We start from the raw sequence: 92,655 nt of genomic DNA on the forward strand, positions 1-92,655 counted from the left end.
GCCGGGGGGCGCGTGATCCGCAGCGAAGAGTTGCGTGTGAACGGCCCGCAGATTACCGCCCTCAACCCAGATCACGGACTCCCCAACACCCAAGTGGTTATCACTGGGCGCAACTTCGGCCCCGACCAGAGGCGCAGTAGCGTCACCTTTGCCGGTGATGTGGCCAAGGTCGAGACGTGGAGCGACACTGAGATTCTGGTGATCGCGCCCGATGCGCTAGGCAGTGGGCACGTGATTGTCACTGTGCAGGGGATTGCGAGCAACAGCATCTACTTTACCCAAGATCGTGAATCGATTCCGGACGTTGAAATCACGCCCAACAGCAAGCCACGGAAATGCTTTGCCATGGAACCCTACGAGCCACCTGGCCCATGGATCATTCCTGCTGGCGATGATGGCCCCTTTATTGGTTGGGCTTGTGTTAGTGGTGACAAACTGTATGGTGGGGATATCTCTTTTCGTACCGGATGTCCACCGCCGGATGACACGACTGGTTTTCTGTACATTTCGGGCGATTTTGATGGTGTTAGTGCGATTACAGATCCATACGGTTCGCTGTCAGGTACCTACACCCCCAACGGCATCACACTGACGATACACTATGATGGGATACCGGGTGTCTGCCCCGATGGTACGGCGACGGTGGTCTTTGACCACTAGATCCAGAAACTACGAAACTCCTTTATCGCATCTAAACATCGCGCCCCTATACTCCTCACAGGTGCAGATGGCACCCGTGAATCCAGGAGCGTGGCGCGATGTTCGCTCGTTCGTTTACTCCGACCCTCAGCGCCATGCCGCAGCAGCCGGTGGCGTTGCGGCAGAGGCCAGGTCAACCGATGGCGCACCTGCTGGCGCACTTCAGCCCGATTAGTCTGGATCAGATGGATGCGGTGGCCTTGCAAAACCGCACCGACACGAAGTATCTGCTGCGGCGTGCCCAACTTGCCGATATTCTGCAAGCGGTCGCCGATCAGTATGATGTGTTAGAGATGGCGGGTAGCCGTGTGTTTGGCTACCAGACGCTCTATTTCGATACGCCCACGTTTGATCTCTACCTCCAACATCATGCAGGACGCGGCAACCGCTACAAACTGCGCAGCCGCTGTTACCTCAATAGCGGGCAGTCCTTTGTTGAACTGAAACAGAAGAGCAACAAGGGGCGCACCCTCAAGCAACGTATCACCACGCCGCGCATGGTCACACACTGGAGCCAGGATCTCGACGCCTTTGTGGCGCGGTATCTGACGGGGACTGTGCCCAGCCTGCGCTCGCAACTCTGGAACAGCTTCTCCCGCATCACGCTCGTGAACCGAAGTGCGCAGGAGCGGGTCACGATAGACCTCGGTCTGCGCTTCGGCAGCCCCGACACGATGTTGGCGTTGCCCAACTTGGCAGTGGTTGAAGTGAAGCAGGCGGGGGTGGAACGAAGATCGGGGATAATGCAGCAGTTCAAGGCGGCGGGCGTTCGGCCCCACGGGTTCAGCAAATATTGTGTCGGTGTAGCCATGCTCTACCCACACATCAAGCACAACCGCTTCAAGCCCCATCTGCGGATCATTGAGCAGCTTGCTGGAAATGAATAACACCATGAATACCGATCTTCTCAGCCTTGCCCTGGGCGCAAGCCTCAATCTGGTGGTCGCACTGGTGATCACGCGAGGCATCTATGCCGTGCGCACCCCGGATCGCAACTACGTCTTTTCGTTTCTGGCCTTCAACAGCCTGATCTACTTCGTCTTGGCCATGCTCACCAGCGTCGAACTGAGTATCGGAGTGGGCTTCGGCCTCTTCGCCATCTTCTCGGTACTGCGCTACCGCACCGAAGAGACGCCCATCCGCGAGATGACCTACCTCTTCGTGCTGATCGCACTGCCGGTGATCAATGCCGTGTTGACACCGAATGGGGCGTTTGGGCAACTGCTCTTGGCGAACGGGTTTGTGATTGTGCTGCTCTATGTCTTAGAGCAGGGTTGGGGCTTCACGTTCCAATCACGCAACCGCGTCACCTACGAGCGACTCGATCTGATCGTGCCCGAACGGCGCGCGGAACTCCTGGCCGACCTGCGCCAGCGCACGGGCTTGCCGGTGCAACGAGTAGAGATCGGGCGGATTGATCTGCTGCACGATACAGCCGAGTTGACCCTCTTTTCCTAATCCAGAAAGTTTCACCCATATGAAGATGCTATGGCGCACCCTCCTTAGTTGCGGCTTGGCGGGTACTCTGCTGAGTGCCTGTGCCACACCGAGTACACAATCCACCAGTAACGAGACGGTCGTGGTGGTTGCGAGCACCCCCACCACAGTCGCCGACGTTTTAGCGCAGAAGAGCACCCCGGAGGTGGTAGTCGTACCCACCATAACAGACAGCGATCTCCAACAGATCAGCCTGAACGGAACCAGCATGCAGAGTAGCAGCGCGGGGGTGCAGATCCAAGGGAATATTGCCACGATCACCACCGCAGGCAGGTACCAGATCAGCGGAAACCTAGATGATGGACAGATCATTGTTGAGACCAGTGACGATGCGCCGGTCGAGATCATTCTGAATGGGGCCACACTACGCAGCACCACCAGTGCCCCGCTGGTGATCGAGCAGGCCAGTAGCGTCATGCTCGTCCTTGCCGCTGGCAGCCAGAATAGTTTGGCTGACGCCGCCACCTACCTCTACCCCAGCGCAGACGTGGACGAACCCAACGCGGCACTCTTCAGCCGCGCCGATCTGCACATCAGCGGCACTGGCAGTTTGCAGATTGAAGCCGCCTACAACGATGGAATCAACAGCAAAGATAGCCTCACCATTAGTGGAGGTGACATTCAGGTTCACGCGGTTGATGATGGCATCCGGGGCAAGGACTACCTCGTGATCGATGGTGGCACGCTCACGATTGAAGCAGGCGGCGATGGCCTCAAATCCGACAACGAGAATGATAGCAGCCTAGGCTATGTAGCGATCAGCAACGGCCAGATCAGTATCACCAGCGGGGGTGACGGCATCCAAGCGCAGACCGACCTGCTGGTGAGTGGCGGCGAGGTGCAGATCGTGGCGGGCGGGGGCAGCCAGGCCAGCCTCGCTGCTGACGCCTCAGCCAAGGGGCTAAAGGCGGCGGGTGCGGTGATCATTGATGCTGGCAGCATCCAAATTGACAGCGCCGATGACGCCATCCATGCCGACACCGACATCAGTATGAACGGCGGGATCTTCAATCTGGCCAGCGGCGATGACGCCATCCACGCCGAAGTGAACCTGGGTATTCACGGGGGCGAGATCAGCATCAGCCGCAGCTATGAAGGCATCGAAGCCCAACACATCACCATCAGCGACGGGATGATCAACGTGAACGCTTCGGATGATGGTGTCAATGCCGCCGGAGGCGAAGCGAACGCCCCGCAAGGCAACCCACCACCCCAAGACAATCCACCACCGCAGGGCAATCGTCCTTCCGGCAACATGCCCTTCCCTATTGGGCGCATATCAGATGTCAACTATACGCTGAACATCACCGGAGGCACCCTGATTATCAATGCAGAGGGAGACGGCCTCGACATCAACGGCAGCATCACCATGGATGCGGGATTAGTGATTGTACATGGGCCAACCCAGCGGATGAATGCCGCGCTCGATTATGACTATGAATTTACCATGAATGGCGGCACACTCGTAGCTGTTGGGAGTGCCCAGATGGCGCTCGCACCCACCGAAAACTCAACCCAGTATGGAGTTCTACTCAACTTCCCATCGGTACAGGATGCGGGACAGATCATTCACATTAAGGATAACCAAGGGGCCAGCATCCTCACCTTCGTTCCCAGCAAAGCATATCAAACCCTGACCTTCTCTTCACCGCAACTCATGTCGGGCGCGAACTACACGGTGATGCTAGGGGGCAGTGTGAGCGGCATCAGCCAGAACGGCCTCTACACCGAAGGGCAGTATACCGCAGGGAGCGACTACACCACCTTCGATGTTACAGGTATCATCACGAAAGTTGGCGAGTTTCAGCGCTGGAGGTGAGAGGTACCCTCATCCACCAAGATCGAGGCGCAGCAGAGCGGCACGAGCGGGGCAGGCTCCCTGAAACTCGGCTGAGACCTGCACCGCCGGATCAACATCAGCACGGGCCACGGGCACAAATCCGTAACGCGAGAAATAACTTGCTGCCGTGGTGGTGAGCAGATAGACCCGCCGTATACCGTGGGTGCGGGCGAGGTACAGTGCTGCCACGAGCAACTGGCGACCAACCCCCTGGCTCTGCTGCGCGGCGGCTACCGCTACCGAGCGTAGCAGAGCCTCCGCGCCATACCGCTCTAGAGCCGCGCTACCAACAACCGTATCGCCATCGCGGGCCACCAACGCGGTATCGAAGTGCTCGGCCAAGCCATCGTGCGGCAGACCGTTGGCACTCAGCAGCGCGAGCACAGCGGGGAGATCGCTCGGAGTGGCCGGGGTAATCTGGATGCTTGTCATCACGTCCTCCAAGTGGAATACCCCGCCCAACATCCACATTAAGCTCGGCGGCGGGCGGTAATCGCACAGCTCGTAATTTTACCATCCAGAGCCGCAACAGCCTCAGCCGGGAAGGCAGCGAGCAGCGCCTCAGCCTGATTGTAGCTTTGGAGATCGGCGCTGCTATAGCGCAGAGTCACCTCCAGATTCACCTGGGTAAAGCCAGCCGCCTCAAGGATCTCGCGGTATTGGCTCATCGTCAACGCCCCGGCGAAGCAGTGCGCCCAACTCAACGCCGTGCGCAGATCAGCCTCGCTCACCGGCAGTGTACTCAGATCGCCATCGAAGACAATATCGGAGACCGCCAATCGCCCGCCGGGCTTGAGCACCCGAAAAGCATCGGAGAGCACCTGGCCCTTGTCAGGGGCAAGGTTAATCACACAGTTGGAGATGATTACATCCACACACTGATCGGGCAATGGAATATGCTCGATGTCACCCTTGAGGAACTGCGCGTTGGTGACACCCACCTTCTGCATATTGCGTTGGGCAGTCTCCAACATCGCATCGGTCATATCCAGACCATAAACGAAGCCCGCCGTACCCACCTGACGGGCAGCAAGCAACACCTCAAGGCCACCACCAGAACCCAAGTCGAGAACCGTTTCGCCGGATTGAAGTTGAGCGAGGGCCAGCGAGTTGCCACAACCGAAAGAGGTCGTAACCATATCGGACGGGAGCGTGGCGATAGTCTCGGCACCATAGAACGTGATCTCCAAATTGGACGGGCCACAACAACTGCTGGAAGGGCCGCAGCAGCCGTCGGCGGCCTGAATGGCGTTCCCGTAGTGCTCACGGACAGTCGCTTTAATCGCGGCGGGGTCGGTTAGGGGCTGGTTCATGGTTATGCTCCTTGTATTGATAATTATCAATATAGTTGCGATAAAAAAAGTGGAACGATCCTGGTGGTTGGATTCTACTCCTTGATGATGAGTATAGCAAATAGATTGAAGAACGTCAATATAGTTACGGTGTATCCAGGGCATGGGCAGAGTCCTTGGGGCTGCGCCCCAAACCCCAATTTTTGTTGTTTTTTGGCGGCTACGCCGCCAAAAAACAACAAAAAAAGATCTTCGGGGGCGGCGAAGCCGCCCCCGAACCCCCACCGGAGGTGACTTTGCCCATGCCCTGATTAGGGCATGGGCAGAGTTGCCGCCTAGAGCGCTTCAGCCTACAATAGGGTCAGCCATCGTGGCTTGTCCTGGAGGAACACACCATGCCTGAGCTGCGGCAGAACTTGGCCACCCGTGAGTGGGTGATCATTGCGAGTGAGCGCGCCCGCCGACCCAATGTCTATGCCGAGGCAACGGATCGCACCTTTACCCACGAACGTGATGAGCACGACGAGCGTTGCCCGTTCTGTGTGGGCAATGAGGAGCTCGATCTTGAGGTCTGCCGTTTGCCCGAAGATGGGCCGGAGTGGGATACACGGGTGGTACGCAATAAGTATCCCGCCTTGGCTGAGGTTGGGCCACTCATTCGTACCTTTAATGGGGTCGAACGCTTTATTACCGGGGTGGGCTATCACGAGGTATTGGTCGAACATCGGCTCCACAACGCCACCATGGCCCTGATGACCGACGAAGAGATCCGCTCGGTACTCGAAATGTATCTGCGCCGTGGACGCGAGATCAGTGTTGATCCGCGTGTTGAGCACCTAGTCTTCTTCAAAAACCATGGTGAACGCGCCGGAGCTTCGCTGCCTCATCCCCACAGCCAGATCATCGGCCTGCCCATCGTCCCCGGTGATATTCGCCACCGCATCGAGGAGGCACGCCGCTTCTTCGATGATACCGGGCGCTGTGTCTTCTGTACCATGCTCGACGATGAACTGAGCCGGGGTGAGCGCATGATTGCCGAAAACGAGCACTTTGCCGCCTTCGTGCTCTATGCCTCCTCATCGCCCTTCCATATCTGGATCTTACCACGTGCCCATCGCGCCAGCTTTATGCACATTGATCCCAGCACCCTGATCCATCTCGCACCATTGCTGCGCGATGTACTCTTCCGGCTCTATACCCACCTCAATGATCCCGACTACAACCTGATCCTGCGCTCATCGCCCACTAAGGAGCCGGAGAATGGCTACTTCCACTGGTACCTGGCGATTGTACCCCGCCTCAGCCGTAGTGCCGGGCTTGAATTGGGCAGCGGGGTCTGGATCAACCCCGCCATCCCCGAAGAGTGTGCCGCCTTCCTCCGTGGTGAGTGACGGCGTGCTTAACGCTTCTGCTGCATCTTGTTGGCAATTGCCAACAAAATGAGTGAACCCAACACCGCCACCACAAAGCTCGAAAGGCTAAAGGCACGGAAGGTGAACGGATCGCCCGTGAAGAGTTGCATCACCGCACCACCGATGATCGCTCCGACAATACCCACAATAACGTTGAAAAGGCAGCCATGCTGGGCACCACGCCCAGCAAGCTGGCTCGCCACCCATCCGGCAATGCCGCCAAAAATGATCCATGCGATTGGTCCCACAGGAATCCTCCGTATGTTTCGCTACGTGCGAAATAACAAGGGGTAGAGACGCAATATCTTGCGTCTATCGAGAGACACACTATCTTGCGTCTCTATTCAATTCAATCCTCCACCTGCACCCCCGCCAGCAGATCACGTTCGTGAAGCCCCGGTACAGGTGCTGGCTCCGCCCGCATAAAGGTATCGTGGCCCCCCAAAAGTAAGAGCACCCCCCCCAACATCCCGCGTAAGCCCCCCGATCCGCCACCCTGGCTGACATGGCAAGCCGATGCGGCAGCACTCGCTCGGCGTACCGGCCAGACATCAATCGAGGCATGAATCGGGAAATCCACCTCGGCCAAGGCCACAAAATCAATGTCGCCATTCGTCCCAAAACGGCGCGGATCACGCCCAAAGAGCGGCATCAACCGCACCACGAGGCGCAACAAACGCCGCGAGAAGGTGTGGAAGTAGAGCTTCTGCGGGCGGTAGGCAGGCAGATCGCCCGGAAACTGGGCCGCATCGCCCGCCGCCGCAAACGCCGCTACTGTTGCCTGCTGAATAGCAATATGATCGGGATGCCGATAGCCGCCAATCGGATCGAAGGTGAGTACCACATGCGGGCGTACCCGGCGTATCTCATGGGTAACCCGTGCGGCCACCGCTTCAGGGGGCTGGGCCACCAACGCTTCAGGGTGGCGGTTCGCCTCCGCCCCTGGCATCCCCGAATCACGGTAGCCCAGCATCGTCACGCTCTGAAGACCCAACTCCTGGGCCGCACAGCGCAACTCCGCCGCCCGCCGATCCGCCACCGAGGCGTAGCCCACAAGCAACTCCGGGGCCATCTCACCCTCCTCACCCCCGGTTGCACACACCAAATGCACCTCTGCCCCACACCAACTGTAGAGCGCTAACGTCCCGCCCATCCCGAAACTCTCATCGTCGGGGTGCGCCAACACCACTAAGATGCGCGGGCGTCCGCCACTATATCTCTCCGCCTGATAGAGCATGATCGCACCTAACTGTTGTAGAATTATACTGAATGTAGCCTACCACAAACCCTGCGCCTGCGGTAACGGTTCATATTTGGGGTAAAGAAACCTCGTGTTGACGCCAAGGCGCAAGGACGCAAAGGTTTTGTTGCAGGCTTTGCGCCTCTGCGTCTTTGCGTCAAAATCTGGAAGCTAGGAGAAGTGTGAACGATTACCACCTACGCAGAAAGGAAGCCCGATGCGTCTTGTCACCTTTAGCCCCCCCGCTGGCCCGCCCCGCGCCGGTGTCCTACTCGGTACCGCCGTGGTCGATCTGGCCGCCGCCGCCCCCCTCGTACTCGAAGAGGCTGAAGCGCAGCGCTGGGATCTGCTCAGTCTGCTCCAGGCCGATCAGGATGAGGGTAACCTCGAAACCGCCGCCGAGATTGTCGCGGCAGTGATCCAGTTGAGCGGTGGGGCGGAGATGGGCAACAGCGAACTCCACCTGGGTGGCGCAGCTATGCTCCTCCCCCTCACCCAAGTGCGCCTCCTCGCTCCACTACCCCGCCCTGCCAGCGTGCGCGACTTCTTCGCCTTTGAACAGCACGTCGCCGCCGCCGCCGCCCTGCGTGGCCAGCCCGTCCCCAGCGAGTGGTACCGAATCCCCACCTTCTACTTCAGCAACCACGCCGCTATCTACGGCCCCGATGCCCCGATCCCCATGCCCCAGAGCGAGGCGCTCGACTACGAACTCGAACTGGCCTGCGTCATCGGGCGCACCGGGCGCAACATCAGCCCCGACGAGGCGAACGACTATATCGCCGGGTATATGATCATGAATGATTGGAGTGCCCGCGACCTCCAGCTCCAGGAGATGGCCATCGGCCTCGGCCCGGCCAAGGGGAAGGATTTCGCCACCTCACTCGGCCCCTGGCTGGTTACGCCAGATGAACTGGAGATCTATGCCGATGATGATGGGCACTTGAGCCTCACCATGCAGGCACGGGTGAATGGGGTCGTGCGCTCATCCGGAAACGCGGCGAGTATGTACTACCGCTTTGCCGACCTGATCGCCCACGCCAGCCGCGATGTCACCCTCTACCCCGGCGATGTACTGGGAAGTGGTACGGTCGGGAGCGGCTGTCTGCTCGAACTCACCCAAGGCTATGGGCCGTGGCTCGCCCGTGGGGATGTGGTCGAACTAGAAATAACCGGGCTAGGCGTTCTACGCAATAGTATCGAATAACCTAACTCGATCCGCGCTGCCCACGCAAGCGCCAGATCAGACTACCCAGAGCGGGGCCAAAACGGTTGATGAAGCGCTGCCGATCCCGCCCCGCATCATAGATCTGATGCGCCAACTTCGCCACCTGGGTGGTGTCTGCACTCGCCCCCACCACCTCGGCTGCGGGCACCTCAAAACACACCGCATCCAGATTAAAGGTCGCCGCAACATCCACCAGATGCGGCACCGACTCATACGGCGGTTCAAGCAAGACATTGGCGCGCACATAGATCCCCTGATCATGGGCGCTACTGACTACGTGGCTGACCCGGTGACGCGTCTCCGCCGACTCAAAGACCCGACTGGCTCGCATCGTCAGCGTCAGCGCCTCACAGCCAGCCTGCGCCAGCGGCACCATCAGCGCCGCATCCAGTAACTCGGCATCAGCACTCGCCTCCCAACGCACCATAAGTTGGGCATCACACAGGAGGCGCAACATCTCCACCAACCACGCATGATCCATCGTCAACAGCACATCGGGGAAGAGAAAGTGGCGTAACCCAAACTCCGCCGCAACCGTGCGCAACTCGGCCACGATCTGACTCGGCACCCGCAAAACCACATCCCCCGCTTTACGCACATCACGGCCCGCAATCAGCATGGTCGTCTGGAGTTCCCCGCCCACCGCACGCAGGTTGTAGCCCTCCAACGAGAGCAAATGGCGGGAAGGGAAGGGCAGCGCATCTATCGACTCAAGCGCTGCAAGATTCTGCTGACAACCGTCAGTTCCACCCCGCTGCTGCTGAATCCAGGTCAGTGCTTCACAACAGACATGATGTGCATCCAAACTGCTACGGCTCATCGGAAGCACTAAGACATGCTCATGCTGATCTTGATGCAACGCCTCTAACGCCGCTGTGCGGAGTTCGGCCTGATCACCAGCCACCACCAATATGTGCGGGCGAAATGAGCGCAGTGGCAAAAATGCACTACTCCACGCCGTCTCTGGATCAAGCCCTAGATCATAGATGCGCACAATATGACGCCGCTGCTCCAATAACGTGGCAAGATAGGCTAAACTCAACGGAGGTATGCATACCGTATTGGCGCTCGGAAGAGCAATCAATGCCACATTCATGCACAAACCTCTCTCTCCAGGGGCATCATCAGTGATACCCGCGACGATCATACCAGTGCATGATCGCACTCTTCCAGAGTGTCCGGCGTTAACATATCGTTAGGTAGCGCAAGAGAACGGTGACAATATCATCAAGCGGCAGGTTCACGGATCATCTGTTCGCGCCGCACCAGAGGAATGGTGAAGTTAAAACAACTTCCCTGGCCGACCTCACTCTCCACCCAGATCCGCCCGTTGTGTCCCTCAACAATCTGGTGACAGATCGAAAGCCCCAAGCCAAGATGCACACCATGCGGCGAGGATTTATGCTCTAAGCGATAAAAACTGCTAAAGATCTTCTCGCGTTGCTCCGCTGGAATTCCCACCCCAGTATCTGCAACCTGTACCTGTACATACTGTTCATGTACGACCGCACGCAGAACGATCTTTCCTCCTGCCGGGGTTGCCTTCATTGCATTCTCGATCAGGTTAGTAAGCACCTGACCAATCCGCTCCGGATCCATCAGCACTTCTGGGATGTTCTCAGGAATAGCCGCCTCTATTGTCAAGCCAAACTGCTCAACCAGAATCTGGAAACGAGTATTCGTACTCCGCAACAGATCAGCGAGATTAGACCACTGCGGCTGAAGGCGCAAGCGTCCCGCTTCAAGCCGATTAAATTCGAGCAACTCGGTAATACGCCCCTTGAGTGCATCGGCCTGATTATCGGCTAAGCCCAAGAACTCCTGTTGTAACGCAGTGAGTGGGCCAGCTTTACCTTGCAACACCACCTTGAGGAAGCCATTGAGGGTATTCAATGGATTACGCAACTCATGCGAAACCATAGAAATAAACTCAAATCGCCGCCGTTCTTGCAACTTCTGATCGCTCACATCATGAATCACCAGCGCTACATAGCTCGCATCATCATCAGCCTCGGTGCGCACCAGCGAGGCAAAGATCTGGTAGGCCCGTTGCTGATCATCCTCACCAAAGTGAATCTCGCGCTGAATCAATGGTTGGGGCTGCGCCCGCAATTCTCGACTCATGTGATCCAGTTCATCACGCAACCCATCACCATTCGCATCACTCTTCTGGAGAGTCTGATACGCCACCGGGTTCGCGATCACCATCGCCCCCTGCGCATCCACCACGATCAGGCCATCACCAATATCCCGCACCACCGCCTGAAGCATGGCTTGTTGATGTTCGAGGCGTGTATGCAATTCGGCATTCTGGATGGCCACACTGGCCTGGATACTAAATGAGGTGAGATGGCGTGCATCGGTGGGAGTAAAGGCATGACGCTGAGCACTCACAACCGTGAGCGACCCAATGACCTGATTATGCGGATCAACGAGCGGCACACTCAGCGCCGAAAGGATACCAGCCCGTTGCAGGTAACTCCAATCTGCATCCAGCAGCGCATCCCCGACCACCACCGGCGAATGGCTCTGCACCACCTGTTGGGCCAACGGCTCCGCCCACAGATGCGGTGCGCCCCCACCCATCCCCAAGGTACGGTGGGTAAACCCCGCTCCACTCACCAGACTCAGCCCGGCAGCACTCACCCGTGGTGCCCCGATCATCTGCATCATACTATCCAGAATCTGACTCAGAACCTCATCGAGACTCAACGAACCCGTGATTGCCCGCAGACTCTCCTCCAACGACTGCTGACGCCGAATACGTACCCGCAGGTCGGTATTACTACTCTCGAGTTCCGCCACCCGCGCATCATACTCAACCCGCATCTGAATCAGTTGCAGATCAAGATCATCAGTACGGCGCAAGCGGCGCTCCGCGAGGACAAACAGCAGACAAACAAAGAAACAACTCGCAGCAATCAAACCCCAAAAACCCACTACCTGATCCGCTCGTAACATCCCAAAATCAACCCCAATGCGATAACTCGCTGCTAAATAGAGCGGCCCAAACAGGGTTGGAACGAGCACGACCGGCAAAAAGGTACGCCAAGAGTAGACCACCTTCAAGGCCATTACCATATAGATCGGAAAGATGATCAATTTGAAGGGCGCAACCGCAACAATCAACCAGAATGAGATCGCCACATCAGCCAATATGCCAGCGATCTGCACTCCACGGAGTTGTAGTTGATGCTGGCTCATCCGCGCATCTCGCAACGCCAGCAACCAACCAAAATGAAAGGCGGTATAGAGCAGCAACCCACCCGCCACAATGGTGTTCAGGGGTAGCTGAGACAACGACCAGAACACCATCATAATGAGTAAGATGATCATCAGGAGCCAGTCGCGCATCGTTGCTCGTACCCATGGCTCTGCACGCGCAAAGAGCATATCGGTCGTAGCCATGAACAACGCCTCCTGGCGTCTTGTCTCAGGCTTCAAACTTATAGCCCAGATTACGCACCGTTATCACATGACGCGGATGTTCGGGATCACGCTCAATCTTCGTGCGTAGACGCCGTATATAGACCGCCACCAGATTGCCCTCGCCTTCGTAATCATAGCCCCAGACTTTGCTGAGGATCTGACTCACGTTCAAGATCCGTCCGGCATTCTTCATTAAGTAGTAGAGCAAACGGAATTCGAGTGGCGTTAACTCTATAGTACGCCCATCGGTAAAGATAACCTTATGTTCCACCGGATCAAGGGTCAAATCACCCTGACTCAGGCGTGACGAGGTGCTCAACAGATCACTATTGCGCCGACGCAACACCGCCTCAACCCGCGCCAATAGTTCAGATGGCTCGTAGGGCTTGACCAAATAGTCATCACCCCCGATCTGCAAGCCCATCACTCGATCCTGAAGCTGCGAGCGCCCCGAAAGAAAGATGATCGGGACATCTGAGTTGCGCCGGATCTGGCGGCAAATATCAAAGCCATTTGACTTGGGCATCATGACATCAAGCAGAATGAGATCCGGGTTATGCTGATCAACCGCCTGAAGGACACTCTGCGCATCGTACACCTTGATTACGCGATACCCAGCCTCTTCTAGCACAAACGAGGTCAGCTTGACACTGGGGATATCGTCATCAGCTACCAAGATATACATAGCACTGCTCCTTCGTGCAACCCGGTACGTAGATTACAATTTTAACAGAAAAGAAGGTCGAGGCGCAATACCTTGCGCCTCGACCTTCAGTGGAGGTTTGGGGGAGGCTTCGCCTCCCCCGAAGAACTTTTTTGTTGTGTTTTGGCGGCTTCGCCGCCAAAACACAACAAAAATTGGGGTTTGGGACGCAGCCCCAACATGGGTTTTAGGGCGTTAGCCCTAAAGTTCACACCAATAGGCGGCTTCGCCTCCCCCAAATATTACCGCGCCCGCGCCACCCGTTCACGCATGCGCCGCCGTGCCGCCATGGCCCCCAGGCTGATCGGGATCGGTGCGGAGGGTGCAATCCGCAACGGCACTGGCTGCTGCTGCGGTGGGTAGCCCAACAAGCGCATGATCGTCGCCTGATCCTGCTGCGGAACATAGCGCGATTGCAGCCGCCCCTCGACTTGGCTAAAGACGACCCGCGCTGGCTCCGGACTCAGGCAGTGATGCGCCCCGCCCCGCCCCGAAATCATCTGCTGGTAGGCGCCTACCCCGCAGATGGCCAGCACCAATCCCTCGCCAATGTCGGGTAACATCAGCGGGGGCTGATCCGGGCGCGGATAGACATCGTCACTATCGCAGGTGCGCCGCCCAGCCAGCCGCACCGGGCGTACCGGACGATCCCAGCCGTTCAAGGGCACGATCACAAACTCCTGCCCCTCAACCAGAATGCTGTCCGGCAGGCTCACCATCAGGCTCCCGTTCACCAAGTACCAGTCCGGCTCACCCGCCTGCCCGGCCTTCACCGCACCGACCTCCAGCAAAAAGACGCTGTGGGTCGCCACGGTGTAGCGCCCGAACTCGCCCACCAGATCCGGCATCGGCACATCATACTCGGCGCAGGTGTCACGGATCACCCGCATCAGACGGGTCAGGAAGCCGACATAGTCAAACTCAAACCCCAGCCGGTAGCCCGATGTCGGTACGCCACCACCAAAGTTGAAGTAGCGCAGTGTCGGCACCTGCTGACGGAGGCGGCAGTAACCCTCTACCGAGTCGCGCAGCGTGTTGAGGAAGTGCGCCTCATCCTCCACCTGGCTCCCGATCATGGCGTGATAGAGCACCAGCCGGTGGCGACTCGCGGCGATCATCTCCGCCGCCTGGGTGATCTCAGCCCCACTCAGGCCAAAACGATCCTGGCCCGGATGGCGACCATCCCGATTACCCGCCGCCCGCTCGCGTACCCCAAATTGCATCACATGCGGGCTGCTGATCAGATCCTCAAGCTCGTTCAGGTCATCCAAGACCGGCGTAAGCGTCTCACAACCATCGCTGCGTAGCTCGCGAATCGCCGCCAAATAGTTCGGCTCCTTTGATCCGTGGCAAAAGATCAAACGTCCCTTCGGCAACGTTCCCTGCCGCCAGAGACGATGGGCGATCATCACATCGGCCGCCGCCGATGTCTCATAGTGTACCCCCGCCGCAAGAGCGGTCGCCACCGCCTCAGCGGCAAAGTTGGCCTTGGTGGCGTAGGCATAGAGGAAGGTACCAGTATACTCGCTGTTGTGGCGAGCCTGCGCGGCCCAAGCGTGCATGCGCTCCACCTGGGTCGTAATTTGCGGAGTATAGACCACTTCGAGCGGGGCACCATGGCGGTTGGCCAACCGGTTCAGGTTAGCTTGCCCACCCAGCAGGATCTGGCCCTGCTCACGGGTGAGAAAATCAGTCAACGGCCCCTCCGGGGCAATGCCATGGCGATCCTGGATGTACTCGGCGTAGATCTGTTGCTTCAACTGTACCAATGCCCTCCTACAGACAAGGATGATCTTCCCAGAAGTGAGAAATGACCGGCTGTGGCGAACGCAGACCGCACACAGCCATGCCGTCGTGCATAACGCACAACCGCGTTGCCATATGTGGCCGTGAATACGCTACGGGGATCAAAAAAGCCCCTGCATCCGTGTGCAGGAGCCATCCGAGAGGAGCGGCGCGTATCGTCTACGCGCCCAGGCGGATTCCAATCCGCCCTCCGTTAGGAGGCGTCACAGGGGTGCAGTCTGGATGGCGCAGCGTATGTGCGCATAAATTGTCAGAACTGTCCATACTGCCTCACATAAGCCCGCCCGACGCCACCACTCTGCTAACATGTCACCAGCGACAGTCGCAGTGGCGCTATCCGCTTCGCGTTCGGTGTTGCGTGTTACGTGTGTCGGGTGCCTTCCCGAAACGCGAAACCCGTGACCCAAAAACGTAACGGGGGGCGCGAATAAGCCGGTTGATTGGCTCAACCAAGTGGGCATTATACACCTAGAACTATGCACTGTCAATATGCGTTTTCCTGCTTCCCAGTCAGGAAATTCGCAATCGTGCGCAGGATGATTTTGATGTCCAGCAGCAACGACCAATTTTCGATATAGTAGAGGTCGTAGCGGGTACGATCTTCGATACTCGTATCGCCGCGTAGCCCATTCACCTGCGCCCAGCCGGTAAGCCCGGCCTTCTCTTTGTGACGACGCATATAGCGCGGGATCTGCTGGCTGAATTGCTCGATCCAGCGCGGTTGCTCCGGGCGCGGCCCCACCAAGCTCATCTGGCCAATCAAGACGTTGATCAACTGAGGCAACTCATCTAAGCTACTGCTGCGCAATACCCGCCCCACCCGCGTCACCCGTGGGTCGTTGGGGGTTGTCCAAGTCCCCAACGCTTCTGCATCAACTCGCATAGTACGGAACTTGAGCATCCAGAACGGCTGTACGTCCATCCCCATCCGCTCTTGCAAGAAGAAGACTGGCCCTTTGGAATCGAGCCGAATCGCTAGGGCAATCAACAGCATCAAAGGTGCCGCTACCAATAAGAGCATAGACGAGACAACCACATCCATCGCCCGCTTGAGTGCCCGGTTCCAGGGGATGTCCAGGGCCGCATTCTTCACGCTCACCAGTGGCAGATCGCTCAGGTCACCAATCGAAACCTCGTTATTGGTGATCAATTGGAAGGTGTCCGGGTAGACCTTGATCTCCACCGACTCGTCTTCGGCCAAGCTGATGATCTCCATCAAGTCTTGGGTTGAGCGCCCCGACAGCGCGATGATCACCTCATCAGCTTGGGTCGCCCGCACCACCCGCCCCAGTTGCGCCGTGCGCCCCAACACCGGCAAATCCTCGATGATCGTCCCAACCGGGGCACTATCCGAGATGAAGCCCTGCACCCGGTAGCCCAGATCGGGTCGCCGCCGGATCGTATTCCATACCAACAGCCCCGGCTCACGTGCCCCCACCAGCAGCACCCGGCGTGTATCAATCCCATACCTGCGTAACCAGACCACCCCCCAGCGATGCAGAACCCGCAGGGTAACGCAAGCAAAGAGGGCGATCAGCCAACTCCAGGCCAGCACATCGCGGCTCCAGGGCAGATCAACCGCACCCAATTCGGGGAGCAGGGTGTTGATCAACAGAGCAACCACGGTCGTCAGCGAGATCGAGGTCAGCACCTTGAAGGCTTCATCCACTCGCGAAGCACCGCGTCGCATCTCATACAGGCCGTTAAAGGTAAAGACCAGCATCGCGGCCAGGTTGAAGAGCAGTAGAAACCGCATCGCCACCAATGGGTCAGAGGGCAGCAGGAGGCCCGCATTACGCATGGCTTCCAAGTTACTAATATAGACGCCGATAAAGGCCCCATTGATGGCCACCAGATCGCACGCTATCAGCCCGGCTCGCAACAGTGCCCGCCATGTGCGTGGGTAGAGTTGGGCCTGGGGTCTATCCGACCCGGCGCGCGGCTGGGGGGAGGAGGTAATTGCGGCCAAGGGCAAGCAACTCCTTTAGCGTAATGCCTAGTTCGATCAGCGCATTTAGTGCGGCTGGGGTGGTGGCGGCGTAGTGTTTGCGATGGAAGATGCGCATCGCAGCATAGAAGGCCCGAATCGAAGGAATTGCCCGCCGAGTACTCGCAGCGCGTTTGTAGTGGTGGATGATCACCCGTGGGTAGTAGGCAATACGCCAACCATACGTTTTGATCCGGTACGCCCAGTCCAGATCTTCGCCATACATAAAGAAGGCTTCGTCCAACAGCCCCACCTCACGCAGCACGCTATGGCGCACGAGCATACACGCCCCCACAAGTGCGTCCACCTCAGTCTCCTGATCGGGATCGAGGTAGGTCATGTTGTAGCGCGCAAAACGCGGGCTGCGCGGGAAGATCTGTGCAAGGCCGAGCATCCGGTAGAGCGCCACCTCCGGGGTGGGGAAACTGCGCCGACATGCCAGATCGAGCGACCCGTCGGGTAAGAGCAACTTCGGGCCAACCGCACCCACCTCGCCATGCTGCTCCAGATACTCCACCAAGCCATCGAGCGCCCCGGCGGGTACCAGTGTATCGTTATTCAGCAACATCACATAGTCGGGTGAAGTAGGGGCATTCAGGATCTGGCGCAGCGCCAAGTTGTTGCCATGCGAATAGCCACCATTAATCGGACTGACGATCAACTTGGCTTGGGGGAAGCGCGTCTGCACCACCTCAGCGCTCCCATCACGCGAGGCGTTATCCACCACCCAGACCGTTACAGCACAGCGCGTCGGCGTCGCATAGATCGATTCGAGGCAATCCGCAAGCAGATCGGCCCGGTTATAATTCAAAATGACAATCGCCAGACTCGGCATAGTTCCTCCGCACAGATATCAGGGCCACCACAAGGCCCGATCTGCGGCGCGGATATTATACCAACTTCGGTGGATTTAGAACAATGGTATACTAGCTCATAGTAAACTAGAGGAGAGATACCATGACCACTGTCGAACAAGTGCGAATGGCAGCCCGCAAGCTCTCACCTATTGATCAACTCCAACTCATCCAAGAGTTGTTACGAGGTCTCCAAGAGGGCTATCAACAACCTAGTATCGAACTTCCGCCAGTGGTGCGCCACACCCCGCCCGTCACCGACTTGGCGATGATGGCGGCTGACTTCTGGCCAGAAGACGAAAGTGCTGACGCTATCAATAACTTCATCGCCGAGCAACGCGCAGCTGACCGAATGAGCGATCAATGACTACTGTTCTACTTGATACCAATATTGTCTCATTTGTACTTAAACACGACACACGTGCCAACCTATATGCGCCGCATTTACTCAATCAAGAACATGCACTTGCTATTATGACGATTGCAGAGTTGTTCCAGTGGGCAGCCTTACGTCATTGGGGTGAAGCCCGTATCACTCAATTGGAACAGCATCTGAATCGCTACACATTACTCCCGGTTGATATCGAGGTCTGTCGCTATTGGGGAAAGGTACGTGCCGCCCGTAGCGCCGCTGGACTCCCTCTTTCACCCCAGGATGCATGGATAGCTGCGACCGCTCTACGCTACAATCTACCGTTGATAACCCACAACCCTGATGACTTTCAACAAATCTCCGGGCTGCTGGTTATTACGGAAGAGCGCTGAATAGCAACTACCCCACCACCAAATAGACAATCAACACCAACAGTTGCCACACAATCGGCAATAACCCACCCAGAATCGCCTGACTATCGCGCCACTCGTAGAGCGCCTCCCAAAAACCGCGCGCCAGCCAGAAAGTCCACACCATCGCCCCGATCCAGGCCAGAACTGGCAAGACGACAATGCCCGCGATCTGTACCACCAGCGCCGCTATGAGTGGCAGTAAACGGGGTAGTTGGCTGGTCGGGTAGAGTGGCACTGCCCGGTAACCATCCTCGCCGCCACCCGTCTTTTCATCCAGAAGTGTCGAGGCCAAGGTGATCATTGGCCATTCGATCATCCCCAAGAGCCAGATCCCCAAGGCCGCAAAGAGTATCCCCCATCCGGGCACCACATTCCCCAATAGGCCCGCCAGCACAATCAGTAGCGCCGGAGGTAGGGCAATCAGTGCCATGCGGGCCGCTGCTGGGATCAGAGTCGGTATCCGCAAGGTGCGCGTGTCAGGATCAGAGCGCACCACACTCACCATCGCCTCACGCGCCCCCCGCCCATCCATGGCGTGCCACAACAACGTTGAACGCGCCTCTTGCTGCAAGATCGTCGGTCCGCCCGCCTCCTCCAAGGCGACAATCTGACCAAGTGACTGCTCCAACATCGGCTGGAAGTTGCTGATCGCCGAGGTGATCACCACCCCCGGTGTCACACTTCCATCGTAGAGCAGGCTGGTGAAACTCTGGCTCAGTGGCAATGCGCGGCTTTGCAGCAGCAAGACCTGGCTCTCTTCGGAGATCTCGGTCAGTTTGAGCGCATGAATTCGCTGCCACGGAACTAACCGCCAGCGCCGCCTCAGCCAATCGTACACCGCAATGCCCTCTCCTCGCACCTCCAACGCTGGGAAGAGGTGGCTGACCCAGAAGATCACCGCGATACTGAAGAGCAACATCAGATGTGCCGCAACCAGAATCCACCACGGTGCGGGCAGATCCGGACGATCCGGGATGCCCATAAAGGGGACGCCGCTCTCAGCATAGGATTGGAAGAGTTGGCGATAGGCGGGATCGCCGCCACCCCAATCAAAGAGCGGAATCCAGCGCAGCGCCGGAAATTCAAGCGCGAGAACGTGCGCCCAGACCCCCAAATAGCGCAAAATGGTCACGATCACCAGTACGCTCACCGCCGCTTTGACTAACCCAGTGATGCGTGCCGGATAGACTGATGCGGAAGGACTCCCCAACGGCGATGCGGCTACTACTGGGCGGGCAGAGTTGTCGGCATGACCCTCGCGTGGTTTATGGCTGAAGAATGCCTTGGGGCTGAGGATCAGGCGGAAGACCGGCGACTGCGCATCTTCCTGCAACTGGATGGGCTGTGCCGTCTCACTGGCGCGGGAGGTTCGCTCACTCTCGCTCAGCATGGTCTGAACCAACCCATCAAAGTCGTTGATGCTTGAGGTGATATAGAAGGCTGGTTGCCAGTTCATGCCATGTGCATAGAAGAGGCTATAAACCCGATGCCAGGGCGTCAGATGCTGCTTGTCCGTCTGTACCAGCAACACAAAATGCTCACTGGCGTGATCCTCGGTCACCTTCACCGCCAGCACATGTTCCCAGGGAATCGGCAACCACGAGCCAGCGAACTCGACCAACAGCCCCTGCGAACTAGTACGCACCGCCGGAAAGGCATTGCGCAGAATCAACGTCGCAAAGAGCGCCAATGCAGCAAGCAGCAGCGGTTCGATCAATATGGGGCCAAATGTAGTTAGCTGAGCGGAGGAATACGAGTCGGTTGCAATCCAAGATACCAAGCTCCCCAACACAGGCAACTCAGTGATGAGATCCGCAGGCTGGCCATACAGCCCCCAGAAGGAGCGTAGAAAGGCAAACCCGACCTGCGCCGAGGTGAGCACCACCAGGAGCGTGCAGAGCCAAGCAACCGCGCTGATCAGCATCCGTGGATAGGTATGAACCGATTCTGTTTGGTACATGGCCCCCCCGCTTACCCACTCACATCACCCGTTTGGAGTTGCTGAATCCGCAACTCAGCCGCATCAAGCAGTGCTTGGCACTCAGCCGCCAGACGAATCCCCTCTTCATACAACGTGAGACTCTGCTCAAGTGGGAGATCGCCCGATTCAAGCTGAACTACCACCTCCTGCAAGCGTGCATAGCGGGTTTCGTAGGTATGAACGGGGGATTGATCATTCATCTGCATTCATCCTCATCGGTTGGGACAATCACTTGGACATGCAGGTCGCCGGAGCGGGTGGTAATAACCAGGTGTTCACCAAGATTCACCTGATCAGGATCGGTGAGAAGGTGACCATCACTGACTCGGCGCACCAGCGCATAGCCACGCACGAGGGTCGCCAAGGGGCTAAGTGCTTGTAGTTGAGCCTGTAGGCCCCGCAGGTGGCTGCGGCGCAGTTCGGTACGGCGAACCATCTGGGCCATCAGGCGGCGTGCGAGATCATCAAGCTGCTGGCGATCCCGCGTAATGCGGCGCAATGGGGCAACCTGATTCATCCGCTGGACGAGACGATCACCTTGTTCACGGCGGGACTGGATCGAGACGCCCATATGAAGCCGCGTGCGCAGATAGGCGATCTCAGCATACAGATCGCTCAGCGCCGGTACCGCCAACTCCGCCGCTGCCGAGGGCGTCGGTGCCCGCAGGTCGGCCACAAAATCCACAATTGTCGTATCGGTCTCGTGGCCCACCCCTGTGATCAAAGGCACCGGGCTGGCAAAGACGGCCCGCGCCACCGCCTCATCATTAAAGCACCACAGATCCTCAATCGAACCACCCCCACGTGCCAGAATGATCAGATCAACCTCGGCCTGGTAGATCGCATAGAGCGCCTCGACAATACTATCGGGCGCACGTTCACCCTGCACAACACAGGGCGCAATCAGAACTTCGGTGAGGGGGAAGCGCCGACGGAGGATCGTGAGCATATCCTGAAGTGCCGCCGCCTGTGGTGAGGTAACAATCCCGATTCGGTGCGGCATCGCTGGGAGTGGGCGTTTCCGCTCCGGGTTGAACAGCCCCTCGGCGGCGAGACGCTGCTTCAACTCCTCAAAGCGTGCATTGAGCAACCCCACCCCGGCAGACATGATCGTATCCACGACCAACTGCAACTCGCCCCGCGTCTCATAGATCGAGACCTTACCATGGGCCAGCACCGCATCACCAACCCGGGGCAGACTCGCATGCCGATCTGCAAAGGTACGCCACATCACCCCGCGCAGGGTCGCACCTTCATCCTTGAGGGTAAAGTAGCAATGCCCCGATGGGTAGCGGCGAAATTCGGAGATCTCGCCCACCACCCACAGATCGCGAACAATCTCATCCGCTTCAAGCAACTCGCGCAGATAGCTATTGAGCTGTGCAACGCCAAGTGCCTGCATCACCGTTCGACCCTATACCGGCTCTACCACCATGAGTGGCTGGCCATATTCGACCGGCTGACCATTGGTGACCAGAATACGGACGATCCGCCCGGCCACATCACTCTCGATCTCATTCATCATCTTCATAGCCTCGATGATGCCCACCGAATCGCCGACCTGGATGCTATCACCCTCCTGCACAAAGGCGGCATCCTTGGGTGAAGGGGAAGCATAGAATGTCCCCACCATCGGCGCGGTGATGGTATGCCCAGTCGGTACCGCGACCTCCGCCGCTACTGGCGCATGGGCCATGGATGGAGGCATAGGCTGAGGAGCCATCGCTGCCACCGGCGGGGCCAGTGTCTGGGCCACGGGCGCATGAGGAACCGCCGCAAGCTGCACGGTCGTCCCGCGCTTCACATGCAGTTTAGTATCCCCACGCTCGATCAGAATCTCGGTAATATCCGTTTGGTTCATCAAGCGCAGCAACTCACGCACCGCACTCAGACCAAAGTCATCACCGTTCTCGGTAGGTCCCGCATTCGTCTCATTGATCATGGGCTATTACTCAGCGCATCTACAAGCCGAAACCGCTTCATTGTAGCATACAATATATGCAACAGCACAGCCACCTCCGGTGGTAACTGTTCACACTTGGGGTAAAAGAAACCTCGTGTTGACGCAAAGGCGCGAAGACGCAAAGGGTTGTTGCAGGCTTTGCGCCTCTGCGTCTTTGCGTCAAAACCTGGAGGCTAGGAGAAGTGTGAACAGCCACCTCCGGTGGGGGTTTGGGGGCGGCTGCGCCATACGCATGAAGTTTAGGGCTACCGCCCTAAAACCCACAGTTGGGGCAGTACAGCCACCTCGAAGATCTTTATTTTGGTCGTATTTAGCGGCTGTGCCGCAAAATACGACTAAACAATACCAAAGGCAACAAACTATGAAGATCATCATCACGGGTGGGGCGGGATTTATTGGTAGTCATCTGGTTGATCGCTTGGTACGCGATCAGGCCGGCGAATTGATCGTGATCGACTCGATGCTCCGTGGTCGCCCGGCTAATCTGGCCCAGCACCGCGATAATCCGCTGGTACAGGTGGTCACTGCCGATATCCGCGACGCCGAGACCATGCGCAGCCTGTGTGCCGGTGCCGAGCTCATCTACCACCTCGCCGCCCAATCAAATGTGATGGGTGCCGTCAGCGACCTGAACTACTCCTTCAGTACCAATGTGGCCGGTACGGTGAATGTCCTCGAAGCTGCCCGCCTGAATGGGGTGCGCCGGGTCGTCTTCACCTCCTCACGCGAGGTGTATGGCGACGTTGAAGAGTTGCCGGTACGCGAAGAGGCACCCTTCAACGCCAAAAATGCCTACGGAGCCAGCAAGGCCGCCGGGGAACTCTACGCCCGCGTCTTCCACAATACCTACGGCGTCGAGACCGCCGTGGTGCGGCTGGCCAATGTCTATGGTAGCCGCGACTACGACCGGGTCATTCCGCTCTGGCTCAGCGCCGCCGCTCAGGGCGAACCGATGATCGTCTATGGCGGACAGCAGGTGATTGACTTTGTGTATGTGGATCAGGTGGTTGAGGCGCTCATTCGCGCCTCAAGTGCCGCGATCATTGGCCAACCGATCAACATTGGCAGTGGCCAGGGCACGCCCCTACTCCAACTTGCCGAGCGGGTGCTGGCCTTACCAGGGGCCAAGACGCACCTCGATCTACACCCGGCACGTAGCGTGGAAGTAGCGCGCTTCACCGCCGACATCAGCCGGATGCGCAACCTGCTGGGGCTAGAAGTGCCCAGCGATCCACTCTTTGCCCTCGAAGATCTGTGGGCCAACCAGCACTAAGGCTTCAAATACCAGCGCTCAATATTCCAAAAGTAGCAGGGTGAACTGAGATTGACCGGGCCATCCAACGTGGTGACTCGGTCATTCAGCGCAACTGGCATACGATCCGTCCACAAGAAGAGATAGGGCAACTGCTCGGCCACCCGTGCCTGGGCTTGGCGCAATGCCGCCATGCGCTCATCTAAATTGTAGAGTTGGCGCGCAGCCTGGGCCTGGTTATCATAGACCGTATCGGCAAAGCCGACAAAATTGCGCGTCGCCCGACTATCCACCTGCCCCTGGTTGAGTTGGCTGGAGTGGAAGAGCGCGAAATCGTCCGGGTCGTAATAGACCGCATCGGCAAAATTGGGATCGCCCATACCATTACTCCAACTTCCTAGTAACAGATCAAAGCTGTAGGGCGTGGCATACTTGGAGAGAATCACGGTAGCAAAATCAGCTGGCTCGACCGTAATCTGAATACCAATACTCGCCGCAACCTCAGCAATGCGCCGCGCAGCCACCAACCGGCGCTCATCATCACCCCGCACAAAGAGGCTCCCACTCAGTACCACACCCGCACGTTGCCGGATCGTGGCATCAGGGGGCAAAACCCACCCCGCAGCATCAAGCAGCGCCCGCGCCGAGTCAAGATCGGCCACCTGGGGCGGTAGAGAGGTCAAATCAGCCCACGAGCCGGGCAGCGCACTCGAACTGATCGGGATACCCTGACCCTTAGTTGCCGCCTCAACCAGACGCGGCAGATCGAGTACCTTGGCGAGGGCTTGACGTACCGCCAAATCAGCAAACGGATACCCCTCGCGCAAATTAAAGCCGAGGAAGTAGAAACCATTCTCTGGGTAACTCCCCAACAGCATCCCATCTACCTCGGCCACATTGCGCTGCATACTCCATGGCAACTCCGCCAGCAACAACTGGCCATCGCTAAGCGCCTGGAGCGAGAGCGTCGGATCGGGCGAGACCACAAAGGCGATTTGATCAAGCAGGGGCGCACCGCGATGAAAGCCTTCAAAGCGCGTCAGCACAAACCCCTGGCCGACTTGGCGTTCGGCAAACTGAAACGGCCCACTCCCCACCGGCACGTCCCAAAAATTCACACGCGCCAAATCACGCTGATCGAGGACATGACGCGGCAGGATTGGCACCGTCAACGCCGCAAAGATCGGTGCATAGCGCGCATTCAGTTGCAGCGCAATCGTATCACTCGTCGGCGTCGTTACCGCCTCGATCACATGCAGATCGGCCAACAGCGCCGTACTCGTCACCGGCAGCGTGCGCAGTTGTTCAAGGGTGAAGAGCACATCGGACGAATCAATCGGCACCCCATCATGCCAAGTCAGGCCAGAACGTAGAGTAAAAGTAATCGTGCGCCCATCGGGAGTCGTCTCCCAACGTTCAGCCAGATCGGGCACCGGACGCATCTGGTCATCAAGCTGCATCAGGCCACTGTAGAGCATCCGCGTCATCTGCTCTTCATCCCGTGAGCGGGGCTGCCAGGGGCGCAGATCGGGCAGATCAGCCGCCAGACGTATCGTCAAGCGACCACCACGCGGCAAGTCTGTCGGCGTCGGTAGCAACGGAGCAGCACTCGGCTCCACAACCGCCGTTGACGGATCAACCGACACTGGAAGCGGCCCCGTACCAACCGTACACGCCGCTAAACCAAAAACGAACAAGAGAGCCAGTGCCAAGCTCATCCAAAAGAGTGAACGTGTAGGTAGAAAGCTCATGCGCCCATTATAGCCCATCAGGAAAAAGCTTATGCTACAATAGGAACACCAACATATAACCCACAGGATTGAGAAAGGGAAAGCCCATGGGGGCAGCAGAGACGGCAGATGGCACATTATGGGCCGCGCTTGAACCACTCGGTAGCAACCAACAGGTTCGCCGCCACAGCACCATCCATAGCCCCAACCAACCCGCAACCAGCCTCTACCTGCTCGTCTCTGGCCAAGTAGGGCTTCAGATGGTTGCATCGAGTGGCCGCGTCCTCACCCTCCGCGTCATCGAACCCGGCCAGATCTTCGGCTATAGTGTCATCGAAACGAGTAGTACCTATGACACCCACGCGGTGGCGTTAAGCGCGGTGCGGTTGATCGCTGTGCCCCAAATTGCCGTGCGCGAACGGCTCCAGCGCGAACCCCATCTGAGCATGGCCATGATCGATCTGATTGGCCAACATCGCCTCGCCATAAGTCGGCGGATTGACGAAGTTGCCTTCAAGTCCGTACCCGCCCGATTAGCCTCGGTTCTGTTGGAGATGTCCGAGACCCAACCCCAACAGCGCGTACCACGCCACACCCATCAACAACTAGCCGAAATGATCAACGCCTACCGCGAGACAGTAACAAAGGTGATCAACCAGTTCCGCGATGCACGCCTGCTCGATGTGGATCGCTCTGGGATCACGCTCCTCAACCCCTCACGGCTACGCGAATTATCGCAGAGTTAGGGCTGTGTCACTGGATCGGGCGCGTCCCGCGCACAAAAATATCCGGCCAGGGCTTAAAAGTCGTACCAAAGGTGTTGCGGGCGAGGAGTTGATCTTCCTGGTACACCCAGCGGTAGACCTCCACCTCCAACCCACCCCGCGCCGTATCACTCTGGCGCAAACTCCCCACCGGCTGCTCCGGGTCATCCACGTAGACCGGCTCGGTCGGCGCGGGGGTTCGTTTGAGGATCGTATAATCCATCCGTACCGTGCGCCCAGTCGGGCTACCATACAACGCCACGCTCAACCGCTGACGCTGCAGATCAACGCTACTCTGCATCAACAACCAGCCCCCAGTATCATTGGTAAAGCGCAGATCATACACCCCGGTGAAGATTGCCGCATCCAACCCCGGTGGCTCGCCTAGCTCCTCGTACCAACCAATACGAAAGGAGTGCTCGTGGCGCTCGGTAATCGGTAAGCCGCCCCAGAAGGCCGCCCGAAAGACCGTCGTGCTCACTTGGCATAACCCGCCCCCCCACTCCTTCTGGGTGCGGTTGTCAATGATCGCGTAGCCCTCCACAAACCCCTGCGCCGCCGTCACTGGCCCCAGATTCTGGTTAAACGAGAAGGTCGCTCCCGGCGGGATGAGTATACCATGCATCTGCCGCGCCCCCGCCCGAATGTTGGTGATGCGGTAGGCTTCCGATTTAGCAAATGAACTCACCCCTAACCCCAACCGCGTAGTGATACCCAGGCTATTCAAGTTACTCGGATTGACTGGTGGCGGCAATGGAATGAGTGGCAACACCAGATCGCGCTCGCCTCCTACCAATGCCACGTTGATCTGCACGAGCGCCGCCGCTGCATCCAGCCCCCGCCCCGCATCCCCCGGCGTGATGATGCGTAGCTCTCCGCCGTTCCAGTCTACCCGTGGCAGGGTGCCTTCTTCCCGCAGGGACTCGGCAATCGGGCGCAATGCCTGCCGGATCGCGGCCTGATCAATGCTCACCTGGATGCTGGGCCGCCCGGCCTCACTGGTTGTGGGCCGTAGGCTCACCCAACTGGCAAGTTGGGCCACTGGCCATTCCCAACTGCATGTGGGGCGACAACGGCTGCTGGGGCTGCGTAAACGGATTGGCCCGGCTAAGAGCGTGCGGAGATAGGCTTCACTTGCCGCTAGATCCGCATCACGTACCCGTGGCACCAAACTCCGCGTGCGCAACTCCACCACCTGTGGCGTCAAGCTCTGCGCCGCTGCCGTCATCTCGGTCAACATCTCGTCCACCAAGACCTGTACGCCCCACGCTTCCGCCGTCACCCAAATCTCAGCCCCGCGCAACGCCACATCCGCATTGCGCGGGACTTGCTCCACCTGGGTGGCCAAGTGCATCAGGTAGCGCTGCATCACCGCTTGATCCACGCTCAGGTGCAACGGCACATCAAGCCCCTGCTCCCACACCGCCGCCGTGATGCGTACATTCTCCGCTCGCACGTCACTCCGCCCGATAGCCAAAGCTTCCTCTAATGCCCGATCAATCTCTAGCTGTATGCCTAGCTCAGCCGCACTCGGCTGCCAAACCTCTTCAGCATAACGAATCGTGATCGGTTGTTGCAGAAATGCGGCATGCTGTTGTTCAATCGCTCGCCGTGCCGCTGTCCAGTGCATCCCCCCCACCATCACCCCACGCACGCTGATATTCGGGTAGATGCGCTGTGCATACCCGCGCTCACCAAAGAGCAGCACCACCATCGCCAAAGCCACCAGCAATGTGCCAAGGGTCAGTAGCACCAAAAACCACTCACCCATCCAACGCAAAGGTGAATGCCGCACTACCCGTCTTGGAATAGAGATGCTCTCTTCAGCCATAGGTGTCCGGTGAATCTGCTACCTTGCACACATGTGGTTTGCATTGTAGCGCGAAGCAGGCGCAGAGGCAATCTTGGCTACGCATGCCCGGTATGAATAAAAATTCACCCCCAAATGGTATTCAGATAGCATACAATGTAATTCCGTTGGTTAAAGGAGAGTTAACTCATGAGAACCCTGATCCTCGATGGCACATGGCCGAATGATCCCCACGTCGCACAGGTTCATACTGCCCTACGTCACCACCTGGGTCTCCGTGGTTGGAATACTGAACATATCCTGCTCCGTGAACAGAAAATTAGTAACTGTGCAGGAGATTTCTTCTGTTGGGTTAAAACACCAGGGATCTGTATTGCTAATGATGCTAATCGTATGATTGCGGCTGCCATTGTGCGTAGCGATCTGATGATTTATCTCACTCCGATTACCTTTGGCGGTTATTCTTCTGCGCTCAAGCGCATGATTGATCACCAGATTCAGAATATCTCGCCCTACTTCACGACTATCGGCGGTGAAACGCATCACAAAAAGCGCTATAAATACTACCCATCTATGTTGGTTATTGGCTGGCACGATCAGCCCGATGCCCACAGCGAGGCTATTTTCGGCCATCTGGCGCATCGCAACGCAATCAACATGCATGCCCCCTCAATAGTTTATGGAACCATCAATCCCAATCTTCCGCTCAGCACACAAATCCAGACATGGCTCACAACAATTGAGCAAGGGATCAGCAGCCCCCCGCCAAGCCTGCCTAGCCCCCAGATCGCCCCCGCCTCGACCCAACCACTCCGCCACGCCACACTCCTCGTTGGAAGCCCCCGTGGTTCGGCGAGTACCTCGGCAGCGCTCGGTGAGTATCTGATGGAACAACTGGTAGCACGTGGCGTTACCGTGCAGCAATTCTCACTCTACCGCGCCATGAGCAACGCTGAACAGATGCAGGAGTTGCTCACGACGCTCGATCAGACCGACTTGGTTGTGCTCTCGTTCCCGCTCTATATTGATAGTCTCCCCGGCCCAGTGATCGCCACCCTCGAACAGATTGCGGCTCACCGACGTGGACGTGCAGGCAACCAGCAACGCTTGGCCGCGATTGCCAACTGTGGCTTTCCTGAAGCCCACCATAACCAAAACGCCCTCGCGGTCTGTGAGGTCTTCGCCCGTGAAACTGGGTTTGCCTGGGCAGGCGGACTGGCACTTGGCGAAGGGGCCGGTATGATCAATGGGCAACCCCTCAAGCAACTCGGTATGCACATCGCCCCGATCCGGCGCGTGCTGAGCATGGCCGCATCTGGCTTGGTTGATGAGGGGACGATCCCCGCCGAAGCTGCCGACCTTATGGCGCAACCAATTATCCCGCCCTGGCTCTATACGATGGTTGGAGGTTTGAATTGGGAGCGTGTTGCCCTTGAATATGGGGCTACCCACGCGATTGGTCAGCAACCCTATACCTCAACTGAATATGAAGAGCGGACTTAGGTTATGTCGAGTCAACATCCAGCCTACGCCGCGATCTATGCGGTTGTGCGCACCATTCCACCCGGTAAGGTCAGTAGCTATGGGCGCATAGCGATCTTGGCCGGGTTCCCTGGCCATGCCCGTATGGTTGGCTATGCCCTGCATAGCCTCCATACCACGCACGATGTCCCATGGTGGCGCGTGATCAATGCGCATGGCTACATCTCGAATGCCTACCATCGCGATGAACAACGGGCCAGATTGCTGGCCGAAGGGGTCGCGGTGGATGCCCGCGATCATGTCAATCTGCATGAGTATGGGTGGGAAGCCATGAACTTCCGGGAAGCTTGAAGCTTCTCGGAAGCTTACGCATCCATCAGCACATGCTCCACCAATGCAGCCGTTAGCTCCAGATCGCTGCCCGCCCGCAGCCAGTAGGCCGCTCGTACTGCCTTCGCTGCGATCCCTAGCTCCTCAAGCGCACTAGTGGGTAAGTTGCTGATCTGGCTGGCCCGCCCCGCCCCCGATTCTACTAAACAGACCACTACTGGCCCGGTTGAGACGAGTAGATCACCGCCCGCTCCATCACCCCATATCTGGATCGGATCACTATAGCGGATATGTACCACTCGCTGGGAAAAAAGGCGTAGTCCATGTTCCGTACAGATCTGAATGAGTGGGTTGATCTGATTACCTATCAAACATACCACCATGTCCTCGCTCACCAACGCCGCTGCCTGCATCGCGACCCGGCCCCGCCCTTGGGACAAGAGCATGCCCATCTCCCAGATCACCTCCAATGCAGCATCCAACGACTCCGTCGCTATACAGGCTAACGCATATCCGCGTTCAACTTCGGTCAATATCACCCGCTCCCCATCCCCACCGAGCATGATCGGGCCATGCACAAAGAGTTGCATTCCTCTCGCACACCTCGCATGCCCACCAAGCACGACCTCGATTTCGATGGTCGGGCCACTCTCAACCTGCACCACATTCAGATTTGCCCATTCGCCTAATGGGTGTTGGGTCTCAAGCAACTCGACCAATGCCGCACTATTCGTATACATCCGCAGTGGCAGGCCAAAGAGCGGAAGCCAACAGGTGTGCTCCAAGCGACTACTCATAGATCAACCTAATCATGTACTGTAGGGGCGAAGCCTTTCGCCCATGCTCTACCTCCCATCCATATCATGTGGGTAGGGCATGGGCAACGTCATTGGGGCTATGCCCCCAACCCCAATTTTTGGTATTGTTTGGCGGCTTCGCCGCCAAACAATACCAAAAAGAGATCTTCGGGGACAGCGCAGCCGCCCCCGAACCCCACCGAAGGTGACTTTGCCCTGTCATGTGGGGCCAACTGCTTCGCCCCTACTCGCAATTATGCTATAATATTCTTTCCGAACACCCGTAGTATCCCCCCACACCCCTACACAACCCAATGGGGTCAATCCTCAGCGAGAAAGCGTGAACAACCAACCCAACATCAAGCATAGCACAGGTGCAGGCGGGCGCATCCGTGCCATCCGCCCCGCCAGTATTGCCGATGAGCTTGGCCTCCAACCCGGCGATCTGCTCGTGTCCATCGGTGGCCACCACCTGCGTGATGTCATTGATTACCGCTTCCTGATCGCTGAAGAACAGATAGATGTGCTGGTTCGTCATGTCAATAACGAAGAGATCATCTATGAAATCGAAAAAGATCCCGATGAGGATCTCGGTATTGATTTTGAAGAACCCCTCTTCGACCGCCTCCGCACCTGTACCAATAAGTGCCCCTTTTGCTTCCTCACTCAGATGCCGCGTGGATTCCGTAAATCACTCTATCTGAAGGATGATGATTACCGGCTCTCTTTCATCTATAGTAATTTTGTTACCTTTACCAACCTCCATGAATCCGATTGGGAACGTATCGCCGCCCAACACCTCTCCCCGCTGCATATCAGTGTCCACGCTACCGACCCTGCATGGCGGGCGATTATGCTCGGTAAGCGTGATGTCCCCGATGTGCGGGCACAAATCCGCCGCCTGCACCAGATCGGGGTCACTGTCCATACCCAGATCGTGGCATGCCCTGGTGTTAATGACGGCCCCATCTTACAACAGAGTATCAACGACCTGATCGCCCTCGCACCCACTGTGCAGTCTATTGCCGTAGTTCCGGTTGGCTTGACCAAATATCGCTTTGAAGGCCAACGGCCACGCTCCATCCGCGCCGCAATTGAGGTGCATGAATCACCCGAATGGCACGATTCTAACGCCGAACCACAACCCTTGTGGCAGACGCACGAATCTCACCCGCCCCTCCACGATCCCAGCCTCGGCTTCTGCTCGCGCCTCGCGGCTGCCAGTGAGATACCCCTGCGCTGCTATACGCCCGACGAAGCATCCGCCGTGCTCGATCTTATCCATAGTTATAGCGCCACCTGCCGCCGCGACTTCGGCATGACCCTGGTCTACCCCAGCGATGAGTTCTATATCCTGGCTGGCCGCGAGATACCACCCGCCGATTTCTACGATGATATGCCCCAATACTCCAACGGCGTCGGGATGGTACGCGATTTTCTGGATACCTGGGCCAAAGCCAAACGCCGCCTGCCTCCGCGCATGAGCACCCCCACCCGCCTCGCTCTGGTCTGTGGCACGCTGGTTGGCCCGCTCTTGCAGCAAGTGGCCACGCGCCTCAATACGATCACCGGGCTTGATGTACAGGTGCTTCCCGTGGTCAACGAGTTCTTTGGCGCAACCGTCACCGTCAGTGGCCTACTCGCCGCCCAAGATGTCATCCCAGCCCTTCAGGCCAGCGGCGCACAGCACGCTATCCTGCCCCGCGTCATGTTCGATTATCAGGGCGACCGTACCATTGATGACCAAACACCCCAACATATCAGTGAGGCCGCTGCAATGTCGGTGTCCCTCGCCAATGATCCGACTGAATTGGTTCGCTCTGTGCGTACACTAGCCCAACGCTAGATGGTAGATCAGAAGGGATGGCATCCTATGACAACCGAAATAAGTCGGCTTCAGCAATATGTTGAAGTGATCCAGCAGGCAAATCAGATCGCTGCTAGTACCGAACTTGATGCTTTGCTTGATAAGATGCTCGGTCTGATTATTAGTATCACCAATGCCGAAGCTGGAACGCTGTATCTCTATGATGCAGCAACCCACGAACTGGTCTTTAAGGTTGTCCATGGCAATGCCGCCAGCGAACGCCTCGTCGGTCTGCGGCTCAATGCCGATAACGGCGTGGCGGGGCAGGCGCTCAAATGCGCCGAACCGCTCTTCATCCAGGATGTCATGAATGACCCCCGCTGGGATCGTGCCACCGGCGAACTGACTGGCATGAACCTGCGCACAATGTATTGTGTCCCGCTCATCCTGCGCGGTCAGCCTGTGGGGGTTGTCCAGGTCTTTAACCTGCCCCCCGAAACCTGCGATGACCCCGATGAGGTTGCACTCATCCAGTTGCTCTGCTCGCGCCTCGTCACCGAGGTCGAAAAGACCCGTATGCTCGAAGAGTCCCAACTGCGTACTCGGCGTCAGCAGGCACTGGTCGAGATTATCTCGAATCTCACCTCCACCTTGGATAGCAAGACGCTCCTAGATCGCATCATGAGCCACGCATGCGATCTGCTCGGCGTTGAGGCTACCTCCATCTGGCTGCGTGATACGGTCAATGGCGATCTTGTGCTACATATGGCCACTGGTGAGCATCGCGAATATCTACAGGCGATCCGGGTTCCAGCCGGGCAGGGAATCATTGGCCATGTGGTAGCAACCGGCGAGACTGTGGTGGTGAACGATGTCCGTAGCGATCAGCGTTTCTACCGTAATGTAGACGACCACAGTGGCTTCCAAACCCGCGCCATTCTGTGTGTCCCCATGCGTGCCCCGCGCATTATCGTCGGCGGAGCGCGTGGCACGGTTGAAGAACAGGTGATCGGTGGTGCCCAAGCACTCAATCCGATCAACCAGCGCGCCTTCTCCGAGGATGATATTAGCCTCTTTACTTCACTCGCCAGCCAAGCTGCAACCGTCATCCGGCTCGCACGGCTCTATGAAGAGACCGATAAACTCTTCACCCGCCTCATTGATGCGATTACCGGGGCGATTGATCTTAAAGATCCCTACACCCGTGGCCATAGCCAGCGCGTCAGCGACTACTCGGTGGCGATTGCCGAAGAACTCGGTCTGTCCCAAGAAACAATCTACCGTATCCGTATCTCTAGCAAACTCCACGATGTCGGCAAGATCCGCATTCCCGACCACATCCTGAATAAGCCGGATCGTCTCGATGAGGCTGAATTTAGTGAAATGCGCCAGCACCCCACCTATGGCTTGGAGTTCCTGCAACAGAATGGCCTCCTCGAAATTGACCTGCTGCGCGACTCATGGCAAGCCCTCGCCCAACACCACGAACGCCTCGATGGCCATGGCTACCCCAACGGCCTTCATGGCGATCAGATCTCGCTCGTGGGGCGGATCGTGGCCGTCGCCGATGTCTTCGATGCCATCAGTAGCCATCGGCCCTACCGTGCCGCCATGCCGATTGAGAAGGTCTTTAGTATCTTGCGTGCTGGGGCTGGTGCTGAACTTGATCCTACCTGTGTTGAAGCGCTCGTCCGCGCACGGGCGAATGGCAAAATTCTCACCCAAGACGAACGTAAAGAGAAGGAGGCATAAGGCCACCCCCTAACTCGCACGCCGAAAATCCTTGATATTGATCTGCAACTTGCGCTCACCATTCCACTCGTTGGCCTCAAGTGTATAGACCAGATCAATGCGTGGATGGCGGCGCAACGCATCAGCCAAATGCCCGAGGCGGAAGGCGATCCCCTCATAGCGTGGCCCACCATTCTTGCGCAAGGTCAGACTCATATGCAGACCATCAACGCCCCGCGTGCGCACATCCACCACCTGCACATCGCGGCTCATCAAGACCGGCTGCGGGTTAGCCTGCCCAAATGGTTCGAGTTGGCACAGATCAGCCAGCAATTCCCAATTCAACTCGTTCAACCCCACTTCTGCATCTACCTGAATGCGCGGCTGGAGCATCGCATCTGTCAGTTGCTCGGCAGCCAATACCTGGAGCCGCGCATCAAGGGTGGGGATATGCTCATTTGCAATCGTAAACCCGGCAGCCGCTGAGTGTCCACCATAGCGCTCAAAGAGATTCTCGCACGCTTGAAGCGCGGCAATAATACTAAACCCCGGAACAGAACGCGCCGATCCTCGCGATGATACAGCACCCTGCTCAATCAGCAGCACCGGACGGCCCCACTCCTCGGCCAACTTTCCCGCCACCAACCCCACCACCCCAGCATCAAACTCGGTGCTATGCAGCACCACCACCCGCTGTTGATGCCGCCCCTCGGCTTCGGCCAGCGCCTTGGCAGCAGCCTGTACGTGCTTGGTGAGATCCTGACGTGCGCGGTTGGTCTGGTTCAGAGCATCGGCTAAGACTTTGGCTTGGGTATAACTCGTCGCCAATAGCAGATCATAGGCCCGCACCGCATCGTCTAGGCGCCCGGCGGCATTGATACGGGGTGCCAACATATAGCCAATCGCCGCCGAATCAACCGCCCCCATACGCAACCCAGAGACCTCGACCAATGCCCGCAGGCCGGGGCGTTGGGTACTATTCAATGCCTCCAACCCTGCTTTCACCAACACACGATTCTCACCATCAAGCGGCCCCATATCGGCCACGGTACCCAAAGCAACCACATCCAGCAGATCGCGTCCGCGCAGATCACCCAACACCATCCCACGCTTCACCAGCGCCTGCACAAGTTTGAAGGCAATCCCTACCCCCACCAGATGCGGGTACGGGTAACTACACCCAGGCTGTTTGGGGTTGACAATCGCATAAGCGGGAGGCAACTCGCTAGGTGGGGTATGGTGATCAGTCACGATCACATCCATACCTAACCCCATCGCATGGGCCACCTCATCCCGGTTACTAATCCCACAATCAACCGTGATCAGTAGCCGTACCCCCTGCGCCGCCAAATGGTCAATCGCGTCTTGGTTTAACCCGTAGCCCTCACGAGTCCGATGCGGAATATAGGGCTGAATCTTGGCACCCATCGCACCCAGCGCCTGCACCAGCAGCGTCACCGCCGTTACCCCATCGGTATCGAAGTCACCATAGACCGCAATCGGTTCACCAGATTGGATAGCCTGGACAACCCGCATACTCGCTTCGGACATCCCTTTGAGTAGCATAGGGTTATGTAAACCAACACGATAATCAGCCGCCAAGAACTGCTGAATCCGTTCCGGCTCGTGTAGTTGGCGCTGATAGAGTAGCGTCGCCAGCAACGGGTTATACCCAATCCGGCGGATGAAATCGGCAGATGCAGCAGGCAACACATCCCAATGCTTATGGCGCGCCGAAAGTGGCATGACAGGTCTCTTCTGATTATGGCCAAGTGTGGCGAGGTTTGTTATGGGCATTATAGAACCTCTGCATGACGTGTCAATCGTGTGCGATCATCCCGTAGGGGCGAAGCATCGCTCTCCAAGCCATTCCGTGTTTTCCAAGCTACATGGAAGGCGATGCTTCGCCCCTACATGCATGCTACAATCATCCAAAGCCCCCTGCAAACCTATAAGGAGCTCCTGCATGACCGTCCACGAACTTGCCCCCGGAATTGTGCAAGTCCAACTCCCATTGCCCTTCGCGCTACGGAGCATCAACGCCTACCTGTTGCACGATCCCGCTGGCTGGACTGTTGTTGACACCGGCCTCCACACTGCCGATGGTGAAGATGCTTGGCATGCCGCCTTTAGCCACCTCGGTATCACTCCGCAAGCCATCCGACAGATCGTCCTCACCCACTTCCACCCCGATCACTACGGGATGGCCGGGTGGCTACAACAACTGAGTGGTGCACCAGTCTACATCTCGCCGCGTGACGCCGAACAGACCCGCGAGGTGTGGGAGTTATCGCCCGACGCCGAAGAGCCAACCCTGGCCTACTTCACCCGCCATGGCGTACCTGCCACCCTCACCAACACGATTGTGGATGTGGTCGAAATGCTACGCGCCAGCACCCTCCCGCATCCAGAACTGACTCTCATCCAACCAGGGGAAATGATCGCCATGGGTGGACGGCAGTTTCAATCCATCCACACCCCTGGCCACAGCGACGGGCAGTTCGTCTACTTTGCAGAAGAAGGCGGATTGATGTTGTGTGGCGACCAAGTCTTGATGAAGATCACCCCCCACATTGGCTGGTGGCCCAACAGCGAAGCCGATCCACTAGGGCGCTACCTCACCGCGCTTGAAGGACTCGAAACACTCCCGGTGCGCCAAGGATTACCCGGCCACAACCGGCTGATCGAGGACTGGAGCGGGCGGATCAGCGAACTTCGTCACCACCACGAAGAACGGTTAGAGGTGATGTTAGCTGCCGTCGGCACCTCGGCCACTGCCTACGAAGTCGCATGCAAGGTCTTCACCATGGCGCGCTATACCCCACATGAAGTGCGTTTTGCGGTGGCCGAAACGATAGCCCACCTCGAACTACTCATCCTACGTGGATTACTGCGTCGTGAAGAGGGCGATCTAGTGCAGTACGTGCGTGTACCCTAGTAGAGGCGCAGCGTGATGCGCCCCCGACACGATCATCGCGCCGGAGGGCACGTCGCGACGCGACGCGCCCTCCGGCGCATACCACATGCGCTTAACCGGATGTGCATGTGGCAATGCAGCCCCCGAAGATCATTTTTGGGTATTGTTTGGCGGCTATGCCGCCAAACAATACCCAAAATGAGGTTTGGGGCTAGACCCCAAGAACATCCCACACACCCTACCTACGGTGTCGGTGTAGCACTCTCGCGCACTGGCAGACCACGCTCAACAACCAATTCCATGGCCCGCTCAATCGGAATATGCACGGTTCCTTCAAGCGTATAGCCATAGGTACTGAGCAACTGCGTATCGCGCTCGATGTAATAGGTCGCCATCGTTCCCGGCTGGGCGATTGGTGCGGGCCGGAAGGGCACGCGCCCCGCAAAGAGCACCAGCAACGTCATCAGCACGAACACAACCACCAACGCCGTCATGAGGCGCAGAGCGCTTGGAACCGGCACGGGGCCGGAAGCAGGAGCCGGTGGCGCATAAGAACGTGGACGATAACTCATTAGTGGTGGCCTCCCGCATGCAGCCACTCCATATTCGGATCATTGAGTGGCAGGAGCGATGCACGCTGCAAATTACCAATAAACAGAGCAATCCAGAGACCCACCAGACCCACCGGAGCCGCAAAGTTGAGCCAACTCACATCAAGGATGCTCTCGTGGAAGGCGGGCAGCACAATCCAGGTCACATCAATGCAGCGCATCAGGATGACAAACCCTGCGATACCTGCCAGCGTCTTCAAGTTGCGCTTGTTGCTGCGCGAAAGGAGCAGGAAGAAGGGCACAAAGAACTGGAACAGGATCAGGATTGGCACTAAGGTCAACCAGCCATTGTGAGTACGATCAATGTACCACGGGGTGAACTCAGCAATATCACCCGACCAGATAATCATATACTGGCTGTAGGACATATACGTCCACAGGATGGTGAAGGCCAACATCAGCTTCCCAATATCGTGGAACGGCTTGATGGTGACATGCTGCTCAAAGATCTCGGTCTGGCGCACCTGGGTGGCCATCAAGATCATAAAGGCCAGGGTCATCAAACCAGAACTGACCATAAAGTGCGCACCATACATGGACGAGAACCAGTGGGGGTTGAGCGACATCGTCCAGTCGAAGGAAGCAAAAGTGACCGTAAGAACGAAGAGCGCAATCCCGATACCACTCAGCATGCGCATACGGGCAGCCATTGCCTGATTGCCAGTGCGATCCTGCTCAATAGACCAAGAGCGGAGCATAAACGCCAGCGCCGTCCAGATCACGAAGTAGATCACCGAGCGAACGGTAAAGAACATCGGATTGAGCCATGGCTGCTTATAGTGAACCACCGGATCGTAGTGTTCACTAGCAGGATTCACTAGGTCTGGCACTGCCCACTCATAGAGTGGATGGTGCATCCCCATTGCGTGGCTCGTATCGGGGAACGTTGCGAGGGCAATCGGGATAAAGAGCAATCCCATCACCGGCATCAACATCGCGCCCGACTCGAGCATACGGCGAAATGTCACGCCCCATGCACCACCAGTGAGGTGCTGCAACATCAGGAAACCGATACTCCCGATCGAGAGGCCCACTGTGAAGTAGAAGCCGAACAGATACGAACGGAAGAACTGATCGGCACCAACCACAAAATAGCCAAGCGCAAGCAGGACTAAGCCGATCAGCGCCGCGCCGATGCCGTAGGTCTGCAGTCGGCTCAGCTGCGGAACCTTGGTAGGTGCAAGAGAAGTTGTTGCCATGCGAAGAGCCTTCTAACGCGCCGGGATGACCGACGCCGAGCGATCACCTATTTACTGACCAAGCTGGTCGCGCATATCGAGCGGCACATCGTCAACCGTCGCGTTTTGGCTAAGTTGGAGGGCACGAATATAGGCTGCAATCGCCCAGCGATCCTCAACCTTCACGCGCGAGGCATAACTAAACATGGACTGGTAGCCATCTTTGGTCGGATCACCACGATAAACACCGTTGGTGATAATATCAAAGAAGTGGGAGACCGGCACATCACGCAGTCGCTGCTGATGGAAATTGGCCGGTACAATCGCACCGCGCTCAGCCACGGCACTCTGCCCAAGACCAGCGACACCGTGACAGACCGAGCAGTAGATTGTGTACTGCTGCTGGCCCCGCGCCAGCAAATCAGCCGTCACTGGGAAGGGCATCATATCTACCAACTCCCCATCAATTTTGCCAGTATTGAGGAAGGTATCAACCTCATCCTGACCAACCACCACCGCCCCGGCAACCACTGGTCGCGAGGCTCGCCCATCGGCGAAGAACGTGCTGGGCTCATAGGTCTGGAGCTTGGCCTGATTATACATGTCGGTATGGCATGCGGTCAGCAACATCCCCAGGAGCCCGACCCAGCTATAGCGAACAAGCCGGGCGAGTAAAGAGCGGCGCGAGCGTAGCGTCTGCATCGGAACATCCTCAGTGCGTGACTTCAGAAACCTGGAGCGGGTTCAGGCTGCGCAGGAACTGCGAAGTCTGCGCACGGTCGAAGAGCGGATCCGTCGACTCAATACACAGGAAGAATGCATCCTGTGAAGCGCGCTCAAAGCGCGGAGCGTTAAAAGTCGGATGGTAGAGTGTCGGCAACCCATTGAGCGCCAGCATCCCGAACACCGCACCGAAGGCGGAGAAGAGGATACCAAACTCAAATGTCATGGGGATCATCGCCGCCCAGTTGGTGATGTTATTTGGACGACCACCAATAATCAGCGGGTAATCAACAAACTGGGACATTGCCTGGGTAATAAAACCGGTGGCAGCACCGGTCAAGCCACAAATGAGGACAATCCGTGGTACCCCCGTATCACCGGGAGCGACCTCCTCGGACACCTCCTCGATTGGGAAGGGCGAGTAGGCATCCATCTTCCGGTAGCCGGCCTCGCGTGCCTTCTTGGAGGCTTCGATCAGGGCGCTTGGGCTGGGAAACTCAGCCATCACACCATAGATATCGCTGGATGCTTGCATAGTTCTCACCGAGGCGATAGTCGGCTGATCCTGCCAACCTCGCACAACTAGTAGACGAGAGCCGAGGGCCGGGGGGGAGCATCAGCCGGAGCCTAGCTCCCCATACGACTATTCAATAACCACAGCCCTAGTCAGCCGAAGCCGTACCATGCGCGTGATCGTGGCCGTGATCGTGGCCATGACCGTGGAGCGCAGCCTCACGGCGATGGGCACGCTCCGTCTCCTGGTGCAGGTACATCCGAATTTCAAAGATGTTAATCATCGGCAGAACACGGATGAACAGGAAGGTTAGGGTAAAGAAGAGACCCATCGTACCCAGGTAGAGCGACCAGTCCCAGATTGTCGGGATGTAGCGATCCCAGGATGAGGGCAGGAACTCGCGCTCCAGCGAGATAACGATAATCACATAGCGCTCCAGCCACATACCGATACTGACAATCGTTGAGATGATCATCAGGGCGGGGATGTTCTGGCGCACGCGGCGGAACCAGAGCGGCTGGATGGCCACCGCGTTACAGAAGAGCAGACCGTAGTACGCCCAAGCGCTAGGGCCATGCAGACGGTTATAGAGGAGGTACTGCTCGTACTTACTGCTGCTGTAGAGCGAACCAAAAACCTCCATAAAGTAACCATAGACCACGATCATCCCGGTAGCTAACATCACCTTCGCCATCACATCAAGGTGACGAACCGTAATGTAGCTCTCAAAACCATAGAAGGTACGTACCGGGATCATCAGCAGTAACACCATTGCAAAACCGGCGAAGACGGCACCAGCGACGAAGTAGGGAGGGAAGACCGTCACCTGCCAACCGGGGATCTGCGAAATGGCGAAGTCATAAGAAATCGTCGAGTGAACCGAGACCACCAGCGGGGTGGAGAGACCGGCCAGCAAGAGCGAAGCCATCTCATAACGGTGCCAGTGGAGCGCCGAGCCACGCCAACCCAACGCCGCCACACCATAGATGCGCTTCACCAACGGATTCGTCGCCCGGTCACGCAGGGTCGCAAAGTCTGGGATCAGACCGACGATCCAGAAGAGCAGCGAGACCGTCGCATAGGTCGAGATAGCGAAGACGTCCCAGTCCAGCGCACTACGGAAGTTCGGCCACAGGCCGTGGGTATTGGGATAGGGCGTCAACCAGTAGAAGAGCCAAGGCCGACCAAGGTGCAGAATGGGATACTGACCGGCGCAGGCCACGGCGAAGAGCGTCATCGCTTCAGCGAAGCGGTTGATCGAGTTACGCCAGCCCTGGTTGAGCAGCAACAGAATGGCCGAGATCAGCGTACCGGCGTGACCGATACCGATCCACCAGACGAAGTTGATGATATCCATACCCCAGCCGACCGGGATATTGATACCCCAAATACCAACGCCACGGATCAAGAGCCAAGTGACCGAGACAAGGAAGACCATCAGCAGAGCGACGGAGACCGCAAAGCCAAAGATCCAGCCCTTGGGCGTCTTCATCGGCGGAGTCAGTGGAACGTCACCGATTACACTCGTGATCGAGCTATAGGTCTCACCCGGCAATAGATAGGTATCACCGGTGTCGGGCTGAGACTGGGGGCGGATGGACTGCGCCTGTGCCATCGGCTAATCTCCTAGTGCTCCGCCGAGTCGTGGACGCTCAGCGCCTCGACCGGGTTACGGATACGCGCAATATAGGTCGTGCGGGGAAGAGTATTCAACTCACCCAGGATACCGTAGTTGTGTGGCTCGCTCTTCCACGAAACCACCCGGCTATCCTTGTTGTTCAGATCACCGAAGACGATGGCCTCAGTCGGACAAGCGGCTTCACACGCCATCACGATTGCATCATCAGTAATCGTATAGGTGTCATTACCGGCTGCCACGGCTGCCTTCTTCGCCTCGATGCGCGCACCACTGATGCGCTGGACACAGTAGGTACACTTCTCCATCATACCGCGATTACGCAAGGTGACATCAGGGTTGCGTGACAGCTTGAGGATTGGTGTCACGGTGTCGGAGTACTGGAGGAAGTTGAAGCGCCGCACCTTGTAGGGACAGTTGTTGGAGCAATACTTGGTGCCGACGCAGCGATTATACACCATATTATTGAGCCCTTCATAGTCGTGGACGGTGGCAGCCACCGGACAGACCAGCTCACAAGGTGCATTCTCGCACTGCACACAGGCCATCGGCATCATATAGGTGTCGGGGTTATCCAGATCCGAACCGGCGAAGTAGCGATCAATGCGCAACCAGTGCATTTCACGCCCCACCGCCACCTGGCTCTTCCCAACGATTGGGATGTTATTTTCAGCTTGGCATGCGACGACACAGGCATTGCAGCCAATACAGGCCGTCAGGTTGATGGTCATACCCCACGAGTTATTGTGGTCAGTATAATCAACACCAGGCTGCATGCGCTCAAAGTGAGCTTCGTCGGTACCAAACTCCTCCTGGTAGACCTCCTTGGAGATATACTCAGGATCGTGCTTGAACTCCTCGAAGTGGCCAACACGATAGAGATCGCGCTCCTCCATCGTCCAGTGATCTTGGGTCGAGACCAACTGGTAGGTCGCTCCGGTATCAGTAACAGCATCAACCGTCCCGAACCAGGGAGCATCACTGGTACGCAGCGGGTAGACATTCACCCCCACACCGGTACCAACGGTACCAGCCTTACTACGACCATACCCCAAATGGACGGTGATCGAGTTCTCAACATGGCCAGGCAGCAACCAGAGCGGCAGTTCCATCGTTCCGCCCCGATATTCAATCCGCACCAGCTTGCCATTGACTTCGAGCAACTTCTCAAGGTAGTGCTGATTATCAGCCGTCCCACCCACTAACTGGGCAGCGTCAAACGGCAAATTCAGCAACGTAATCGCAGTGCGCGGGCTCATAAGGGCCGCATTATCCCAGACCAACTTGGTCAGCGGGCGGGGGATCTCCATGAGCCAAGCATTGTTGGCATAGCTCCCATCCCAGATCGAAGGATCGGGGCGGAAGACCAACTCAATCTCGCCAGCAGCAGCGACACTGCCAGCCAGACCTGCTTCGTTCAGGGTTGGCGTGCGGGGAGCCGCCGCAGTATCAGCGATCACACCGGTGGCCAAAGCGGCCTGCCACGCGGAGGCGAAGTCACCGGAGAGCTGGCCCTGCCAATAGGACTGAACAATATCGAGCGGATCAACACTGGGAAGCCCAAGCAGTGCTGCCATAAGCTCGTGGCTGGTCTTACCACCAAAGATCGGCTCGATCAAGGGTTGGATAATACCTGCGGTACCATCGAAGGCCCGTGCATCACTCCAACTCTCGAGGCTATGCGTCGCCGGAATATGCCACGTCACCGCCGCCGAGGTCTCATCTACATAGTAGTTCAGGTGGAAACTGAACGGCACCTTCGCCAGCGCCTCTGCAAAGCGCAGATCGCCGGGGGCATTATAGACCGGGTTGCCACCGATCATCACCAAGGTCTGCACCTGACCAGCGGATATCTCATTGACCAAGCTAGAGATCTCATTGGTCTGGTTCGTTGGGCGGGCTTCAACCGGATCGGTATAGATGACCGTACTGCCAACATTGCCCAACTCAGCATTGATGGCGTGAACCAGGGCATGAACCAGCGGGGGCTGCTGATCACCAGCAATCACCAGCGAGTTCCCCTTACCCTTATGAGCCTCAAGTTCCTCAGCCAGGACTTCGAGGAAGTGCTGCGCCGCCTCCGGCACCTCACCAGCGCTAACGCCGGGGATACCGAGCTTCGCCGCCAATGCCTGCGTAAAGGCTGCCACCAGACTTGCCTTGAGGGGCAAGCGATGATCGGCACTAATACCCGTATTAGAAGGAGACGCCTCAACCACAAGAAGACGGTTCATCTCCTCGGTATCGTGGCGCACGCGGCGACCATCCATAAAGGTGCGCGCATAGGCCGCAAAACCGGGGCCAGGAGCGAGGAAGTCGGCATCGAGACTGACCACCAAGTGCGCCTTGCTAAAATCGTAGCGCGTGGTGACATCCTCACCGAAGGCCAAGCGAGTACCCTCATAGGCGTTATCGCGATTGATTGGATCGTACTGATACCAACGCGCCTGGGGATACGCTTCGAGCACCTGGGCAATCTGATCGGCCAGCGTGGGCGACGTAACCGTTGTCGTCAACAAACGCAGCCCCGCACCATCAGCCGGGATAGCCGCTGTTAGCGCCTCAAAACAGGCGTCCCAGGTCGCTACTTCACCCTTATTGAGTACCTGGGTGGAGCGATCCGGGTCATAGAGCGACAGAATCTCAGCCTGGGTGTAGATGTCCGTACCACCGGAACTACCCGGATGGCGCACATTCGGCTCAATCTTGGTCGGGCGACCGTCATTGGAGCGCACCAGTACGCCGGTGGCATAGCCATTCAGCAGTACCGAGGTCGCATAGTAGAGTGGCACACCAGGCACTCGTTCGAGCGGCTGGTTAATAAAGGGGGCAATCTTCTCGCGTGGCATGTAGGTACAACCTGTCACACCAGCTAATGCGAGGGACGCGCCCATCAACTTAAGAAACGTCCGGCGGCTCATCGGGTCGTTCAGCTCAGAAGCGCCTTGAGGAAACTCCCGCTCAACCAACTCGCGGAACGCGGGCGTATCCGCCATTTGGTCAAGCGAGCGCCAAAGCTGAGGACCACGGGCATTGCGCAGTTGCGCACGAACAGCGTCGAGGTCGGGGTTCAACATGGAGTTTGTCATATCGTTGATGATGCCTGATGCCTGATGCCTGATGCTGCGAAAGCGCAAGCATCAGGCATCACATCTCAACACACTAGCGGTGGCAGGTAGAGCAGTTGGTGAGCTGTTCCTTGCTCGCCACGCCATACTGCTTGACCAGATCGGTGCCAACCTGTAACTGATCGGCAGGATGAACATAGTTCATGTTGTAGACTTCACTGCGCGGGCGAATGTACTGCTCAGGATTGCGGTGACAGTCGAAACACCAACCCATGTAAAAGGGTTGTTCCTGCCAAACAACCGCCATTTCGTTAATCTGCCCATGGCACTCCGAGCAGCCAATACCCTTGTTGACGTGAATCGAGTGGTTGAAGTAGACAAAATCAGGCACATTATGCACCCGAATCCACTCGATTGGCTCTCCAGTGTTGTAGCTCTCAACGACCGGAGCGATTTTGGTACTGTTCGTCTTGATCTGCGAGTGGCAGGTCATACACGTCTCAGTAGCCGGAATGTTGGCGAAGTACGACTTGTCCACGGACACGTGGCAGTAGCGACAATCAACCCCAAGGACACCATTGTGTAACTGGTGACTAAAGGCGATTGGCTGCTCCACCGCGACATTGATCTGGCGGAAGTAGTTGGAGCGGAAGTAAACGCCAAGGATCAGTACGAGCTCAACGAACAGTAGCAGCCCGGCGAAAATGCTCAGGCGAATGAGCAGATTCGCGTTACGTGGGAAGATCTGGCCCATCCTCGTGACTTTCTTATGGGTGCCTGTGCAAGATGGAAACTGGGCGTAATTATAGAACCGCTTGTCTTTTGTGTCAACTGAATCCAATCCGTTGTCAATAATAGTGCGTCAAAATCTCGCAATGTCCACTATTAAAATGATATCTGCCAGTTATGAAATTGATCGGACGTGTCATATGATGCAATCTGGTCGGCTAGAACCAAGTCGCCTATCAGGTATATACTGTGCAAAAAAATTGTGCGTTAGCTGTTCAAGCTACCTTGACTTTGTGAAAAAAATATATATCATCCGAGCTATGCGGGGGAGAGCAATCCGAGGAGTCACAGCGATGGCCGAGAATCAGCCACAGAGAGACGAAGCAAACAACCAGCCGACGATCCGCTACAGCCGCAACGGAGCGCGTCCGTGGCCTTCAGCACGCCCACGGGTGGTGATCATTGGGGCTGGTTTCGGCGGGATCAATGCTGCCCGCGCCCTGGCCAACAAAGATGTTGATGTGCTCATGATTGACCGCAACAACTACCACGGGTTCTGGCCACTCCTCTACCAAGTGGCGACGGCGGGCCTCGAACCGGAATCGGTAGCCTACCCGGTGCGGGCGATTATCCGCCGCTTCAGTAATGTCAGTTTTATGATGGCCGAGGTGACCCGCGTTGATTGTGCGGCCAAATTCGTCTATACCCCCACTATCGCGCTACCCTACGATTACCTGATCATCGCCGCTGGCAGTGCGAATAACTACTTCGGGAATGATTCATTGGCCGATCATACCTATGGGCTAAAGGATCTGGACGATGCCGAGCGCCTGCGCAACCATGTACTCTCCAATTTTGAATATGCGGTGAGTGAACAAGACCCGGCGATCCGGCAACGTTTGATGACGTTGGTAATCGTGGGTGGTGGGCCAACCGGCGTTGAATTAGCCGGTGCATTTATTGAATTAGTACATCACGTTTTGGTGCGTGATTACCCAATGTTAGACATCTCCGAAGCGCGGGTGGTGCTGATTGAAGCGAGTGAGCATATTCTCGCTGTCTTCCCCGAAACGCTGCGCCGGAGCGGGTTGCACCGCCTAGAGAAGATGGGTGTCGAGGTGCGTCTCAAGACGATGGTGTCCCATGTTGATGCGCAGGGAGTAACACTGAGTGATGGCAGTCGCATAGAGACGGACTCGGTGATCTGGGCGGCTGGCGTGCGTGGGGCACCGCTGGCGGATAGCCTGGAGGTGCAATTGGGGCGAAGTAGCCGCGTACCGGTACAACCGACGCTCAATCTGGCCGAGCATCCCGATGTCTTCGTGATCGGTGACATGGCCTATCTGGAGACCTACAAACCGGGGGTTCCCTATCCGATGATCGCGCCGGTGGCGGTACAGATGGCCGAGTTGGCAGCACATAACATTTTGGCCAAGACGCGCCGTCGCCCACTGCGGCCCTTCCGCTACTTCGATAAGGGCAACATGGCGACTATCGGGCGGCGCGGGGCGGTGATGGATGCCTTCGGCATCCGTCTGAGCGGGTTTCTGGCCTGGATGGGCTGGTTACTGGTACACCTGATGTTCTTAGTCGGGTTCCGTAACCGGGTGATTGTGCTGCTCAATTGGGCCTATAGCTACTTTACCTACGACCGTGGGGTGCGCCTGATTAGTGGCCTGAAACCGCGCAAACGTCCATCACCGCCTGAAAGCACGAGGTAAGCATTTATGCCCTTGCTCAATGGTCTGCTCTACCCTTGGCGGGCGTTTCATCTGATCCGACAGCACCGCGAGTTGTGGGGGTTTGTGCTGGTGCCGATTTTGCTGAATGTGGTGGTCGGTATTCTGCTCTACACTTGGCTCTATATGGTCGGGCTGAACCAGATCGAGCAGTTTGGAGTGAACGGGAGCAACCTTGCCGCGATCTTGACGACGCTGGCCAAGGTGGTCTACCTGATCGGGTTGGCCATCGGGGTTGGCTGGCTGATGGTGCGCTTTGGGGTGGTGTTGGGTGCGCCCTGGTATGGGCAGTTGGCTGGTCGGTTGGAGGTGATTGTTAGCGGGCAAGCAGAAGCCGAGACACCGCTCTCGGTGGCGCGTGTGGCCCACGATATTGGGCGAGCACTGCTGTTTGAACTCAAAAAACTGGCGCTGACGCTCGCCATTGGGCTGCCGGGGTTGCTGCTCAATTTCGTACCGCTGCTCGGCAACACGCTGTCTACGGCCATCGCCATTTGCCTAGGGGCATTGATTGCGTGTCTGGATTTCTTCGATGCGCCACTGGAACGCCAGCATATGCGCTTCCGCGCCAAGCTAGGGATGGTGCGCCAGACATTCCCCGCCAGTTCCAGCTTTGGATTTCTGGCGGCATTTTTGGTCTCAATTCCGCTACTGAACCTCGTGACAATTCCACTGTGCGTGGCTGGAGGGACACTCTTGGTGATCGAGCAGCAGAACCGCGATTAGAGAAAGTGCTGAAAGACCTGATTGCCAATCATACGGCCTCTGGGCGTAAGCCATACCCGCTCCGCATCTTGTTCGAGCAAGCCCAGGGCCACCAGATTGGCAATCTCGCCGCCATAGACCGTAGCGAGAGCCATGCCACAACGGGCCGCGAAGTGGGCGGCACCAACACCCATGTTGAGGCGCAACCCCATCATCATCGTCTCGGCGCACAGGTCGGCGGGAGTGAGCGGGATGATCTCGGCCACTGGACGCTGCGCAGCCGCCAAGGCTGCCAGATAACCATCAATGGTGAGCCTGTTGGCATAACGATGCCGATCATGCGGGGTGGTGATATGGCCATAGGCACCAGCCCCCGCCGCCAGATAGTCACTATTGAGCCAATAGGCGAGGTTGTGCTGGCAAGCATGCGAAGGAAGTGGGCCAGCGGCACTGGTACGAGCAAAGTTGGAGATCTCGTACTGGAGGTAGCCATTGGCCGCCAGATGCTCCAAGGCCATCTCGTACATCGTGGCGCTGCGATCATCATCGGGGAGACGAACCCGCCCAGCGGTGACCTGGGCATAGAGCGGGGTCTGCTCCTCCAGGATCAATGAATAGAGGGCGAGGTGATCGGGTTGCCAGACAGTGATCGCGGCGAGGGTCTGTTCCCAATCCTCTAGGGTTTGGCCGGGTAGGCCGAAGATGAAGTCGAGATTGATCGATTCAAAGCCAGCCGCACGAGCCTGGAGGTAGCTCTGCTGCGCCTCCTCCGCGTTATGGATGCGCCCCAGAATGCGCAGGGTAGGATTGTGTAAGCTTTGCACGCCCAGACTCAGCCGATTAACCCCTAACTGGCACAAGCCGCGCAGATAATCGGGAGCGAGCAGGGTTCCGGGGTTGGCCTCGCATGAGATCTCGGCATCTGCAAGTGGCACAATCTGGCTGGCGGCGACGAGGATGCGCTCGATCTGATCGAGGGTGAGCATCGTCGGTGTACCGCCACCGAAGAAGATCGTCGGACGCAGTGCAGCCGCCTCGGTCGAGACGGGCGGGGTAGGGATGACCGACGTGGCCAGCATGGCCAACTCAGCACAGAGCGCGGTCACATATGCGTCAATCCTGTCATCCACGTTGGCGTAGGAGTTGAAATCGCAGTAGCTACAGCGACGGTGACAAAAAGGAATGTGGATGTAGAGGTGTTTCATAGAATTAGCCTCAGGAAACCCGCCCGTTTACGAGTGGGAGGAATGAGGCTTGTGCGGCCTCACTCCCTGGTAGGTGTTCACCACCGCACCGCATTCAGCGGTGTGGGGCAACCACGTGGGTATGGTATACTGTCCATGTGCGAAGGCACAATTCGGGGCAATGCACCCGTGGACCCGGTTTGCCGCACGTTTCCACCTGAACCTTGCTGGTTCTGTCGAGGAATCCTTCGGCAGGTAAAACGTTCAGGGTCAGATGCCCGTGCATCTGCCATCGCTGTCGGGTTCGCCCGACAGGGCACCCGTAAACGTGCCGTACTGCTCGGAGGCAGGTTCGCCTGTCGCGCAAGAGCAAAGCCCCCGCCTTGAGGCGGGTGGTAGTTTACAACCTATCCCCATTCACGAGCCGAGTATAGACTAGTGTTGATTCGCACCCACATGCACATGAGCATTATAGCTTGAACGCACCAGTGGGCCGCTTTCGATGTGGGTAAAGCCGCGCTTGAGACCTTCATCTTTAAAGAAGGCGAACTCCTCTGGAGTGACGAAGCGATCCACCGGCCAGTAACTTGCATCGGGGGCGAGGTACTGGCCAATGGTGAGGATGTTCACATCGGCGGTGCGTAGCGCATCCATAACCTCAATGACTTCCGCATTGGTCTCTCCAGCCCCAACCATCATGCCGCTCTTGGTGACAAGCTGGGGGTCGAAGGCGCGGGCGCGAGCGAGCAGTTCAATACTCTGCTGGAACGCAGCACGGGGCCGAAAGCGGCGGAAGAGGCGATCAATACTCTCGATGTTATGGTTGAGGACATCGGGGTGCGCATCAAGCACCATCTGAAGCGCCGCCCAATTGCCATCGAAATCGGGGATGAGCACCTCAATCTGGCAATCGGGGGTCTGTTCGCGAATGCGTTGGATCGTGCGGGCGAAGATATGCGCCCCACCATCGGGTTGGTCGTCGCGGTTGACCGAGGTGAGCACGGCGTAGCGCAGGCGCAGATGCGCAACCGAGGCGGCCACCCGTTCAGGCTCGTGTTCATCGAGAGGTTGGGGCTTACCCTTACCGATGGCGCAGTAGCGGCAGCCACGGGTACAGATGTCGCCGAGGAGGAGGAAGGTGGCGGTGCGGTGGTTCCAACACTCACCGATATTGGGGCAGCGGGCCTCCTCACAGACCGTATGCAGCCCCTTTTGGCGCATCAGAGTCAAGACATCGCTATAGTTTTCGCCGGAGGGTGCGCGGGCCTTAAGCCAGGCAGGCCGACGGGGAGTCGTGGTGGTCATAGAGATATACCTTCAGCGTTCAACGGGGCAGCTACGGGTTCAAGCAGACTGACCTCAAAGAGCATCGCAAAATGGTGTAAGAGAATCGGCTCAACCTGATCAGGAGTAACGGGGTAGCCCAACAACGCTTGGAGTGACGTAACCCCACGCTCACCAATACCACAGGGGATGATCTGAGCAAAGCCGTGCAGGTCGGGATTGACATTGAGCGCGAAGCCGTGGCTGGTGACACCGGCGGCACTCAGTTTAACTCCAATCGCACAAATCTTGGCGCGGCCATCCTGCACCCAGACCCCGGTGAGGCCGGGGATGCGCTGGCCAACGAGCGCGAACTCGGCCAGAGTCCGGATGATGACCTCCTCAATATTACGCACATAGCGACCAATATCGCCGCCGTGCTGCGAGAGCTTGAGGATGGGGTAGCCGACAATCTGGCCGGGAGCGTGGTACGTCACATCGCCCCCGCGATCAGTCTGGACGAGTGCGATGCCACGCGCCGCCAAGACCTCAGGTGGCGCAAGAATATGTTCAGGGCGCGCCTTATTACCGAGGGTAATCGTGGGCGGATGTTGGAGAATAATCAGCGTATCATCACCACGGCCAGCGGAGCGTTCAGCGGCATAGTGGCGCATCATGCCCCACGACTGGGAGTAGTCAAGACAACCGGGGCGAATCAGTGTAACCGGGCGCAGAGTAGTCATAGGGAATATTGTATCATGCTCGATCACCTTTGGTGGAGGTTCAGGGGCGGCGAAGCCTCATAGATATTCGATTAAGCCTGAAGGGAGCACCATCTTCCAGCCGACATGAAATATCCTGGCCCAGTCCGTAGGGGCGAAGCATCGCCCCCCAGATGACCGGGGGAAACCCCAACCATGTTGGGGGCGATGCTTCGCCCCTACATGAACCCTCGCCATTCCCCGTACATGCCACGGGTGCCCCACCATGCCCCGGCATAATGTTCCCCCGCCCCGCCACAGGTGCCCCGCCATGCCCCGGCATCCCGTAGGGGCGAAGCATCGCCCCCCAGATGACCGGGGAAACCCCAACCATGTTGGCGGGCGCAGCCCCAAGCGTGGTTTTGAGGGGCGGTAGCCCTAAAGCTCATGTCTGTGGTAGCAGATTGGATCGGAGCTATGATACAATACGAAGTGCAACCAATGGCGGTTTGCAGACGTCTGGTTATGCAATTCCCCCAATACTTCGCCTCAGGAGATGCTGGATGTACGAACCCCTGATCGCCGATCTGGCTGCACACCCACGAGTTGTCGAGACACGTCACCACATGCACCACAGTGTTTCCAAGCACGACCACATGATGCGCGTTGTCCGTTACTCATACCGTCTCGCACGGATCTTTCGTGCGGATCGGCGCACCTGTGTGCGTGCTGCGATTCTGCATGATCTGGATTCACGGTTAGGCACCCTCAGCACGCATGGTGCGATTGCGGCAGAGGTAGCGGCCACCCTTGGTGAACCACACGAAGTTTCGGCAGCAATCATCAGCCACATGTACCCAATTGGCCCCAAGCCAACCACCCGCGAGGGCTGGGTGCTAGTGGTCGCCGACAAGATCGCCTCGTTGACCGACATGACCACATTTGTGAGCGGGCTGTTTACGGGACAGAGTCTCCGCGAGCGGCAGCGACTATGCCAGACCGACCCATTCTACGCGGGGAAGCGGCGACGCCGAATGCGGCGATTGTGGCAGAATGTGACGTAGGGGCACCTCAAGCTAAGCCCATGGGTTTGGGGCGTAGCCCCAAGCCGAGATCTTTTTAGCTTGAGGCATGGAGGGGCGCGTCGCGACGCGCCCCTTTTTTATTCCTGCGCAGGTAGCGGGGTAGGATCATGGCCACGGATGCGAGCCGGAAGGAGGCCAGCGGGGCTAGGCGGCTCGCTGAGGCGGCCATAGAGGTAGCTGAAGAGATCACGCGAGATCGCACCGAGTGGGGCGGAGAGGATGGCCCCCAGCAAGCCAAAGACCTGTGAGCAGACCACCAGCAGCACCATGAGAACCGCCGGATGCAGACCAACGCTATCGCCAACGATGCGCGGGACGAGGAAATTGTTCTCGAGTTGCTGGATGAGGATGTACAGACTAAGAACCGCAATACCGGTCGCAGGTGAATCCATAAAACCGAGAATAATGGCCGGGATAGCCCCAAGGATGGGGCCAATAATCGGAACCAGCTCGGTAAACCCGGCGACTACCGCGAGGAGGAGGATGTAGTCCACCTCCAGGCCGAAGAGATCGAGGATCACAAGGCCCGCGCCAGCAGCAGACCCCACCGCAAGCCCCAAGATCAGTTGCCCACGGACATACCCACTGACATCGTGATCAACAATATTGATCAAGCCCCAAAAATCGGGACGCAGCCAATCGGGGAGCATGCGATCTAGGGTCTCAACCCCGGCCTTTTGATCCATGAGGACATAAAAGAGCCAGAAGGGAATGAGGAAGAAGCCGAGCAGGAAGGTGACGGTATTGACTGCCGAGAGCAGACTATTGATCAGGAAGGTACCGATCCCCTGCATATAGCTCACAAAGTTGGTGCGCAGGGAGGTGAGGGCATTATTGACCAGCACGGCAATATTCTGCTCGACCTCAGTGCGCATCGAATCGGGCAAAGTAGCGAGGATCTGTTGATACTCCTCCATCACTATTTCTGACCAACTCTGGATCTGGGCAATCGTGGGCAGGGCACTAATCAACTGACTAATCTGATTGATCAGGGGCGGGACGATATAGGCAAAGAAACCCACCAGTACCACCAACGTCCCCAGATAGACTACCAGAATCGCGGCCCAACGCGGCATACCGGTATTGAGGCGATTGACCAGCGGGAGGAGCAAGTAGGCCAGCACAATCCCGATGACGAAGGGCGTAAGTGCGCCGATGGCACTCAGGAGTAGCCAGCCAACGATGATGAACGCGCCGCAGACCAGCACCCAGCGTGCGACCCGGCGGGGTGTGAGGTGGCTAAAGAGAATCTTCAGCAGTGTCATCGTTAGAAACTAGCGCTCTTCACGGCCAGCCAAGGCGCTCACCGTCAGCACTACCGCCAGCGTCTCGCCACTATTGATCCAGCTATGGGCCATATCATCACGGTAGAAGAGCGTATCCCCCATATTCAGCGTATACTCCTCATCGCCCAAGGTGTAGCGTAATTGGCCTTGAAGCACCAGCACCATCTGGCTGCCGCGCCCAGAGAAGCCCTGTTGGCCACTGCCGGGGCGGGCCTCGATCATGCGCGCTTCGAGATCGCTGTTGGGGGGCAAGAGTGCATAGACCTGCACCGGGGCATCATCAAGGCTGAGGCGCACGCGATCCGCGAGCGTGAGCACCTGACCGGCCTGCTGGCTATCTTCACCCTCGAAGAAATGGGTCATCTGCACACTGAAAAACTGGGCCAGTTTGCGCAGATTGGCGACCGAGATGTTGACTTTATCGCGCTCAAGGCGGCTCAAGAAGGAGGGCGTAAGCCCTGAGCCGTCGGATACTTCTTGGAGTGTGAGGCCACGCTCCTGGCGGAGGCGACCAATTTTTTGTCCGAGTGACATAGGACTACTACCTTTAAGCTATGGTTTTCTGAACTTCCGGGAAGCTTGGGAAGTTCTAAAACCGTAACTCACGGGAAAAACATTGTACGATTCAGGCATCAGAGAGAACAAGAATCATGGCGCTCGTTGTATTATACGCCACAAGAATCGGCAATGTCAAGGCCAATGCACAGATTGAGAAATCCCGTTTTATGGCATACATACGGGCTAAACACGGTGGGCTTTGTCGAAGATTTGCACAGGGCTAAGCATGCGTTTTGGAAATATAGTCAAATTTGGCGGTCACGGCGGTGCAATAACCATGCCGTGATAGCGACACAGATCAGGCTATAAAGAATGAGCGCGGCCCAGCGTCCGAGCAGAGCTTCGGGGCTATGGGTAAAGCTGGATTCGACATCAAGGAAACTAGGCGAACAACCCGGCGGCACACTACCGGAGCTATCGGTATTGGGCAGATTGCACAGGCTATTGAGATCGACACTTATACCCAGTGCATCCATTGACCAGCGGCTAATCGTGAGCCACGAGAGCGGAGTGGACAAACCTTCGATCTTGAAGATCAGACCGGCGAAGAGGATCTGGGGGATCAGGGCTAACGGGACAATACTAATCGCCCGATCACCACTATCGGAGGCGGCACTTATCACCAAGCCCAATGTCATGCCGGTGAGTGCGGTAAGCAGCAGGGTGATGAAGGTCTCGACCAAGGGCGGAAGGAAGAGGCCAGTATCGGCGGGGAGGTGGACTTTGAGCGCGACGAGACCGAGCAGAACGAGGGTCTGCATAAAGATGAGCGCACTCAGAACGGCCACCTTGGAGAGCAGGTAGGGGCCGATGCGCAGATTGACCAGCCGTTCGCGCTGGAAGATCGGTAGCTCCTTGGTGATCTCACGTGCCGAGTTGATGATCCCGAACCAGACGCTGACGGTGGCGAGCATGAAGAGCACCTTCTTGGACTCACCGCGTTGGAGCAGATCAACCGCCTGGGCACCTGTGAGGGCGTCGGTGCGGGCGACAAGGAGGAGCAGCAACGCAATGATCGGAGCCTGAAGGAGCAGGATGAAGAGATTGCGGCGATCTTGGAGGGTCAGATCGAAATAACGGCGTGCCAAGATACCGAACTGGCGCAGTGGCGAAACGCGGTGCTTGGATTGGGGAGCCACCGCCGGTGCCGCCACCGGCACGGGTGCAGATTGCCCCAGACGATCCGCGACATAGCGCTGGTAGATGGGTGAAGCGCGATACTTGCGCTCCCAGAGTTCGGCCAAACTGGGTGACTCTTTCGCCGCCGGATTGGCCGTACTCCATGCCTGGTACTCGGCTTGCAGATCGCGCTGCACAATCGGATTCTGCGGGTCGGCTTGGCCTTCAAGCTTGGTATAAATATCGGCAAAATCGCCGCCCGTCACCTGGAAGAAGGTCAGTGCCTCGCTGGGTGGGCCAAAATAGACCATGCGCCCGGCAGCCATAAAGACGACGTGGTCGCACTGGGTGATGTTGGCAGTCGCGTGGGTGACAAGTACCACCGTGCGTCCGCTATCGGCAAGGCGGCGCAGGGTGTACATCATCTTCTTCTCAAGGCCAGGATCGAGACCACTGGTTGGCTCATCAAGGAAGAAGAGACTCGGATCGGCCAGCAGTTCAGCGGCGATACTGACACGCTTGCGCTGGCCACCAGAGAGGTTCTCGACCATCTTGTCGCGGTGGGGCGACATCTCGACATCTTCAAGCACACGGGTGATGCGGGCATCAATCTCGCTCTCGGCGGTATCGGCGGGCAGGCGCAGGCGGGCCGCATAGCCGAGGGCGCGGTTGACCGGCAGAGTACGGTGGAGGATGTCGTCCTGGGGCACATAGCCGAGCACGGTGCGGTAGGCATCGAAGTTGCGGTAGAAGTCATCGCCATTGACCAAGACCTGACCGGTATTGGCGGGAACATAGCCACACAGCGCCTTCATCAGGGTACTCTTGCCGGTACCGCTACCGCCGACGAGCGCCACAAACTCACGCGGGGCAATACTGAGCGAGACATCATGCAGGATGGTGCGTTGCTGCCCGCCGCGTGCGACAGTACGAGATATGTTGCGGGCATCAATGCGTAGTGCGCCTTGCTGATCATACTGATCGAGGCTCTGGACGTTATAGATCAGCTTGAAGGAGCCGATCTGGATCACATCACCGGCGCAGAGGGTGTGGGGCGCGGTGAGGCGCTGGCCATTGACGAAGGTACCATTGGTGCTGCCAGCATCGCGCAGAATCGCCCCGGCAGCAGTGCGGTCTATCTGGGCGTGGAAGCGCGAGACCTGCGGATTTTCGAGCACAATATCACAGCCAGCGCGCCCGATGGTAATCTGGGGATCATTGGGATCGAGGGGATAGCGCTGGGCAACCGTATTGGCCTGAGACGTGCGCAGCACCTCACCATTACGGTAGGTAAGGGTGACAAAACTTCCCGTAGCAGGGTCGCCAATCCGCAGCACATCGCCATCACAGAGATCGTGGCTGGTGACGCGGCGACCCTCGAAGAGCAGGCCGTTTGTCGAGCCAACATCCACAATGCGATGGCCGGAAGCAAGCGGCTCGATACGGGCATGGTGGCCGCTGACAAAACGCGAAGCCAGCACAAGATCATTATCGGGGGCACGGCCCAGCGTGATGGGAAGCGCCGTCAGGGGCAGCGTGAGCACCTGGCCCTCTTCTTGCACCTGCAAGACGGCACCCAAACCAATCGTGGCCATGGTGGGTTGCGCACCCTGCTTACTGGTACCCGCCTGGGAGGTGGGTTGGGGCTTGCCACAAGCCGTACAGAAGCGTGCGTCAGAACGACTGAGCGGTGCTTGACAGTGAACACAGCGAGCAGAAGATGGAGACGACACGCGAGCGGCTCCTATGCTATAATTTGGTTGGCCCCGATCTACACCCCTTTAGATAGCACAGGTTGTGCGAGATTGCAACCGATTGAGGCTTGTTTGACCACACCGGGCTCTCAGAAGTGCGCTACCTGCGGCGGGCTGATCGGACACGGATCGCGTTTCTGTCCGCGCTGCGGGGCACCTACACCAGACGATGTTGTCGCTGAGGAGATTCTGCTCCCCGGTTCACGGCGGGTGCGTGTCTCAGCAGACAGCCTGAGTTTGCGTGAACTGCTCGCCATCGTTGAATCGGGAGTCTTCTACTGGCGCCAACGGCTCGCAGAGAGCGAGGGCGTGGCGCGCACCGAAGCGGCTGCGGCGCTCCAGGATCTCTCACGCATCCTCGACAGTTTGGCGCAGCAGTTGGTGGCCGGGCGCGAGACGGTACGGATCACCTCGCGACTACCAAGCATGCGCAATGCGCAGCGTGCCTGTGCCATCTGTGGGCGCGGCAACCGCAGCAATGCCAAGTTCTGCATTGCATGTGGTGCAGCGCTACGCCCTGGCAACCGTGCTACCCCACCTCCTCCACCCGAAATCCGCGTGACTGTCGCCGCACGCAGTGATGTCGGCATGGTGCGCAAGATCAATGAAGACACCTACTATAGTGGTGAGTTTACGACGGTTGATGGCAGCATCGGCACCTTACTGCTCGTCGCCGATGGCATGGGTGGGCACCAATCGGGCGAGGTAGCCTCGCAACTCGCTGCCGAGACGGTCAAGATGGTGCTAGGGCAGGGATTGAGCCAGGAAGTACCGAGTGATGATGCGGGATGGCACGCTTTGTTACGTCACGCGGTACTAACCGCCAATGAGCGCATTTACCAACAATCACGGAGCCAGGCAGGGCGGAGCATGGGCACCACCCTCACCATCGCGCTGATTACGGAACGGCGGGCGCACATCGCGCATGTGGGCGACAGCCGAGCGTATCTGATCAATGCGGCAGGCGTGGGGGAGGAACATGGAACCTGGGTACAACTGACCAGCGACCACAGTTTAGTGGCGCGGTTGGTGGATATCGGGCAACTCACCCCCGAACAGGCACGGATACACCCACAGCGCAACATGATCTACCGTTCGTTGGGAACTGATCCCAATCTGGAGGTTGATCTCTTCAGCCAAGCGCTGGCCCTCGGCGACACGCTGCTGCTCTGCTCGGATGGCCTGGACACCCATGTTGAGGATGCCGAGATCGCCCAGATCGTGCTAGAGGAAGTGAGCGAGATACGGGCATGTGAAGACCTGATTGCCCTTGCCAACCAGCGCGGGGGTAAAGACAATATCAGTGTCGTGATTGCACGGATACGCGCCTAGAGAAGACAAAGGAACGGGTATGCGACGCTGCGATACATGTGGCAAAGAGAATCGCGAGAGTGCAAACTTCTGCTGGAACTGTGCCACACCCCTGCCCGTTTTTCAACCCAAGGAATCGGATCGGCAATGGCTGGCCCAGAGTCTGACGAACATCCCCAACACAAGATCCCCCAATGATATTACCGCGCCGCTGAACGCGCAGAACATTCCTGCACGCAGCCGTGACGCCCAGGAGGATATGATGCATGATGAGAATCCCCCCACCCACCGCCTCTTCGCCGGGCGCTATGAGATCCCCACTGATGCACCCCCCGGCCCAGTGACGGTGTTGGACACCAATCCGTGGCGACGCTGTTGGGCGTGTGGTTCGGGCGGTAACGATGAGGGCGAGTCCTACTGTATGGACTGTGGAGCGGCCCTGGAGCAGCGCAGCTATCCGGCCTATCTAAGCCAGAGTAGCGACCTGAGCGGCCCAGCCTTGATCCCCAATCTCACCGCCACATTGCCCCAAGATCTGCTGCCGGAGTTGATCGATCAGGTACAAGAAGGTGAAGCGACGCTCACAGTGCTCAACGACAGCGGGCGCGGCGCGATCACCCCACCGATTGAGGAGATCCTGGCTTTGGGGGTCGGAGCAACCCTGGCCCACCTGTTGGTGGATCTGCATGCTGCGGGGCTGGCATTGGGCAAACTTAGCCCCGCCAACCTTGAGGCGCTCGCCGCCGGGAAGACCCGCTTGCGCGATGCACCCGGCCTGCGCCATGTTGAAGTGGAGATGCAGCCCGCCGCCTTCCAGAGCGATCTGGCCGATTTAGCCGAGTTGTTGGAGCAACTGACGGCCACCCCACGCACCACCCAGCGCCTTGATGAAGACGAAGCCGTCGTGGCGACTGATGTAGAAGCGGGGAGTCTGATCCAGGTCTTGCGTGATGTGCGCACCGGGGGGATCGCAACAGCCCACGACCTTGCCGAACGGCTCCAGAGCATCCTAGACGAGCGCACCCGCCCGGCCAGCCTGCGCCAGATTGTCGGTGCCCATACCGATGTCGGGATTGTACGTGACCATAACGAGGATAGTTACCTGACCTTGCAACTGGATCTCAACAACAATAGCCAAGCTCAGGGCTGGGGCATCTATATTGTCTCGGATGGCATGGGTGGCCACGCAGCCGGTGAAGTCGCGAGTAGTTTGGCCATCCGCAGTGCGGCTGAGTTGCTGATCGGTGCCTATATGGCCACGGCGGTGCGCCCCGATACCATCTATGACGAGGCCCATGCGCGCACGTTGGTGCGGCAGGCGATTCAGCAGGCCAACGAGGCGATCATTGCCGAGGGACGCAGCCAGGGTAACGATATGGGCGCGACGATCACTATGGCCTTGGTGTCGGGGGATCGGGCGATTATCGGCAACGTCGGCGATAGTCGCACGTATCTCTATCGGGACGGCAAACTATGTCGAATCAGCAAGGATCACTCGTTAGTCATGCGGTTGGTTGAATTGGGCCAGATCAATGACGATGAGATCTACACCCACCCGCAACGCAACGCGGTGTTGCGTTCACTAGGCGACAAATCGAATGTTGAAGTGGACATCTTCAGTGAGCGGTTGCGCCCCGGTGATGCGCTCCTACTCTGTTCGGATGGGCAGTGGGAGATGACCCGCGATGTTGAGATTGAACGCATCCTAAGTCGGGAAGCGAATCCGCAGTCCACCTGCGAGGCTCTGGTGGCCGCCGCCAACCAAGCCGGTGGCGAAGATAATATTGCCTCGGTGCTGGTGCGGTTTGCCTAAATAGACATTCACGGAATACTATGAACTGTCCCAACTGTAACGTCCAACTCCCCGATGATACCGCCTTCTGCCCCAACTGTGGGCGGCGGATCGGTACGTCGTCGCAGGTACTCCGCACCCTTCAGGATCGCTACGAACTGACCAAAAAGCTCGGTCAGGGTGGCATGGGGTCGGTCTATCTCGCTGCCGACCGGCGGCTGAGCACGGTACGCTGGGCAGTCAAGGAGATGAGTGACGCGGCGATCACGTCGCCGCTAGAGCGCCAGCAGGCCGGAGACGCCTTCCGCCAAGAGGCCGAGTTACTGGCGCGTTTGAGCCACCCCAATCTGCCACGGGTGACCGATCACTTTGAGGAGGATGGCAAGAACTACTTGGTGATGGAGTTTGTGCCGGGTGAGAGCCTGCTCGACTACTGCCAGCGCAATCCGTTACCACGCCCGTTGAACGAAGTGCTGGGGTGGGTGGGGCAGATCTGTGATGTGTTGAGCTACCTGCACAACCAGCGTCCGCCGGTGATCTTCCGCGACCTCAAACCGGCCAACATCATTCTTACCCCTGATGGCACACTCAAACTGATTGACTTCGGGATCGCCCGGCTCTTCAAGCCGGGGCAGAACCGCGACACCCAGGCGTATGGCACGATGGGCTACAGTGCCCCGGAGCAGTATGGGCGCGGGCAGACCGATGCGCGTTCGGACATTTATAGCCTGGGGGTATTGTTACACCAACTCCTAACCGGCTTTGACCCATCCGCCGCGCCCTTCCGCCTGCCCCCGGCAAGCCAAGTCAACCCGAACATTCCCGCCGGTATCTCCGCTGCCCTCGAACGCGCCACCAACAACGACCCAGAGCAGCGCTTTGGGAGTGTGGAGGAGTTGCGCCAATCCCTGCTCGGTTCGGGGCAACTTGTCCAGCGTGCGGTCACGAGCCAACCCCAGATCGCGGCCTCACTGGGCATCCCTCCCACCACCACCCCAGCGCCGCCCGTTGGCGGGATGGCCACATCCACCGACCTCGCCCGGACGGCATTCTGGATGGGCGTGGTCAGTGCGGGGATGATGTTACTAGCAGCCATCCTAGTTGGTATCGGAGCAGCCAGCGGCGATAAAGATAGTGGCTTAGCCTCAATCGGTATTCTATTCGCCCTACTCCCCATGCTCACCGGCCCATCAAGCGCGATTGTGGGCATCGTGGCGCTCACCCGCCCCCAGACGCGCAACACCAGCCAGGGGCGACGTGATGCGATAGTGGGGATCACGGCGGGGCTATCAACCTTGCTGCTCTGTTGTGTCGTCCTTGTGCTTATGCCAAGTAGCGACGACGATCCAGAAACCCATCTGCTGCAACCTGTAGCCCATATCATATCGTCATAGTGGCAGTTTACGGAGCCGATGATTCCGTGTATGGCGCATCAATCTAGCGTATTGGAGACAGACATGGCTGATGCAGTCACCCTCACCTGCACATGGGGACGATCCCCAATGCCAGTAACCGGATCACCCCAGGTGGCCTACCTGCTGGTTGAAGCAACCCCCGTGGCGGCACCGCCAGTACCCGTCCCGCTCAATTTTTGCCTCGTACTGGATCGCTCCGGCTCGATGCAGGGGGCCAAACTCCAGAGCATGAAGGCGGCCACCCGCAAGGTGATCGAGACCCTCACTGAACAGGACGTGGTCTCGATTGTAATCTTCGATGATACCGTACAGACCCTCGTGCCGGCCACACTCGCCACCGACCGGGCGGCGTTACTGGCGGCGATTGATACGATCAGCGAAGCGGGCGGGACGGCCATGTCATTGGGGATACAGGCGGGCCAGACGGAGCTTCAGAAACATCTGGGGCCAGATCGGCTCAGCCATATGCTGGTGCTCACGGATGGGCAGACCTGGGGTGATGAAGAGACGTGCCGCAATATTGCCCGTTCGCTGGGCCAAGCCAACGTGCGCATCACCGCATTAGGTTTGGGGGCGGAGTGGAATGAGCAACTACTTGACGATCTGGCCGAATTTAGCGATGGCAATTCCGACTATATCGCCGACCCCAACCAGATCGGAACCTTCTTCCAGCGGGCGGTACGTAGTGCCCAGGGCACCGCCGCCACCGATGCGCGGCTGCTGTTGCGCTTAGTGCGCGAAGCAACGCCGCGTGCGGTCTACCGAGCCACCCCGACGATCAGTAACTTGGGCTACCAACCGATTGGTGAGAATGAGGTTTCGGTACGCCTTGGTGATCTGGTCTATGGCCAGACCGCGAGTGTCATTCTTGACATGATGCTCCCCAACCGATCCAGTGGTTCATTCCGGATCGCCCAAGCCGAACTGCATCTGGCGCTGATCGGGGTCGAACCGGAACAGGTGATCAAACAGGATGTGCTGCTGAGTTTCACCGCTGATCCAGCCACACCTGCCTTTGAACCACGGGTTATGAATCTTGTCGAAAAGGTCACCGCCTTTAAGCTCCAGACCCGCGCCTTGGCCGAGGCGGAATTGGGCAACACCAGCGGCGCAACCCAAAAGCTACGCGCAGCGGCCACACGGCTGCTTGACCTAGGCGAACTCGATCTGGCCGAAAAGACCCGCCAGCAGGCCGACCAATTGGAGCAAGGCCAGCAACTCAGTGCCGAGACGCAGAAAGAGTTGAAGTATGCGACGCGGCGACTCACCCAGAAGCTTGAGGAATAAGGAGAGAGCGCGATGATCACCTGCCCAACCTGCGGTGTCCAGAACGATCCGGGCAACCGTTTCTGCGATCAGTGCGGCACACGCCTCGACATCCCACCGGTAACCCCAGCGATGGTACCATCCGACCAGCCGACCGTTACGGCGACGGTGTGCCCCAAATGTGGTGATCCGATTTTGCCGGGCGAAGCGTTTTGCGACAGTTGCGGGGCTGATTTGAGTACCGCAGCGCTGCCGGTGGCTACGCCGGTTCCGGCTGATGCCCCCACAATGCTGGCGGCACCACCTGTCAGTGTGCCTACGCCTGCACCGACGCCCGCACCCAGCACCCAAGAGCCACGCTGCCCCGCCTGCGGGCAACCCAACCTGCCCGGCGAGGCATTCTGCGATCATTGTGGAGCCAGTTTGAATGCGCCGGTTCCGGCGGCGGCACCCACAATCCCCGATTCCATGCCGATCATTGCGCCAGATGACGCGACCATCCTGGCCCCTATGCCGGTCACTCCTACAGCGATGCCAGCGGTAGAGGTGCAGCCAGATGATGCAACCATCGTTGCCTCGGTGGCGGTACCCGAACCAGCCCCGGAGCCGGTGGCGGTACCCGAACCAGCCCCGGAGCCGGTGGCGGTACCCGAACCAGCCCCGGAGCCGGTGGCGGTACCCGAACCAGCCCCGGAGCCGGTGGCGGTACCCGAACCAACCCCGGAGCCGGTGGCAGTTGCCAGCGCTGATCCGGCGGCCCAGGCGGCGCAAAAGGCAGAGATCGAGGCCGAGATTGGGCGCCAGCAACAGATCATTGCCCAGTTCGAGCAGATGCAGGCCATGTTCGGTGCCACCACACCACCCGCCGTGATTACCGGGTTGGATGAGGCGCGGGTTGCGTTGGCCAAGGCGCAGGCGGATCTGGATGCGCTGGTACCGGCTGCTCCAGCCGTTGATCCAGAAGTATTGAAGCAACTCGCAGCCGAGATTGGGCGCCAGCAGCAGATCATCGCCCAGTTCGAGCAGATGCAGGCCATGTTCGGAGCCGCCACCCCAGCCGCCGTGGTTGCCGGGTTGGACGAAGCGCGCACGGCGTTAGCCAAGGCAGAAGCGGAGTATGTGGGTTTGACGGGGAGCACCCCGCCAGCAGTAGCCCCAGTAGCCCCAGTGGCCCCAGTGGCCGCGCCGGTAGCTCCGGTAGTTGCGCCACCAGCGCCCGCACCAGCGCCGCGCCTCGTGGTGGTGGATGGGGGGCAAGTGCTGGCCCTACCCACCGACCGCGTCGAGATCATTGTGGGCCGCGAAGACCCCGTCAGCAGCATCTTCCCAGAGATCGATCTGACCTCGTTTGGAGGTGAAGCGGGCGGCGTGAGCCGTCAACATGCCAAGATTCTCCACCGGGGCAACCAGTGGATGATCTGTGACCTGAACAGCACCAACTTCACCCGTGTGGATGGTGTGCGGCTAGAGCCGCACGTCGAGACACCACTACACGCCGGAGCGCGGGTGCAGTTTGGGCGGGTGGTGACAACGTTCGAGATGTAAGTCACCTCCGGTGGAGGTTCGGGGGCGGCAATGCCGCCCCCGAAGATATTTAAGGGGTTTGGGACTTCAGCCCCAATAACGCTATTTAGCGCAGCAAACTCACCCCGCGATCAAGGATGAGCAACTTCCCGCGCACCCCGGCCTGCAGATCCCAGAGCCAGAGCGCGGCGCTACTGCGCGGTGCATCCACCAACGGGCCACGCAACGCGGGCGGGGGCTGGTTGATGGAGAAGTAGGCCAAACTGCCCTCGACAAAGACCGCCTGCCCATACCCAGAGAGACTCTGACCAGTTGCCAGCAACTCGGTCTGCTTGGGGCCTTGCCAGCGATAGATCTGGTAATCATGCACCAGCGAGCTAGAGCAGAGTGTGGTGAGATAGAGCAGATTCCCCTCGGCATCCCAGGCTAACGGGCGGCTCCAGAAGGAGCCTTCATACTGTGGCTCGGCAGGCGGTTCAGGCTGAAGGGTGGCGGTAGGCGTAGGTTCCACCTCAGATGTAACCGTTGGGGTTGCCGTTGCGGTTGGGGTATCCGTCGGAGTTGGCGTATCCGTCGGGCTTGGGGAGGGCGTATTGGTAACCTCGCTGGTCACACTTGGATCAGGAGTGACAGTGGGTTTGGCAGTACGAGTCGCCGTCGGCGTCAACGTCGCGCTAGGCATCAACGTCGCCGTCGCGACCGGCGTCGCCGTTGCAGGGAGGAGAGGCGGCAGCAAGGTCTGGGCACCAATCGTCTCGATCAAATCGCCATCGGCAGCAAGAATGAGCAGATCCGCGCCAGAAGTGTCGCTACGCAGCGCCTCAACTGCGATGCGGCGGCCATCCTGAGCGACGAGAGGGCGACCAAAACTCTGGTAGCGGGAGGTGGTCGCATCGCCGACCATCAGCGGAGCGCCGACATCAAGCACCTCACCGCCCGGAGCGCGGAGGAAGAGCGTATGGCGGCCATCTTCAGCCTGAGCAACATAGATCAGCGCCCCACCTTCTAGCCATTGGGGTGCAAAGCGGCTCCAGGCGTCACCCGCCTCCTGGGTACGTTTGGGCGTACCACCAGATGCAGCGACCGTAAAGATCGACCACTGAGTTGGCACAGCCCCGGTCTCATCAACCGCAAAGGCGAGCGTCTTACCATCAAGGCTGAAGGCCGGATCGGCACAACTCACCCCCACCTGAGCCAACAACTTCGGCTGCCCACCACTGGCCGCCATCGTCCAGAGGGCGCTTGGCACCGCTAGAGTGGCATCAGCCGGATCAAGGCCGGGAGCAGCGCGGCAGAAGGCGATCCGTTCGCGGTCGGGGCTAAGCGCAAACGAAGTTTCAGTTTCAGGCGAATCGGTGAGATTAACCGGTGCAGCGGTAGCAGAATCGAGGCGCCAGAGATCGCCATCATAGAGATAGAAGAGCGGCGCAGCAAGCTGAGGAACCCCACCACCTGTCGGAATCTGGAGCGTATCGCTGGCGGCGACCAGGGTCGAATTACGCGCCACCGCAACGGTGAGGCGGGTAGGATTGCGTTGCAGAGTCAGGCGATAGGGCAACGGTTCCGCGAGACCAATCAGCAGGGTTGCACCGGCCACCGGATCATTACTGGGGACAAGGCTAAGGGATTGGATCGTGCGCGTGGTAGTAAAACTGAGCGTCTGGGTAATAATCGAGGAGGCAAACTGCTCATCACGCAACCAGCCGGGCATCTCAACACGCAACAGATAGGGATCAGCGGTATCAACAAGCCCATTAAGGATTTGAGCATCAGCCGCGCTAAGACAACTCAGCCCGGCCTGAACGGGAGCCGAGTCGAGGCCAGGTTCAAAACTGAGCAGCAATTGTTCAAACGCGGGTGAGCCAGTAACATCAGCCGCCGAAATCTGGGCCGAGAAGCGCGCAGCGGCACCGGGGCTAAGCTGGTTACAGAAATTAAAACCAGCGAGTGCCGGATTGGGAGTTGGAGTTGGCGGTAGGGGCGTCGCAGTAGCCGTCGGCGAAGGGCCAACCGTAGGCGTACTGGTAGGCGTATTAGTAGGTGTACTCGTTGATGTTGCGGTAGAAGTAGCAGTGGGAGTACCAGCGCGGATCGTCTCGACATTCGCAATCTGCTCGCTATCACTCACTGGTGCGAGATCGCAGCCTGCGAGGAGCAACGCGACAACGAGAGGCAGAGCGACAAGCGCGGTTGTAACTCGATAACGCGGGAGCTTCACAAATGGCTTCCCTTCCCCCTGGCACGAACGATGCGTGGGGGGGCTAACGCAGATTGCGATTACACCTCGCCGGGGAGTTGCACCTTAATCCAGCCCCGACGCATAGCATAGACCACCGCCTGCGTGCGATCATTGACAGCCAGTTTACGCAAAATCGAGGAGACATGATTTTTGACAGTCTGGTTACTAATATCAAGATTGAGTGCGATCTCTTTATTGGTACGACCAGCGGCGACCAACTCCAGCACCTCCAACTCACGGGGCGAGAGGGGCGAAAAGATGCTCTGGGTATCTTCATCAACCACCATTTGGCGGAAGGCAGCCAGAACCTGAGCGGCCACATCGGGGAGCGAGAGCACCATCTCATTGATAGGGTAATCACCGCGACGAACCTCGTGGAGCACAGCGAGCAGGCGGGGCCACTCGATATTACGAGGCAGATAGGCTGCTACTCCGGCACGGATCGCCTTCACCACCTGCTGCCCATCCATTTCGGGGCTAAAGAGCAGAATACTCACATGGGGATGGGTACGTTTAATGGCGCGTGAAACCTCCAGGCCATTCACACCTGGCAAATCAACCTCCATCAGTACCAGATCGGGATCGGTATAATCAACCAGCTGGATCGCCTGTTGACCATTACTTGCCTCGCCCGCAATCCGAAACTCAGGCTGGGAGGAGAGATAGTGACGTAGCCCCTCACGAAAGAGGGCGTGTGCGTGAACAAGGACAATAGATGTGGCACTCACGCGCAACCCCCTGATGTGTATGCGCCACAGAGCGTAGGGAGGTACGACAACAATAATGCAAGCAATAATCATGCATCCGTTGTCAAATTATAGCCTATTGGGTGGTATTCCACAACCTCTGGGGGCTCAAGCTTCAGGGCATGGGCAAAGTCCTTGGGGCGATGCCCCAAACCCTCATTTTTGTTGTTTTTTGGCGGCGAAGCCGCCAAAAAACAACAAAAATTATCTTCGGGGGCGGCTGTGCCGCCCCGAAACCGCACCGGAGGTAACTTTGTCCATGCCCTATCTCAAGCTTCCCGAAAGCTTGGAGCTTCCGGGAAACTCTCGGAGCCTAGCGCAGACTCATGGGCATCACAATATGGACATAACCCTCTTGGCCAACCGGCTTAAAGACACCCGGATTCTGGGAGCCTTGGGTTTCAAGCGCCACCTGAGCGGTCTTAATCGCGGCCAGAGCATCAGCAAGATACTTCACATTGAGGGCAATCTGGCCACCCTCACCGTGGATCATGCCATCAATCTCGCCGGTATTATCACCAACTTCAGCCGCATTGGCACTAATCACCAAGCGACCGGGGCCAAGCTCCCCACCGGGTTCAATCGTCAACTTGACCACATTTTGGCTCGGATTAGCGAAGAAGGAGGCCAACTTAACTGCCTTCGCCAACTCAGACGTATCGAGGACACTACGAGTAAGGTACTGGCTAGGGATAATGCGCTCAAAATCAGGAAACTTGCCATCAATGAGACGCGAGACCAACTCAGTATTCTCGGTATGGAAGAGCGCCTGACCGCCACCGGGGCTCATCGTCAATGAGATCTGACCCTCGCTATCAGCGGCGATGCGGGCTAACTCAACCAACGAGCGAGCCGGAACAATAAACTCCTGCTGCTGCGCAACCGCATCGGGCAACTGAACAATCCGCGTTGCGAGGCGGAAGCCATCAGCGGCGGCAAAGGTAAGGCGATTCTCGCGGAGGCGCACCAACACCCCAGCCAACACCGGGCGCGAGTCATCACTTGCAGCGGCGAAGGCGACCTGATCAATCGCCTCGCGGAGCGTCGCAGGAGAGAGACTGACTGCCGGCGCACGATCACTCACGGTCGGAATAATCGGGAACTCCTCAGCCTCAATGCCCTTAATATTGCTCGTATAGCGAGCACACTCAATCTTCACCGTCTGGGTACGGGCATCGAGTGTAAGCGTCACGTGATCATTAGGCAAGCCACCAATCACATCGGCCAGGAGCTTAGCGGGCACCGTAATCGCACCCTCCTCCTGAACCTGAGCGCCGATCCAGTGGGTAATGCCCACATCCAGATTGGTTGCAGCGAGCTTCAGACGGCCACCATCGGTCGCCAGCAACACATTCGAGAGAACCGGCAGGGTACTCTTCCCAGCGACCGCGTGGCTCACCGTAGCAAGGCCACGCTTCAGGTTCTCTTGAAGACATGTCAGCTTCATTGAAGGCTCCTTATCGTTGGAACTGACATTGGAGCGTAAAGAAATGCCAGCAATGCTGGCATTCGTTTACACCACAACATGGAAAAAGCGACTAGGCTACACCGCGACGGAAGGCGACGCGCAACAGATCATCCTCAAAATAGGCATCCTCGGCATGGAGACGTGCCAGAGTCTGGGGCAGGGCGATGCGATGGCGATACCAACCCACCGAGATGAGCAACTCATCGGCGCTCTGGGCCAGATGGACTTGGTCTTCAGAGGCAAAAGGAAGCGGCAGAATAAGATCATAGCCGCCATCAGCCTTTTCGATACGCTGCATCGGGCCTTGGTAGAGGAACGAAGCCGGATCACCATCACCGAAGAGACGGTCGGCCAAGGTACTCAGCAACTCGGTACCGACAATCTCGCGTGGGAAGTGGGGCGAACGCAAGATTGGCAGGGGGCTAAACATCTGATCAACGTGGGGGGCATACTCCTGCTGCATCGAGCGCCAGGAGGCAAAGTGGCCGTCAACCTCAACCGGAAGGATACGATTGACCACCACCGCATCAACCGCATAGCCAAAGAGGCTGAGGTAGGTCAGTGAACGTTGCGCCTCACGGATGACCATCTTCTCAAGGTTCATCACGATCCGGGCCGTCGTCACCTGCTGATCAGTGAGGATAGTACGCACCTCAACCAAGGCGTCAATCGCCTTCTGGGCCGAAGCGAGCACATCATCATTGACGATGGGCATATCGGTGACGCGGCGCGCCACCGGGCGCACGACCTTGAGCAGCGCACGCGCAACCGGGAAGAGCCGCGAGATCCACCAGCGCATAATATCGGGCATCGAGAGCAAGCGCAGCGTTTCGCCGGTAGGTGCGGCATCAACCACGAGCACATCAAAGCGTCCTTCATCATAGTGACGCTTGATCTGGAGCAAGCTAAAGAGTTCTTCGGTACCAGGGATGACCGAGAGTTCACCCTGAGCGATGGTATCAGCGCCCTGCCATGCCAGCAGGTCTGCCATATACTGCGACACCTCACCCCAGTTAGACTCCAGTTCGTGAAGCGCGTTAATCTCCTGCGCCCAGAGGTTAGGCGCGACCTCAATGGGTTCAGCGCGTAATTCAACGCCGAGCGAATCGCCAAGCGAGTGAGCCGCATCGGTACTGAGGACGATCGTGCGATAGCCACGCTGGGCACAGCGTAGAGCCGTGGCGGCTGCGACACTGGTTTTGCCGACCCCGCCCTTACCGGTATAAAAAAGAATACGCATCGTTGCCGCCACCTAGTGCGCTATAGCGCAGAGCATACACAAGCATGGGGAAGCCGGTGTTCCAGCATAGCAAGGATCGACTCACACCCATGTCTGTATTGATCCTGCACGAGCTATCATATCACATGTACGCAAAAGCCGAATGTGCATATAGTACACGCAGCAGCGGTTTCATGCAATCGGGGCCAATTGGGGTACCTTCGGTGGGAGTGCGGGGGAGGCTTCACCTCCCCGAAGAACGCTTTTTCTCTCATTTTGGCGGCTTCGCCGCCAAAATGAGAGAAAAAGCGGGTCTGGGGCGTAGCCCCAACAGTGGGTTTTAACTTCATGCACATGGAGGCGGCTGCGCCGCCCCAACAGGTACGCTAAAGAAGGGCCGGGCAAGGGGGGAGACCCGCCGCCTACCCGGCCCAAGCTCACGATGCCTGTTGTTCACGACGCTGAGCGGGGAGATTGTTGGCTGGAGCAGGGTTAGCGGCTCCTTTGCGAACAATATCGGCATAGCGCCGGGTAGAACGTGGGTCACGATGACCAAGAATACGACGAACCACCTGCTCAGGATAAAAGGCTATCAACTCAGCAGCGGCAGTATGGCGGAGGTGATGCAGTGTATAGCGGGGCTGCTCTTTCCCCTCGACCACATCGATCAAGTGAGCAGCACGGCAGACCTGCACCCAGCGCCGGTGGAGTGTGTCGTAAGAGGCACGCTTGCCGCGTGAGGAGCAGAAGAGCGGGGCATCGGAAGCGGGACTAGGGCCAAGGTCACGCATCCAACTGCGCAGCCCACGCAACGAACGGGGCATCGCATCGGGTGTCAACGCAACCATGCGCTTATTCCCACTCTTTGTATCCTGCACTAGTAGAACCTCGCGACCTGCCTCTAAGATGACATCCCCAACATTCAAGTTCAACACCTCGTCGGTGCGTACACCAATTTCGCGTAACAAGGTGAAGATCAGGCGATAGGGTTGGCTACACGCAGCAATGGCGATATCAAGCGCACGCCGTTCCGCTTCGCTGACGATCGGCTGAGGACGATGTTCGGTGTGGTAGCGCCCTGCAATTTGTTCGAGTGGATTATAGAGGCAGTAGCCACGGGCAACCGCCCAGCGAAAAAAGCGGCCTAAACTCGCGATACGACGATTGGTGGTACCTGGTTGTTCATTGCGACTGTCCAAAAACGACTGAATATCGAGCGTTGTGATCGTCTCTAGCGGTTTATCTACCACCCCAGCCGCAGTGCGCAAGTCACAACGGTATGATGTGATCGTATTTCCGCTTAGCCCCTGCTCTGCCTGAATATCATTCAGGAACGTCTCCATCTCGCTCGCGATAGTACGTAAACGAGGTGGGGCAGGAGCGCCATGTAGTGCCATAAGAACCTCCTCCATTGGGAACCGACGCAAACCCCGCCCTATGTGTATATTAAGGTGGTGTTAACCCGGTTTTCATCATTATAGCAAAAATTCGGGCTTAATTCTAGATCTTCATGCAAAAATTTGAGGGTTCTAGTTTTTTTCTCAGGTTGGGGCCAATCTGGATGACATGGGGGATGGTGGAGCTACGCCCCAGACCCCCACCAGGGCATGTGCAAAGTCCTTGGGGCTGTGCCCCAAACTTCAATTTTTGTTGTGTTTTGGCGGCTTCGCCGCCAAAACACAACAAAAAAGGTCTTCGGAGGCGGCGTAGCCGCCCCCGAACCTCCACCGGAGGTGACTTTACCCATGCCCTAGACTTTGCACTAGGGTGCTATTGTCGTTTCGGGATGGATCGAGTATGATAGAGGCGGCGCGTTTGTGCTGAAAGGTTCGGCTATGTCCGAAAACAGGAATCACTTGGATTAGTTGTGGTATGTACCTGCCAGAAAGGAGCGTGTGAGACTGTGTGGCCACTTTCCTTGGCTACCAGAACGAAAGCCGCAAAAGCGAGAGAACCGAGAGAGCAAACAGTGTCATGATTGTGGAGTTAGAAAAATATGAGCACACCCGTCGAGACGCGCAATGGGATGCGCTGGATTCGGGCCGACCTGCATATACACACCCCGGCCTCTGAGGATTATGCTGAACCAGATGTAAGCAACCTCGATATTCTTCAGGAGGCGGAACGCCGCGAACTTGAGATCATCGCCTTTACCGACCACAATACGGTACACGGTTATGAACGCTTCCAACGTGAGATCGAATTTTTGCAAACCCTCGAACAGGGGGGGCGGCTCACCGAAGAAGAGACGGTACGTCTGAATGAGTACCGGCGCTTACTGGCGAAGATTACGGTGCTGCCCGGTTTTGAGTTCACTTCCCACTTTGGTGCCCACATCTTAGGTGTCTTTGCCCCCAAAAGCCCACTGAGCCTGATCGAGGCGACTCTCCTGCAATTGGGCGTCCCCGCCGAGCATCTGAAGGAGGGGTTGTGTGGTGTAGCGAATACGCGCCATGTCACCGAAGCCTACGAGACGATTGCGCGGGCGGGGGGGCTTGTGATTGCGCCGCATGTGAATGGCCCTAATGGGGTGATCACTGAGACCTTGCGGATGGGCACGAGCGGTCAATCGCGTATCGCCGCCACCCAGAGCCTCCACCTGCACGCACTGGAGTTTGTCAACTTCTATACCGACCACGAGAAGTTTACCTCGCCCGGTTTCTATAATGGCAAGGTGGAACACTACGAGCGGCGGATGTTCTGCATCCAGGGCAGCGATGCGCACCGCTTGCGGCGTCTGCCGACCACCGATGGTCAGGTGATGCACCGCCATGGGATCGGTGATCGGTATGTGGAGTTGCTGCTGCCCGACAACAGTTTTGAGTCGTTGCGCGCACTCTTCACGAGCCAAGATTTTGATCGTGTGCGCGTGCCTAAGCGCGATCAGAAGCAGTGGGCGGTGGATGCGGTGCGGTTTGGTGGCTCAACCGAGCGGCAAGTACTGCGCCCGATTGATGACGAGAACCATACCAATGATCTCTGGTGTGATGTGGCGGCACTGGCAAATGCCGGTGGCGGCGTGCTGGTAGTTGGCTGTGAACCGGGTGGCCGCGTGACCGGTGTGGAGCGACCCGATCACCTGAGTGAGCAACTGCGTAAGGGTGTCGCCGAACAGATCAGCCCCCAACCCTACCTCTCCTTTGAGTTGATGAGCTACGAGGGGCAGGATGTCATGCGGGTGGAGGTGAAATCGAGTGAACCACCACCGTATGTGTGTAGTAACGGAGTGATCTATGTGCGCCGCAATGGCGAGACGGTGGTAGCAGATCGCGGGGAGATTATTCAACTCTGCCGCCGTGCCCTCGCTGAAGGGGTCTCTTCGCCACTCGACAATGGCCAGGATCTCGATCTGCCACGTTCTGGGGTCGAGATTGTGAGTGGCCAGAAGCGCGGTGGGGTCTGGCTATATGAGGTGCGCGACCTACGCACAACCGCCGGAGTTACCCGTGACCGTGCGCAGGGGTTGTGGGCCTATGCGATCAGTCGCTACGAGGATCTGCGCGAAGGACGGGTGGATGTCCAGAGCCAAGTGAAGTGGAAGGGGCGGCTGGGGTTGTGGCGCGCCTACCGCCAGGGAAGCCGCACCAAGTATGATCTGGTACACCGTGATGCCAACGGGGTGATCAGCCATATCTTCTTTGGGGTAAGCGACTGGGGCTTGAGTGAAGCGTGGGAGTCGCTGTTAGGGGAGCGCAGTGGCGAACCGATTGAGCAAGAGGCGCAGGATTTTGATCGTGAGGATGAGGTTTTACCGCCACATCCCGAAGATCAGCCCGAACCGCTGAGCCCAGAACCGATCACCTGGGGTGAACGACGTATCCGTTGGCGCGGACGCGGCGGTCTCGTTGCGGTCTACCGCGATGAGCAGGGTATCGCCCGCTTTGATCTGGTGATGAAGGATAAGGATGGCCCTGGGCAACAGGACTATCGGGGCGTGGCGTTAGAGAAACTGACGGATGCCTGGCTTAATCTGATCCGGGTCACTCGTCCGCGCACCGGGATCGAGGTGGTAAGCGCCACCCAGGGCGAGGACGGCGAGTGGCAGTATGTCTTCCGCAACCTGCGAACCGGCGATGTGAGTGGGGTGCCCTGGCGGCTCCAGGATATTGAGCCGGGAACGGTGCGTGAATATGCTGCGCGTATGTTCCAACAGGATCTGCCGCTTGATGATTCAAAGGTGCGTTGGTGGGGGAATTTGGGCTACATGCGCCCGATGCGCTCGCAAGTTGATCTGCTCTTTATGGATGAACAGGGTGAGTTGCACTTCTACTATGCGGCACGCCGTGAGGAACTGACCGGTGAGTGGCGCGATCTGCTCGAACTCTACGAGGAGATGTAAGATGCTGCGGCGCACGCTGCGCGTGCGCCGCAGCATCGCTTGACTCCTCCAACCCGCTGAAGCCCGTTGCGAGGTGTTCATGACGAATGGAAAGCCCCAGGATCGCTCGGTGGTGCTGGAAGCACGCGGGATTACCAAGCGCTTTCCCGGTGTTGTCGCCAACGACAATGTCTCGCTCCAACTCTATAAGGGTGAGGTGCTGGCGTTACTGGGCGAGAATGGCGCGGGCAAGAGCACCCTGATGAATATCCTCTATGGCCTCTACCAGCAGGATGAGGGTGAGATCCTCGTCTACGGGCAACCCATCCACGCGAAAAGCCCGCACGAGGCGATCCAGCGCGGGATTGGAATGGTACATCAGCACTTCCAGCTTGTTCCGGTTATGACCGTGACCGAAAATGTCATGCTGGGGAACGAGCAGATCAGGGCGGGCTTCTTTTTGGATCGCCGCCGGGCTGCCAACCAGATTCGTGCCATTTCGCGTCAGTATGGCCTGGAGGTTGATCCAAATGCGATCATTGCCGATCTACCGGTGGGGGCGCAGCAACGTGTCGAGATCATCAAGGCGCTCTACCGCAACGCCGATATTCTGATTCTGGATGAACCGACGGCGGTGCTCACGCCTCAAGAGGCCGATGAGTTGGTGCAGATTATGCGTACCCTGGTTGAGCAGGGGAAGTCGATCATCTTCATTACCCATAAGCTGCGTGAAGTATTGGAGATCGCCGACCGGATTGTGGTGCTGCGAGCCGGAAAGGTGGTCGGGAGTACCTTACCAGCGGAATCGTCTGAGGCCAGTTTGGCAGCGATGATGGTTGGGCGCGAGGTGCTGCTCCGGGTAGATAAAACCCCCGCCCAGCCCGGTGCGACGGTGCTGGAGGTGCAGGGGCTGCACGTGCGCGATGATCGCGGCTTGCCCGCCGTGAATGGCGTGGATCTGACGGTGCGCGCCGGGGAAATTCTGGGAATTGCCGGGGTGCAGGGCAACGGGCAGACTGAGTTGGTAGCGGCGATTACTGGGCTACGCACCAAGGAGGCGGGGGAGGTGCGCGTGGCAGGCCACGATGTGAGTACGGCCAGCCCGCGCCAGATCAGCGAGTTGGGGGTGGCGCACATCCCCGAAGATCGCCAACGTGAAGGTTTGGTGACCTCGTACCCGCTCACTGATAACTCGGTGCTCGAACTCTACTACCGCTCACCCTTTGCGCGTGGGATCATCCGCGATCAGCCCCAGGTGGAGCAGCACTGTCAAGAACTGGTAGAAGCATTTGATGTGCGTACCCCCAATACGCACGTGCCGGCCAGTGCGCTGAGTGGGGGCAATCAGCAGAAATTGATCGTGGCGCGTGAATTTAGCCAGCCGCTCAAGCTGCTCATAGCAGCCCAGCCAACACGCGGCATTGATGTCGGTTCAATTGAATTCATCCACAACCAGATCATCCACAAGCGCGATGAGGGTATCGCAGTGCTGGTCGTCTCGGCTGAACTGGACGAAATCCTGTCGCTCTCTGATCGTATCGCAGTCATGTACCACGGCCAGATCGTCGCCACCGTGCAGAATGGCGAACTCTCCCGCGAGCAACTTGGCCTGTTGATGGCCGGGGCGGGGCTGAAGCAAGTTGAGTAGAGCATATGCCGCACGCTGAAGAGATCCGCCAACCGATACCGATCAGGAGACTCTGGGAAGATTACGCATCATACCTCGTCCCGATCTTAGCCGTCTTCACCGCACTGGTGATCGGAGCCTTGTTGATCAACCTCACCGGGGGAGATTGGGAGGCGGCCTATATTGGCCTGTGGGAAGGCTCATTCGGTACGTGGAATGGGCTGAGTAATACGATCATTCGGTCTACACCGTTCATCATCTGCGGGCTGGCAGTGGGGCTAGGCTTTCATGGTGGTCTCTTCAACATCGGGGCGCAAGGGCAACTCTACCTGGGCGCGATCTTCACGATTGTGGTAGCCACCAACCTGCAACTGCCCACGATCATCCACGTTCCCCTGGCGTTGCTTGCTGGGGCCGTCGGCGGGGCTATCTGGGGCGGATTGGCGGGGTTCCTCAAGGCACGTACCGGTGCCCACGAGGTGATCACGACGATCATGCTCAACTATGTGGCGGTGCGTCTGACCGAGTGGTTGATCAAGAGTAAGACGCCCTACTTGTTGGGTGATCCCGCCGATACAACCGGGGCGCGCACGCGCTTTATTGCCGAGACTGCGCGGCTACCGGGGTTCTTCGTGGGGGATACGACCCGCCTGCATTTGGGAATCTTGATCGGTTTGGGGTTGGCGGTTGCGATTTGGTGGCTGCTCTACAAGACCACCATCGGCTTTGAGCTACGCACCGCCGGAACCAACCCGGCGGCGGCACGTTATGCCGGGATCAGTGTGCCGCGCACGATTGTGTTGACGATGGCGCTCTCTGGGGGCCTCGCCGGAATTGCCGGGGCGGGTGAGGTGTTGGGGGTGCGCAACGCGCTCAGCGCCGACCTGCTGAGTGGGATTGGCTTTGATGCGATTGCGGTGGCGCTGTTGGCACACTCCAACCCAATTGGGATCATCGCGTCGGGTATTCTCTGGGGCGGCCTCAATACCGGAGCAAGCCTGATGCAGGTACGCGCCGGGTTGAGTATTGATGTGATCAAGGTGGTGCAGGCGTTGATTATCATGTTTGTCGCTGCCGACCAGATCATTCGTTTTGTGTATCGTATTCCGAAGCAGAAATAGGCAACGCCCAATGAGTGACACCCAAGCCGAGCGGAGCGCCCGCATCGCCACCGAAGAGCATATGGCGGACATCATTCTGCCCCACCAGACCAACGGCTACGGCACGATGTTTGGCGGCGATGTGATGGCACTGATGGACAAGGCGGCGGCGATTGCGGCGCTGCGCTTCTGTCGTCAGCCAGTGGTGACGGCATCGAGCGAGCGGATTGACTTTCGCACCCCGATTGGGCAGGCCGAGATCATTGAAGCCTTCTCCAAAGTGATCTTTGTCGGGCGGACTTCCATGGTGGTACGGGTACGTATCTATGCCGAGCACCCCCTGATTGGCGACCGGCGCATCTGCACCACCGGCTACTTCAGCATGGTGGCGATAGCCCGCGATGGTGGGCGGCCCCAGCCGATTCCCGAACTGATCCTGCCCGATGATGAGGCACAGGCCGAATATGCGATTGGGAGCGAGATCCACACGACGATTAGTGCGCGCCGCCAGAAGTAGTCATGCGCAGTTTCTTGTTCCTCTGCATACTCATGCTCGTGTTGAACGGGTGTAGCGCCCCACCCTCCACACCCATCCCGGTTACTACCCTAATGCCCACGGCCACCGCAGCCCCCGCACCGCCAGAGGCTCCCAGTGGCATCCCCAGCGATAGTGGCTGGCAAAGTGTCCAGCCGGGGGTGGAGATGCGGCGCTTACGACTCAGTCTGGCGGGGAGCAACCCGGTGCTGATCCATGTGTTGCGGTTTGACCCCGCAGTGGTGCGCTTCCAGGTTGGCTATGCACCCGATGCGCCGAAGACGATTGGACGCTGGATCGAGGAGCAAGACGCAATCGCGGCGATCAATGGGGGCTTCTTTGACCCAGAGAATCGCACCGTGGCGCTGCTGATCATGGCGGGGCAGCCGGTAGGGACGAGCTACACTGGGCGCGGCGGGATGTTTGCGGTAGACCAAGCAAACCAGGTGCAGGTGCGCGGGTTGGCCCAGCAGCCCTACGATCCAAGTGAGCCACTGGTGGAGGCGCTGCAAGGGTGGCCACTGCTGGTGCAACCCGGCGGGATGGCCGCCTACAGTTATGAGGATGATGAACGCGCCCGCCGCAGCGCTATCGCACTTGATCGGGCTGGGCGGGTGCTCTTCATTGCGGTGCCGAGTACCCGCTTCACCCTGGCCGAATTTTCAGCGTGGCTGGCCCAGTCTGATCTGGAGATTGAGGCCGCGATCAATCTTGATGGCGGCTCCTCAACCGGGATGATGCTGCGCACCCGCAACCTGAGTGATCGGATTGATGCGTTTGTGCCGCTGCCGATAGTGTTGCTGGTGCTGCCACGGGCATAAGGGGGCAACCTCTTTTTGACGCAAAGGCGCGAAGGTTTTGCTTAGGAGCTATATTACATACTTTGCGCCTTTGCGCCTTTGCGTCAACATCGGAATGATCGGGCAGGATCATTAGAGAATCCGTCGCCCCAATGCCGAGAGCACCAACTCCACCGCCAACTCGGCGGTCGCATTGTGAATATCGAGGATCGGATTGACCTCGACCACATCAAGGCTGCACAAGCCACCCGCTTGAGCCAGCAGTTCCATGGCGAGGTGTGCCTCGCGGTAGGAGATGCCCCCCAACACCGGCGTACCCACACCCGGCGCAATGTTGGGATCAATCACATCCAGATCGAGACTGACGTGGTAGCCCATACCCTGACGGCGGATCACACTGATCGCCTGCTCCATCACCGCCGCCATACCGCGCCGATCAATGTCGTGCATGGTAAAGGTATGAATACCGGACGTGCGCAGCGCCGCACGTTCAAGCGGATCAAGATCGCGCACCGCCACGAGGGCGATCTGGTCGGGTGGGATGGCGGGAACCCGCCCAGCTAGGCCGGTGAGGCGGGGGTGGCCGCGACCACTCAGGGCAGCGAGACTCATACCGTGGATGTTACCACTAGGCGTGGTTTCGGCAGTGTTGAAATCGGCGTGAGCATCAATCCAGATCAGACCAAGATCGCGCCCCCGCGCACTTCCACTGACGGAGCCAATCGCCACACTATGATCGCCGCCCAGGATGAGCGGCAGTTGGCCCTGACTCACACAATGAGCCACGCGATCCGCCAATTCGGCACACACGCTACTGATCGGCTCCAGGTAGCGCAAGCGTTGATCATCACCGAGCGCTGCGCCAGTTTCGATCATAGGCGTCAGCAAGTTACCCAGATCGCAGACACGATGCCCCAACGCCGCAATGCGCTGCTGAAGCCCGGTATAGCGCATCGCACTCGGCCCCATATCTACGCCACGCCGTCCGGCACCAAGATCAATCGGGACACCAAGAAGGGCAATATTATACATAGCAGCACTCCATACCATTGGGGCAAGCCCCCAACCTTAGTTTTGTGGTGGGGTTTGGGGCGGCTTCGCCACCCCAAACCCCACCACCGGAGGCGGACGTTGCACAAAACACAACCCCGGCACTGCTGCCGGGGTTACGTTCACTGCATCTAGACTGTGGTTGGAAGCACTTGCATAGCAACGTACTGGTTTTTGTATCAATGGAGTTAGGCCGCGGACCTCTTGGTGTAACCGTTGGGTTGTAGATCGTTGGTGCGCTGTCGAGTAGAACGGTGCTGGATTGCGGGCTAGGATGCTGGTGTGATGTTGAGTACGATGGTGCTGGATTGCGGGCTAGAACGCTGCTGCGATGTTGAGTAGGATGGTACTGGATTGCGGGCTAGGATGCTGGTGTGATGTTGAGTACGATGGTGCTGGATTGCGGGCTAGGATGCTGCTGCGATGTTGAGTACGATGGTGCTGGATTGCGGGCTAGAACGCTGCTGCGATGTTGAGTAGGATGCTGCTGCGATGTCGGTTACGTCACCCAAAAGGCCACTCCACCACAATTGAGATACCGTGTTGCGGGAGTGGGAACCGATGAAGAAGTAGTGCATATCCCGCCCGCAAGAGTATGATAGCATCTCTAGCGCCATAGCTCAATGGTGCATGGGTAGTATCTGATCATACCTCTAGGTACTACCTCAATGACACCACGAAGTACCACAGCGATGCGCCGTCATATCACATGTCACCTCCGGTGGGGGTTCGGGGGCGGCTCCGACGCCCCCGAAGATCTTTTTTGGTGTTTGGGACTTCAGCCACAAAGACTTTACCCATGCTCTAGTATCACATCCGCTTGATGAGCAATAGCGTCACATCATCAAACGGAGGTTGGCCGCGACCGTGGGCATCAACTGCGCCACTGATCGCCTGCATGACCACACCGACATCATACTCGGCGTAGGTGCGAATGATCTCGCGCAGACGTTCAACGCCAAACTCACACTGAGCATCATCAATTGCCTCGGTGACACCATCGGTATAACAGACCAACAGATCACCAGGGGCCATAATGGTCTCGGCTTCGTGGAGGTGGATAGTCTCCAGAACACCCAGCGCAATACCGGGGGTATGCAGGGCTTCAAAGGTTGCCGTTTGGCAATGGTAGAGCAGGGGTGGGTTATGTCCAGCCGAGGTATAGCGTAAGCGCCCGGTAGCGGTATCGAGCAGACCATAGAAGAGCGTAACAAACATCCCCGACTCGGAGTCACGGCTAATCCAGCGATTTGCGCGTTCGATAGCGAAAGAGGGCGTCGAGCCATCGAGGGCTGAGGCACGCACGAGCGAGCGCGACATCGCCATAAACATCGCGGCGGGCACACCCTTATCACTCACATCAGCAATCACGAAGCCGAGTTCGCCCCACTGGGGAATATCATCATGCACCCAGACCGAAGTACCGGCCACCTCATGCATAAAGGTCGCAGCGTGGGGTTGGAGGGGATCACTCGGTGTTGATTGATCTGAACGGGGCGGCAAGCGCCAGAAATCGTAGAAATCCCCCCCCACCATACGTGCCGAGTGCCAGGCGGCATCAATCTGCCAGCCGGGGATACGTGGGGGATGCGCGGGAAGCAGCGCGGTCTGAATCTCGCGGGCGACACGCAGTTCTTGTTCCATCCGCGCCGCCTCTTCGGCCTCACGGGCCAGGAGGAGGCTTTCGAGCGCCCCGGCTACCTGAGCCGCCGCACCGGTACTCAGGCTAATCTGGCGGGTATCGAGCATAACCAGCGGCTCATCCCAATCGAGGATGAGCGCCCCCAACAGACTGGCACGAACCAACATGGGCAAGACCACCAGCGTACCGCTGCCGACTGGCCCGATCACCTGCGGCCAGAGTTCGGGCTGATCCTGCGCTTGGTGCAACACCAGCGGGCGCATGGTGGCGGTACCTTCGGCGGCAAGTGCGTGCAGACGCGCCAAGAGCGGCGCGGTCTCTATTGCAATCGAGTGACCAACCAGTTGCGCATGGAGCGTGCTGCTCAGGCCATACGCAGCCAGCAGCGCAAAACGGCCCTCACGGCTCCAGAGCAGGCAGTAGCAACGGGTACAGCCAAAGAGTTGGGGCGGGAGGCGCACCACCGTCGCCAGCAAGCTATCGAGCGTACTAGCCCGCCCGATACTCTCGGCGACTTGGAGCAGCGCATTGAGCGTCCATGCCTCTTCTTGTTGGGCGGTATAGGTATTGGCACTATCAATTGCAACCGCAATCTGACCAGCGAGTGTCTGCATCACAAAGAGATCATCGGCATCAAAATCATCAACCTTATCGCTCTGCACATCGAGCACACCGATCACCTGCTCGCCAATGCGCAACGGCACCGCCAACTCCGAACGAGTCGTCTGGCTATCCTGGATATAGCGGGGGTCATGTTGCACATCGCCAACCAGCACCGCAACCCGACTCAGAGCGGCACTCCCAACGACCCCTTGGCCCAAACGGAGCGGCTCGCTATCCAAACCAGCAGCTTGCTCCACGTCAGCGGTTGTGGCGCGAAAGCGGATGAGCGTCGCATCGGGATCAATAGTGAAGATATGGACGGGGTGGTAGCCGAAGTGTTCACGGATGAGGCGCACCACCGAGGGCAAGAGCTCATCCAGATTAAGGATCGCGGTAATCTGTTCGCTCACCTCATGGATAGCCTGGAGCTGAATCGCACGCTGCTTCGCTTGGTGGAAGGCACGAGCGCGGGTAATCGCCACCGCCGCCTGGTCAGCGATCAAGGAGAGCAGGCGTAGATCATTCGCCCCAAAGGCATTGGGTTGATAGCTTTGCACCGAGATCGAGCCAATAACATCCTCACCAGCGATCAGCGGCACATAGATCCCGGAGCGCGGCGGGCGGTTACTCTGGTAGCGGGGCCGAGCGGGGAGGCGATGCATCTCACGATCAAAATCTTCAACCAGCAGGGCGCGACCCGTCTGCCTAATCCAGCCAATAATACCATCACCAGCACCTAGATCGAAGGTCAGTACGGGCATGCGCACGCGATCCTGGATACGCACCTTGAGGGTATAGTAGGTATCATCGAAGAGACCGATATGGAACGAGGCGGTATCAATCACCTTACTCGACTCGCGGTAGATCAACTCGCAGAGCGCATCAACATCAAGCTCACTCCGAATGATCGCCCGACTGGCCTCATTGAGCAGGGCAAGCTCGCGCACCGAGCGACGTTGGGCCAACAGCGTCCGGTTGACGCGATAGAGCGCGGCACCGAGCAGCAGCGCCAAACCACCAAAGAGGAAGAGCGTCCATGGCGAGGGTAGCGGAACGGGAACACGCGCAAGCCACAGCCAACCAATACTCCCCACGACGAGGCAGTAGAGCAGCAGCACGAGCCATGCACGTCTCACGCACGTCCCAGGCCGAACGATGATCGCGCCTCCTCCACAGTCGTATGGATGGCAAAGACCTGCGTGAACCCAGTGAGCGCAAAGACCTCATGAACCTGGGGTTGGAGGCCAGCTAAGCGCAACTCACCACCCAAGGTCATCAACTCTTTACGGATGAGCAGGAGGGTACGCAGCCCACTACTCGAAAGGAACGCCACATCACTGAGATCAAGGAGCAGAAAGCGGGCACCCGCCGCGATCTGCATATGCACGAGCTTATTGAGTTGTGGAGCGGTCAGCGCATCCAGGCGCCCAGTGACCGGCATCACCACCACATCATCGCGGAGGCTGGCGCTCAGATACTTAACCATGGTGAGGACATTACCCTCTTGAGGATGAAAATCGAAGCGCGCTTCATCCATGAGGCGCGTTATCAGATAGATACCCAAGCCACCAACTTGGCGATCTTCAAGCGGTGAACGAATATCAGGTTCGGGCACACTCTGGGGATCAAACTGACGGCCCTGGTCGCGCAGGGTGATAATAAAGCGACTCGACTCACAGGCCCAACTCAGCGTAATATTACCCGGATATTCCAGGTCATAGGCATGTTGAATCACGTTGGTGGCTGCCTCATCCACAGCAAGCTGAACCTGCCATGTGGCACGTTCATCTAGGCCGCACTGTTCAGCAGCTTCGGTAATAAACGCACTAATCTTCGCCAGCGCGTCCAAGTCAGCCGTGAGGGTGATGGTATCCATAGCTCAGATGGGGATGCAGGGTGAAGGGCGAAGCCGGAGCGCATCCCTCAGCCCCGATCATGGTTTAAAAGGAACCCACCGCCTCGACGGTATCAGCATACATCTCAAAGAGCGAGGTAAAGCCGGTGAGATCAAAGACCTCTTTAATCTTAGGCGGCAGATTAGCAATCCGAATATCGCCACCCTCCAGATCGGTAATCTTCCATTCACGGGCACGTTTACGTGCCTCGATCAGCACGCGCAGTCCAGGGCTACTAATATACTCCAAGCCAGCGAGATCGAGGACAATACGATAGCGCCCCTCAGCAAAGAGGGCATCAATCTGTTGTTTCAGTTTCGACGCTGTGGCGGCATCAATACGACCAACAACCTCGATCAGATCCACGCGATTCATTGCGCGGTGACTGATCTCCATGCGAACCTCCTTATAGCTGCTTCAATGCAGGTATCAATGATCAATCCTCATACCACTAATGGTTCCGTCGGATGTTTACGCACTGCCAGCGGAAGGGTGGCACGAATTTTGCGCAGTCGGGTCAAAGCATCAATTGCCGCTTCGTGAACATTGGCGTCCGAGTCTTCCATGGCCTTGGTGAGAGCGGTAAGTACAGAGGTACTCGCTGCTGCCGCGCCAATCCGACCGAGGGTACGCGCCGCAGCTTCACGGGTATAGGGGTCATCATCGCTGATCATGGCCGTCAACTGGGTAATCAGCGAGGGGGTACCGGCCAACTCACCAAACTGGCCCAGAATGAGCGCCGCCGCCGAACGCACGAAGCTATCTTTATCGCCGAGACAATGGCCGAGGTGATCGATCAACTGCGGGGAAGCGATCCGATCACGCAGCGCCCCTAGTGTGCGCGCCGCAGCATAGCGGGTCTCAAGATCACAATCGTAGAGAGCTACCTTGGTGAGTGCCTTGACTAGCGGAACGGGCGGATTACCGGCGAACTGACCGAGCATACGTGCAGCGGCCGAGCGTACATGCGAGGCACTATCGCTCAGGCCATCGTGCAAGAGCACCAGATCGGCGGCACTATAGTTGCCATTGCGTTGGCGTAGGCTGCGGATCGTCTCATAGCGCGACTGCCAGCCCGGATCATGCAACAACTGACGCAGATGAGCCAGTTCACCCGGCCCGTAGGTATCAATCTCGTGGAGCAGAGAGAGGCGCAACCATTCATCACGCGAACTATTGAGACGCTGACGGGCCAAATGTAAGACATTGAGCGTAACGATCAGTTGCTCAATCGCCATGCGCAGATCGACCTTGGTACGCAGCTCGCGCTCGATCATCTGCGCCACCTGATAACGCATCTGACTGGCCCGGCGCACGATCTGATCGGCCCCACTCCCCTGAACAATCGCAGCTAAGGCCAGTACTGCGGCAACTGGCTCCTGCTGAAATGCGTCCAAGAAGGGTTCGAGGGTGCGCACGGCTAAATAGCCAAGTACGGTACTCGTACCGGCAAGCTGAATGTCTTGGCGCGGGTTGCGAGCAAAGTTACTCAGGCGGTCTGCAACCCGCGTTCGCCAGGCTTCTTGGTCAAACATGGCTTTGACGACGAGATGTCGCTCCTTGGTATGCTACGTAGCATTATAGCATACCACTTTTATGCGGGTTGTAGGAAATGTGAACCTAAGATTACAATTAGACGCAAGATTTTGTGTCTCTCCACCCGGTGCCCGTATATGGTAGGATAGAAGACCATGATGTTCAATGACGTACCGGTACCAGAAGGAATGTTATGTCCCAAGAATCTCAGGAAGTGCAAGAGAGTATGGCGCGGGTACGCCGGGGATGTCTCGGTGTTGCGGCCATCTTTATGGCATTAGCGCTCATCTTTGTAGTTTCGACCGGCAACCTCTTCTTCTCGGTCTTTCTGATTGGAGCAGCGATCTCGTTTTGGCTCTGGCGGGTGACTCGTTAGGGCAAGGAGGTTAGTCGTATGCTCCCAGAGACCCCCGCACCAGCGCGGATCATCCTATCCATCCTGGGGTTGGTGGCGGTTATCGTTTCGTTGATCATCGGTTTTATCAATCCGATTGGCCTCTGGCACTGGATATTCTTGCTGGTAGCGCTCGGATGCCTCATCGCATCACGACGGGTACACTAGCGTGGTATACTTTGCTCAGGAAAAGCCCATACTCTGTCAGGAGTTGGCGCAATGAGAGTGCGTTTTAGCGCTCGCTCCGATATTGGCATGCGGCGCGAGGTGAACCAGGACGCTTACGGAACCACGGAGTTGTCACAGGCGACACTACTCCTGGTCTGCGACGGCATGGGCGGCCATGCCGCCGGTGAGGTGGCTAGTCGCCTAGCAGTTGACACCATCCTTGCGACGTTTGTTGAAGATGCACCACCCGATACAGCCCTGCGTCAAGCCTTTGTGGTAGCAAATGAGACGATCTACCGCGAGGGACGCGGGAGTATGGGGACCACCGGAGTCGCGGCGCTCTTGCGTGGGGATACGCTCTTTGTGGCGAATGTGGGCGATAGCCGTGCCTACCTGATCCGCGAGGGGCAGATCTCCCAGATTTCGCGCGATCACTCCTTTGTCTCCGATCAAGTTGCGGCGGGGTTGATGACTCCAGAGCAGGCGCGGACATCCAATGTTCGCAATATCATCACCCGTGCCCTCGGCTATCAAGCAGAAGTACAGGTGGATACCTTCAACCTCGCACTTCTGCCGGGGGATACCGTAGTGCTCTCGTCAGACGGGATGCATGGCTTGATCGAGGATGCGGAGATTGCGGAAGTTGCGAGTATGTTGCCGCCTGAAGAGGCGGTGCAACGGCTCGTAGACACTTCAAATGCGCGTGGAGGCCACGATAACATCACGGTGGTGATCGGGCAGGTGGATGAGATCGATCCGATCAGGAAGACAGAGGTTCCTACCAATGCGGTGGCGCGCAGCCCTACCCAACCATTGACGAGTGGTAGTCAGCAGGCAGATGAGGAGCGTAGACCCAAGGATGCGGGTGAACGCCCGCTTTCGCGCATTGGGTTGCTCCTCGCTGGCCTACTGCTGATCTTGTTGGTGGGGAGTGGGGTCTTCTTTGTTCAAATGTATGGTGGCTCCGCAACGGATATTCCTACCGCTACGGTCGCCACCACCACCGCCACAGTCGCCGCGACCACCACCACCACCACAGTCGCCGTGACCACCACCACCACCGCCACAGTCGCCGTAACCACCACCGCCACGGTCGCCGCGACCACCACCACCACGGTCGCCGCGACGAGCACGGCTACAATCACCCCCAGCCGTACTGCCACCCCCAAACCCAATCCAATGATCCCCCCAACTCGCCAGCCCTAAACCAACCCTACGTGCGCCAAGCGTGGTACAATACACCCGCAAAGATGTTCGTGCGTTAGCAGAGCAGGGGTCTCTATGCCGATCCGTCTCCTTGATGCAACCATCGCCGCCCAGATTGCGGCGGGTGAGGTGGTGGAACGCCCCGCCTCGGTGATCAAAGAACTGGTCGAGAATGCGCTAGATTCCGGTGCTTCACGCATCACTATCGAGGTGCGCGGCGGCGGGTTGCGCGAGTTAAAGGTGCAGGATGATGGCTGTGGGATTGCCAGCCACGAGGTGGAACTGGCCTTTGAGCGCCACGCGACGAGTAAACTGCAAGCCGCCGATGATCTCTTCAACATCCGCACACTGGGTTTTCGCGGCGAAGCTCTGCCAAGTATCGCCAGTGTCGCGCAACTGGTCTGTATCACCCGCAACGCCAACGAAGAGGTGGGAACGGAACTGCGCATCGCCGGAGGAGAACTGCAAGCCCGGATTCCGTGTGGCTGTTCACCGGGGACGAGCATCAGTGTGCGCAATCTCTTCTACAACCTGCCAGTCCGGCGGGAGTATCTGCGCTCGGAGGCGACCGAACTGAGTGCGATTAGTGCGGTGGTGCAACAGTATGCCTTGGCTTACCCAGAGGTGCGCTTCAGCATGATTCTGGATGGGCGGCTGGCGCTCCAGACGAGTGGCGATGGCGACCGGCGCAGTGTACTGATCGAGATCTATGGGTTGGATATTGCGCGCCAACTGCTGCCGGTCGAGTCACAGGCAGGCGAGGATGTGCAGGCGGTAAGCGTCAGTGGGCTGATCTCACCACCTGAATTAACGCGCAGTTCACGCAGTTACATCCACGTCTTTGTGAATCGGCGCGCCCTCCAGCCACGTGGCCCGCTGGTGGCGGTGGTCGAAGATGCCTACCACACCATGCTGATGAAGGGGCGACATCCGCTGGTGGCGCTCGATATTCGGGTACACCCGACTGCCGTTGATGTGAATGTCCACCCCACCAAGAGCGAGGTCAAGTTTCGTTTCGGGCCACAGGTGCATAGTGCGATTGGGCGGGCAGTTCGCGAGGCACTCGTGTCCGGGGCGGGCATCCCCGATTGGGCCGAGAGCAGTTATGATCCCTCTGGGGTGCAGCGGCGCTTCGAGTTGCGCCAACTGGGGCAACCGAGCCGCCCGGCGGAGCCACCCACCTCGGCGTGGGGTGTTGGGGCAGCCACATGGGATGTCGAGCGCTCACGCTGGGATGTTGGGGGCGGGAATGAGGTGGGCGCGCCAGTAGCAGACGATACACCTCCCGTATTGCCTCCCGTGCAGCCCCAATCCAACCCGGCGACCATCCCACCGCTACGGGTAGTCGGTCAGGTGGGGCTAACCTACATCGTTGCCGAGGCTCCAGAGGGGATGTATCTCATTGACCAGCATGCCGCCCACGAGCGCATCACCTATGAGCGGCTGATGGCCCAACGCGCCTGTGGAACACTCGAATCGCAGGGCTTGTTGCTGCCCCTGGTAGTGCCGCTGGCCCCGGCGAGTAGTGCGTTACTCCTAGGGTGCCCCGATGAACTGGCGGTGCTCGGCTTTCAGCTTGAGGAGTGGGGCGAGGGGGTGCGGGTGCGTACCGCCCCGGCCACGCTGCCCAGTGATGAGATCGCGCAAGCAGTAACCGAGTTGGCCGAACATCTGGCGGGGCGCGGCGGCACTACCCCCGCCGACCGCTACGAGGAGATCCTGATCACCCTAGCATGCCATACCTCGGTACGGGCCGGGCAGACGCTCTCGCACGAGGAGATGCGCCAACTCTTACGTCAACTTGAAGCCTGCATCAGCCCGCGCACATGCCCGCATGGCCGCCCAACCATGATCCTGTTAAGCCCGACGCAGTTGGAGCGCCAGTTTGGGCGACGGGTTTAGGGGATCTTTTCAGACCGGGCATGTGCAAAGTCACCTACGGTGGGGGTTCGGGGGCGGCGAAGCCGCCCCCGAAGATCTTTTTTGTTGTTTTTTGGCGGCTACGCCGCCAAAAAACAACAAAAATGGGGCTTGGGGCTTACGCCCCAAGATACTTCACTGCACCGGGGTAAACGGCACCTGACAAGGAATACCGGCAGCCACGTACATAGTACGAGTACCGAGATCCATCACCACGCCACAGACACTCTCGGCGCGATCCACTGCGGCCAGCCGCAGATCGGGGTGGCGGCAGATACAGCGCGGGTCGCCATCGTGGTCGCGCAGGATGGCCTGAAAATCGCTGATCGCCAAGTGTGGCGTGGCGCGCAGAAGATCCCAGGCCCGCCCCAGGCGCTCGCGGGTGGTCGAGAGCGCCGGGTCAATTTCGCACTCACCCACCAGGGTCCCGGCATCAAGGCAGTGGTTGGCATGCGCGAGGCGGCCCGCCTCTGGCAGCACCTCGGCCACACCCGCCGGGGTGATCTCCAAACTGACCAGATCGCCATCAGCACTGGCCACGGTGATGCAGGATGAACCGGCAGCGGGAGCCACATCGGCGGCGGCACGCGCCTGAGCAAAACTAGTCGCTTGGAGCATCTTGCGCAACAGCACATGCACCGGCATGCCCACACCCTGCCCATCAGCATGGGATCGGAGAAGATTCAGCGCCACCGCCAAACCGGCGCTATTGAGGCCGATCTTGGCCAGCATACCGGCTTCGGTCATGGTGAGGATGCTCGGTTCACCGGGAGTGTGGATGCGCAGCAGCAGACACGCCGCCCGCTGATCCCCCTGCCAATCCCAGGTCTGGGCGAGGATGCTGGTGCCAGTGGCGGTTGCGCTGGGCTGCGCGGCGGCAGTGGTACACTCGCCATCATCCACCGGGGTAGCGGTAGAAACGGTGGGAGTATCGAGGTGGAAGGGAACCCCCGCCGCCCGGTTGCGGGCATCAGCAGCGGGCCAATCGGGGTGAATCACGCCATTGCCGATCCCGGCCATGAGTTCGGTACGCACATTGAGCGCCAGAATTTCACCTAGCTCGCGGCCAGCACCAGCGGCAATCCCGCGCATCTCTTCGAGGAGGTCGGGAGCCACCTCGTGCAGCAAGGGCAGATACTCCAAGGCAGCAGTTTGGCTGGCGGCCCAATCCATCCCTCGGCGGTAGGCGAAGAGGCGCGAGTAGCTGGCGATGCTATGGGCGATCATGTGCGGGACGGCGGAGCCATACTGCTGGCCACGGCTATACGGGGTGCCGGTAATGGTGATTTCGGGGAACATGGAGATCCTTAGATACCTGTTCACACTTGGGGTAAACAGAAGCCTCGTATTGACGCAAAGACGCAAAGATGTTGATGGGAGTCTATCTTGAAGGCTTTGCGGCTTGGCGTCTTTGGGTCAAAACCGGGATGCGCAGAAAAGCCTGAACACTTACGCTCTATGGCGTTATCGTTAGCACTGTTCCAGTGGTGCTGACAAACGGGTTGCGCAGCAGATCGGCGTAATCGGCGCGCAAATTGAGAGCCACCGGACCAGTGCCAATGGTACTGGTGCGCAGGGTGATCGTGAAGGTGGCACTACTCCCCGCCGCAACCGGGTCGGCCATAGTGACGGTGAGCGTGTTGTCTAGTTGATTACACGTCGCCCCCGTACAACTCACAAACGTGAGATCACTGGGGAGCGTGAGACTGAACGTGGTACCCAGCGCCGCCCCCGCCGTAGCGCCACTGGAACGATTGGTATAGGCGACCCCAACATCAAACAGGGTATTGCGGGCCACCGTGGGTACACTCGGCGTCATACTCAGCGCCAGATCGGGAGTACCGGGCTGGGTGATATAACTCGGTTGATCGGTCTGCCCCTCCTGGATCAACTGATTTTCAATCACCAGCTCATCAGTACAGGTGACAATCTTCCACCACCCTGGCTCAGGATTAAGGTAGGTATCCCCACCACGGGTATCTACAGTGCCATTATTCCAACTCATATCACCAGATCGCGTCCCTGCGAATCCGCCCGTATTCGCCAGCGGATCGTAAACTGCACTTGGTGGATAGTAGTGTAAGCGGGTTGTGAGCCATCCACCCATACTAGTATCATCCATATCATAATTATGGAAGGTCACTGAGGGTTGGCCGGGTGCAACATATTCATACGTAGTGGTACAGCGATTATTGCCCGCTAGGTAGCGCAGTTCGGCCTGTTGCATCCCCACGATGATCTCATCGCCAGTGCCGGGGAGACCATCATAATCGAGGTTAGAAGCGCCACCCTGCCAGGCCACGCGCACACCCCAACCGTTCACGTCATTGTCCGAGGTTTCGGTGCGCAGCAAGAAGGTGCCACACGAGCCAGCCGGGAGCGTCGTAAAGGTCTCCCATGTTGCTACTGGGGCTGGAGTAGGCTGCGGATAGGTATCCGTGACAATACCCGGCCCTGTGGGCAGACCATCGGCATAAGTCCAAAGATCTGACATCTGATAGAGCCAGAAGGTTGTCAGATCGGCAGGCAGATTGACTGTATCATCAGGAGAGGCCGCATTCACCGCCGCATCATAGAGATCGATCTGGAGCGCAGGCCCACTGGTCAAACAAGGGATGTCAATCCGCATATAGGTTGACGTACTTGCGCGATTGGCATAGTAGTTCCAACCGTTGTTCGTATAGTTCGGCCCCGGCGTCTGAATAAAGTTGGCTTGTTCGGTCAGCACGGGGCGATCATTATCAATGATCGCGAGTGTGGCTGTGGCCGGACTGCGCGTCAAACCCACCACCGGGTTGAGAGTCAGCGTCAAGGTCTCATCAAGTTCTTGCAGACCATCATTGATGATCGGCACACTGATCGTCTGCTCGATCTGGCCGGTGGCAAAAATGAAGCTACCCGGCGGATTGGTGTAGTCACCAGGCACAATAGCGGTGCCGGCAAGTGTCGTATAAGTGACGGTAAAGTCTGCTGGGGCGGGGGCACTCAGGCGCACCCGCAAGATGGCATTGCCAGCATTTTCGGCGACACTATAGTTAGCCTGCGTAAAGCCGATCACCAGGGTATCGGTGGGATCATTCAGGATCGTAGCGATGCCCTGATTATCGAGGATCGCAAGTGGCGTGGGGCCGGTGGTGGTGGGATTACTGAGCAGAACCACAAAGAACTCATCAGGCTCAAATACTGTATCACCGAGCACCGGCACACTGATGGTGGCGGTAGTTGTGAGGTCTGGGATGATAAGTTGCCCGGTAGTGGTGGTGTAGTCACTCCCCGCCGTAGCGGTCATTGCAACCGTGGTGTAGTCCACCCGCACCTCACCCCCAGCAGCCCCACTCAAACTGACGGTAAAGATAACGTTCTGGCCAACATCGCCCTCATACACACTGACATCATCAATGGTGATCTCAATTGTGTCGTTATCGGTGATGGTGGCGATATAGTTAGGAATCGTCAGCGGATTGTAGATCAGATCGGCACTACTCACCCCAAAGCTGATCGTGCCGGTGTGAACTCCTTCATAGACCAGATCATCCACGGCAGTGACGGTGATCACCCTGGGCGTCGCCCAATCCGCATCGGTAAAGGTCAGCGCCTGGGTCGCCACACCGTCCACCAGCACTTGCGTACCGGCATTCAGCGTGATAATGACATCATCCGTGGGTTGGGTATTCAGTACGAGGCTGAAGGTGAC

Annotated in this window: 75 protein-coding genes; 32 read left to right on the forward strand and 43 right to left on the reverse strand. The window is 58.2% G+C overall.

Annotation, left to right across the window (positions count from 1 at the left end):
• The 4 genes from EKD03_RS05915 to EKD03_RS05930 all read left to right on the forward strand — a co-directional run.
• A partial coding sequence (locus EKD03_RS05915; RefSeq protein ID WP_174842819.1) for an IPT/TIG domain-containing protein occupies nucleotides 1–660 on the forward strand: 660 nt, incomplete at its 5' end.
• 98 nt (nucleotides 661–758) lie between these two features.
• Nucleotides 759–1,586: a polyphosphate polymerase domain-containing protein gene (locus tag EKD03_RS05920; RefSeq protein WP_129628570.1), complete on the forward strand. Its 828-nt coding sequence runs from the start codon at nucleotides 759–761 to the stop codon at nucleotides 1,584–1,586.
• A 4-nt stretch (nucleotides 1,587–1,590) separates the two neighbouring features.
• Nucleotides 1,591–2,157 (forward strand): DUF4956 domain-containing protein, encoded by a 567-nt coding sequence (locus tag EKD03_RS05925; RefSeq protein ID WP_129628572.1) that lies wholly within the window; start codon nucleotides 1,591–1,593, stop codon nucleotides 2,155–2,157.
• Between the two features lie 19 nt (nucleotides 2,158–2,176).
• The gene (locus EKD03_RS05930) at nucleotides 2,177–4,015 is read left to right on the forward strand and encodes a carbohydrate-binding domain-containing protein (protein ID WP_129628574.1); all 1,839 of its coding nucleotides are present in this window, start codon (nucleotides 2,177–2,179) and stop codon (nucleotides 4,013–4,015) included.
• A 9-nt stretch (nucleotides 4,016–4,024) separates the two neighbouring features.
• Here the strand turns inward: EKD03_RS05930 and arsN2 are convergent, their stop codons facing one another.
• The gene (gene arsN2, locus EKD03_RS05935; protein ID WP_161569193.1) at nucleotides 4,025–4,468 is read right to left on the reverse strand and encodes an arsenic resistance N-acetyltransferase ArsN2; all 444 of its coding nucleotides are present in this window, start codon (nucleotides 4,466–4,468) and stop codon (nucleotides 4,025–4,027) included.
• A 38-nt stretch (nucleotides 4,469–4,506) separates the two neighbouring features.
• A complete protein-coding gene (arsM, locus tag EKD03_RS05940; protein WP_129628578.1) occupies nucleotides 4,507–5,349 on the reverse strand; it encodes an arsenite methyltransferase in 843 nt (280 codons plus the stop codon).
• Nucleotides 5,350–5,723: 374 nt separating this feature from the next.
• Between arsM and EKD03_RS05950 the strand changes: the two genes are divergently transcribed.
• The gene (locus EKD03_RS05950; protein WP_129628582.1) at nucleotides 5,724–6,719 is read left to right on the forward strand and encodes a galactose-1-phosphate uridylyltransferase; all 996 of its coding nucleotides are present in this window, start codon (nucleotides 5,724–5,726) and stop codon (nucleotides 6,717–6,719) included.
• An 8-nt stretch (nucleotides 6,720–6,727) separates the two neighbouring features.
• Here the strand turns inward: EKD03_RS05950 and EKD03_RS05955 are convergent, their stop codons facing one another.
• Nucleotides 6,728–6,988: a GlsB/YeaQ/YmgE family stress response membrane protein gene (locus tag EKD03_RS05955; RefSeq protein WP_129628584.1), complete on the reverse strand. Its 261-nt coding sequence runs from the start codon at nucleotides 6,986–6,988 to the stop codon at nucleotides 6,728–6,730.
• A 101-nt stretch (nucleotides 6,989–7,089) separates the two neighbouring features.
• Nucleotides 7,090–7,977 carry a PIG-L deacetylase family protein gene (locus EKD03_RS05960; RefSeq protein ID WP_238613407.1) on the reverse strand — a complete coding sequence of 296 codons (888 nt, stop codon included), beginning with the start codon at nucleotides 7,975–7,977 and terminating at the stop codon, nucleotides 7,090–7,092.
• Between the two features lie 220 nt (nucleotides 7,978–8,197).
• Between EKD03_RS05960 and EKD03_RS05965 the strand changes: the two genes are divergently transcribed.
• Complete coding sequence (locus EKD03_RS05965) at nucleotides 8,198–9,184, forward strand: fumarylacetoacetate hydrolase family protein (RefSeq protein WP_129628588.1); 987 nt, start codon at nucleotides 8,198–8,200, stop codon at nucleotides 9,182–9,184.
• A gap of 1 nt (nucleotide 9,185) precedes the next feature.
• Here the strand turns inward: EKD03_RS05965 and EKD03_RS05970 are convergent, their stop codons facing one another.
• From EKD03_RS05970 to EKD03_RS05995, 6 genes are all read right to left on the reverse strand, one after another.
• Entirely contained in the window at nucleotides 9,186–10,301 is a 1,116-nt protein-coding gene (locus EKD03_RS05970; protein WP_129628590.1) for a radical SAM protein, read from the reverse strand.
• Between the two features lie 131 nt (nucleotides 10,302–10,432).
• The gene (locus EKD03_RS05975; protein ID WP_129628592.1) at nucleotides 10,433–12,613 is read right to left on the reverse strand and encodes an ATP-binding protein; all 2,181 of its coding nucleotides are present in this window, start codon (nucleotides 12,611–12,613) and stop codon (nucleotides 10,433–10,435) included.
• Nucleotides 12,614–12,638: 25 nt separating this feature from the next.
• A complete protein-coding gene (locus EKD03_RS05980) occupies nucleotides 12,639–13,319 on the reverse strand; it encodes a response regulator transcription factor (RefSeq protein ID WP_129628594.1) in 681 nt (226 codons plus the stop codon).
• Nucleotides 13,320–13,579: 260 nt separating this feature from the next.
• On the reverse strand, nucleotides 13,580–15,097 hold the full coding sequence (locus EKD03_RS05985) for a type III PLP-dependent enzyme domain-containing protein (RefSeq protein WP_238613408.1): 1,518 nt from the start codon (nucleotides 15,095–15,097) through the stop codon (nucleotides 13,580–13,582).
• A gap of 530 nt (nucleotides 15,098–15,627) precedes the next feature.
• Entirely contained in the window at nucleotides 15,628–17,112 is a 1,485-nt protein-coding gene (locus tag EKD03_RS05990) for an undecaprenyl-phosphate glucose phosphotransferase (RefSeq protein ID WP_238613409.1), read from the reverse strand.
• The gene (locus EKD03_RS05995) at nucleotides 17,066–17,965 is read right to left on the reverse strand and encodes a glycosyltransferase family 2 protein (protein WP_129628598.1); all 900 of its coding nucleotides are present in this window, start codon (nucleotides 17,963–17,965) and stop codon (nucleotides 17,066–17,068) included. The genes EKD03_RS05990 and EKD03_RS05995 overlap by 47 nt, the downstream gene beginning before the upstream one ends.
• Nucleotides 17,966–18,087: 122 nt before the next feature.
• Between EKD03_RS05995 and EKD03_RS06000 the strand changes: the two genes are divergently transcribed.
• On the forward strand, nucleotides 18,088–18,351 hold the full coding sequence (locus tag EKD03_RS06000) for a hypothetical protein (RefSeq protein ID WP_129628600.1): 264 nt from the start codon (nucleotides 18,088–18,090) through the stop codon (nucleotides 18,349–18,351).
• Nucleotides 18,348–18,749 carry a type II toxin-antitoxin system VapC family toxin gene (locus tag EKD03_RS06005; RefSeq protein ID WP_129628602.1) on the forward strand — a complete coding sequence of 134 codons (402 nt, stop codon included), beginning with the start codon at nucleotides 18,348–18,350 and terminating at the stop codon, nucleotides 18,747–18,749. Before EKD03_RS06000 ends, EKD03_RS06005 begins: the two co-directional genes overlap by 4 nt.
• Nucleotides 18,750–18,756: 7 nt before the next feature.
• Here the strand turns inward: EKD03_RS06005 and EKD03_RS06010 are convergent, their stop codons facing one another.
• From EKD03_RS06010 to accB, 4 genes are read right to left on the reverse strand one after another with little or no spacing between them, the layout of a single operon-like run.
• Nucleotides 18,757–20,730 carry a hypothetical protein gene (locus EKD03_RS06010; RefSeq protein ID WP_129628604.1) on the reverse strand — a complete coding sequence of 658 codons (1,974 nt, stop codon included), beginning with the start codon at nucleotides 20,728–20,730 and terminating at the stop codon, nucleotides 18,757–18,759.
• Between the two features lie 11 nt (nucleotides 20,731–20,741).
• A complete protein-coding gene (gene xseB, locus EKD03_RS06015) occupies nucleotides 20,742–20,951 on the reverse strand; it encodes an exodeoxyribonuclease VII small subunit (RefSeq protein WP_129628606.1) in 210 nt (69 codons plus the stop codon).
• A complete protein-coding gene (gene xseA, locus EKD03_RS06020) occupies nucleotides 20,948–22,153 on the reverse strand; it encodes an exodeoxyribonuclease VII large subunit (RefSeq protein WP_129628608.1) in 1,206 nt (401 codons plus the stop codon). The genes xseB and xseA overlap by 4 nt, the downstream gene beginning before the upstream one ends.
• A gap of 12 nt (nucleotides 22,154–22,165) precedes the next feature.
• Nucleotides 22,166–22,693, reverse strand: a complete 528-nt coding sequence (gene accB, locus EKD03_RS06025) for an acetyl-CoA carboxylase biotin carboxyl carrier protein (RefSeq protein ID WP_129628610.1) — start codon at nucleotides 22,691–22,693, stop codon at nucleotides 22,166–22,168.
• A gap of 382 nt (nucleotides 22,694–23,075) precedes the next feature.
• Here accB and EKD03_RS06030 point away from each other — a divergent pair, with 382 nt between their 5' ends.
• Nucleotides 23,076–23,987 (forward strand): NAD-dependent epimerase/dehydratase family protein, encoded by a 912-nt coding sequence (locus EKD03_RS06030; protein ID WP_161569194.1) that lies wholly within the window; start codon nucleotides 23,076–23,078, stop codon nucleotides 23,985–23,987.
• On the opposite strand, the gene EKD03_RS06035 is transcribed toward EKD03_RS06030, so the two are convergent.
• Nucleotides 23,984–25,717 carry a peptide ABC transporter substrate-binding protein gene (locus EKD03_RS06035; protein WP_238613410.1) on the reverse strand — a complete coding sequence of 578 codons (1,734 nt, stop codon included), beginning with the start codon at nucleotides 25,715–25,717 and terminating at the stop codon, nucleotides 23,984–23,986. The genes EKD03_RS06030 and EKD03_RS06035 overlap by 4 nt on opposite strands.
• Before the next feature lie 86 nt (nucleotides 25,718–25,803).
• Between EKD03_RS06035 and EKD03_RS06040 the strand changes: the two genes are divergently transcribed.
• Complete coding sequence (locus EKD03_RS06040) at nucleotides 25,804–26,442, forward strand: Crp/Fnr family transcriptional regulator (RefSeq protein WP_129628616.1); 639 nt, start codon at nucleotides 25,804–25,806, stop codon at nucleotides 26,440–26,442.
• A 7-nt stretch (nucleotides 26,443–26,449) separates the two neighbouring features.
• On the opposite strand, the gene EKD03_RS06045 is transcribed toward EKD03_RS06040, so the two are convergent.
• Nucleotides 26,450–28,213: a VanW family protein gene (locus EKD03_RS06045; RefSeq protein WP_238613411.1), complete on the reverse strand. Its 1,764-nt coding sequence runs from the start codon at nucleotides 28,211–28,213 to the stop codon at nucleotides 26,450–26,452.
• Nucleotides 28,214–28,459: 246 nt separating this feature from the next.
• Here EKD03_RS06045 and EKD03_RS06050 point away from each other — a divergent pair, with 246 nt between their 5' ends.
• Together EKD03_RS06050 and EKD03_RS06055 are read left to right on the forward strand one after the other, a co-directional pair.
• Nucleotides 28,460–29,773: an NAD(P)H-dependent oxidoreductase gene (locus tag EKD03_RS06050; RefSeq protein WP_129628618.1), complete on the forward strand. Its 1,314-nt coding sequence runs from the start codon at nucleotides 28,460–28,462 to the stop codon at nucleotides 29,771–29,773.
• A gap of 3 nt (nucleotides 29,774–29,776) precedes the next feature.
• Nucleotides 29,777–30,103 carry an MGMT family protein gene (locus EKD03_RS06055; RefSeq protein ID WP_129628620.1) on the forward strand — a complete coding sequence of 109 codons (327 nt, stop codon included), beginning with the start codon at nucleotides 29,777–29,779 and terminating at the stop codon, nucleotides 30,101–30,103.
• Between the two features lie 14 nt (nucleotides 30,104–30,117).
• Here EKD03_RS06055 and EKD03_RS06060 read toward each other — a convergent pair whose 3' ends face one another.
• On the reverse strand, nucleotides 30,118–30,879 hold the full coding sequence (locus EKD03_RS06060; RefSeq protein ID WP_129628622.1) for a hypothetical protein: 762 nt from the start codon (nucleotides 30,877–30,879) through the stop codon (nucleotides 30,118–30,120).
• A 340-nt stretch (nucleotides 30,880–31,219) separates the two neighbouring features.
• On the opposite strand from EKD03_RS06060, the gene EKD03_RS06070 reads away from it, so the two are divergent.
• A complete protein-coding gene (locus EKD03_RS06070) occupies nucleotides 31,220–32,725 on the forward strand; it encodes a DUF512 domain-containing protein (protein WP_129628626.1) in 1,506 nt (501 codons plus the stop codon).
• Between the two features lie 27 nt (nucleotides 32,726–32,752).
• A complete protein-coding gene (locus EKD03_RS06075; protein WP_129628628.1) occupies nucleotides 32,753–34,438 on the forward strand; it encodes a GAF and HD-GYP domain-containing protein in 1,686 nt (561 codons plus the stop codon).
• A 9-nt stretch (nucleotides 34,439–34,447) separates the two neighbouring features.
• On the opposite strand, the gene recJ is transcribed toward EKD03_RS06075, so the two are convergent.
• Complete coding sequence (gene recJ / locus EKD03_RS06080) at nucleotides 34,448–36,163, reverse strand: single-stranded-DNA-specific exonuclease RecJ (protein ID WP_129628630.1); 1,716 nt, start codon at nucleotides 36,161–36,163, stop codon at nucleotides 34,448–34,450.
• A gap of 220 nt (nucleotides 36,164–36,383) precedes the next feature.
• On the opposite strand from recJ, the gene EKD03_RS06085 reads away from it, so the two are divergent.
• On the forward strand, nucleotides 36,384–37,355 hold the full coding sequence (locus tag EKD03_RS06085; protein WP_129628632.1) for an MBL fold metallo-hydrolase: 972 nt from the start codon (nucleotides 36,384–36,386) through the stop codon (nucleotides 37,353–37,355).
• Nucleotides 37,356–37,576: 221 nt separating this feature from the next.
• On the opposite strand, the gene EKD03_RS06090 is transcribed toward EKD03_RS06085, so the two are convergent.
• The 7 genes from EKD03_RS06090 to EKD03_RS06120 all read right to left on the reverse strand — a co-directional run bounded on the left by EKD03_RS06090 (nucleotide 37,577) and on the right by EKD03_RS06120 (nucleotide 45,818).
• Entirely contained in the window at nucleotides 37,577–37,906 is a 330-nt protein-coding gene (locus EKD03_RS06090) for a hypothetical protein (protein WP_129628634.1), read from the reverse strand.
• Complete coding sequence (locus EKD03_RS06095; RefSeq protein WP_238613412.1) at nucleotides 37,906–39,144, reverse strand: hypothetical protein; 1,239 nt, start codon at nucleotides 39,142–39,144, stop codon at nucleotides 37,906–37,908. The genes EKD03_RS06090 and EKD03_RS06095 overlap by 1 nt, the downstream gene beginning before the upstream one ends.
• Before the next feature lie 51 nt (nucleotides 39,145–39,195).
• Nucleotides 39,196–39,825 (reverse strand): c-type cytochrome, encoded by a 630-nt coding sequence (locus EKD03_RS06100; RefSeq protein WP_238613413.1) that lies wholly within the window; start codon nucleotides 39,823–39,825, stop codon nucleotides 39,196–39,198.
• Nucleotides 39,826–39,835: 10 nt separating this feature from the next.
• Nucleotides 39,836–40,381, reverse strand: coding sequence for a DUF3341 domain-containing protein (locus tag EKD03_RS06105; protein WP_129628643.1), 546 nt, complete (start codon nucleotides 40,379–40,381; stop codon nucleotides 39,836–39,838).
• A gap of 127 nt (nucleotides 40,382–40,508) precedes the next feature.
• Nucleotides 40,509–41,975, reverse strand: a complete 1,467-nt coding sequence (gene nrfD, locus EKD03_RS06110) for an NrfD/PsrC family molybdoenzyme membrane anchor subunit (protein WP_129628645.1) — start codon at nucleotides 41,973–41,975, stop codon at nucleotides 40,509–40,511.
• Nucleotides 41,976–41,986: 11 nt separating this feature from the next.
• On the reverse strand, nucleotides 41,987–45,085 hold the full coding sequence (locus EKD03_RS06115; protein ID WP_238613414.1) for a TAT-variant-translocated molybdopterin oxidoreductase: 3,099 nt from the start codon (nucleotides 45,083–45,085) through the stop codon (nucleotides 41,987–41,989).
• 73 nt (nucleotides 45,086–45,158) lie between these two features.
• Nucleotides 45,159–45,818: a cytochrome c3 family protein gene (locus tag EKD03_RS06120; protein ID WP_129628647.1), complete on the reverse strand. Its 660-nt coding sequence runs from the start codon at nucleotides 45,816–45,818 to the stop codon at nucleotides 45,159–45,161.
• Between the two features lie 328 nt (nucleotides 45,819–46,146).
• Here EKD03_RS06120 and EKD03_RS06125 point away from each other — a divergent pair, with 328 nt between their 5' ends.
• Nucleotides 46,147–47,514, forward strand: a complete 1,368-nt coding sequence (locus EKD03_RS06125) for an NAD(P)/FAD-dependent oxidoreductase (RefSeq protein WP_129628649.1) — start codon at nucleotides 46,147–46,149, stop codon at nucleotides 47,512–47,514.
• Nucleotides 47,515–47,520: 6 nt separating this feature from the next.
• Nucleotides 47,521–48,258: an EI24 domain-containing protein gene (locus tag EKD03_RS06130; protein ID WP_129628651.1), complete on the forward strand. Its 738-nt coding sequence runs from the start codon at nucleotides 47,521–47,523 to the stop codon at nucleotides 48,256–48,258.
• On the opposite strand, the gene hemW is transcribed toward EKD03_RS06130, so the two are convergent.
• The 3 genes from hemW to lipB form a co-directional block, all read right to left on the reverse strand.
• A complete protein-coding gene (hemW, locus tag EKD03_RS06135; RefSeq protein WP_129628653.1) occupies nucleotides 48,255–49,442 on the reverse strand; it encodes a radical SAM family heme chaperone HemW in 1,188 nt (395 codons plus the stop codon). The two genes, EKD03_RS06130 and hemW, sit on opposite strands and share 4 nt — an antisense overlap.
• A 414-nt stretch (nucleotides 49,443–49,856) precedes the next feature.
• Nucleotides 49,857–50,726, reverse strand: coding sequence for a lipoyl synthase (gene lipA / locus EKD03_RS06140; protein WP_129628655.1), 870 nt, complete (start codon nucleotides 50,724–50,726; stop codon nucleotides 49,857–49,859).
• The gene (gene lipB / locus EKD03_RS06145; protein ID WP_174842821.1) at nucleotides 50,723–51,418 is read right to left on the reverse strand and encodes a lipoyl(octanoyl) transferase LipB; all 696 of its coding nucleotides are present in this window, start codon (nucleotides 51,416–51,418) and stop codon (nucleotides 50,723–50,725) included. The genes lipA and lipB overlap by 4 nt, the downstream gene beginning before the upstream one ends.
• A gap of 530 nt (nucleotides 51,419–51,948) precedes the next feature.
• Here lipB and EKD03_RS06150 point away from each other — a divergent pair.
• Nucleotides 51,949–52,449, forward strand: coding sequence for an HD domain-containing protein (locus tag EKD03_RS06150; RefSeq protein WP_129628659.1), 501 nt, complete (start codon nucleotides 51,949–51,951; stop codon nucleotides 52,447–52,449).
• Between the two features lie 98 nt (nucleotides 52,450–52,547).
• On the opposite strand, the gene EKD03_RS06155 is transcribed toward EKD03_RS06150, so the two are convergent.
• From EKD03_RS06155 to EKD03_RS06165, 3 genes are all read right to left on the reverse strand, one after another.
• Nucleotides 52,548–53,735: an AI-2E family transporter gene (locus tag EKD03_RS06155; RefSeq protein ID WP_129628661.1), complete on the reverse strand. Its 1,188-nt coding sequence runs from the start codon at nucleotides 53,733–53,735 to the stop codon at nucleotides 52,548–52,550.
• Nucleotides 53,736–53,744: 9 nt separating this feature from the next.
• Entirely contained in the window at nucleotides 53,745–54,290 is a 546-nt protein-coding gene (locus EKD03_RS06160) for a helix-turn-helix domain-containing protein (RefSeq protein ID WP_129628663.1), read from the reverse strand.
• Nucleotides 54,291–54,559: 269 nt separating this feature from the next.
• On the reverse strand, nucleotides 54,560–57,166 hold the full coding sequence (locus EKD03_RS06165; protein ID WP_129628665.1) for an FHA domain-containing protein: 2,607 nt from the start codon (nucleotides 57,164–57,166) through the stop codon (nucleotides 54,560–54,562).
• Between the two features lie 93 nt (nucleotides 57,167–57,259).
• On the opposite strand from EKD03_RS06165, the gene EKD03_RS06170 reads away from it, so the two are divergent.
• From EKD03_RS06170 to EKD03_RS06190, 5 genes are all read left to right on the forward strand, one after another.
• On the forward strand, nucleotides 57,260–58,519 hold the full coding sequence (locus EKD03_RS06170; protein ID WP_238613415.1) for a Stp1/IreP family PP2C-type Ser/Thr phosphatase: 1,260 nt from the start codon (nucleotides 57,260–57,262) through the stop codon (nucleotides 58,517–58,519).
• Between the two features lie 19 nt (nucleotides 58,520–58,538).
• A complete protein-coding gene (locus EKD03_RS06175) occupies nucleotides 58,539–60,311 on the forward strand; it encodes a protein phosphatase 2C domain-containing protein (protein ID WP_129628667.1) in 1,773 nt (590 codons plus the stop codon).
• 20 nt (nucleotides 60,312–60,331) lie between these two features.
• A complete protein-coding gene (locus EKD03_RS06180) occupies nucleotides 60,332–61,684 on the forward strand; it encodes a serine/threonine-protein kinase (RefSeq protein ID WP_129628669.1) in 1,353 nt (450 codons plus the stop codon).
• Between the two features lie 63 nt (nucleotides 61,685–61,747).
• On the forward strand, nucleotides 61,748–62,992 hold the full coding sequence (locus EKD03_RS06185; RefSeq protein WP_129628671.1) for a VWA domain-containing protein: 1,245 nt from the start codon (nucleotides 61,748–61,750) through the stop codon (nucleotides 62,990–62,992).
• 12 nt (nucleotides 62,993–63,004) lie between these two features.
• On the forward strand, nucleotides 63,005–64,516 hold the full coding sequence (locus tag EKD03_RS06190) for a zinc-ribbon domain-containing protein (protein WP_129628673.1): 1,512 nt from the start codon (nucleotides 63,005–63,007) through the stop codon (nucleotides 64,514–64,516).
• An 85-nt stretch (nucleotides 64,517–64,601) separates the two neighbouring features.
• On the opposite strand, the gene EKD03_RS06195 is transcribed toward EKD03_RS06190, so the two are convergent.
• The 5 genes from EKD03_RS06195 to EKD03_RS06215 form a co-directional block, all read right to left on the reverse strand.
• Nucleotides 64,602–66,713, reverse strand: a complete 2,112-nt coding sequence (locus EKD03_RS06195) for a TolB family protein (RefSeq protein WP_129628675.1) — start codon at nucleotides 66,711–66,713, stop codon at nucleotides 64,602–64,604.
• 59 nt (nucleotides 66,714–66,772) lie between these two features.
• The gene (locus tag EKD03_RS06200; protein WP_129628677.1) at nucleotides 66,773–67,462 is read right to left on the reverse strand and encodes a LuxR C-terminal-related transcriptional regulator; all 690 of its coding nucleotides are present in this window, start codon (nucleotides 67,460–67,462) and stop codon (nucleotides 66,773–66,775) included.
• Between the two features lie 331 nt (nucleotides 67,463–67,793).
• A complete protein-coding gene (gene dnaN / locus EKD03_RS06205) occupies nucleotides 67,794–68,927 on the reverse strand; it encodes a DNA polymerase III subunit beta (RefSeq protein ID WP_129628679.1) in 1,134 nt (377 codons plus the stop codon).
• Nucleotides 68,928–69,018: 91 nt separating this feature from the next.
• Nucleotides 69,019–70,188, reverse strand: coding sequence for an ArsA family ATPase (locus EKD03_RS06210; RefSeq protein ID WP_129628681.1), 1,170 nt, complete (start codon nucleotides 70,186–70,188; stop codon nucleotides 69,019–69,021).
• Between the two features lie 416 nt (nucleotides 70,189–70,604).
• The gene (locus tag EKD03_RS06215) at nucleotides 70,605–71,564 is read right to left on the reverse strand and encodes a tyrosine-type recombinase/integrase (protein ID WP_238613416.1); all 960 of its coding nucleotides are present in this window, start codon (nucleotides 71,562–71,564) and stop codon (nucleotides 70,605–70,607) included.
• Between the two features lie 599 nt (nucleotides 71,565–72,163).
• On the opposite strand from EKD03_RS06215, the gene EKD03_RS06220 reads away from it, so the two are divergent.
• The 5 genes from EKD03_RS06220 (at nucleotide 72,164) to EKD03_RS06240 (ending at nucleotide 78,568) form a co-directional block, all read left to right on the forward strand.
• A complete protein-coding gene (locus tag EKD03_RS06220) occupies nucleotides 72,164–74,506 on the forward strand; it encodes an RNA-binding domain-containing protein (RefSeq protein WP_129628683.1) in 2,343 nt (780 codons plus the stop codon).
• A 79-nt stretch (nucleotides 74,507–74,585) separates the two neighbouring features.
• The gene (locus tag EKD03_RS06225; RefSeq protein ID WP_129628685.1) at nucleotides 74,586–76,133 is read left to right on the forward strand and encodes an ABC transporter ATP-binding protein; all 1,548 of its coding nucleotides are present in this window, start codon (nucleotides 74,586–74,588) and stop codon (nucleotides 76,131–76,133) included.
• Nucleotides 76,134–76,138: 5 nt separating this feature from the next.
• Nucleotides 76,139–77,233, forward strand: a complete 1,095-nt coding sequence (locus tag EKD03_RS06230) for an ABC transporter permease (RefSeq protein WP_129628687.1) — start codon at nucleotides 76,139–76,141, stop codon at nucleotides 77,231–77,233.
• A gap of 10 nt (nucleotides 77,234–77,243) precedes the next feature.
• A complete protein-coding gene (locus EKD03_RS06235) occupies nucleotides 77,244–77,729 on the forward strand; it encodes an acyl-CoA thioesterase (RefSeq protein ID WP_129628689.1) in 486 nt (161 codons plus the stop codon).
• A 2-nt stretch (nucleotides 77,730–77,731) separates the two neighbouring features.
• A complete protein-coding gene (locus EKD03_RS06240; RefSeq protein WP_129628690.1) occupies nucleotides 77,732–78,568 on the forward strand; it encodes a phosphodiester glycosidase family protein in 837 nt (278 codons plus the stop codon).
• 111 nt (nucleotides 78,569–78,679) lie between these two features.
• On the opposite strand, the gene rocF is transcribed toward EKD03_RS06240, so the two are convergent.
• From rocF to EKD03_RS06265, 5 genes are all read right to left on the reverse strand, one after another.
• On the reverse strand, nucleotides 78,680–79,579 hold the full coding sequence (gene rocF, locus EKD03_RS06245; protein WP_129628692.1) for an arginase: 900 nt from the start codon (nucleotides 79,577–79,579) through the stop codon (nucleotides 78,680–78,682).
• An 828-nt stretch (nucleotides 79,580–80,407) separates the two neighbouring features.
• On the reverse strand, nucleotides 80,408–82,978 hold the full coding sequence (locus EKD03_RS06250) for a SpoIIE family protein phosphatase (protein WP_129628694.1): 2,571 nt from the start codon (nucleotides 82,976–82,978) through the stop codon (nucleotides 80,408–80,410).
• Nucleotides 82,975–83,718 carry an anti-sigma factor antagonist gene (locus tag EKD03_RS06255; protein WP_129628696.1) on the reverse strand — a complete coding sequence of 248 codons (744 nt, stop codon included), beginning with the start codon at nucleotides 83,716–83,718 and terminating at the stop codon, nucleotides 82,975–82,977. The genes EKD03_RS06250 and EKD03_RS06255 overlap by 4 nt, the downstream gene beginning before the upstream one ends.
• Before the next feature lie 64 nt (nucleotides 83,719–83,782).
• Nucleotides 83,783–84,133, reverse strand: coding sequence for an STAS domain-containing protein (locus EKD03_RS06260; protein WP_129628698.1), 351 nt, complete (start codon nucleotides 84,131–84,133; stop codon nucleotides 83,783–83,785).
• 47 nt (nucleotides 84,134–84,180) lie between these two features.
• A complete protein-coding gene (locus EKD03_RS06265) occupies nucleotides 84,181–85,272 on the reverse strand; it encodes a HEAT repeat domain-containing protein (RefSeq protein WP_129628700.1) in 1,092 nt (363 codons plus the stop codon).
• A gap of 194 nt (nucleotides 85,273–85,466) precedes the next feature.
• Between EKD03_RS06265 and EKD03_RS06270 the strand changes: the two genes are divergently transcribed.
• The 4 genes from EKD03_RS06270 (at nucleotide 85,467) to mutL (ending at nucleotide 88,943) form a co-directional block, all read left to right on the forward strand.
• A complete protein-coding gene (locus tag EKD03_RS06270) occupies nucleotides 85,467–85,649 on the forward strand; it encodes a hypothetical protein (RefSeq protein WP_129628702.1) in 183 nt (60 codons plus the stop codon).
• An 18-nt stretch (nucleotides 85,650–85,667) separates the two neighbouring features.
• Nucleotides 85,668–85,835, forward strand: a complete 168-nt coding sequence (locus EKD03_RS18620; RefSeq protein ID WP_174842820.1) for a hypothetical protein — start codon at nucleotides 85,668–85,670, stop codon at nucleotides 85,833–85,835.
• Between the two features lie 51 nt (nucleotides 85,836–85,886).
• Complete coding sequence (locus EKD03_RS18940; protein ID WP_129628704.1) at nucleotides 85,887–87,041, forward strand: PP2C family protein-serine/threonine phosphatase; 1,155 nt, start codon at nucleotides 85,887–85,889, stop codon at nucleotides 87,039–87,041.
• A gap of 75 nt (nucleotides 87,042–87,116) precedes the next feature.
• Nucleotides 87,117–88,943 (forward strand): DNA mismatch repair endonuclease MutL, encoded by a 1,827-nt coding sequence (gene mutL / locus EKD03_RS06280; protein WP_129628707.1) that lies wholly within the window; start codon nucleotides 87,117–87,119, stop codon nucleotides 88,941–88,943.
• A 153-nt stretch (nucleotides 88,944–89,096) separates the two neighbouring features.
• Here mutL and EKD03_RS06285 read toward each other — a convergent pair whose 3' ends face one another.
• Entirely contained in the window at nucleotides 89,097–90,260 is a 1,164-nt protein-coding gene (locus tag EKD03_RS06285) for a C45 family autoproteolytic acyltransferase/hydrolase (protein ID WP_129628709.1), read from the reverse strand.
• 157 nt (nucleotides 90,261–90,417) lie between these two features.
• Nucleotides 90,418–92,655 (reverse strand): Calx-beta domain-containing protein (locus EKD03_RS06290; protein ID WP_274542397.1); only part of this gene is annotated, 2,238 nt, incomplete at its 5' end.

It is taken from the genome of Candidatus Oscillochloris fontis (assembly GCF_004138135.1).
Lineage (GTDB): Bacteria > Chloroflexota > Chloroflexia > Chloroflexales > Chloroflexaceae > Oscillochloris > Oscillochloris fontis.

Excerpts from the sequence above, each read along its gene's own strand:
- EKD03_RS06215 (WP_238613416.1), bottom strand. The coding sequence starts at position 71,564 with ATGGCACTACATGGCGCTCCTGCCCCACCTCGTTTACGTACTATCGCG.
- accB (WP_129628610.1), bottom strand. The coding sequence starts at position 22,693 with ATGATCAATGAGACGAATGCGGGACCTACCGAGAACGGTGATGACTTT.
- EKD03_RS05920 (WP_129628570.1), top strand. The coding sequence starts at position 759 with ATGTTCGCTCGTTCGTTTACTCCGACCCTCAGCGCCATGCCGCAGCAG.
- arsN2 (WP_161569193.1), bottom strand. The coding sequence starts at position 4,468 with ATGACAAGCATCCAGATTACCCCGGCCACTCCGAGCGATCTCCCCGCT.
- EKD03_RS06130 (WP_129628651.1), top strand. The coding sequence starts at position 47,521 with ATGCCCTTGCTCAATGGTCTGCTCTACCCTTGGCGGGCGTTTCATCTG.
- EKD03_RS06075 (WP_129628628.1), top strand. The coding sequence starts at position 32,753 with ATGACAACCGAAATAAGTCGGCTTCAGCAATATGTTGAAGTGATCCAG.
- EKD03_RS06185 (WP_129628671.1), top strand. The coding sequence starts at position 61,748 with ATGGCTGATGCAGTCACCCTCACCTGCACATGGGGACGATCCCCAATG.
- EKD03_RS06190 (WP_129628673.1), top strand. The coding sequence starts at position 63,005 with ATGATCACCTGCCCAACCTGCGGTGTCCAGAACGATCCGGGCAACCGT.
- EKD03_RS06220 (WP_129628683.1), top strand. The coding sequence starts at position 72,164 with ATGAGCACACCCGTCGAGACGCGCAATGGGATGCGCTGGATTCGGGCC.
- xseB (WP_129628606.1), bottom strand. The coding sequence starts at position 20,951 with ATGAATGATCAATCCCCCGTTCATACCTACGAAACCCGCTATGCACGC.
- rocF (WP_129628692.1), bottom strand. The coding sequence starts at position 79,579 with ATGTATAATATTGCCCTTCTTGGTGTCCCGATTGATCTTGGTGCCGGA.
- EKD03_RS06040 (WP_129628616.1), top strand. The coding sequence starts at position 25,804 with ATGGGGGCAGCAGAGACGGCAGATGGCACATTATGGGCCGCGCTTGAA.
- EKD03_RS06095 (WP_238613412.1), bottom strand. The coding sequence starts at position 39,144 with ATGGCAACAACTTCTCTTGCACCTACCAAGGTTCCGCAGCTGAGCCGA.
- hemW (WP_129628653.1), bottom strand. The coding sequence starts at position 49,442 with ATGAAACACCTCTACATCCACATTCCTTTTTGTCACCGTCGCTGTAGC.
- EKD03_RS06035 (WP_238613410.1), bottom strand. The coding sequence starts at position 25,717 with ATGAGCTTTCTACCTACACGTTCACTCTTTTGGATGAGCTTGGCACTG.
- xseA (WP_129628608.1), bottom strand. The coding sequence starts at position 22,153 with ATGCAGGCACTTGGCGTTGCACAGCTCAATAGCTATCTGCGCGAGTTG.
- EKD03_RS06005 (WP_129628602.1), top strand. The coding sequence starts at position 18,348 with ATGACTACTGTTCTACTTGATACCAATATTGTCTCATTTGTACTTAAA.
- EKD03_RS06125 (WP_129628649.1), top strand. The coding sequence starts at position 46,147 with ATGGCCGAGAATCAGCCACAGAGAGACGAAGCAAACAACCAGCCGACG.
- EKD03_RS06055 (WP_129628620.1), top strand. The coding sequence starts at position 29,777 with ATGTCGAGTCAACATCCAGCCTACGCCGCGATCTATGCGGTTGTGCGC.
- EKD03_RS06000 (WP_129628600.1), top strand. The coding sequence starts at position 18,088 with ATGACCACTGTCGAACAAGTGCGAATGGCAGCCCGCAAGCTCTCACCT.
- EKD03_RS06255 (WP_129628696.1), bottom strand. The coding sequence starts at position 83,718 with ATGGATACCATCACCCTCACGGCTGACTTGGACGCGCTGGCGAAGATT.
- EKD03_RS05965 (WP_129628588.1), top strand. The coding sequence starts at position 8,198 with ATGCGTCTTGTCACCTTTAGCCCCCCCGCTGGCCCGCCCCGCGCCGGT.
- dnaN (WP_129628679.1), bottom strand. The coding sequence starts at position 68,927 with ATGAAGCTGACATGTCTTCAAGAGAACCTGAAGCGTGGCCTTGCTACG.
- EKD03_RS05960 (WP_238613407.1), bottom strand. The coding sequence starts at position 7,977 with ATGCTCTATCAGGCGGAGAGATATAGTGGCGGACGCCCGCGCATCTTA.
- EKD03_RS05975 (WP_129628592.1), bottom strand. The coding sequence starts at position 12,613 with ATGGCTACGACCGATATGCTCTTTGCGCGTGCAGAGCCATGGGTACGA.
- EKD03_RS06235 (WP_129628689.1), top strand. The coding sequence starts at position 77,244 with ATGAGTGACACCCAAGCCGAGCGGAGCGCCCGCATCGCCACCGAAGAG.
- lipA (WP_129628655.1), bottom strand. The coding sequence starts at position 50,726 with ATGACCACCACGACTCCCCGTCGGCCTGCCTGGCTTAAGGCCCGCGCA.
- EKD03_RS06175 (WP_129628667.1), top strand. The coding sequence starts at position 58,539 with ATGCGACGCTGCGATACATGTGGCAAAGAGAATCGCGAGAGTGCAAAC.
- EKD03_RS06285 (WP_129628709.1), bottom strand. The coding sequence starts at position 90,260 with ATGTTCCCCGAAATCACCATTACCGGCACCCCGTATAGCCGTGGCCAG.
- nrfD (WP_129628645.1), bottom strand. The coding sequence starts at position 41,975 with ATGGCACAGGCGCAGTCCATCCGCCCCCAGTCTCAGCCCGACACCGGT.
- EKD03_RS06180 (WP_129628669.1), top strand. The coding sequence starts at position 60,332 with ATGAACTGTCCCAACTGTAACGTCCAACTCCCCGATGATACCGCCTTC.
- EKD03_RS06210 (WP_129628681.1), bottom strand. The coding sequence starts at position 70,188 with ATGCGTATTCTTTTTTATACCGGTAAGGGCGGGGTCGGCAAAACCAGT.
- EKD03_RS05980 (WP_129628594.1), bottom strand. The coding sequence starts at position 13,319 with ATGTATATCTTGGTAGCTGATGACGATATCCCCAGTGTCAAGCTGACC.
- EKD03_RS06105 (WP_129628643.1), bottom strand. The coding sequence starts at position 40,381 with ATGCAAGCATCCAGCGATATCTATGGTGTGATGGCTGAGTTTCCCAGC.
- EKD03_RS06090 (WP_129628634.1), bottom strand. The coding sequence starts at position 37,906 with ATGAGTTATCGTCCACGTTCTTATGCGCCACCGGCTCCTGCTTCCGGC.
- arsM (WP_129628578.1), bottom strand. The coding sequence starts at position 5,349 with ATGAACCAGCCCCTAACCGACCCCGCCGCGATTAAAGCGACTGTCCGT.
- EKD03_RS06115 (WP_238613414.1), bottom strand. The coding sequence starts at position 45,085 with ATGACAAACTCCATGTTGAACCCCGACCTCGACGCTGTTCGTGCGCAA.
- EKD03_RS06120 (WP_129628647.1), bottom strand. The coding sequence starts at position 45,818 with ATGGGCCAGATCTTCCCACGTAACGCGAATCTGCTCATTCGCCTGAGC.
- EKD03_RS06155 (WP_129628661.1), bottom strand. The coding sequence starts at position 53,735 with ATGACACTGCTGAAGATTCTCTTTAGCCACCTCACACCCCGCCGGGTC.
- EKD03_RS18940 (WP_129628704.1), top strand. The coding sequence starts at position 85,887 with ATGAGAGTGCGTTTTAGCGCTCGCTCCGATATTGGCATGCGGCGCGAG.
- EKD03_RS06240 (WP_129628690.1), top strand. The coding sequence starts at position 77,732 with ATGCGCAGTTTCTTGTTCCTCTGCATACTCATGCTCGTGTTGAACGGG.
- EKD03_RS06260 (WP_129628698.1), bottom strand. The coding sequence starts at position 84,133 with ATGGAGATCAGTCACCGCGCAATGAATCGCGTGGATCTGATCGAGGTT.
- EKD03_RS06225 (WP_129628685.1), top strand. The coding sequence starts at position 74,586 with ATGACGAATGGAAAGCCCCAGGATCGCTCGGTGGTGCTGGAAGCACGC.
- EKD03_RS06150 (WP_129628659.1), top strand. The coding sequence starts at position 51,949 with ATGTACGAACCCCTGATCGCCGATCTGGCTGCACACCCACGAGTTGTC.
- EKD03_RS06160 (WP_129628663.1), bottom strand. The coding sequence starts at position 54,290 with ATGTCACTCGGACAAAAAATTGGTCGCCTCCGCCAGGAGCGTGGCCTC.
- EKD03_RS05950 (WP_129628582.1), top strand. The coding sequence starts at position 5,724 with ATGCCTGAGCTGCGGCAGAACTTGGCCACCCGTGAGTGGGTGATCATT.
- EKD03_RS06265 (WP_129628700.1), bottom strand. The coding sequence starts at position 85,272 with ATGTTTGACCAAGAAGCCTGGCGAACGCGGGTTGCAGACCGCCTGAGT.
- EKD03_RS06030 (WP_161569194.1), top strand. The coding sequence starts at position 23,076 with ATGAAGATCATCATCACGGGTGGGGCGGGATTTATTGGTAGTCATCTG.
- EKD03_RS05930 (WP_129628574.1), top strand. The coding sequence starts at position 2,177 with ATGAAGATGCTATGGCGCACCCTCCTTAGTTGCGGCTTGGCGGGTACT.
- EKD03_RS05970 (WP_129628590.1), bottom strand. The coding sequence starts at position 10,301 with ATGAATGTGGCATTGATTGCTCTTCCGAGCGCCAATACGGTATGCATA.
- EKD03_RS06085 (WP_129628632.1), top strand. The coding sequence starts at position 36,384 with ATGACCGTCCACGAACTTGCCCCCGGAATTGTGCAAGTCCAACTCCCA.
- EKD03_RS06230 (WP_129628687.1), top strand. The coding sequence starts at position 76,139 with ATGCCGCACGCTGAAGAGATCCGCCAACCGATACCGATCAGGAGACTC.
- EKD03_RS06050 (WP_129628618.1), top strand. The coding sequence starts at position 28,460 with ATGAGAACCCTGATCCTCGATGGCACATGGCCGAATGATCCCCACGTC.
- EKD03_RS06270 (WP_129628702.1), top strand. The coding sequence starts at position 85,467 with ATGTCCCAAGAATCTCAGGAAGTGCAAGAGAGTATGGCGCGGGTACGC.
- EKD03_RS06060 (WP_129628622.1), bottom strand. The coding sequence starts at position 30,879 with ATGAGTAGTCGCTTGGAGCACACCTGTTGGCTTCCGCTCTTTGGCCTG.
- EKD03_RS18620 (WP_174842820.1), top strand. The coding sequence starts at position 85,668 with ATGCTCCCAGAGACCCCCGCACCAGCGCGGATCATCCTATCCATCCTG.
- mutL (WP_129628707.1), top strand. The coding sequence starts at position 87,117 with ATGCCGATCCGTCTCCTTGATGCAACCATCGCCGCCCAGATTGCGGCG.
- EKD03_RS05925 (WP_129628572.1), top strand. The coding sequence starts at position 1,591 with ATGAATACCGATCTTCTCAGCCTTGCCCTGGGCGCAAGCCTCAATCTG.
- EKD03_RS06010 (WP_129628604.1), bottom strand. The coding sequence starts at position 20,730 with ATGTACCAAACAGAATCGGTTCATACCTATCCACGGATGCTGATCAGC.
- EKD03_RS06100 (WP_238613413.1), bottom strand. The coding sequence starts at position 39,825 with ATGCAGACGCTACGCTCGCGCCGCTCTTTACTCGCCCGGCTTGTTCGC.
- EKD03_RS05995 (WP_129628598.1), bottom strand. The coding sequence starts at position 17,965 with ATGCCGAGTCTGGCGATTGTCATTTTGAATTATAACCGGGCCGATCTG.
- recJ (WP_129628630.1), bottom strand. The coding sequence starts at position 36,163 with ATGCCACTTTCGGCGCGCCATAAGCATTGGGATGTGTTGCCTGCTGCA.